At 57.3% G+C, this 115343-nt stretch carries 91 protein-coding genes and 1 pseudogene; 45 read left to right on the top strand and 47 right to left on the bottom strand.

What is annotated here, in order from left to right; translation table 11 throughout:
• Positions 1-141: 141 nt before the first annotated feature.
• Complete coding sequence (locus LAQ73_RS16230) at positions 142-741, bottom strand: ester cyclase (protein ID WP_224271038.1); 600 nt, start codon at positions 739-741, stop codon at positions 142-144.
• 225 nt (positions 742-966) lie between these two features.
• Between LAQ73_RS16230 and LAQ73_RS16225 the strand changes: the two genes are divergently transcribed.
• The 3 genes from LAQ73_RS16225 (at position 967) to LAQ73_RS16215 (ending at position 3411) form a co-directional block, all read left to right on the top strand.
• Complete coding sequence (locus LAQ73_RS16225) at positions 967-1935, top strand: winged helix-turn-helix domain-containing protein (protein ID WP_224271037.1); 969 nt, start codon at positions 967-969, stop codon at positions 1933-1935.
• A 320-nt stretch (positions 1936-2255) separates the two neighbouring features.
• Entirely contained in the window at positions 2256-2879 is a 624-nt protein-coding gene (locus tag LAQ73_RS16220; protein WP_224271036.1) for an RNA 2'-phosphotransferase, read from the top strand.
• 103 nt (positions 2880-2982) lie between these two features.
• Entirely contained in the window at positions 2983-3411 is a 429-nt protein-coding gene (locus LAQ73_RS16215; RefSeq protein WP_224271035.1) for a DUF7342 family protein, read from the top strand.
• Between the two features lie 517 nt (positions 3412-3928).
• Here the strand turns inward: LAQ73_RS16215 and LAQ73_RS16210 are convergent.
• Together LAQ73_RS16210 and LAQ73_RS16205 are read right to left on the bottom strand one after the other, a co-directional pair.
• On the bottom strand, positions 3929-4984 hold the full coding sequence (locus LAQ73_RS16210) for a dipeptide epimerase (protein WP_224271034.1): 1056 nt from the start codon (positions 4982-4984) through the stop codon (positions 3929-3931).
• Complete coding sequence (locus tag LAQ73_RS16205) at positions 4984-6048, bottom strand: N-acetyltransferase DgcN family protein (RefSeq protein ID WP_224271033.1); 1065 nt, start codon at positions 6046-6048, stop codon at positions 4984-4986. The genes LAQ73_RS16210 and LAQ73_RS16205 overlap by 1 nt, the downstream gene beginning before the upstream one ends.
• A 439-nt stretch (positions 6049-6487) precedes the next feature.
• On the opposite strand from LAQ73_RS16205, the gene LAQ73_RS16200 reads away from it, so the two are divergent.
• The 5 genes from LAQ73_RS16200 to LAQ73_RS16180 are packed head-to-tail and all read left to right on the top strand — an operon-like array spanning position 6488 to position 11951.
• Positions 6488-7999, top strand: coding sequence for an ABC transporter substrate-binding protein (locus tag LAQ73_RS16200; protein WP_224271032.1), 1512 nt, complete (start codon positions 6488-6490; stop codon positions 7997-7999).
• A 28-nt stretch (positions 8000-8027) separates the two neighbouring features.
• Positions 8028-9011 carry an ABC transporter permease gene (locus LAQ73_RS16195; protein ID WP_317988524.1) on the top strand — a complete coding sequence of 328 codons (984 nt, stop codon included), beginning with the start codon at positions 8028-8030 and terminating at the stop codon, positions 9009-9011.
• Positions 9008-9925, top strand: a complete 918-nt coding sequence (locus tag LAQ73_RS16190) for an ABC transporter permease (protein WP_224271031.1) — start codon at positions 9008-9010, stop codon at positions 9923-9925. Before LAQ73_RS16195 ends, LAQ73_RS16190 begins: the two co-directional genes overlap by 4 nt.
• Complete coding sequence (locus LAQ73_RS16185) at positions 9925-10944, top strand: ABC transporter ATP-binding protein (RefSeq protein ID WP_224271030.1); 1020 nt, start codon at positions 9925-9927, stop codon at positions 10942-10944. Before LAQ73_RS16190 ends, LAQ73_RS16185 begins: the two co-directional genes overlap by 1 nt.
• Complete coding sequence (locus LAQ73_RS16180) at positions 10941-11951, top strand: ABC transporter ATP-binding protein (protein ID WP_224271029.1); 1011 nt, start codon at positions 10941-10943, stop codon at positions 11949-11951. The genes LAQ73_RS16185 and LAQ73_RS16180 overlap by 4 nt, the downstream gene beginning before the upstream one ends.
• Before the next feature lie 305 nt (positions 11952-12256).
• On the opposite strand, the gene LAQ73_RS16175 is transcribed toward LAQ73_RS16180, so the two are convergent.
• Positions 12257-13852, bottom strand: a complete 1596-nt coding sequence (locus LAQ73_RS16175) for an N-acyl-D-amino-acid deacylase family protein (protein WP_224271028.1) — start codon at positions 13850-13852, stop codon at positions 12257-12259.
• 156 nt (positions 13853-14008) lie between these two features.
• Between LAQ73_RS16175 and LAQ73_RS16170 the strand changes: the two genes are divergently transcribed.
• A complete protein-coding gene (locus LAQ73_RS16170) occupies positions 14009-14740 on the top strand; it encodes a helix-turn-helix domain-containing protein (RefSeq protein WP_224271027.1) in 732 nt (243 codons plus the stop codon).
• Positions 14741-14759: 19 nt separating this feature from the next.
• On the opposite strand, the gene LAQ73_RS16165 is transcribed toward LAQ73_RS16170, so the two are convergent.
• Complete coding sequence (locus LAQ73_RS16165; RefSeq protein ID WP_224271026.1) at positions 14760-15869, bottom strand: dipeptidase; 1110 nt, start codon at positions 15867-15869, stop codon at positions 14760-14762.
• Positions 15870-15958: 89 nt separating this feature from the next.
• On the opposite strand from LAQ73_RS16165, the gene LAQ73_RS16160 reads away from it, so the two are divergent.
• A complete protein-coding gene (locus LAQ73_RS16160; protein WP_224271025.1) occupies positions 15959-17344 on the top strand; it encodes a serine hydrolase domain-containing protein in 1386 nt (461 codons plus the stop codon).
• A 195-nt stretch (positions 17345-17539) separates the two neighbouring features.
• On the opposite strand, the gene LAQ73_RS16155 is transcribed toward LAQ73_RS16160, so the two are convergent.
• The 4 genes from LAQ73_RS16155 to LAQ73_RS16140 all read right to left on the bottom strand — a co-directional run bounded on the left by LAQ73_RS16155 (position 17540) and on the right by LAQ73_RS16140 (position 21666).
• Positions 17540-19651, bottom strand: a complete 2112-nt coding sequence (locus LAQ73_RS16155) for a type B DNA-directed DNA polymerase (RefSeq protein WP_224271024.1) — start codon at positions 19649-19651, stop codon at positions 17540-17542.
• A 3-nt stretch (positions 19652-19654) separates the two neighbouring features.
• Positions 19655-19915: a DUF8156 family protein gene (locus LAQ73_RS16150; protein WP_224271023.1), complete on the bottom strand. Its 261-nt coding sequence runs from the start codon at positions 19913-19915 to the stop codon at positions 19655-19657.
• Positions 19902-20384 carry a hypothetical protein gene (locus LAQ73_RS16145; protein ID WP_224271022.1) on the bottom strand — a complete coding sequence of 161 codons (483 nt, stop codon included), beginning with the start codon at positions 20382-20384 and terminating at the stop codon, positions 19902-19904. Before LAQ73_RS16145 ends, LAQ73_RS16150 begins: the two co-directional genes overlap by 14 nt.
• A 268-nt stretch (positions 20385-20652) precedes the next feature.
• A complete protein-coding gene (locus LAQ73_RS16140; protein WP_224271021.1) occupies positions 20653-21666 on the bottom strand; it encodes a Cdc6/Cdc18 family protein in 1014 nt (337 codons plus the stop codon).
• 324 nt (positions 21667-21990) lie between these two features.
• On the opposite strand from LAQ73_RS16140, the gene LAQ73_RS16135 reads away from it, so the two are divergent.
• The 4 genes from LAQ73_RS16135 (at position 21991) to LAQ73_RS16120 (ending at position 24658) form a co-directional block, all read left to right on the top strand.
• Positions 21991-22395 (top strand): carboxymuconolactone decarboxylase family protein, encoded by a 405-nt coding sequence (locus tag LAQ73_RS16135; protein ID WP_224271020.1) that lies wholly within the window; start codon positions 21991-21993, stop codon positions 22393-22395.
• Positions 22396-22461: 66 nt separating this feature from the next.
• Positions 22462-23022, top strand: coding sequence for an OsmC family protein (locus LAQ73_RS16130; RefSeq protein WP_224271019.1), 561 nt, complete (start codon positions 22462-22464; stop codon positions 23020-23022).
• 2 nt (positions 23023-23024) lie between these two features.
• Positions 23025-23801 carry a methyltransferase domain-containing protein gene (locus LAQ73_RS16125; protein ID WP_224271018.1) on the top strand — a complete coding sequence of 259 codons (777 nt, stop codon included), beginning with the start codon at positions 23025-23027 and terminating at the stop codon, positions 23799-23801.
• Entirely contained in the window at positions 23798-24658 is an 861-nt protein-coding gene (locus tag LAQ73_RS16120; protein ID WP_224271017.1) for a class I SAM-dependent methyltransferase, read from the top strand. Before LAQ73_RS16125 ends, LAQ73_RS16120 begins: the two co-directional genes overlap by 4 nt.
• A 242-nt stretch (positions 24659-24900) precedes the next feature.
• On the opposite strand, the pseudogene LAQ73_RS16115 reads toward LAQ73_RS16120, so the two are convergent.
• Positions 24901-25173 (bottom strand): annotated as a pseudogene (locus LAQ73_RS16115) (SAM-dependent methyltransferase); the annotation flags it as partial.
• Between the two features lie 590 nt (positions 25174-25763).
• On the opposite strand from LAQ73_RS16115, the gene LAQ73_RS16110 reads away from it, so the two are divergent.
• On the top strand, positions 25764-27335 hold the full coding sequence (locus tag LAQ73_RS16110; RefSeq protein ID WP_224271016.1) for a sulfatase family protein: 1572 nt from the start codon (positions 25764-25766) through the stop codon (positions 27333-27335).
• Between the two features lie 542 nt (positions 27336-27877).
• Positions 27878-28765, top strand: coding sequence for a Gfo/Idh/MocA family protein (locus LAQ73_RS16105; RefSeq protein WP_224271015.1), 888 nt, complete (start codon positions 27878-27880; stop codon positions 28763-28765).
• Positions 28766-28927: 162 nt separating this feature from the next.
• Here LAQ73_RS16105 and LAQ73_RS16100 read toward each other — a convergent pair whose 3' ends face one another.
• Together LAQ73_RS16100 and LAQ73_RS16095 are read right to left on the bottom strand one after the other, a co-directional pair.
• Positions 28928-30841 (bottom strand): ABC transporter ATP-binding protein, encoded by a 1914-nt coding sequence (locus LAQ73_RS16100; RefSeq protein WP_224271014.1) that lies wholly within the window; start codon positions 30839-30841, stop codon positions 28928-28930.
• Between the two features lie 170 nt (positions 30842-31011).
• Positions 31012-32292 carry a neutral/alkaline non-lysosomal ceramidase N-terminal domain-containing protein gene (locus tag LAQ73_RS16095; protein ID WP_224271013.1) on the bottom strand — a complete coding sequence of 427 codons (1281 nt, stop codon included), beginning with the start codon at positions 32290-32292 and terminating at the stop codon, positions 31012-31014.
• 101 nt (positions 32293-32393) lie between these two features.
• On the opposite strand from LAQ73_RS16095, the gene LAQ73_RS16090 reads away from it, so the two are divergent.
• The 3 genes from LAQ73_RS16090 (at position 32394) to LAQ73_RS16080 (ending at position 34699) form a co-directional block, all read left to right on the top strand.
• A complete protein-coding gene (locus LAQ73_RS16090) occupies positions 32394-33161 on the top strand; it encodes a sugar phosphate isomerase/epimerase family protein (protein WP_224271012.1) in 768 nt (255 codons plus the stop codon).
• Positions 33162-33306: 145 nt separating this feature from the next.
• Complete coding sequence (locus tag LAQ73_RS16085) at positions 33307-34152, top strand: GNAT family N-acetyltransferase (RefSeq protein ID WP_224271011.1); 846 nt, start codon at positions 33307-33309, stop codon at positions 34150-34152.
• A 91-nt stretch (positions 34153-34243) separates the two neighbouring features.
• Positions 34244-34699, top strand: coding sequence for a universal stress protein (locus LAQ73_RS16080; RefSeq protein WP_224271010.1), 456 nt, complete (start codon positions 34244-34246; stop codon positions 34697-34699).
• Positions 34700-34754: 55 nt separating this feature from the next.
• On the opposite strand, the gene LAQ73_RS17875 is transcribed toward LAQ73_RS16080, so the two are convergent.
• Positions 34755-34964, bottom strand: a complete 210-nt coding sequence (locus tag LAQ73_RS17875) for a DUF8074 family membrane protein (protein ID WP_486606358.1) — start codon at positions 34962-34964, stop codon at positions 34755-34757.
• Positions 34965-35051: 87 nt separating this feature from the next.
• On the opposite strand from LAQ73_RS17875, the gene LAQ73_RS16075 reads away from it, so the two are divergent.
• Positions 35052-36542, top strand: a complete 1491-nt coding sequence (locus LAQ73_RS16075; RefSeq protein ID WP_224271009.1) for an arylsulfatase — start codon at positions 35052-35054, stop codon at positions 36540-36542.
• Between the two features lie 34 nt (positions 36543-36576).
• On the opposite strand, the gene LAQ73_RS16070 is transcribed toward LAQ73_RS16075, so the two are convergent.
• On the bottom strand, positions 36577-37383 hold the full coding sequence (locus tag LAQ73_RS16070) for a creatininase family protein (RefSeq protein ID WP_224271008.1): 807 nt from the start codon (positions 37381-37383) through the stop codon (positions 36577-36579).
• A 114-nt stretch (positions 37384-37497) separates the two neighbouring features.
• On the opposite strand from LAQ73_RS16070, the gene LAQ73_RS16065 reads away from it, so the two are divergent.
• From LAQ73_RS16065 to LAQ73_RS16055, 3 genes are all read left to right on the top strand, one after another.
• Positions 37498-38673, top strand: a complete 1176-nt coding sequence (locus LAQ73_RS16065; protein ID WP_224271007.1) for a hypothetical protein — start codon at positions 37498-37500, stop codon at positions 38671-38673.
• Positions 38674-38770: 97 nt separating this feature from the next.
• Positions 38771-39937 (top strand): mandelate racemase/muconate lactonizing enzyme family protein, encoded by a 1167-nt coding sequence (locus LAQ73_RS16060; protein ID WP_224271006.1) that lies wholly within the window; start codon positions 38771-38773, stop codon positions 39935-39937.
• 144 nt (positions 39938-40081) lie between these two features.
• A complete protein-coding gene (locus LAQ73_RS16055) occupies positions 40082-40948 on the top strand; it encodes an SDR family NAD(P)-dependent oxidoreductase (protein ID WP_224271005.1) in 867 nt (288 codons plus the stop codon).
• Between the two features lie 68 nt (positions 40949-41016).
• Here LAQ73_RS16055 and LAQ73_RS16050 read toward each other — a convergent pair whose 3' ends face one another.
• The gene (locus LAQ73_RS16050) at positions 41017-42000 is read right to left on the bottom strand and encodes a carbon-nitrogen hydrolase family protein (RefSeq protein WP_224271004.1); all 984 of its coding nucleotides are present in this window, start codon (positions 41998-42000) and stop codon (positions 41017-41019) included.
• 110 nt (positions 42001-42110) lie between these two features.
• Here LAQ73_RS16050 and LAQ73_RS16045 point away from each other — a divergent pair, with 110 nt between their 5' ends.
• Both LAQ73_RS16045 and LAQ73_RS16040 read left to right on the top strand, forming a co-directional pair.
• A complete protein-coding gene (locus LAQ73_RS16045; protein ID WP_224271003.1) occupies positions 42111-42887 on the top strand; it encodes a sugar phosphate isomerase/epimerase family protein in 777 nt (258 codons plus the stop codon).
• Positions 42884-44431, top strand: coding sequence for a sulfatase family protein (locus LAQ73_RS16040; RefSeq protein WP_224271002.1), 1548 nt, complete (start codon positions 42884-42886; stop codon positions 44429-44431). The genes LAQ73_RS16045 and LAQ73_RS16040 overlap by 4 nt, the downstream gene beginning before the upstream one ends.
• A 41-nt stretch (positions 44432-44472) precedes the next feature.
• Here LAQ73_RS16040 and LAQ73_RS16035 read toward each other — a convergent pair whose 3' ends face one another.
• From LAQ73_RS16035 to LAQ73_RS16025, 3 genes are all read right to left on the bottom strand, one after another.
• Positions 44473-45474: a zinc-dependent alcohol dehydrogenase gene (locus tag LAQ73_RS16035; RefSeq protein WP_224271001.1), complete on the bottom strand. Its 1002-nt coding sequence runs from the start codon at positions 45472-45474 to the stop codon at positions 44473-44475.
• Between the two features lie 93 nt (positions 45475-45567).
• Positions 45568-45942: a RidA family protein gene (locus LAQ73_RS16030; RefSeq protein WP_224271000.1), complete on the bottom strand. Its 375-nt coding sequence runs from the start codon at positions 45940-45942 to the stop codon at positions 45568-45570.
• 87 nt (positions 45943-46029) lie between these two features.
• On the bottom strand, positions 46030-47712 hold the full coding sequence (locus LAQ73_RS16025) for an amidohydrolase family protein (RefSeq protein WP_224270999.1): 1683 nt from the start codon (positions 47710-47712) through the stop codon (positions 46030-46032).
• A gap of 740 nt (positions 47713-48452) precedes the next feature.
• Here LAQ73_RS16025 and LAQ73_RS16020 point away from each other — a divergent pair.
• Together LAQ73_RS16020 and LAQ73_RS16015 are read left to right on the top strand one after the other, a co-directional pair.
• A complete protein-coding gene (locus LAQ73_RS16020) occupies positions 48453-49430 on the top strand; it encodes a Gfo/Idh/MocA family protein (RefSeq protein WP_224270998.1) in 978 nt (325 codons plus the stop codon).
• Positions 49427-50422 carry a Gfo/Idh/MocA family protein gene (locus LAQ73_RS16015; protein WP_224270997.1) on the top strand — a complete coding sequence of 332 codons (996 nt, stop codon included), beginning with the start codon at positions 49427-49429 and terminating at the stop codon, positions 50420-50422. Before LAQ73_RS16020 ends, LAQ73_RS16015 begins: the two co-directional genes overlap by 4 nt.
• A gap of 51 nt (positions 50423-50473) precedes the next feature.
• On the opposite strand, the gene LAQ73_RS16010 is transcribed toward LAQ73_RS16015, so the two are convergent.
• The 8 genes from LAQ73_RS16010 to LAQ73_RS15980 all read right to left on the bottom strand — a co-directional run bounded on the left by LAQ73_RS16010 (position 50474) and on the right by LAQ73_RS15980 (position 61232).
• Positions 50474-51823 (bottom strand): neutral/alkaline non-lysosomal ceramidase N-terminal domain-containing protein, encoded by a 1350-nt coding sequence (locus LAQ73_RS16010; RefSeq protein WP_224270996.1) that lies wholly within the window; start codon positions 51821-51823, stop codon positions 50474-50476.
• A gap of 23 nt (positions 51824-51846) precedes the next feature.
• A complete protein-coding gene (locus LAQ73_RS17710; protein ID WP_317988523.1) occupies positions 51847-52941 on the bottom strand; it encodes an ABC transporter ATP-binding protein in 1095 nt (364 codons plus the stop codon).
• Positions 52938-53990: an ABC transporter ATP-binding protein gene (locus LAQ73_RS17705; protein ID WP_317988522.1), complete on the bottom strand. Its 1053-nt coding sequence runs from the start codon at positions 53988-53990 to the stop codon at positions 52938-52940. The genes LAQ73_RS17710 and LAQ73_RS17705 overlap by 4 nt, the downstream gene beginning before the upstream one ends.
• Positions 53991-54274: 284 nt before the next feature.
• On the bottom strand, positions 54275-55618 hold the full coding sequence (locus LAQ73_RS16000; RefSeq protein WP_224270995.1) for an aspartate aminotransferase family protein: 1344 nt from the start codon (positions 55616-55618) through the stop codon (positions 54275-54277).
• A 94-nt stretch (positions 55619-55712) separates the two neighbouring features.
• Complete coding sequence (locus LAQ73_RS15995; protein WP_224270994.1) at positions 55713-56948, bottom strand: DegT/DnrJ/EryC1/StrS family aminotransferase; 1236 nt, start codon at positions 56946-56948, stop codon at positions 55713-55715.
• Positions 56949-57060: 112 nt separating this feature from the next.
• Positions 57061-58485, bottom strand: a complete 1425-nt coding sequence (locus tag LAQ73_RS15990; protein ID WP_224270993.1) for a right-handed parallel beta-helix repeat-containing protein — start codon at positions 58483-58485, stop codon at positions 57061-57063.
• A gap of 347 nt (positions 58486-58832) precedes the next feature.
• Complete coding sequence (locus LAQ73_RS15985; protein ID WP_224270992.1) at positions 58833-60731, bottom strand: ABC transporter substrate-binding protein; 1899 nt, start codon at positions 60729-60731, stop codon at positions 58833-58835.
• A 192-nt stretch (positions 60732-60923) separates the two neighbouring features.
• Positions 60924-61232 carry a hypothetical protein gene (locus LAQ73_RS15980; protein WP_224270991.1) on the bottom strand — a complete coding sequence of 103 codons (309 nt, stop codon included), beginning with the start codon at positions 61230-61232 and terminating at the stop codon, positions 60924-60926.
• Positions 61233-61381: 149 nt separating this feature from the next.
• On the opposite strand from LAQ73_RS15980, the gene LAQ73_RS15975 reads away from it, so the two are divergent.
• Positions 61382-61852, top strand: a complete 471-nt coding sequence (locus LAQ73_RS15975) for a cupredoxin domain-containing protein (protein WP_224270990.1) — start codon at positions 61382-61384, stop codon at positions 61850-61852.
• Positions 61853-62312: 460 nt separating this feature from the next.
• Here LAQ73_RS15975 and LAQ73_RS15970 read toward each other — a convergent pair whose 3' ends face one another.
• Positions 62313-63335, bottom strand: a complete 1023-nt coding sequence (locus tag LAQ73_RS15970; protein WP_224270989.1) for an ABC transporter permease — start codon at positions 63333-63335, stop codon at positions 62313-62315.
• A gap of 10 nt (positions 63336-63345) precedes the next feature.
• The gene (locus tag LAQ73_RS15965) at positions 63346-64488 is read right to left on the bottom strand and encodes an ABC transporter permease (RefSeq protein WP_317988521.1); all 1143 of its coding nucleotides are present in this window, start codon (positions 64486-64488) and stop codon (positions 63346-63348) included.
• Positions 64489-65037: 549 nt separating this feature from the next.
• Between LAQ73_RS15965 and LAQ73_RS15960 the strand changes: the two genes are divergently transcribed.
• Together LAQ73_RS15960 and LAQ73_RS15955 are read left to right on the top strand one after the other, a co-directional pair.
• Positions 65038-65772: a fumarylacetoacetate hydrolase family protein gene (locus tag LAQ73_RS15960; RefSeq protein ID WP_224270988.1), complete on the top strand. Its 735-nt coding sequence runs from the start codon at positions 65038-65040 to the stop codon at positions 65770-65772.
• 329 nt (positions 65773-66101) lie between these two features.
• Positions 66102-66932: a PIG-L deacetylase family protein gene (locus LAQ73_RS15955; protein WP_224270987.1), complete on the top strand. Its 831-nt coding sequence runs from the start codon at positions 66102-66104 to the stop codon at positions 66930-66932.
• Positions 66933-66951: 19 nt separating this feature from the next.
• Here the strand turns inward: LAQ73_RS15955 and LAQ73_RS15950 are convergent, their stop codons facing one another.
• Positions 66952-67713, bottom strand: a complete 762-nt coding sequence (locus LAQ73_RS15950; protein ID WP_224270986.1) for an IclR family transcriptional regulator — start codon at positions 67711-67713, stop codon at positions 66952-66954.
• A gap of 262 nt (positions 67714-67975) precedes the next feature.
• Between LAQ73_RS15950 and LAQ73_RS15945 the strand changes: the two genes are divergently transcribed.
• From LAQ73_RS15945 to LAQ73_RS15935, 3 genes are all read left to right on the top strand, one after another.
• Positions 67976-68953 (top strand): LLM class flavin-dependent oxidoreductase, encoded by a 978-nt coding sequence (locus LAQ73_RS15945; protein WP_224270985.1) that lies wholly within the window; start codon positions 67976-67978, stop codon positions 68951-68953.
• Between the two features lies 1 nt (position 68954).
• Positions 68955-70013 (top strand): Gfo/Idh/MocA family protein, encoded by a 1059-nt coding sequence (locus LAQ73_RS15940; RefSeq protein ID WP_224270984.1) that lies wholly within the window; start codon positions 68955-68957, stop codon positions 70011-70013.
• 65 nt (positions 70014-70078) lie between these two features.
• Complete coding sequence (locus LAQ73_RS15935; protein WP_224270983.1) at positions 70079-71200, top strand: C45 family autoproteolytic acyltransferase/hydrolase; 1122 nt, start codon at positions 70079-70081, stop codon at positions 71198-71200.
• A gap of 739 nt (positions 71201-71939) precedes the next feature.
• Here LAQ73_RS15935 and LAQ73_RS15925 read toward each other — a convergent pair.
• A complete protein-coding gene (locus tag LAQ73_RS15925; RefSeq protein ID WP_224270982.1) occupies positions 71940-72977 on the bottom strand; it encodes an LLM class flavin-dependent oxidoreductase in 1038 nt (345 codons plus the stop codon).
• 193 nt (positions 72978-73170) lie between these two features.
• Positions 73171-74142, bottom strand: a complete 972-nt coding sequence (locus LAQ73_RS15920; RefSeq protein WP_224270981.1) for an aldo/keto reductase — start codon at positions 74140-74142, stop codon at positions 73171-73173.
• 608 nt (positions 74143-74750) lie between these two features.
• Here LAQ73_RS15920 and LAQ73_RS15915 point away from each other — a divergent pair.
• Positions 74751-75905, top strand: a complete 1155-nt coding sequence (locus LAQ73_RS15915) for a cobalamin-independent methionine synthase II family protein (RefSeq protein ID WP_224270980.1) — start codon at positions 74751-74753, stop codon at positions 75903-75905.
• Between the two features lie 177 nt (positions 75906-76082).
• Here the strand turns inward: LAQ73_RS15915 and LAQ73_RS15910 are convergent, their stop codons facing one another.
• Together LAQ73_RS15910 and LAQ73_RS15905 are read right to left on the bottom strand one after the other, a co-directional pair.
• A complete protein-coding gene (locus LAQ73_RS15910; protein ID WP_224270979.1) occupies positions 76083-76628 on the bottom strand; it encodes a DUF2238 domain-containing protein in 546 nt (181 codons plus the stop codon).
• A gap of 336 nt (positions 76629-76964) precedes the next feature.
• The gene (locus LAQ73_RS15905) at positions 76965-77237 is read right to left on the bottom strand and encodes a HalOD1 output domain-containing protein (RefSeq protein WP_224270978.1); all 273 of its coding nucleotides are present in this window, start codon (positions 77235-77237) and stop codon (positions 76965-76967) included.
• A gap of 1246 nt (positions 77238-78483) precedes the next feature.
• Here LAQ73_RS15905 and LAQ73_RS15900 point away from each other — a divergent pair.
• Positions 78484-79278: an IclR family transcriptional regulator gene (locus LAQ73_RS15900; RefSeq protein ID WP_224270977.1), complete on the top strand. Its 795-nt coding sequence runs from the start codon at positions 78484-78486 to the stop codon at positions 79276-79278.
• Positions 79279-79321: 43 nt separating this feature from the next.
• Here the strand turns inward: LAQ73_RS15900 and LAQ73_RS15895 are convergent, their stop codons facing one another.
• Positions 79322-80983, bottom strand: a complete 1662-nt coding sequence (locus LAQ73_RS15895; protein WP_224270976.1) for an aldehyde ferredoxin oxidoreductase family protein — start codon at positions 80981-80983, stop codon at positions 79322-79324.
• A 107-nt stretch (positions 80984-81090) separates the two neighbouring features.
• On the opposite strand from LAQ73_RS15895, the gene LAQ73_RS15890 reads away from it, so the two are divergent.
• Both LAQ73_RS15890 and LAQ73_RS15885 read left to right on the top strand, forming a co-directional pair.
• Complete coding sequence (locus LAQ73_RS15890) at positions 81091-82470, top strand: aspartate aminotransferase family protein (protein WP_224270975.1); 1380 nt, start codon at positions 81091-81093, stop codon at positions 82468-82470.
• Positions 82471-82542: 72 nt separating this feature from the next.
• Complete coding sequence (locus tag LAQ73_RS15885) at positions 82543-82929, top strand: Rid family detoxifying hydrolase (protein WP_224270974.1); 387 nt, start codon at positions 82543-82545, stop codon at positions 82927-82929.
• A gap of 71 nt (positions 82930-83000) precedes the next feature.
• Here LAQ73_RS15885 and LAQ73_RS15880 read toward each other — a convergent pair whose 3' ends face one another.
• On the bottom strand, positions 83001-83672 hold the full coding sequence (locus tag LAQ73_RS15880) for a DUF8102 family protein (RefSeq protein WP_224270973.1): 672 nt from the start codon (positions 83670-83672) through the stop codon (positions 83001-83003).
• Between the two features lie 497 nt (positions 83673-84169).
• On the opposite strand from LAQ73_RS15880, the gene LAQ73_RS15875 reads away from it, so the two are divergent.
• Both LAQ73_RS15875 and LAQ73_RS15870 read left to right on the top strand, forming a co-directional pair.
• Positions 84170-85813: a BCCT family transporter gene (locus tag LAQ73_RS15875; RefSeq protein WP_224270972.1), complete on the top strand. Its 1644-nt coding sequence runs from the start codon at positions 84170-84172 to the stop codon at positions 85811-85813.
• A 99-nt stretch (positions 85814-85912) separates the two neighbouring features.
• Positions 85913-87265, top strand: a complete 1353-nt coding sequence (locus LAQ73_RS15870; RefSeq protein WP_224270971.1) for an aminotransferase class III-fold pyridoxal phosphate-dependent enzyme — start codon at positions 85913-85915, stop codon at positions 87263-87265.
• Positions 87266-87358: 93 nt separating this feature from the next.
• Here the strand turns inward: LAQ73_RS15870 and ilvA are convergent, their stop codons facing one another.
• Both ilvA and LAQ73_RS15860 read right to left on the bottom strand, forming a co-directional pair.
• Complete coding sequence (gene ilvA, locus LAQ73_RS15865; protein ID WP_224270970.1) at positions 87359-88654, bottom strand: threonine ammonia-lyase; 1296 nt, start codon at positions 88652-88654, stop codon at positions 87359-87361.
• Positions 88651-89931, bottom strand: coding sequence for an amidohydrolase (locus LAQ73_RS15860; RefSeq protein WP_224270969.1), 1281 nt, complete (start codon positions 89929-89931; stop codon positions 88651-88653). The genes ilvA and LAQ73_RS15860 overlap by 4 nt, the downstream gene beginning before the upstream one ends.
• Before the next feature lie 173 nt (positions 89932-90104).
• Here LAQ73_RS15860 and LAQ73_RS15855 point away from each other — a divergent pair, with 173 nt between their 5' ends.
• Together LAQ73_RS15855 and LAQ73_RS15850 are read left to right on the top strand one after the other, a co-directional pair.
• Entirely contained in the window at positions 90105-91076 is a 972-nt protein-coding gene (locus LAQ73_RS15855; protein WP_224270968.1) for an NAD(P)-dependent oxidoreductase, read from the top strand.
• 9 nt (positions 91077-91085) lie between these two features.
• Positions 91086-94247 (top strand): FAD-binding and (Fe-S)-binding domain-containing protein, encoded by a 3162-nt coding sequence (locus LAQ73_RS15850; protein ID WP_224270967.1) that lies wholly within the window; start codon positions 91086-91088, stop codon positions 94245-94247.
• A 53-nt stretch (positions 94248-94300) separates the two neighbouring features.
• Here LAQ73_RS15850 and gdhB (LAQ73_RS15845) read toward each other — a convergent pair whose 3' ends face one another.
• The 3 genes from gdhB (LAQ73_RS15845) to LAQ73_RS15835 form a co-directional block, all read right to left on the bottom strand.
• Positions 94301-95551, bottom strand: coding sequence for a glutamate dehydrogenase GdhB (gdhB, locus tag LAQ73_RS15845; RefSeq protein ID WP_224270966.1), 1251 nt, complete (start codon positions 95549-95551; stop codon positions 94301-94303).
• A gap of 55 nt (positions 95552-95606) precedes the next feature.
• Positions 95607-96785, bottom strand: a complete 1179-nt coding sequence (locus tag LAQ73_RS15840; protein ID WP_224270965.1) for a M24 family metallopeptidase — start codon at positions 96783-96785, stop codon at positions 95607-95609.
• A 390-nt stretch (positions 96786-97175) separates the two neighbouring features.
• The gene (locus LAQ73_RS15835; RefSeq protein ID WP_224270964.1) at positions 97176-98027 is read right to left on the bottom strand and encodes a VOC family protein; all 852 of its coding nucleotides are present in this window, start codon (positions 98025-98027) and stop codon (positions 97176-97178) included.
• Between the two features lie 535 nt (positions 98028-98562).
• On the opposite strand from LAQ73_RS15835, the gene LAQ73_RS15830 reads away from it, so the two are divergent.
• The 4 genes from LAQ73_RS15830 (at position 98563) to LAQ73_RS15815 (ending at position 105314) form a co-directional block, all read left to right on the top strand.
• Positions 98563-101445 (top strand): bacterio-opsin activator domain-containing protein, encoded by a 2883-nt coding sequence (locus tag LAQ73_RS15830; RefSeq protein ID WP_224270963.1) that lies wholly within the window; start codon positions 98563-98565, stop codon positions 101443-101445.
• Positions 101446-101553: 108 nt separating this feature from the next.
• Positions 101554-101697, top strand: a complete 144-nt coding sequence (locus tag LAQ73_RS15825) for a rubrerythrin-like domain-containing protein (RefSeq protein WP_224270962.1) — start codon at positions 101554-101556, stop codon at positions 101695-101697.
• A gap of 2 nt (positions 101698-101699) precedes the next feature.
• Positions 101700-103001 (top strand): glutamate dehydrogenase GdhB, encoded by a 1302-nt coding sequence (gene gdhB / locus LAQ73_RS15820; protein ID WP_224270961.1) that lies wholly within the window; start codon positions 101700-101702, stop codon positions 102999-103001.
• Between the two features lie 231 nt (positions 103002-103232).
• A complete protein-coding gene (locus LAQ73_RS15815; protein WP_224270960.1) occupies positions 103233-105314 on the top strand; it encodes a hypothetical protein in 2082 nt (693 codons plus the stop codon).
• Between the two features lie 590 nt (positions 105315-105904).
• On the opposite strand, the gene LAQ73_RS15810 is transcribed toward LAQ73_RS15815, so the two are convergent.
• From LAQ73_RS15810 to LAQ73_RS15780, 7 genes are all read right to left on the bottom strand, one after another.
• Positions 105905-106399, bottom strand: coding sequence for a DUF7344 domain-containing protein (locus LAQ73_RS15810; protein ID WP_224270959.1), 495 nt, complete (start codon positions 106397-106399; stop codon positions 105905-105907).
• Between the two features lie 86 nt (positions 106400-106485).
• A complete protein-coding gene (locus LAQ73_RS15805) occupies positions 106486-107154 on the bottom strand; it encodes a helix-turn-helix domain-containing protein (protein ID WP_224270958.1) in 669 nt (222 codons plus the stop codon).
• Positions 107155-107473: 319 nt separating this feature from the next.
• The gene (locus LAQ73_RS15800) at positions 107474-107965 is read right to left on the bottom strand and encodes a YciE/YciF ferroxidase family protein (RefSeq protein ID WP_224270957.1); all 492 of its coding nucleotides are present in this window, start codon (positions 107963-107965) and stop codon (positions 107474-107476) included.
• 308 nt (positions 107966-108273) lie between these two features.
• On the bottom strand, positions 108274-110457 hold the full coding sequence (gene katG, locus LAQ73_RS15795) for a catalase/peroxidase HPI (RefSeq protein ID WP_224270956.1): 2184 nt from the start codon (positions 110455-110457) through the stop codon (positions 108274-108276).
• A gap of 1182 nt (positions 110458-111639) precedes the next feature.
• Positions 111640-112896: an orc1/cdc6 family replication initiation protein gene (locus LAQ73_RS15790; protein ID WP_224270955.1), complete on the bottom strand. Its 1257-nt coding sequence runs from the start codon at positions 112894-112896 to the stop codon at positions 111640-111642.
• A gap of 874 nt (positions 112897-113770) precedes the next feature.
• Complete coding sequence (locus LAQ73_RS15785; protein ID WP_224270954.1) at positions 113771-114172, bottom strand: DUF7970 domain-containing protein; 402 nt, start codon at positions 114170-114172, stop codon at positions 113771-113773.
• The gene (locus LAQ73_RS15780) at positions 114169-115044 is read right to left on the bottom strand and encodes a ParA family protein (protein WP_224270953.1); all 876 of its coding nucleotides are present in this window, start codon (positions 115042-115044) and stop codon (positions 114169-114171) included. The genes LAQ73_RS15785 and LAQ73_RS15780 overlap by 4 nt, the downstream gene beginning before the upstream one ends.
• Between the last annotated feature and the right edge of the window lie 299 nt (positions 115045-115343).

Genomic DNA, 115343 nt, shown 5'->3' with positions numbered 1-115343 from the left:
CAACCGAATTCTCAATTATATTGATGTATTGAGAGAAGGACACCCCCTCGCAGTTGAAGCACTTCTGTGGGCCGGTAGTCGAGGACGTTGCCACAACATTACCACAGTGTCGGCACACGTGAAGGTTGTTTTTATCGCCCATTATCTACTCCCACTGACTAACCCGGTGGAAAGTGCTGACGTTTCTTCTTTTGGCGCTCCTTCGAGGAGCGGTGGATTCTGGTCAGTCGATACGCGGTCATCGGTATCCATTTCGGCGTCTTCGATCGATACCCCAAGTTGACGGCGAAGTTCCGTCATATCCCATACCATCCGACTTTCGTGGATTTTCCCGTTACTACTTGTACCCGAGGTAACACCGGAGATGACGATATGGTTCCCGTGAGGTTCCTCTCCGACCTGCCCGATGTTACACACCGGGTCGACGCCCTGGAACCGTCGTTCGTGGGTACCCCGCGCTGTCCAAGACACCTCGAAGGAATCACCCTGCACGTGAAGGTCGTCGATTTCGATGGTGAACTCGTTGAAGGACGTCCGTAAGCGGATGACGTGCGATTTGATCCCCTCGGGCCCCCGATATGCACGGGACGAGTCAGTGCTATTCTCGATGAAGTCCGACGTCACCATCCTGTCAATGACGTTCAGCTCGCCCTTCGAGTAGACTCGCTCGAAGAGACAGCGGATGACTGCTTGGTTCTCGTCGGCGACCTGACTGCGTTTCGTGGTTAATTCGCTCGGCATGTGTGTTCTCCACCGATTCTAATGACGGCGAGGGGAATGAATGTAATTAGAATATCATTTCTATAGAAACTCCAATAGAACGACAATCCTATAAAGGAGCTGATACGACCCGTGAACTCAGACTGCTGGCATAAGTCTAATCTCCATATCAAGGTCGTTAACGCTCTTCGACCTCGGTACGTGAACGCCCCACAGAGTCTTGGGCTCTGCTCGCTACTACTCTGTATGAACGATTCGTTCCCGGCAGAGTGGGGACGGGGAACCGCCACAGTCAGGAACGAAGCGTTCCAACTCCTCTCGGACAAGACTCGACTCAAGATCCTGCAAACCCTCTGGGAGGTGCACGATCCCACGGATCCAGCGCCGATACGGTTTTCTGACCTCCGCGAGCGCGTCGACGTTGACGATCCCGGCAGGCTCAACTATCACCTCAAGAAGCTCTCGACCCACTTCGTCCATCACTCAGACGGGGGGTACGAACTTCGTGAGGCGGGCAAACGGATTATCCGGGTCGTGATCGCGGGGACAGCGATCGATGAGGTGACGATCGAGCCAATCGAGATCGCCGTTTCGTGCATCTTCTGTGGTGGGCCGACAACACTCGAATACGAAAACGGGCTGCTCTCGCACTGGTGTACCAGCTGTACTGCTCGCTGTGTCGCAAGCTATCCGGCGGGACTCCTTAGCAGCGAGGAACACCCACCTGCTGGAATGCTAAACAGGACTCCAAGCGAGGTGTACCGATCACATCGGGTGTGGATCAAACACCGAGAAGCCTCCGTAATGGAGGGCGTCTGTCCCGAGTGCTCCGGTCCGATGCCGGTCGAGTCGATTCGCATCTGCGACGACCACGCTCCGGATCCGGAGGATGAGGACGTATGTGACGAATGCGGCTCGATTTTTTGGGGAATAGTCTATCACATGTGTGATGTCTGTAAATTTGTCTGGAAACTGCCAACCCTACTCTATCCACCGACCCACCCGGCCGTAATCGCGTTCTACTACGACCACGGGGTTGAGTTTGACCTTGCCTCACACGAGCAACGTGCCCGTCTTCTCGAGTATCAGGAAAAAGTCGTCTCAAAGGACCCGCTCAGGCTCAGAACGACGATTTCAATCGACGGGGACGAACTCCGAATCACGTTCGACGAACAGATGACTGTCGTCGATGTGAACCAGGGATTCTCTACCTAACCTGAGCCGAAACTGATGGCTGTACGAATCAGGGACCTGCGGTGGCACTTCTGAACTTTAGGGTCACCTACCCCGAGACCGGGAAGTTCGTCGATTCCGTTGAGTTGGTAGGTCCCGGGAATGGAGACACTCATTCCTCGATAGTAGAGAAATCCATGTTTTCCTTGACCGAGTGGGCGTCGTAGATGAGTTGTCTGACCTATTCCTGCGTTGTCATCAACCCACCACAAGGCCGTGGACTCCTAATTTGATTATGAAATGTCGCAGACGGTGTGATAGAGACGTGAGCCACAAGTCGATCGCCATCCAATTGGTCAATAGTGATTCGAGTCTGTAACGACCATGGCTACTTCGCTGATGATTGCTGCCCTGTCTGCGGTAATGAAGGAGAGCCTGTACTCGAGGAAAGGCGGCGACGGCAACTCTCGAAGTTTGTGAGTGGTGCGTTGCGTCACTTTCCCGATGATGTCGAATTATCAATCGACGCACACGGGTGGACCAACTACGATTCCCTCGTCGATACTGTCACAGACAAGTACGCGTGGGCTGAACCCAGACACGTTGAGGCGGTCGTTGCTACCGACGAGAAGGGGCGGTTTGAACGTCAAGATGAACAGATTCGTGCCGCCTACGGCCACTCGATCGACGTTGACCTCGAAGCGACGGAATCGACAGTACCAGACCGGCTGTACCACGGGACCGACCCACAGATTCTTAACATAATTTTCGAAGAAGGATTGCGGTCAATGTCACGGCAGTACGTGCACCTCTCAGCAACACCCGAGGAAGCTCGCACCGTCGGACGACGACACGCTGACAATCCAGCCGTGCTCGCGGTTGACGCTGGTGCGATGAAACGAGACGGATACCAAATCAGCAAGCGGGGAGCAGAAACGTTCACCGTTGAGCGTGTTCCGCCCAAATATATCGATGGCCATACTTGAGCCGCATGACTTTCCAACACGCTGAACAGTAGCCATCCTACCCGATACGGTCGAATATGTTGTCGAAGTCGAAGCTCTCCAGATTCGTCGAGACATCATCGTATTGTTAACCCACGAACACCGACGCGGCACTGTCACTCTCGAACAACGTGTCTACGGGACGATCCTCCAGACTCGCGAGCCGGCCGCAGCGAGCGCCATCGCCAAACGAGCAGACTGTGACCCAAAGACCGCTCGGAAGTACTTGGATTGGTTTAGCAAACTAGGCGTCGTTACGTGCCACGATGGCCATCCGGTCACCTACGATCGTAACGATGCTTACTTCGAGTGGCGGCGAATCGACCAGCTTGCAGCCGACCACTCTATCGAGGAACTCCAAGAGCGTGTCCGAGAGCTGACCTCGCGTATCAACGAGTACGAAGACGTGTACGATGTCACGACACCAGCGGCCGTTGACGCCGTTGCCGCTGCAGAGGCAAGCGACGGTCAGGCCATCGGCGACGTCTACAGTGATCTGGGCGACCGCTCGTGAGGAGCGCACACGGTGTCTCAGCGCGTGCTGTGTCGTTTTGTACCTCCCGTACAGTGGGAGGTCGAATCGGTGCTTTCCGATTCGATGTCTCGTCACTCGAGACGATTCGATTGTAACTAGAGTTGGTGAGGCGTGATGCACCAAAAGATTTGATCTCTCATTTTCGACGCAAGTCATCGCTGTAACGACGGTATTAGCAGGAACATCATCGGCTTGACTGGTACTATGTATCAGTGGCCGTGCTGAGTGTCGTATTTCATCTTCGCAAGATGCTCTCTGAAGAGTGAGACCACTTCGGCTAAAAATTTGGTACCGCGATGTGATGTGATTCAGCTAGCATCTGGTGCATGCCCAACAGTGATAGCGAGTCTTGGTACCAGTCCTACATTCGCCGCGTCATTGTATCAAGCGATACCCAAGGATAGATGGGTAGTCCCGAAGAGGCATTCTCAGTTTGCTCAACTATCGAGTTCTATAACTGATATCTAACCATCCACAACGACGTGCACATCACGGACTATACCTGTGGTACGACCCCGTGCCCCGCTCCTTTGATATCTATACGAGGTCCGTATTTCCGCTCAATCACGTCTTCTGCGAGCAGGAGATTCCCGTCCAAGTCAACGTAGTTGAATGCCCCAGTACCTGCAACGAGGTGTGCGCTCGTATGGATTCCGATCGCACTCTCCAGCATACAGCCTATCATCAGTTCGAGATCAGCCGCCTTCGCAATGGCGACGATATCAGCGACGGCGAGGATGCCAGACTTTCCAAGCTTGACGTTGATTACGTCAACCGCATTTTCTCGAACGACACGGAGTGCATCCGCGGGTGTAAAGATCGATTCATCTGCAGCGATAGGTGTACTCACCGACTCACGAGCCAACGAGAGACCCGAGATGTCTGTCTTCGGAACAGGCTGTTCGATGAGTGCAATGTCGATTTCGCGAGAGCGCATTTGAGATGCAAAGTAGACGGTCTCTTTCACCGACCACCCTTGATTTGCATCAACTTTCAACTCGGCATCCTCCGCGACCTGGTGAATCGCAGCGATACGCTCAATATCTCCGTTTACGTCATTTCCAGTTTTAATTTTCAGATGCTCGAACCCGTTTTCGATTGCGCGTGACGCGGTCGAAGCCGCCTCTTCAGGAGACAGAATGGGAATCGTGAGATCTGTCGTCACCGGCTGTACGGTGCCCCCGAAGAGTGCAGCGAGTGGGATCTCACGTTCTCGACAGTATGCGTCAAGAAGAGCAGTCTCGACTGCAAACAGAGCCGAAACCATGCCGGGGAAAGTCGCGCGCACTCTCTCGATAAGCCGACGATAGTCGCCGATTTCCTCGCCTTCCAAGAGTGACGCGGTCTCTCCCGCGACTGCCAATGCCGTCGTTTGTGTTTCACCTGTAACCGGTGCGATTGGGGAACCCTCCCCGTATCCGATGGTACCAGACTCTGTTTCGATCGTTACGAGAACGTTTGCCGCTTCGTATTGCGTTCCGAGCGAGATCTCGAATGGCTCGTTCATTGAGAGATTGAGCGCTTCTACCGAGACACGTGTGATTATGCTCATTAGGGAACGACTCTCCTCGTGTCGCGCGAGTCCTGTACTGCTTCAAGTAGCGCTTCCGGACCACCGTCATCGAAGATGTTCGCTGCTGGAAGGCCAGTCGTTGACGTCACATCTTCAGGTGACCCCCACGTCGACACGGCTGCGACAGTCGCATCGGAGAGTGATTCGATAGTAGCACGCTCGTGTTCGATTCCGCTCACAGCGAACTGTTCGAAGTGTGTTCGCTCGGACCGGTTCGGATCGTCTGCGAGAACGACGATATCGGGCCACGCGCCGTGAAGAATCGCGAGCGTGACTCCGGAGTATGCACGGTGGGTGAGAGACGCTTGCCCTTCGACGAAGACGATGTCGTGTTCTTGCGCTGTATCGTAGACGAGACCCTCTACCGCCCCAGCCGCGAAGTCGGCAGGGATACGGTCGATGACGATGCCTCGGTTCGCACCGACCATCGTTCCGGTTTGGCCTGTCGCGACCCATCCGGCATCAAGGCCGGCGGCACGAGCGGCTCGATACAACTCGAACGTCGTAGTCCGCTTCCCGACAGCGCAGTCTGTGCCCATCGTCAGGACGATATCGGCGTCAAGTTCGCTCACTCGGCCATCTGCGACCCGCAGTTCTGTTTCGGGGGGTGCTTTTCGCACGTCGAACAGGCGAACGCCACAGTCGCCCGCTAACAGGTTCCAGTCGTCGTCGTCGCTGAGGAACACGTGCAATCCGGAGACGATGTCACATCCCGAGCGCATCGCTTCTTGAATGGTGCCGATCCAAGAATTAGGGAGCTTGCCTCCGGCAGGCGCAACGCCGACGATGAGCGCCTCTGCCTCCGGGGCGTGTCGAATAGCGGTCTCGAAGGTGTCGACAATAGGGATGTCGGGGGCATCCGCTTTCTCGAGCACCGTGGGCACAGACATCCCAGCTGTCGTTGAATCGATGACGGCACGTGCGTCGAACAGTTCGCTGTGCATCACGACCCCGTTTGCGGTCTTCCCGCCTGTACGACCGAATTCACCCTCGGCAAGAACGATAGCAGGCGTAGAGGCCTCGAACTGACTGTGCAAATCCATGGTCTACCCAGCAATTTAGGTTGGAAAAACCCAGTCCCTATCATGCAAGGAAGCCGAGAGTTGCCGAGTGAACCTCTTCGAGATTCATCCTGTCCTCAGAATTGAAACAGTTTCAACGTAAATACTTAATTTTCTATCAATATAGTCGTATAGGGAGGATTCCCCTTGCATGCGTGGGTATCGTCTTATCGTGGTTGGATAATACGCGTTCAGCAGAACGAAGATGGATGATATGACCGACCATGCCAAAGCCGTTCGGACCCCAGAAGACCTCCGTGGTACCGCGCTTGACAGGCGCGAATACCTCCGTTTGCTCGGTGGGGGGAGCGCTCTCGTCCTCTCGTCTTCACTGGCAGGATGTACTGGAAGCGGCGGCAGTGGCGGCGATACTGGAGGGAATTCCAGCGATGGGGCAAGTGGTAGTAGCGGCAGTGGGTCGGTGCCCGAAGAACTCGTTCTCGCTCGGGCAGGTGACTCAGAAGCACTCGACCCGCACGTCACGACCGCCTCCTACTCAGAGCAGGTGATGAGCCTCATCTACGATCCGCTCGTCACGATGGACTTCGAGGGGAATTTCTCACCAGGATTGGGTAAAGAGTGGCAGGTCAATGATGCAGGAACGGAGTGGACAATCGAACTCAACGACGGTATCAGTTTCCACAACGGCGATGCGTTCACTGCCGACGACGTCGTATTCACGTACAACCGTCTGCTGAACAAGCCCGCACTTCTCAAGTGGGCCGTCGGCCCGATGTCGGGCGTCGAAGCGACTGGCGAGAACTCAGTGACGTTCACTTTCGACGAGAAATACGCCCCGTGGAACACCTACAGCAGTTACGGTGGCTACTTCGGCATCATCCCACGTGGCCCAGTAGAAGCCGACGAGGACGCGTTCGCGGCGAACCCTGTCGGTACGGGCCCGTACAAACTTGATGAGTGGGTTCGTGGAGATCACATCACACTCACGAGAAACGACGAGTGGAGCACACCGCACTCGCCGGAAATCGAGTCCGAAGACGCTCCACTTCCGAAGAAGATCACGTTCCGAGTAATCCCGGAGGAACTTCCGCGTGTTCAGGCGCTTCTCTCGGGTGACGTGGATATCCTCCTGGCCCGCGACTTCCCACAACGAGAACTCTCGACGATCCAGGACGACTCGGGGACGACTGCCGAAGTGTTCACCTCGAACAACGCAGGCTACGTCGCGTTCAACGTGCAACAGGCGCCGACCGACGATGTCACCGTTCGGAAGGCACTCGCGCACGCAATCGACAAAGAACGGATCATCGAGGACATCTACCAAGGCCTCGGGGCGGAGAACTGGGTCCCCTTCTCGGAGAACCTCCTCGGATGGGCGGGCGAGGACGTTCGAGATCAGCTCGGATACGAGTTCGACCCGGAGAAAGCAGGACAACTCCTCGATGATGCCGGCTGGACGATGGACGGGGAATTCCGCTCGAAGGATGGAGAGCGCCTGACGATAGACATAGTCTCGACGAACACCCCACCACCGCGTGTGCAGACCGCAGAGGAGATGGTCTCGATGTTCGCTGACGTCGGTATCGAGGCGGAACTCACCACGTACGAGTACAACACCGCCTACGACGAGTTCGGCAAAGGAGAGTCGAACGTCATGTACGGGACCGTCTCGTGGTTCGACACCGACATCGTCAACTTCCTGTGGGGATCGGCGAACGCGGGCGCGTCGAACCTCTCGTTCCTTGAGGATCCGGAGGTCGACGAGATGATCGCTAAAGGCGCGACCTCTATCGACGCGGAAGAACGCGAGGCGGCCTACCGAGAACTCCAGTTGAAGGTGATGGAGATGTGTCCGTGCCAGCCCGTCATGACGTACGAACAGGCGACAGGACTGCAGACTGCTGTCCAGAACTACAAGCAACATCCCTCACTGCTCACACCCGTCTACCACGACGTGACCCTCGACGAGTAGCGTCGACTGCCGCGTCTATTCATTTCCTATGAACGACATCTTACAATACGTCGTCAAACGGCTTCTCTGGGCGGTGCCGGTACTGCTCGGTGCGTCGTTCGTCGCATTCATCATGGTGCATCTGGCTCCGGGCGATCCTGCACGACTCATGCTCGGTGAACGAGCCAGCGCTGCCCAAGTCGAACAGCTCAGGATAGAACTCGGGCTGAACCAGCCGCTGTACGTTCAGTACATGGGCTTTCTCGGAGACGCCATCCAAGGTGATCTCGGACGCTCGATTCGGAGTCAACAGCCCGTCACCGACCTCATCGTCGGCCGCCTCCCGTATACGATACAGCTCGCCGTATCGAGCCTCGTCGTTTCGCTCGCGATTGCGCTTCCGACGGGCATCCTCGGTGCGCTCAGGAAAGGCCGCTTGACGGACCACGTGAGCCGTATCGTCGCACTCCTCGGTATCAGCATGCCGAACTTCTGGCTCGGCCTCATCCTTATCGTCGTCGTCGCGGTCGAACTGAGTTCTCGGTTCGGTATCGATGCGTTCCCCTTGTTCGGGATGACGCTCGTTACTGAAGACCCCGTAGAAGGGATGTTCTCGGTCGTCCTTCCGGCGCTCGCACTCGGAACGGCGCTCGCCGCGCTCGTAATGCGGATGATCCGCGGCGGCGTTCTCGACGAGATTAATCAGTCGTACGTCCGCACAGCCCGCGCCTACGGAATCAGCGAAGGCGAAATCACGTACGTCTACGTCCTGAAGAACGCAATTCTCCCGACGATCACGGTCGTCGGGCTGCAACTAGGTTATCTCATCGGAGGGAGTGTCATCGTCGAGACCGTCTTCGGCATTCCCGGTATCGGTCAGTTGGCGATCAATTCGATCTTCGCACAGGACTTCCCGGTCATCCAAGGGATCGTCCTCCTCGTCGCCGTTGCATTCGTCGCGTCGAACCTCCTCGTCGACGTGCTGTACGGGTTCCTCGACCCACGAATCCGGTACGGGGGTGAGAACGCGTGAGCAACGCTCGTTCGCACGAGTACGTCGGAACCAGAGCGCGCATCGTCGACCGAATTCGGGGAGATACGCTCGCGATGGTCGGTGGCGTCATCGTCGCAGGAGTGTTCGCCGTTGCGCTGTTCAGCGCCATCGACGAGTTCCTTCTCAATCGCCAGCTGGTGACGATGGTGGTCGCTGATCCCTACGAGACCAACCGGTTTGCACGCTTGCTCGCACCCAGTCTCGAACATCCGTTCGGCACCGACGAGCAAGGGCGCGACATTTTCGCGCGGACGCTCTACGGCACTCGAACGAGTGTCGTCGTCGGCCTCGCCGCGGTCGGCTTCGCGAGTGTCGTCGGCATCGTCGTCGGCAGCATCACCGCCTACTACGGTGGCCTCACTGATATGGTCGGGATGCGCGCGATGGACGTTCTTCTCTCCTTTCCGTCCATTCTGCTCGCAATCGCGTTGATGGCAATCCTGGGTCGCGGACTGGAGAACGTCATCTTCGCGATTGCAATCGTCTACGTCCCGACGTTCGCCCGGATCACGCGGAGCGAAGTCCTCTCGGAGAAGTCCGAGCAGTACGTCGGTGCGGCGCGGGCGATGGGGTATCCGGATACGAACATCGTCTCACGGGAGATCCTCCCGAACTCGTTGACGCCGATCATCGTCCAGTTCACGTTCAGTATGGCGACGGCCATCATCGCCGAAGCTGCCCTCTCGTTTCTGGGACTCGGTGTCTCTCCGATTCATCCCACGTGGGGGATTATGCTCTCGGGTGCACGCCAGTACATCACGTCTGCGTGGTGGTACTCGGTGTTCCCCGGTCTCGCCATCATGGTCACGGTTCTCGGATTCAACTTGCTGGGCGACAGTCTCCGCGATGCACTCGACCCACAGCAACAGCGTGACGCCGAGGGGAGGATGTGATGTCGGTACTGAACGTGGAGAACCTCCACACCTACTTCGACACGGAGCGGGGTCAGGTCCGCGCCGTCGACGGTATCGACCTCGAAATCGGCGAAGGCGAAATTGTCGGCCTCGTCGGTGAGAGCGGATCCGGTAAGAGCGTCACTGCGCTGTCGGTACTCGGACTCATCGACCCACCTGGTCGTGTCGTCGAGGGGAGTATTGAGTACGACGGTGTTGACCTGCAATCGCTTTCGAGCGCGGAGCTCGGTGCGCTGCGAGGTAGTGACATCTCGATGGTGTTCCAAGATCCGATGACGGCATTCAATCCGACCCAGACGGTCGGTCGACAGCTCCATGACGTCCTCCGGACACACGAAACCGGTCCAGTACATCCGCTCGTGCGTCTGTTCGGGTTCGATCACTCCAGCGAGTACAAATCGAGAGTTATTGACGCGTTAGAGCGTGTCGGAATTCCGAGTCCGGAATCCCGTTACGACGACTATCCACACGAGTTCTCTGGCGGAATGCTCCAGCGGGCGATGATCGCGATGTCCGTTCTCTGCGACCCGTCTTTGGTGCTCGCAGACGAACCGACGACCGCACTTGACGTCACAATTGAACGGCAGATTCTCGCGCTGTTTCGCGAACTCGTCGACGACCTCGGCACCTCGGTACTCTGGATTACGCACGATATCTCGGTCGTCGCCGCGCTCTGTGACCGTGTCGTCGTCATGTACGCCGGGAGAGTCATGGAGGAAGGACCGGTCGGTTCCGTCCTCTCTGACCCACAACACCCCTACACGCAAGGGCTGCTACAGTCGGTTCCGCGCTACGACGAACCGGACCGTGAACTGTACGTGATGGAAGGCAGTGTCCCAAACCCGGTCGACTTACCCTCACAATGTCGATTTGCCGACCGCTGTCCAGAGGCACACGAACGGTGTTTCGACGCACATCCGGAACTCTATCGGACTGAGGACGGCCGTGCCGCGTGTTATCTCGTCGAAGAGTCGATGGCGATGGAGGAACATCTATGAGTCTCGTCGAGACCCAAAACCTCACGAAGCACTTCGACACCGGTTCTGGGCTCCTCTCACGATTCCTCGACCGTGAGGTCGTCCACGCCGTTGACGGTGTCGATCTGTCAATCGAGCGCGGACAGACACTCGGGTTAGTTGGAGAGAGTGGCTGTGGAAAGAGTACGCTCGGGCGAACGCTTCTGCGACTTCACGACCCGACGAGCGGCCGAATCATCTTCGATGGAGAGGACATCACGGCGTACAATCAACGTCAGTTGCGCGAGATACGTCGACGGATGCAGATCGTCTTTCAGGACCCTCGGTCGAGCCTGAATCCCCGTCAGACCGTCGAAGAACTGCTCCGAAAGCCTATCGAGTTTCACGATATCGCTCACGGAGAAGATGCACGCGAGATTGTCTACCGGACACTTGAAGACGTCGGCTTGCAACCGGAGCACGCGAGTCGTTATCCACACGAGTTCTCTGGCGGACAACAGCAACGCATCGGACTCGCCCGAGCGTTGGTTGTGAACCCCGAGTTCGTGGTTCTCGACGAACCGACGAGTGCGCTCGACGTGAGTGTTCAAGCGAAGATTCTCCGCCTCATCAGGCGACTGAGATCGACGTACGACCTCACGCTCATCTTCATCAGTCACGACCTCAACGTGATCCGCCACGTCTGCGACGAAGTCGCAGTGATGTACCTCGGTCGAATCGTTGAGACCGCTCCCGCCGCGGCGTTGTACGACGACCCCAAACATCCCTACACAGAGGCACTCTTGGATTCGATTTCGCTTCCTGAGGCTGGGATGCAACGTGAACTTGCCCCGACTATCGAGGGCGACATTCCGAGTCCGATTCACCCACCAGAGGGCTGTCGGTTCCACACGCGGTGTCCAAAAGCGTTCAACGAGTGCTCGGTGACGAACCCGGCGCTCGAACCGAGGAGAGAAGACGGTGACAGAGAGAATCGAACGGTGGCGTGTCATCTCTACGAAACAGCAGATGCGACTGTGCGACCGTAGTCTCGCAGTCCCTACTATCTTCGCTCCGGAGTTCATCATTGGGGAACGGTAGGGTAACGTCGATGATGTCGAACCAAGGAGATTCCAACTAAGCCGATGGAGAGACAACCAACGGCCACAGCCTACAGTCGGCTATTTCTCATCCATTGCAACCATAGTCGAGCTACAGTGGTCGCGTAATCTTGCTTCGACCGTATAACGGGCTTTTGAATTCCCAATCGAGCGGCGTGGTTTCTCGAAATCACAAACTCGAAGATCTCAGAACCTCGCTCACGGACGCGCGATATTCGAGAGTGGTATACTGCTTACTCCGCTCGGAGCGCTCTGCCGGGGGTCGCACCCGTCGTTTCACCGTCGCGAACAACGAACTCTCCGTCGACAAGAACGTGCTGAATCCCGGTCGGATAGCGGGATGGGTTCTCGAACGTTGCTGGCGAGGACACCGTTTGTGGGTCGAACACAACGAGGTCGGCGTCCATTCCGGGCCTGAGTAATCCTTTCGAGTGAAGACCGAAGATACGGGCTGGCAGCGAGGTGGCCTTCCGAACTGCTTCCGGAAGCGAGAGTAGGTTTCGTCGGCGGGTGTACTCACCGAGAACCCGTGGGAATGTGCCGTATACACGTGGATGTGGCCGCCCACCGAACAATCCATCACTCCCGATACAAACCCATGGCGTTTCGAGAATCGTCTCCACGTCCGACTCTACGAGCGTGTGTACGCGGATACTCACACCGAGTTCTTCTTCGACCAGCAAGTCACACACCGCCTTGATCGCATCACAACCACGACCGTCAGCAATCTCTCTGATACTCGCTCCCTCTGCATCGATGTTGTCTTCGCTCGTGACGCTCGTCACGTACACGTTCTCCCACCCAGCGAGTCCGCCAAAGTTCTCCCAGCCGTCGATACGCCACTCCTTGACGTCACGGCGAATCTGCTCTCGTATCGTCTCGTCTGTGAGCTGTTCGAGCATCTCGTCCGGCCCGTTAGCGTGAAGCCATGGTGGGAGTAACGCCGACAACATCGTACTCCCTGCAGTGTACGGATACATCTCCGCAGTGAAGTCGACGCCGCGGTCCCGCGCAGCTTCGATCAGATGAATCGCACGGTCGGCGGTACCATGTTGGGTTTCGCCTGCGGTTTTGAAGTGTGAGAGATGGAGCGGTGCACCCGTCTCGACTCCGATATCGACGAACTCGTCCAGCGCCTCCCATATCCACCGCCCCTCGCTCCGAATGTGAGCAACGAACGGTCGCCCAGTCGGTGCGACTGCGTTCGCGAGCGCACGGACTTCCTCGGTCGATGCATACGTGCACGGCGTATAGATCAGTCCGGTCGACAGGCCGACAGCGCCGTCTTCGAGTGCAGTCTCGACCCGTGCACACATCTCGTCGAGTTCGTCGCTCGTCGGGTTGCGGTCTGACATTCCCAGCACGTCGAACCGAACGGTTCCATGGCCGACGAGTGTCGCGACGTGCGGCGAAATTCCACGATCGACGACGGCGTCGAGGTAGCTATCGACGCCACTCCAGTTCCACGGATCGTCGAATCCACCGGCGAGAGCCGAGAGCTGTCGCTGCCAAACGTCAGGGTCACCGTCGTACAGTGGGGCCATCGAAAAACCGTCTTGACCGAGAATTTCGGTGGTGATACCCTGTCGAATCTTCGGTGCGAGTGTCGGGTCTGAAAACAACTGTAAATCCGAGTGCGAGTGTGTGTCGATGAACCCCGGACAGACGATTGCACCCTCACCATCGAGTACCTCGTCGACCGGGAAATCGGTCGAGGTCTGGCGAAAAATCCGGTCTATCTGACCGTTTGAAACTGCAATCGCCCCACGAAACCACGGGGCACCGCTCCCATCCAGTATCCGGACGTTATCGAGGAATAAATCAGTCATACGTCGGCCACGCTTGTACGTCGCATATATCGCTCCCCTAGGAATGAAGGGTTCACTTCCAGAATTGCCTCAATCTCGGGGTGACAGCCGAGCAACACCGTCGACCCTTGCTATCTAGGGGATAGTGTTATACCCTCGAATTGGCATGAGCCACCAATGAGCACGGTCGGGCCAAACGAACTCAGTGGTAGTAACTCGCAGTACAAACAGGTACGACTGAAAATTCGCCACCCCGGATGCTGGACCCTCGATACGACGAATGAGTGCCCCGATACACGGATCATCGAAAAGTCACTCTATCCCTCCGAAGACGATATCACCGCAGATCTCATCCTCATCGCGGATGGTGAGACGTCGCTCTCGGCGTTCATCGAAACCATCGACAATCACGATGTCGTCGACTCCGTGACGATTTTGAAGCAGACAGATACCCGCGCACGAGTGCTCGTCGTCTACGAACGGACGAGCAGTATCGTCCCCAGTATGGCCAACACAGGGTTCGTTCCGATCGTTCCCGTCCACGTCTACCGTGGATACGAGTACTGGACGATGATGGCCCGAACGGACCGACTTGGGAACATCATCGAGACCCTCCAGCAAAACTTCGACGTCACTATCGAAGCGATACACGGCTTCACCGAGGGTTCGGCTGTTGAGTTCGACAATATCTGCGACCAGATCAATAGCGAACTCTCGCCGCGACAGCGCGAATGTCTGCTCGCCGCCGCAGGTAAAGGGTACTACGAGTGGCCGCGCCAGACGAGCGCAAAAGAAATCGCGACCGAATTAGATATCAGTGGTCCCACGTTCCTCGAACACCTTCGTATCGGCGAGCACAAAGTCATGCAGCACGTGCTCCACCAGTTGGAACGGACACCCGAACTGTGACTCCACGATCGAGATCCGGCTAACGGGCTCGTTCCCAGAAGTTCAAGAAGTTCTCACCGAGCAGTTTCCGTTGTTCCTTCGGCGTGAAGCCCCGCTCGTCTAAGCCTTCTGGGATGACCTGCCAGTCTTCGTACGAAGACATCGGTCCGAAGCCGACACCGACTTCGACTCCGTGTTCAGCGCGGAAACCCATCCCAGTGAACGATTCTTCGAGACCACCCCGCAGTGGTTCGGGAATCTCTGGTGTCCACGACCCCCAGTCAGTTCCGATTCCGACCCGGTCGATACCGATTTTGTCGACGGCGTACTCGATGTTGTCGAAGAACAGGTCGAGCTCGGCATTCGGATTCCCCGGATCGAGGAAGAACGGGACAGCTACGACACCGTAGTATCCGTCGACAGCGGCGAGCGCATCGAGTTCCTCGTCGCTCTTCCCTCGGTCGTGGTCCGCCAGCGACCGGCTGAACGCGTGTGTGACCGCCACTGGCTTCTCGGCTGTCTCTATCGCGTCGAGTGTCGTCTGCGTTCCACAGTGAGAGAGGTCGACGATCATCCCCCGCTCCTGAAGCCGTTCGACGATATCGACGCCGTGATACGACAGACCAGAGTCCGTCCGCTCGGTACACCCGGTACCGACGAGATTCCGGCTGTTGTAGGTCAGTTGGACGATCTGTACGCCTGCGTTGTGGAGTACGTCGACTTCCGTCACGTCGCCAGCAGTCGCCGCGCCTCCATTCTGGACGTTGAGGACGATACCGACGTGACCGTCGTCGACGACGGTGCGTGCTTCCTCGGGACTCGTGACTTTCTGCATCCAGTCAAGCGCATCGATACGTGCTTGCCATCGCGCGAGGTCGCGCCGAACCCCTTCCGCGTAGGTCAACGCCGAGTCGAGGCTTCCCATCGTCGCGCTCACGAGATTCACTCCTGCGGCGTCGTACGCGTCACGCATCTCCTGGGCGAACTCCTCGTCGTCGCGAAGTTGGTCTACCTGTGCGTTCTCCATCGCATCTAAAGCAGCCCCCGCAGATGCGCCACGCGAGAGGGCGGCGTTCATCGCGTCGTCGATGCGGGTCGACCGGATCAGAGGGGTCCCACGTGGGTAGTAGTCGAATACTGGGTTTCGCATGGGGGGTATCTGAGAGAGGCGATACCAAAAGACAAACCCCTCTGATGATAGGACGCAGGCTTAACCCCTGAACCGGCGCTTACGAGAACATGCCAACAATCGACCGTACGACCTGCGCGGCAGTCGAATCGTTCGTCATCGACTGGATGGACGACAATGGAATTCCTGGTGCGAGCTTGGCTCTGGTAAAGGGAGACGAACTCGTTTATGCTGATGGCTTCGGTGCCCGTGATGTCTCCGAGAATCTTCCGTCGACGAGCGACACACTCTATGGGATCGGGTCAATCACGAAGTCGTTCACCGCCTTGGCTATTCAGCAACTCGCCGAGGATGGAGAACTTGAGCTCACAGACCCCATTAGTGAGTACGTTGACCGCTACACCGATGCACCGGGAGACCCAATTTCGATCCATCAATTGCTGACTCACACCTCCGGACTGCCAAGCGATGGAAGCGCTGCTGTACTCATCGCACGTCTCATGGGGGCTGGTGAAGTCGCCTCGCCCATTACAAGCGACAGCGATTTTTCGAGACACCTGTGGGGAGCACTCGAAGAACGTCTCACCGACGAAGATGAGCACTTCTTCTACTACAATTCCGGCTACACCGTCCTCGGCGAAGTCGTAGAGAGCATTACCGGGAAGTCCTACGAGAAGTACGTTCAGGAGCAGATTCTCGAGCCGCTCGGAATGACTCGGTCGACTTTCGACTCCGACTCGTTCGAGAAGCAAGAAGACCGAATGACACCCTATTTCCACGGAGAGGGAGGTTTGGAGACAGGGTCGTTCCCATTTGACGAAACAATCTATGCTCCTGGGGGACTTCTCAGCTCGGTCACTGAAATGTCGAACTATCTTCGGATGAATATGAACGGTGGGGAGTTCGAGGGAAACCACCTACTCTCGTCGGAGAATCTCGCCGAACTGCACGAGCCAGCCTCAACGAGATTGCAGTATCTGAATGGGGAGACACAGCGTTACGGATGCGGTTGGATGATTTCAGACCTCGTTGGCGACCGGCTAATCGGACATGGTGGGTCCATTGGAGTATGTACTGCGTATCTCGGATTCCTCGAAGAGGCAGCTGTCGGTGTCGTGTTACAGTGCTCGACCTCTCCGAAAGTACACCCAATGAACGTCGGCCCGGCGATACTGGCAATCGTGCAGGGTGAGGACCCCACAAACGCTGTCCCTCAGTTCGGCCTCGACACCAAGTTGGATGCGGTGACGGGCGATTACGAGTCGTACCGAGGTATTACAACCGCAACCGTCGACCGTGTCTCCGGTGGGTTGACTGTGGAGTACGGGAGTGGTCGCGCGACACAGAAACTGCTCGTGCTACCCGAAAGTACCGATCCGACAGATTTTGAATTCTACACTGTCACTCCTGATGGGAGTCGTACACCAGTCAGGTTCGAACAGACGACCGATAGCATGGAAATGTTCGTCGACCGTTGGCGACTCCACCGGGCATAGGTAAGCAGCACGACCGGCGTGCTTAGTCAGAGCGTGCAATACCGCGGACTTCGAGGAGTCGCTCATGCAGTTGACGTGACCCCAGCGAATGCCGAGCGCCGAGGAGAGCTGAGCAATCTGCCCCTCTCGATGGTAGAGTTCTTGCGGGACGTACCCCGATCGAAACGCCCGGGCGTCAGTGATCAGTCGATCCATCTATCCCCAGCTCTCGAACGCCGAGAGCTTCGAATCCTGCGAGCCTGCGAGCGCGTTCTCGATAGCGGACTGACGCCAGCCGAGCGGCGAGAGGACGCTCTCCGCCGCACGGAGGAGTAGCGTCTCGTAGAAGTCGGCATCGTACTCCAAGGGTTCCTCATGTGCCAACGCCACCCGGTCTCTCGACCGTTTCTCGTCGTCGACGACGACGTAGGAAACGCTCTCACCTGGACTTCGACTGAGGCCGTGTCCTTCGGCCCGTTCGAGTGCTGCCGCGTTCCGTGTGTACTGCGAATACTCGCCGGCGTTCTTTGAGACTCGATTGTCAATCAGAAGATTTTCCAGCTCAACACTGCCACGCCGAAGGCGCTCAACCCACAGTTTCAGTCGGTCGCAGACGCGTTCTGGTTCTCGATGCTCGTCAAGGACTCGAACCAAATCCTTCTGCGCTTCTTCGATGAACGCCGGCGTACTACGCTGTCGGCACTCAATACCCCGATACTTGTACTCGTCCTCGTCGGCGATCTTTCCGAAATATTTCGTCAACGCGCCAGCGTCGCTATCGCGCATCGGGACGAATGCAATCCAATCGTATGCTGCCTCGTATTCCAATCGTATCCCTACCTCGCGAGTGATTTGCTCGGCGAGTTCGTCGAGCGGGGTCTGCGCCTCGTTCTCAACCCGCCGGACCCAGATACTGTCGACGATCCCGTGGACGATTTCCCATCCGTTCTGCTCGAATATCTGCTTCGAGTCGAGGAGAATCTCTCGAGCGAACGCGTTGATCGCCTCGTGGCCCTCGATACGCCCGAACTTCGCGTTCGAAAATCCCTGATACCCGAAGCAAGAGACGAGAATCCACTTGATCGCGTTCGATCGACCCTCTAACGCTTTCTCTCGCTCTGGGTCGTCTATCTCTTGAAGCTCGGCTTTGATAGCGTCGCGGTCTTCGATGAGCGGTTCAAGGACGTCCGGGAGGTACCCTCGCTCGTCGCAGATACAGTAACCCAGTCCCGGTACGTCCTCTCGACCAGCGTGACACTCACAGCGAATCTTCTCGGGACTCACGTTGCGAGTGACGATGATGTTCGGGTACAACGACGAGAAGTCGAGTTCGTAGACGTCCTCGTGGAAACCCACCTTCGGTGCGAATGTAAATCCGCCGCGATCTGCCTCGTGCAGCTGGCGCATCGTCTTGAACTGCTCGTGCCGCCAGGAGTTCCACGGAACCAACACACCTCGTTTCCGCGCCTCTCGAATCTGAATCGCTGTAAGGATGTTCCCAATAGAAGACCAGGCTAACTCCTGAAGCGGTTTCCCCGACCGTTCGACGAGGTCGAGACAGCCGTCGAGGTTCGTCTGGTTCCACATGAACGTATTCGACCGGTCGATGATTATCCGACCCGGGAGGTTGTACCGCGCTGGCGAGTGGCCAACTTTCCCGTAACTCGCGTACGTCGACTTTCCCGCGAGTTGTTGCCAACCGGAGAGACGCCCTAACTCAAACTCATGATTCCCCACCCGCTCGGCTTGTTGGTACAATTTCGGGATTACCTCACTCGTGTTGAGCAGGAGGACATCCGGGTCGTCAGCGCTGAGATGGTTGCTCACCGCCTCGATGATATCCACCTGCGTTCCGCTCACCGTCTCGTCTCCTAGCTCGACCGTCGTGATCTGTCCACTCGAGAGTTGAGGCTCTGGGATAGAAACATCGAGAACTGAGAGATCGCCATCGGGTATCGGCGACACGCCCTCCTCGAGACAGTATCTGAACTCTCGGCTCAAATCGACGTTGTAGCACCGGTACTCACCGGGTTTTCCCCATCCCCTGACTTGGTGTGCAACATCAGTAACTGCATCCAAGTCGACAACATCGACACGAAGTACCGGTTCTGGGTCGTGTCTGAACCCGACTCTCTCCTCCACCAGGTGCGCGAGTGTGACCTTCGGGTGTCGACGGAGTACCTCCGAGACCTCCTTGAGATCGCCATCGCCGTGTGCCGAGATGTATATCGTTGGCTCGTATGACGCGTTTCGAGTGAACTCCGCACCGCCGGGCGTCAGTGACCACTCGAGTACGTCACCATCGAGATAGTCGATTTTGAACGGCATGGGTCACTCGCCAAATTCGTCGACGTCCATTCGATTCTCAAGCGACGTAATCCGCTTCTCCTGCTCGAGCGCGATGGAGATGAGAATCGGAATCTCGACGAACTGGTGGTTGAGATACCCACCGGCGTCCGCGTGAGCACGAGCGTGGTCGAACAACCGGTCGTAATGCGGCTGATCGTCGTGTCTGAGCGCACGCCGATAGTCCGACCATCGGCTCTCGGTCGCACGAATCAAATCACGGTGCGTCGGGTTAGTTCGCCCCAACGGTGGTCACCTCCGAAGACGTAGTCGTCGGAACGACAGCTGGGTGACGTGCCGCGAGGATAGTGTTCCAGTACGCAATCGTCGTCTGGACTAGCCCGTTGTCGAGCGGATAAACGAGCGTATCGAACGAGTCGCCCGAGAACCGTGGTCCATACTTGGTCAGCTCACACTCCACCGTTTCGGAAATCACGTCGTGGAGTGGTTCGGTGAAGTCGTCTCTTTCCGACAGCGTGAGGAGAACCGGTACGTCGACATCGTTAAGCAACTCCATGACTCGCGAAACTGCCTCCGAGAACATTCGCTCGCCTTCGCCGCGCCGGAGGTCATCAGTCCGGTAGAACCAGTCGAACTCCGGAAGCACGACGAGCGACGTGTCCTCTGTGATGTGATCGGGAAGGTCCGTCAGCAGGCTGTAGTGCTGCCACGGAGTGAAGCCTCGAGCGATGTGAACTCGGTCGAGTACTCTCATATTCGGTGCGATTCGACACAGTTGCTGCGTCGTTCCGTTTCCACGAGCGTCGACCCAGACTGCGTCTCCGTCCTCTAAGAGGAGATGGTCAAGGACGAGTGACTGCAACGCACCTGTCGCTCTTCGATTCGCCTGTAAGAGTGTCATCCCCTCCTGTAGCGTCGGGAGTATTGGTTGGTCGCCGGTCTGTTGGTACATTACAGGAGAACCTATGCGGCTTTGTGTCATAATGAAGACAGGGGTGTTTCCGAAATTCCGATACCGCGTTTCAGGACGCTTCTTTCCGAGGTCTGTAGGTCCGCGCACGCTTCTCGCCTTGGGCGACGACGAGTCGGTACTGCTCCATCTTCTGGAGGTAGTTGCGGACGGTTCGCTTCGTCTTCGGTTCGTCGACGTGCTCGCAGTATTCGTCGTAGAGATCGCCCGGACTCATCTCGCCAGAATCGAGCAAAATCTCGTAGAGGACGCGCTGATGCTCACGTAATTTGTCTGCGGTCGAGCGCCGAATCTCCTCGCGTCCGTCGGGGACGGCCTCATGGACGATTTCGTTCGAGATTGTGTCGAGAGATTGCTGATCTGCGAGGCGCGCAGCGTTGCGGAGAATGCTAATCCCAATTCTCGCATCACCGGCTGCCGCGTCGGCGATGAGAGCGAGTTGCTGATTTCCGATAGCGCTTTCCGATAGTCCCCAGCGTGCTCGCGCAGCCAGAATCACGACAAGTTCGTCAAGGTGGTACCTCTCAAATTCAACCCGGACACTCCCGTGCAGGCGGCTCGTCAAGCGTTCGTCGAACATCGAGAACAGGTCCTCTTCGCGGTTGGCGATGAGTATCATCGTAATCTTACGCGTGCGATAGAGGTCGTAGAGGACGCTTTTGTCTTCGAGTTGGTCGACTTCGTCGAGAATGACGACGTAGTGCGGACCGTCGTACTCCTGAAGTCGAGTTAGCAATTCGTCCCGTGGTGTGGAACGCCGGTGGATATCTACCGTCTGGTCTATCCCTTCGAGGATACGGTAGAGGACTCGAAATCGGGTGTAGTCCTGCCAACAGTTGATGTATTGGGTGTTGATGTCGAGGACGTTCTCTCGGAGCCGTTCGACGGTGAACTGCGCGATGCACGTTTTTCCGGCACCAGATGGACCAAGCAGGAGTGAAGTTTCCCCCGGTTGGCCGTCCATGATTGGTTTGAGCGCGTTCGAGAGGACGTTCGTCTCTTGATTGCGATGCTCGATCTCCTGAGGGATGAACTCGGGTTGCAGCACGCGAGCATCGTTGATCATACTTATCCGGACTCTTCCTCGGGAGCCGTAATAAACGGAACAGGGTGAGTTCCGATAGTTCCGATACTTGAGCTCGACTACAGCCCTCGCATTTCGGATAATAAGACCGTTCTTCGTCTCAGTTCCTCACCTTGGTAGAATGGGCCTCTAATTAACGGCCATAATGAACGTCTACACGGCTGCGAAGGTCAGATAGTCATCTGGTGATTTTTCAAGCGCTCGATGACCTCAGTTCATCGGCTGCGCGCCGGTCAACGACTGGTCGAGAATCACTAGTCGCCTACATATCCTGACTACTCGTAGCGTGACTCGGGGAAAGCCACTATGGTATCAACCCAAACACGACACGAAATCGAAATGTCGCTCGGACAGGTTCCAAGTTGGATGGAGAGCCTTGCAGAGCCGGCCAGTGATCACAGCTGGGGCATCTTTCGAGATCTCTCGTTCGGAGAAACCGAGCTGTCCCCGCGGGAGAAAGCTCTCGTTGGTGTCGGTGTCGCAGCTACCACCAAGTGTCCCTACTGTGTGCATTTCCACAAAGAAGAGGCGCGACTGGCAGAGGTCACAGAAGATGAACTCGAAGAGGTGGTCACTCTAGCCGGATCTACTCAGTACTTCTCGACGGTCCTGCATGGGAACGAAGTAAATCTCGACGACTTCGTCACCGAAACGACGGAGATCGTCGAATTCCTCAAAGAGCAAGATGCTACGGCAGCAGGTGCCGATTGAACCGTTGAACCGGTTTATCGGCCGAGTTCACGTGCTAATAGCGTTCACGGGAAAAGATAACACATCATGTCAGTCAACAATGGCGTAGACGTAGAACAGCTCGGCCAGGCGGTCGAAACAATCACGGAAGAACCGGAGAGCGGCCAATTCCGGTTCCGCGCGAAAACCGAATGGACCGACGGTCTGCAGTGTGTGACATCGATCGACGATTTCGATCAGGCCGGCGAACGGATTCACACCCGGGAGTTTCACGTCGAAGGCGACGAACCGAAGCAGATCCTCGGCAAGCGCGCGGCACCGAACGCGGTCGAGCTTCTGCTCGCCGCTCTCGGCTCGTGTCTGAGCGTCGGGTACGCGGCCAACGCCGCTGCCATGGGTATCGAACTCGACGACCTCCGGTTCGAACTGGAAGGAGACGTTGACCTTCGGGGATTCCTCGGTATCTCCGAGGACGTCCGCGCCGGGTACAACACGGTGACATGCACCGCATACATCGACGCGGACGCGTCGGACGAAGAACTCGCCGAGCTCAGGGAGCGAGTCGAGGCCACGTCGCCGTTGATGGACAACATCACGAATGCCGTCCCGCTCGAAACCGACGTGGTCTCCGTACGGAGGGGTGAGTAGCAATGTCGAAATCACTCGACGTCAATAAGCTAGAGCGAGAAGTCAAGACCGTCTACCGGAACGTCGCAGAGGCTCCGACCGACGAGCATCACTTCGAGATGGGACGCGCGCTGGCGGAGCGGCTCGGCTATCGAACTTCAGATCTCGACCGAGTGCCTGCAGAGGCCATCGACTCGTTCGCTGGCGTCGGATACCACTTCGACCTCGCCGATCTCCGAGAGGGAGATGACGTGCTTGACCTCGGTAGCGGCTCGGGCATGGATGCCTTCGTCGCGGCGCTTCACGTCGGCGACGCTGGGAGCGTGATCGGCCTCGACATGACCGACGAGCAACTGGAGAAAGCACGGCGGCTGCGCGACGAGGCCGGGATGGAGAACGTCTCGTTCGAACAGGGGTACATCGAAGACCTCCCGTTCGCAGACGAGTCGTTCGACGTCATCGTGTCCAACGGCGTCATCAATCTCTCTGCGGAGAAGGAGCACGTCTTCACGGAGGCGAGTCGCGTGCTTCGACCAGCGGGCCGGTTGGCACTCTCCGATATCATCAGCGAGACCCGGATGCCCGAGAGCATCAAGTCGAACGCGGACCTCTGGGCGGCGTGCATCGGTGGAGCCGAACAGGTCACCGACTATACCGACATGATCGAAACGCCTGGATTCGATGACGTTGAAGTCAGAGAGAATCCCCAGTACGAGTTCATCTCGGAGCAAGCGACGAACGCGTGCCAGAAGTACGGCGTGAGGAGCATCTCGCTGAGTGCTCGGAAGAACGACCAGTGAAAACCGGCGACAGAACCCACAAGAAGGCAACCGAGATGAAGGATGATACCCAGTCAGCTGATTACGGCAGCATTACGGAAGGCCAACGAGAGACGTGGTCTAGCGGCGATTTCAACGAAATCGCCCGCCAAAACGTCGTCATGGCCGAGGCACTCTGCGAAGCCGTCGATCCACACCCCGGACAACGGGTCCTGGACGTGGCGTGTGGAAGCGGCACAGCGGCACTGGTCGCGGAGCGACGGTATTGTGACGTCACAGGCCTCGACTACGTGCCTGGATTGATTGAACGAGCGAAAACCCGGGCGCAGGCCAACGGACAAGAAATCGACTTCCAGATCGGTGATGCTCAGGCCATGCCCTTCCCCGACAACAGCTTCGACGCAGTGCTCTCGGTGTACGGGATACAGTTCGCGCCCAATCAGGAACAGGCGGCACGCGAACTACTTCGGGTGTGCAAACCGGGCGGCAAAATCGGTCTGGCAGGTCCGATTCCCGGCGGGTGGAGCGGCGACTGGTTCGCTGCACATGCGCGATACGTTCCTCCACCACCCAATGTCCCGTCGCCCCTTCGCTGGGGCACCAACGACGGGCTCGACGAGTTACTTAGCGCTCGCACTCGGTCGATCGAAAGCAATCGGCGGACTGTACTCCAGTACTATCGGTCGATCGACCACGCAGTAGATGTGTTCAGCACGTACTTCGGCCCGACGGTCCAGGCGCTCAAGATGCTTGATTCCGACGCGCAAGAGCGCCTCCGGACTGACCTCGGGGAGGTATTCGATCGATATAATCGTGCGACGGACGGGACGGCAATCGTCGAGAATCAGTACTTACAGACTGTTGTGATTCCCGTATAGCGTAGCGTATTTTCAACTCGGTCCATATGTTTTCGAGCCCTTGAATTTGGTCGTCTCACAAATCAAAGGACGATTTGTTCGACTGTCGAACTGGAGCCTGCAGCGCCCATGCATTTAAACGAAGATGATCACCCGACAGTACTGCGATTATCGATCGAACGGGCCGATTTGTTGCCTTCGTGGATGATCGGACGGACGAGCAGGCGTCACCGGAATTCGGTATAGTGAGAATGGAATTGTTATCACGGTCTGGCTTCGAGTACGAGGTTGAATGGCGTCTCGGTCGCCCGGCGGACGCTCGTGAACCTGCCCGCAGTAATCACCTCACGGAGACGCGCTTCGCCAGCCTCTGCTTCTAGAACGGGGTCCCCGACCTGGTTGAGGGAGTTCGGGACGCAGGCCATCGTCAAGGCGCAGTAGAATGCCCTGCCGACTGGGTTCAGGTTGTCCTCGGCTCGATCGTTGGCGAAGGGCTCAACCAACATCCACGCCCCGTCGTCGGCTTCGTTGTCGCGTTCATCCTTTCGGTGCTCGGCGTTGGTCTCTATAGCCAGTGCTTGGTCGAATCATCCGACCAGTACTACGGTGCGACCAAACTCTTCGGCGCGGCCGTTATCATCCGTACGATGTGAGCGATATCCTGCTCATGTCGATTCGCTCTATATCAGTAATATTCCACTCTACAACGAAATAACTCGACCGTAGTTCAGACACGGTGTCGTTAATAAACTAAGAAAAGTTCAAATATAGATCCGAAGGGCCAGCAGTTATGCTCCCCGTACAAGCTAGAATTAGAATATTTGCGGATAAGATTCTATAATATCTAACGTATAGCCTTCATTTCGCAGTATATCTGGGTATATCTAGGTATTCATGGACTATTCTCACGCTGTCCTGTTTCTAATGACAAACGAAGGTAATAAACTTTGGATTGTTTATAATAGGGATAGGGTATTTACAGCTAGTATGATTAAGGCGGTTCACATGCTGCTCTGAAAACAGGCATCTTCTCAACTGAGATTCATCCGATCTCCTTTCGTGACTTCTTTGTCTGTCAATATGGGTAGACCTCTAGATACAAATACCAGAAGTGGATTATACAATTATGCGAATCCTCGTTATCGATATTGACTCGCTTAGACCCGACCACCTGGGGTGTTATGGTTACGACCGTGCTACCTCACCGATAATAGATAGCATCGCAGAAGACGGTGTCCGCTTCGAGCGCTGTTATGCTTCGGACACCCCTTGTCTCCCGAGCCGAACCGCGCTAGCGACCTGCAGATTCGGGCTGAAAACAGGCGTCGTAACACATTACGGCGAGGGACAGCGCTACGACGAACCTGGGAACGGTCACGATCCTGACGCCGCTAGACTTCCATCATTTCGACATCTCGCCGAGAACGGAGTCTACACTGCATCCGTGAGCAGTTTCTCACAGCGACACATGGCACATCACTTTAGCGCCTCGTTTCAGGAGGCAATCCAACCCACCGCAAACGCGGGGACTATGGCCATTGAGGACTGCTCGGATGTGACACCAGTCGCCGAACAGTGGCTCGATCAACATGCCGAAGACGAAAATTGGCTCCTCCACGTGAATTATTGGGACGTCCATCATCCCTACCTCGGTATTGATCCGTTCCTCGAGTTAGTGCGTGACTCCGGATCAGCAGCCCAGTGGCCAGATGCGGAGGCGATTGCCGAACAGCGTGGAATGACTGGCGTCAGATGTGCAGACCTCTGGCCCGCGCCGGCACAGTACGGACCCGATTGGGCAGACGACTATGATTGGCGAATGCCCGAGCAGGTTACGAGTCGGGCCGACGTCGAACAGTTCGTCGACGGATACGACGCAAGCATTCGGCGAGTCGATGCAGAGGTGGCGAAGCTATTAGCTGCGCTCGAACGCCATGGTATCAGAGAAGAAACTGCAGTTGTCATTACTGCTGACCACGGAGAAGCGTTCGGTGAACACGGCATCTACGCCGAACACGCGTTTCCACATCCGCCATGTCAGCAGGTTCCGCTTGTCGTCTCGTGGCCGGGTGTAAGAGACGAATCGGAAACGGAGAGTGTCGACTCATTGGTTTACCAATTCGATTTGATGCCGACGATTTGTGAACTCACGAATACTCCAGTCCCGGTAGAGTGGGACGCACGAGCGTTCACACCGGCATTGTACGGCAAGCAGTTCGCAGAGCGAGAATACATTGTCTCGGGCCACGGTATCTACACGTTCGGTCGAGCAGTATACACTGATCGATGGATGTACGTTCGACTGCTTCACCCTGGTGTGTTCACTTATCCTGGGCTCTACAACGACCCCACGATGGCGAATCAGGGACTTGAATTACTCCATGATTTGGAAACTGACCCTTACATGGAACATAATCTAGTAGAGTCACATCCAAAGCGAACGGAACACCTCCGCCAGATACTTGATCGGTGGATTGCTGAACATCTTTCCGATGGGTGGCGAGAACAGCGGCCTGATCGGAGCCGTGGACAAGATACGCTTGCACGAATGTGTGCTACCGGTCCGTACCTGTATGTTGATCCGGATGCACTCTCAGACCTCTATGCTGACTTAGATCGAACGGAGAGGCAACGTGAGGCTCTTCAGCGCACAATCGATACTTTTGGCGTGAAACTCCAGGGGCTACCACAGCTATAGTCGTACACTCGTATTTCCGTTTTGCTGTTCTAAACATCTGTCTGTAGAATCCGTTAATCTGAAATCCTACTCCAGGGACCGTCTAGCAATTCCATTACAAACTTAGATGTGTAATGCTCAGTTGGATATGGATGGACGTTTTGACGTCTGTGACGAGGAATTGCCTTCGGCAACGTGTTTCGAATGACAAAACGAACTAAGTGATGTGTTATTGATTGGTAGAGTATTTTTGATGACAAAACTGATCTTAGTGGGGTTCAGCACGAAACGTTGTGCAGTACACCCCAAACAGATTTTGAAACAACTCCAACTAGGAACCGTTTTGAGTGGTCCTGTCTCTTTTTGCTGGATCGTTCTAGAATTTCGAGCAAAATTCCTTACTGGAAAGAGTTGATATTGGGCATCTATGGTTTTTGATATCTCGAAACACAGTCTCGATGTAGACCAATCCCAAAATAGCCAATCTTTGAGGATTGCAGCCCTGCAGACACGATTTGTGACCCCGCAAATGTTTAAGTCACTTCGGTTTGCACGAACAGAGGATGGTCAATATTGGTCTCCTCGGACTAGACACAAGTCACTCTGAGGGCTTCGCAGAGATCATCTCGAATCACGAAGACGCGAATGTCTCTGCGGTTTGGGACGGTGGCGATGTTCGGAGCAACGAATATTGCAGAGAATTCGGTGAAAAGTATAATGCGCCTGTTTACGACGACCCCGACGAGTTGCTGGACGTTGTAGACGCTGCGATGGTACTCACGGTCAATTGGGATACTCATAGAGAACTTGCGACACCTTTCCTCGAGACTGGTGTGGCGACAATGGTTGACAAGCCAGTGGCTGGTTGTACCCGCGATATCAGGGGACTCAAAGACGCCGTGAGTGATACTGCATTTTTCGGCGGTTCCGCCGTTCCCTATCATCCGACGTTGACGGAGAAAGTCGCACAATCAAGCGGAAAATCGCTATACTGTGTCGGCTACGGCGACCCATTCTATTACGGCGTTCACCTCGTTGATACTGTTTGCCAACTTGCGGGTACTGACTGGGTATCGGTCACGCCGGCAGAAGACCCCGGCCAAACCGTTGACATTCTCTTCGAGGACGACACGTATGCGACGCTCCGTCTCGACGGACCGAAACACGAGGAGACGTTCATCGTATTGGATACAGAGGGTGCACAGACTACGCTTGTGGGCAGCACCAAAGCCGATCTCGAATCAATGTACCAACGATACGTAGATACGTTCCTTGAATCGGTGAAAGGAACACATGATGCAAGCCACCGCGTGCTAAATTCGGCGTCGCTTCTGCTCGCCGTCCACGCGGCTCTCGAACACTCACGGCCGATTACGCCCCAAAGTACTGTTCTTGACGACCATCACGTCAATGGAGATGCATTCCTCTCGGAGTATCAGCCGTATTACTGAGACCACGTTCTCTCCTGGTTGCGACAGGCGGAGCAGGTCGAGTGCCTCGGGGTCGTACGGAAATCGAAGAGTTCCGTGATGACGAGACGCCCCGCGTCTTGAACCACTTGACCCCGAGGCAGTTCAGAGGTTAGTTGAGCCTACCGGGTTCTTTTTCATTCTTTAGTCATCAGTCCGGGATTCGGCTCTGTCGTTGAATTGCTTTTCAATAAACTCCTCTGGAAGCATCTCCAATTCGCCAACTTGTACTCGCCAGAGATTAGCGTACCGCCCGTCTTCGGCAAGTAGTTCCTCATGGGTTCCCTGTTCGACGAGTTCTCCATTGTCAAGGACGAGAATCTGGTCTGCGTCACGGACGGTCGAGAGGTGATGTGCGATGGCGAACGTCGTCCGATTTTCGGTGAGTTTCTCCAGTCCTGCTTGGATGACGATTTCGGTTTCGTTGTCAACGTGGCTCGTTGCTTCGTCAAGGACGAGTATCTCTGGGTCGGTGAGGATTGCTCGTGCAATACTCACACGCTGTCGCTGTCCCCCTGAGAGCTTGACGCCACGCTCGCCGACCATTGTATCGTAGCCATCAGGCAGCGCCTTGATGAACTCGTGTGCGCCTGCGAGCTTGGCTGCGTCTCTAATGCTCGCATCCGAAATGGTCGGGTTCCCATAGGCAATGTTCTCCCTAACTGTCCCGTAGAAGAGAAACGACTCTTGGCCCACGTAGCTGATTTTTTGCCGGAGGCTTGTAAGCGTCACGTCCCGCACATCTGTTCCGTCGACACGAATTGCACCGTCGGTCACGTCGTAAAAGCGCATCAGTAGTTTGAGCAGCGTCGTCTTACCGGATCCAGTCGTCCCGACGAGACCAACCATTTCGCCGGGCTCGACGGTGAAGTTCACGTCGTCTAAGACGAGACCGCCACCGGATTCGTATCGGAAGTCGACGCTGTCGTATTTGACTCGTCCATCCACAGTCTCGAGTTCGACAGCATCCTTACGCTCGGCAACCACATTCGGTTCGTCGATGAGTCCAAAGATACGTTCGCCTGCCGCCACTGCGTACTGATAGCTATTGATGATCTGTCCCATTTGACGCATCGGCCACATGAACCGCTGGCTGTACATGAGAAACATCACGACTACGCCAGGTGTGAGCGCGGTTTGGAATGGCACTTGTTCAGGGAACAGTACCCAGAGACCACCAGCGGTGAAGGTGAGCACGAATCCGAGTCCGGTGACGAACTCCATTGCGGGGAAGAATTTGATGCGCGTCGCAATCGCATCCCAGTTCGCTTCGAGGTAGTCACGTGACGCCGTTTCGACGCGGCCAGTCTCGAAGCGTTCGGTGTTGTACGCTTTGATGACTTCGATGCCGCCGAGGTTGTTCTCTAGTCGCGAGTTGAGGGAGCCAACAGCCGACCGCACGCTTCGATATTTCGGGTGAATTGTAGAGACGAACCAGTAACTTAGCCCTCCAAGTATGGGAATGACTACAAACGAAACGAGAGCGAGCTGCCAATTTATGAAAAACATGATAACTCCAGTCCCGCCGACCATCACCAAAATTCGAATTGCTGCATTGAAATTCGAGGTGAGAAAGTTCTCTAGCTGGTTGACATCGTTGTTGAGGATGCTCATTATCTCGCCTGTCTGCTTGCTATCGAAGAATTCCAGTTCAAGTGTCTGCATCGTGTCGTATGTTGCGATACGAAGCTCGTGTTGGATGTGTTGAGCGAAGTGGTTCCACGACCAGTTGTTGACCCAGTTGAGAAGCGCACCAACGAGAAACGCCCCTGCAAGCAGTGTTGCGGTGAGCCAGAACTGTCCCCACGTACCGGGTGGAACCCACGCCTGTGGAACCAGTGGAAGTTGGAACTCCCGGACATCAAAAAATAGCGCGTCAATAGCGAGGCCGAGAACGAGCGGTGGTATCAATCCGGCTGCCCGGGCAAACACACTTGCAACGCCTCCGAGCAGAAATTGAAAGCGTTCGCCACGACCGTACTCAACGAACACGCGCCACATCGGATTTCCGCTACCGCTCCTCTCTCGCACCTCCTCGAACGGGTCGTCAGTATCCATGAGTATTGGTCACGTTGTTCGCATACGCAATGAGAGTATAAATCCACCGTTGGGACCATTGAACATCGATAATACGGCGTCGAGTGATCCAGGACAACTGACCGCGAACCAACAAGGCTGACTTGGTTCACGAGTTGGGTTGGGCCTGTCGTCGGCCTCTTGTGGTTGCGTTATCGCCGCCGTGCACCAACACGTTCTGCCAGTGCAATTGCCTTATCGACGATTCGGTTTTCAGTGGACGGTGCATACTGACCACCACGGCCTTTTTTAGCTTCATAGCCACCTTCTGCGAGGACACGCTCAGTTGGAATATATCCGCAGCTGTTTGCGTAGGCGGCGACCCATACCGGCGCGGCGAGTTCGGATTTTATTTTCGTGCCGTACTCTGCGACAACTTCACCCGAAAGCGACAGTAGCGTAAGATCGCCTCCGAAGCCGACAGCCTGAATCGGATAGTCGCGATATTCGACGAGACGTTCGATCCCTTCGTCTCCTTCCTCGTAGTTTTCGACATCAAGGACTGCGTTTTGTTCGAGAAGTTTGAACGTTCCCGTTCCGCGTATCACGCGTGGTTCAGTAACAAGTGCACGTTCTACCGCCGTCGCCATTGTCCGTCCGTGCTGTTTTACCCGCTCGCGTGTGCCGTGAGGGTACGCCTTTTGGTCGCCTGCACAGCCGATGAGGAACATCGCGGTTGCTTCAGGATACGATTCTTCGAGATACTGCATCGCATAGCCCGCCCAGTCGCCGCTTACGCCGTTGTATGACTGACCGACGGTTGGATGACACGCATAGCCGAACGCCAGCAGTTTCCGTGTACCATCCATTGACTCTGCAGTCAACACCGGCACATCGTGGTCGACTGGCGCGTCACTGAACGGATCAAACCGGACACGTTCCTCGTCAGGGTAGCGACGACTCACCGCAATTGCACAACTCGTCTGGTAGTACGTGAGGTGTGCAGGTTCAAGATCCTCGATTGCTTCGTCGATAGTGGCGATGAGTGTCTCGTCAAGGCGTTCTCGGTACGCTGCGCGTGCCCGGTCACGGTCGCTCGGGTTGTCATCGAGTTCTTCAGGTCGAAGGCTGTACTCTGGACCGTAGTGGGTGTGCGATGGATTGAGTATTAGCGCATCTGGCTCGACGTTCCATCGTTCCTCAGCCATCGATTCGAGCATCTCACGCTGTTCGGAGAGCGCGAAAATGAGCTCGAAAGAGAGGACGACAACTCGTCTTCCAGTGCGGTCTTCGAGTGCGAGTGCTCGTGCGAAGATATCGTGTTCGATTTCGTCCATCTCACCGTCGCGTGCTGCGAACCCAGCGAGATGGTTGCCACCGTCTTCATCCGGCGTGATTGGTTGTCTCGCAACACCGACTTTCCAATCTGGGTCTTCATTAGGTCTGTCGATACCACCGTCTGTCGCTACTTGCCGTCGAGGCCGTTCGCTCATATGTGTTCGTCGCAGGTACCGACAAACCACTCCATAATAAATCTGCCCGCTAGCTAACACTCGACGAGAGATTTATGTCATGAGCGACGCAGCCTTCGAGAATGAAACTCGGACTCTGTACGATCTCGAATCGGGAGTTGCAAATCGGTGACGTACTCGCGGTTGCTGACCGTGCAGGCTATGATGGCGTCGAACTGTGGGGTGGCGACCATCTCGGTAGTCGGTCGGATGCTGCGTGCGAGGATGCGCGTGTCACCGCAAAGCGCCGTGGCCTCGACATCCCGGTCTATGGATCATACCTTCGTCCTGGAACAGCCACATATGCAGATGAAGTTGAGCGCGAACTTGCCATCGCACAAACTCTGGAGGCGGCGAAAATACGTGTCTGGGCCGGACGCGAGGAGTACGAAACCCGGACTGAACATCATTGGGAGCGGGTCGTCGAGGATCTTTGTGACCTCTCGGATCGGGCCGCTGACCGCGGGCTAGCGGTGACAGTCGAAAAGCACGGCGGGACACTCACCAACAGCGCTGTCGGAGCGAAGCAACTCCTCGCAGCCGTCGACGAAGAGAACTGCCGACTCAACTGGCAACCCCTGTTTGTACTACCGGCAGACGAGATTTTGACCGAAGCGCAAGAGCTCGGACCTCTGGCGAACAACGTCCACCTCCAAGCTGTTCCGAAACGTGGGCTGAGTGGCGAACACCGATGTCTGCTCGCCGACGCCCATTACGATGTTCCGGCAGTGATTGATGCGCTCTCTGCAGCAGGTTTCGACGAGTATCTCGAAGTTGAGTTTGTCACTGACCGTTTCGATTACGAGACGGCAGTCACCCGAGATCGAGAGTATCTCACATCGTTGGTGTGAACTAACCCAACCTACTGCGCTATTCGGTCGCTTCGCTCCCTGCGTTGCTCCTTGAGGAGGGGACTTAGCGCCGATCTCCAGTTAACCAGAATCGAGTATTCCGGTTGTCCACAACGTTCATTTGCTTTTCGGGCCCATTCGCTGCATGAACATCCGGACGCTCGAACACGACGACGTCACTGATGCACTAGCGTTGTCGACGCAGGCAGGTTGGAATCAGCTCCCGGTCGACTGGCATCGGTTGCTGAACCTCGCTCCGGAAAGTTGTTTCGGGGGATGGGTCGGTGACGACCTCGTTGCGACTGCCACGCTGGCGACGTATGATGAAACAGTCGGCTGGATTGGGATGGTGCTTGTCGAAGAGAGTCACCGACGCCAGGGTTACGGGATGGAGATGTTCGAACGGGTTCTCGATATCGGTCGCAAGCGGGGTCTCGATGTCGGTCTTGATGCGACCGATGCCGGACGCGCAGTATACAAACAAGTTGACTTCGTCGACGTCGCACCTATCGAACGGTGGGTCGGAACGCCGACTGTTTGTGAACCACCGTCCGCACTCGAAGTCACTACTTCGGAGGGAATTTCGACCACCGTCGAACGAATCGACCGCCATGCTGTCGGGGTCGACCGGACTGCGCTCCTTGACGCAATCGCATGTGAAGAAGATGTCTCGACGCTCGTCATCAGCGGCGACAACCTGGATGGAGAGGGATACGCGGTGATTCGACCTGGCAGGCAACACTGTCATATCGGACCATTTGTCTCAACTTCACCTGAAGTGACGGAACTGCTCCTTCAGGGAGCATCGAATGTTCTCCAGGGCGAGAGTGCTATCGTCGATTTGCTCCCGGATGCTGGTGCGGAGAAAACACTATTCTCCGAGTTCGGTTTCGAACAGCAACGCCAACTCACTCGAATGGTCTATCAGGAACCACTGCCACTGCTGACGAGCGAGACAGTCGTCGCCGGCGCCGGTTTTGAACTTGGGTAGTAAGTGGTGGTTGGCCACTAGAAGGTCAATATCGAGATCTATGATACCTTTCGACACGTAGATTTATCATGGTTTGTCCTAAATTTCGGTCATGGACCGCGCATTGGTAGTCGTCGATTCTACGGATACGAGTGAAAATCTCCTCAGCGAAGCGGGAACGCTGGCTGCTGGAGTAGATGCAGAACTCGTTGTGCTATCGCTTCTCACAGATGAAGAACTCGAACGAGACCTTGAGCAGTTGGCAGCTATTGACTCAGTCGAAAAAACGGGATATGGGACTGCAACCGTCCTTGAGGCCGCGAAGAATGGAGTCAAGACAACCGTCGAAGAGTGTCTGAGCGATATAGGTGTCCGCTGTGAAGTTATCGCTTCCCTTGACAAGGATCGACGGGCAGCGACCATTGTCTCAGTTGCCGACGAGTACGACTGCGACCATGTATTCATCGCCGGGAAGAAGCGCTCGCCGACTGGGAAGGCTGTCTTCGGCGACGCTACTCAGGGGGTCATTCTCAATTTCGACGGCCACGTTACTGTCGCACTCGAATAGCTCGAAAGCAATACCACATCCAAAGCTGATTGACTGCAGGTTGCCTGGACGTCAATTATCGACTCGCACGCGCTTCATCTCTAAACCGTTGGACGCGAGTTCGAAGTTGGAGGTTGAAGTAGGCGACCCAAATGAGGCCGGCCACTAACGAAACTGCAAGCATGAAAACCGGATCACCTCCAATCGAGCGTTCGAGGAGAACCCCGCTGACGACGGCTCCAGCCGTGTAGACATACATGACCATATCCGCTTTGTTGAGTGGCATACTTCCAGACGAACCTCCGTCCCCCTAACTGTACGCATTCGACGACGGAAACAACTTTGTCGACTCCGCGTAGAGCCAACGTTATCCATGTCGAGCCAACCGAATATACTGTTCATCGTCACCGACCAACATCGAGGTGACTGTATTGGAGCCGATCCCGACTCGCCAACCGATGCAGATGGATACCCGCTCGTTCATACGCCGAACCTCGACTCGCTTGTGAGCGAAGGTGCGATGTTCACCCGTGCGTACACGCCCTCTCCGTCGTGTTTGCCCGCCCGACGCAGTCTACTGACCGGCCAGACGCCGGCGACAAACGGTGCGCCTGGATGGGTTGAGACGCCGTGGGAGTTCGAGCACACCCTCCCAGGTGAACTCCGCAAAGCCGGCTACCAAACGAAACTCGTAGGCAAAATCCACTCTGTCCCCATCCGAAACCACGTCGGCTTCGAGAGTATGGAACAGCACGAGGCGCTGTTTTCTCATCCCGACGATGACTACACCCGTTGGCTCAAACGCGAAAGTGACGGTCGGTTTGACGAACTCTCACATGGCCTCGGACGAAATTCGTGGGACCCTCGGCCAAGTCACCTTCCTGAGCATCTTCACCCAACCAACTGGACGACCGATCGTGCGCTTGAATTTCTTGACCAACGCGACGAGACACGGCCATTCTTCCTCAATCTCTCGTATGTTCGTCCGCATACCCCATTTGACCCGCCGCAGGCCTACTGGGATATGTACGTTGACCGCGACACTCCAACGCCGTATGTCGGTGAGTGGGCAGAGGAAGTCTACGGCGAGAAAATCCCTGAGTATCCAGCCGTCGACGCATGGGTCGCTGACCTATCTCCGACAATCATTCACCGCGTCCGAGCGGCATACTATGGGCTTATCACCCACATAGACCACCAGCTAAAACGTGTGTTCGACAAACTCCGGGTACTCAATGAACTCGATAACACTGCAGTGGTGATGCTTTCTGACCACGGGGAGATGCTTGGCGATCACTATCTGTGGCGCAAGACCTACGCATATGAGGGCTCTACACGCGTACCGCTACTGATGCGTTTTCCTGCTTCATCTGACCTTCCTAGAAAGCGCATCGTCGACCGGCCTGTCGGCCTCGAAGACGTCATGCCGACACTTCTCTCGCTAGCGGGCGCTCCCATTCCCGATACCGTCGAGGGAGGGAACCTCATTGATTTGCTCGAAGACCCGTCTCGTGACGACTGGCGTGAGTGGTATCATGGTGAGCACGCCGCTGGTAGCTATGATCCAGAGAACGCGATGCAATACGTAGTCGATGGCCGCCATAAATTCGTCTGGAATCCCGTAACTGGCCGAGAGCTGTTATTTGACCTCGGCAGCGATCCTGGGGAGGAGCAAGACCGCTCAAACGACCCGGCGTACGAAAAGGTTCTCGGGGAGGCACGCAGTGTGCTTGTTAACCGGCTTGATGGCCGATCCGAAGAGTTCGTCACAGACGGCGAGCTCACGACAACGACGGCAGTCCATGAGGCTATCGCTGATCCGGACGCCGTTGGCGATGCAGACGACTGCCAGTCAGGCGATTGACCCGAGTAGTCTCAAAACTGGACTTCGGTTTCTGTCAGGCTAGAGCGTGGTCGTAGACTTCGCGGAGTACAGCCTCAACTTCATCACCTAACCGTTCGTATATTCGCTCTCCTTTCTCCGCAGTGGCGAGCTCGGGGGCTCCGATGGCCCCTGTTTCCGAATACTCGTCGAAGCCACGGTACACTGAGAACGGACCACCCGCGAACATGTCGTGGAGTCCGTGTTCGTACTCTGATTCAAGCATCGTTCCCTCGATACGATCGTCTCTGACGAGGTCGGGACGGAGATGAAGCATCAGTGAGGTCTCGAACTCGCCTGCGTGCACCATGCCACCGACGTCGCTTTCGCGTATTTCGTCGATAAACGACCCAGCCAACTCGAAATAGGTAATCCCAGTAACTTCGGTGTCGGGATGGTCGATGCCGATAGTGCTGACGGCGCTGGCAACGAGCGATGCATTCCCACCGTGACCGTTGACAAGAACAACTGCGTCGAACCCATTTTGCAGCGCCGACTCACAGATCTCTTCAAGCAAATCCAACAGCGTGTCGTACGTCGTCGTTATCGTCCCCCCGAATGGGAGGTGGTGAGGTGAGTAACCAGACCACACCGGTGGTGTAACGAGAATCGGTATATCGTCCTCAACGCGACTCGCACCGAGATGCGCGACGGCGTCAACTAGAATCGTATCCGTAGCGACTGGCAGGTGGTGGCCGTGTTGTTCGATGCTCCCGACCGGAACGATTAACACTGAGCCATCAGAGTCGGCGGTTTCGGCAATTTCGGCGTACGTCTTACCCGCCCAATCGTTGGCAGCGGACCCAAGCGTATCGTAAACCATGCGACCACCCACGGCCGAGGGATGCTTGAAGGTACGCGTTAGATTGGGAAGGAATACGCATTGGACTCTTCGAGGACGAGGTATGTTTTTCACCCCGCTCGCTAATGAGCGAGTATGCCTGCGCTCTGGACCTATCCATGGACGCTGTTCGAAGGGGGGATAGACAAGTCGCTTGCGCGAATCGACGACTCCGGGTTCGACGCGATCAACGTCGCAAGCCACTACCACTCGGTTCGCTCACTTGAGCCACGAAACGACTCGAAGCTGTTTCGGAAGCGCGCTGGCGGGTGTTACTTTGAACCGAAAGCAGACCGTTTTGCTGAGACCACCATTGAACCGATACAGAATGATATCGAAGAAACCGAAGACCCGCTTCGAGACATCGTTGATGCGGCATCTGACCGTGGACTTTCAGTCAACGCGTGGACGGTCTGTCTTCACAATACTCGATTAGGTGCTGCGAATCCACAGTACCGGATTGAAAGTGCGTTCGACGATGCGCACGACCATGCGTTCTGTCCGTCGCATCCAGAAGTCCGCGAGTATTTCGCTGCCGTCGTTGCCTCAGTAGTCGACTGCGGCGTTGCCGATATCCAACTTGAATCCGTTGGCTACCCAAGTGTCTTCCACAGCCACGGCGTAGAGTATGGCCACGATAAGCGGCAGGTGCTCACCTCTCCGACTGAAGAATTACTCTTCTCGCAGTGTTTCTGCGATGGATGTGCGGCCGCTGCGGAGTCACATACGGTCGATTTCGACATCGCACAGACGACGGTTCGTGAACTCGTCTCCGAATCCCTCGAGACACCACACTCAGATCCGATATCGCTTGACGCGCTCGTCCAAGAACACGACGACCTTGCAGACCTCTTTGATTTCCGTGCTGATGTTGTCACTGAGTTTGTCGAACGTCTCGCCGACGCTGCGGGAAAGTCAACACTCACATACTACGATATGCCGACACCACTCGGCACAGCTCCCGGTTCGGGGTGGGCCAGCGGTATCCAATACTCGGCGCTCGAACCACATCTCGACCGCGTGACGGCCCTCTGTTACGTCTCTGACCCGGCCGTTGCAAGTGATCTAATCCGAACATTCCAGCGTACGACTCACCTCCCCGTGGACGTCGGACTCACTCTTGATCCGTCTCTACTCAGCAGCGAGGCCGAACTCCGAACGATGGTTGATTCAGTTCGGAGCGAAACAGATGGCCGTATTTTCGTCTACCATCATAGTCTGCTTACAGACGCTCAGTTTGGGTGGCTCGAAGACGTCTTCGTCGACCGATGAGGACAGCTGCACAAGAATTGCTCAGTGGATCTCGCTGCAAAGACGAGAGAACTCATCTGACCATTGGTTTTATCGTGCGGTTGTGCGACGACCGAGTATGGAAATCACGGGTGTAGCGGCGTATCCGGTGAACGTACCACTTGTACCGCTCGAAGACGGCGGCATCGCGCCATATGTGACGAATCACAACGAACTGCATGAAATGGACCGCGTGCTTGTTCGCGTCGATACTGATGAGGGCATATCGGGGTGGGGTGAGGTTCGTGTGTTTCTCTCGCCGGCAGCAACCGTCTCCGTTATCGAAGATGGCATTGGGCCGCTCGTGACGGGCCAATCACCGTTCGAACTTGAGAAACTTCGGCGACAGCTGTTTATCGAGTACACAAACGTCGAACTGTTTTTCGCCCCTATCGAGATTGCCTGCTGGGATATCGTCGGGAAGGCACTCGAAAAGCCCATCTACGAACTGCTCGGCGGCTGGACTGCCCCAGAACAGACGCAACGACGCCACCGAGCACACATGGCCGACTACGAGGACTCTCACAGCATAGAGGTGGCGTACTGTCTCGGCATCCTCTCTCCGGAGGAGTCCGCCGAAAAAGCCCGGCGGGTGCGCGATGACGGGTATGGTGTGCTCAAGACGAAAGCGGGACGCGACTGGCGCACTGACGTCGCACGTATCGAGGCGATGGACGAGGCCGTCGACGGCGAACTCGCATTTCGGCTTGACCCGAATCAAGGTTGGACACTTGACCAGGCAGTCCGTGTCTGTGCGATGTTAGAGGACGCTGGTATCTACCTCGAATATGTTGAACAACCGATTGCGACTAACGCCCATGGGTCGCTTGCTACCCTCCGCTCTCGAACTCGCCAACCTATTGCGCCGAACGAGGATACATACATCCCGAATAACCTTCGTCGGCTCATCCAAGCTGACGCCGCCGATGTCGCCGTCCTCGATATGACGCCCGCGGGTGGAATTGCTGGACTTCGGCAACAGGCCGCTATCGCAGAGGACGCTGGTCTCCCGGCGACGCACCACTGTGCATTCGATCTCGGAGTCCGTACCGCAGCCGTGCTGCACGCCGTCTACGGCATCCCTGGCTTTACGCTTCCACCGGATTCGGTCTACGAAGGCTGGGCAGATGACGTCGTTACCGAACCGTTTAGCGTTGAACACGGTATGATGACGGTCCCAGACGCTCCTGGTCTCGGCGTTGATATCGACTACGACAAACTCGAAGAGTACGCGATTACGGTTTGAAGCATCGACCCACGACTTCAGTCGTGAATTTCTGCCTTGTGTCGATGTGATCTCAAGTTTCGTGTTGTACGTCGGCTTTCGATAGCCGTTGCGGTCGACTGGCAGGTAGAGTCATTAGGGGTGCGCTGAAAGAACCGAGCGACAATGACAGCGGGAGTACTTTCGAACCAGACGGCTATCGTCACTGGAGCGTCCTCGGGCATCGGACGGGCAGTTGCGCGGCGCTTCGCCGAGGCGGATGCAGATCTCGTCATCTGCTCACGTTCGACCGAGCGTATAGCACCAGTTGCAGACGACCTCAACGGCGTGGGGGACGGTCAGTGCGTCAGCGTTGAATGCGACATCACCGACCAGGACGCCGTCGATGCGATGGTCACCGCCGCCGTCGACGAGTTCGGAAGCGTTGACGTACTCGTAAACAACGCCGGTGGTGCCATTGACGACGACAATCTCCATCGCGTTGACCCTGATACGTGGGCACGCAATATCGAAGTGAATCTCACTGGCCACTATCGCTGTACCTACGCGGCGCTGCCGGCGATGGTCGAAAGTGGCGGTGGATCAATCCTGCATATGGGCACGGTGAATGCATTGACTGGCATCGGCCTTACTGCCTATTCGGCAGCAAAGGGCGGACTTCTGTCACTGTCACGGCTCATCGCCACACAGTATGGGCGATTCGGCATCCGGTCGAATGTCCTCTCACCAGGGACTATCGAGACTGACCAGCGAAAAGTTGAGATGAAACGAGACCAGACGGCGGAGGCGAGCGACGACACTCGCTCGATTCACGATGAGTGGCTCGACCAGTATCCGCTTGGACGCTTCGGCGCGCCCGAGGAAGTCGCAGACGCAGCGCTGTTTTTAACATCAGATATGTCGTCGTTCGTCACTGGAACAAACCTCGTTGTCGACGGCGGCCTCACTGCTGGACTCGATTCAACGCTTGAACGTCGTGTGTATGGTATCGATGAACGACCCATCTACGACCCGAGGGCATCAGAAAAATAGCTGGAACAGAAAACGGTGAATTCGACCTCTGTGGGGTCCTACAGACAGTGGATGTAGCGTACGTCGCTTCACTCCCGAGGCGGCAGTAGCGGCGACTGCTCGCTTTCTTCGAACACTCGCTTCCGAGTCCGTTCCTCGTAGTCGAGCATTGTCTCCATTTCAAATTCAGCTTCGAGATCTTCGATGGAACAATCATCAGTGAGTGACTCGACGACAATGTTTCCAACCTCGGGAAGTTCGTGAAACGCTATGTCACCGCCATATCTCTCACGTATGGCATTGACCGTCTCTCGGTTCTGATAGCGGCCGTAACTTCCACAATCGGTATTGACGATAGCGAACGAGACGCCTGCAGACGCGTCGTCTCCGAGATTAACTGAGGGTGTGCCCATATGACCGGTGATTTCACCAAGGCGTGTGCCAGTCGGAGTAAGCGTCCGGGCTTCCGTCTTGTCGCAGGCTACGACGTGGTAGCCGTAGTATTTCGCCCACGTCTCGAAGTGCTGGTAGGACTTGGCAGTAGTTGGGTGAAAGACGAGGTTTGCGCCCTTTTCGGCGAAGCGGACGCCGAGTTCTGGATATCGACCATCCCAGCAGATACACGCACCGACACGTCCGAATTCAGTCTTCCACACTTTCACATCCTCGCCAGGCTTTGTTCCGTCGTTCATCTCGCCAATAGTCGGTGCGAACTTGTGGGCGATACCCACGATTTCTCCAGTTGGTCCGATAAACGTGGCTGCGTTTCGGAGATCATCACCGTCGCGCTGAATCATCGGAAGGAACACATAGCTGCCAAGTTCTGCGGCTTTCTCGGCGACGGCATCGGTCGCTGCACCTGGAATCGGTTGTGCAACCTCGTCTCGACTGAGCCCGTCACGTCGATACCGGAGCTGAAGAATGAACTCAGGGAAGCAGACAAAGTTCGGATCGTATTTTTCCGCGTCGTCAAGCAGTCGAAGTACCAGATCAAGGTTTGTAGCTACACGGTCGCCGTCTTCTGCCTCTAACGGTGGGTTCAGTGCGTAAGAGAGCACTCTTGTTCGCCGCATTGTTCGGCAATTGGCCGACGGAAACTTAAGTATACACGACAGTCGTTCTCAGTCGCGGTGGGTGGCAACAGACCCCAAAACATTTTGATAGCGGACGACAGCCATACTCCATGGTACAGACAGCAATACAGCTGTTCACTTTGAAGAACCTTGACGAACCGCCGTGGAACCTCGCTGAACTCGTTGGTGAGACTGCTTTCGATGGTGTCGAGTTCTATGACCGACAGTTCGACGCATTCACGCTTGCAGGAATTGTGCAGACGACGGACGCACTTGATGAGGGTAATCTCGGTATTGCGGGTGCACACATCCGTATCGAACGTCTCGAATCGTCTTTCGATGAAGTCGTCGGGATTTGTGAGCATCTCGGCTGCAATCGACTCGTTGTTCCGACGTATGAACGAGAGGCGTTCGAAAGCTGCGAAGGCATTGAGGCAGCTGCTGACCGAATCGCTGGTGTCGCTACTGAACTCGACGCCTATGACATCGAACTCAGCTATCACAACCACACCTTCGAATTCGACGAGGTTGATGGCGAAATTGCCTTTGAGACGTTTGTTGACCACGCTGATGGCCGGTTCAAATTCCAACCAGATGTTGGCCTCGCAACAAACGCCGGCTACGACCCGCTTCAACTTCTCGAACTCGTCGAAGGTAACGCGCCGGTCGTCCATCTCACCGACACAGACCCAAGCGAGGAGAACCGGATTCATGCTGATCTCGGAACTGGTGTGGTCGATATTGACGCGTGTGCGGCCGCTGCAGCCGACGGCGGTGCTGAATGGCTAGTGTGCGAAGTTGGCCGTCCCGACGATGCTACTGCGTCACTCGAACACGGCGCATCAGCGTTTGCTAACCTTCGCGACGAACTCGCATCACAGTCGTGAAGATTCTATACGTCGACGTCGACTCACTTCGACCTGATCACCTCGGGTGTTATGGGTATGACCGAGACACTTCGCCGACGATTGATGCACTCGCTGCAGAAGGACGGCGCTTCACGAACTACTATGCATCGGATGCTCCGTGTCTTCCCTCTCGGTCAGCGTTGTTTGCCTCTCGATTTGGCATCCACTCTGGTCTCGTTAACCACGGTGGAATAAACGCTGATGCCCGTCCACTCGGTGGCCATCGAATATTCCGCAATCACGATGGCTGGAAATCTTGGATGTGGGCGCTTCGTGAACAGGGCTACTATACAAGCACGATTAGTCCTTTCATTGAGCGACATGCGGCGTGGCCTGTTACTGATGGGTTCTGCGAAGTCCACAATGCGACCGGCGATGACGAGCGTATTGGTCTGTGGCAGCCGACGGCCGATGAGGTATTACCACAGGTCGAATCGTGGCTCGATCGAAACGTTCACCGAGAAAACTGGTTTCTGCACGTCAACTTCTGGGACCCCCATACCCCCTACGCTACGCCTGCTGAGTTCGGCAATCCGTTTGAGGATGATCCGATACCTGAATGGCTTACCGAGGAGCAAATCGATGAACATCTGAGTCATGCAGGCCCCCACAGTGCATACGACCCGTTTCATTTCTCCGATGAGAGCACTCGATTCGAGCCAGATAACGATGTACTGCGGGTTCCCACGACATTCCAAATCGACTCTCGGGAAGCATTCAGACAGTGGGTCGATGGGTACGACGTCGGCGTCCGTTACATGGACACACATCTGAAAGTGATTCTCGCCCGTCTGAAGGAGGCAGGTGTCTTCAAGGAAACACTCGTCATCGTCTCAGCGGACCACGGTGAGAATCTCGGTGAACTCAACGTCTACGGCGACCACCAGACTGCTGATGAACATACCTGTAACGTTCCACTCGTGATGTGTGGTCCTAGCGTCGAACCTGGCGTTGACGATGATTTCCATTACAATGTTGATCTCGCACCAACCGTAGCGGAACTCGTCGGCGGTGAACCCGGTACGCGATGGGACGGCCAGTCATTCGCAAGTTCGGTAACTGACGGTGAATCCATAGGGCGTGAGTATCTCGTTTTTGGGCAAAGCGCCCACGTCGTTCAACGGAGCGTTCGCTGGGACCACTGGCTGTTTGTTCGCACCTACCACGACGGTTATAAGACGATTCTCGACGACGTAATGCTGTTCGATTTGGAAAGTGACCCCCACGAGACGGAGAACCTCGCCGGGTCACACCCGGAGGTCGTAGAGACGGGTTTTGCGAAACTGGGCCAGTGGACAGACGCACGACTGCTCGAAGCTGCTTGCGACGAAAACGGTGGCAATCCGCTGACGCCAAGCGGCGTCGCCGACCCTATCTGGCAGGTTATCGCTGAAGGTGGCCCATATCACGTTCGAGTACGTAACCCACTCCCGAGATATCTCGAACGATTACGTAAGACTGGACGGAGTGATCGTGCTGATGAGTTGGTGTCCCGCCACGCTCAACAGCTTTCGTCGCATTGACGCGGTCGTTCCCACCGCTGCTATTGACGGCGACAGCCGACTCACCATTCCAACAGGACGCCCATTGCGTCGGTTCTATCGTTGAGTAAGCGGTTATACAGCGCCGGTGCGTCCTCATACGAGTGTTCGTGGCTGACTAACCCCTCAACGGATAAGGACCCATCAAGCAGCAGGTCGAAGAACAGTTCGCAATGTCGCTGTTGTGTCCACGGATTGTTCGGTGTTGCCACTGACGGGTGCGAGGAATTGTGTGCACCGATAATCTCGTAGCTTGGTCCGTTACAGTGATCGTGGAGATCAAGGGTTGTTTCGCCGCGTGGACTACTGAGAACGACGAACCGTCCTTGGTCCCGTAACACCTCAAATTCATCCGTAATGATGTTCTGGTTGCCAGTAACCTCAAAGACGACGTCCGCAAGTCGTCCGTTCGCTGCACGTTTGAGAGCACTTGCCGTGTCCTCATCTGTCGGATTGATACCGTCAATCGACGACACTTCTGGGAGATACGAGAGCCGCGAGGCAGCGATGTCGATACCAACTACCGGCCGTGCGCCCGCGACATGACCGCACCGAACTGCGAGTTGGCCAAGCAGTCCAAGACCGTAAACCACAGTGGTTTCGCCCCACGTTAGGCGGCCGCGACGCACACCGTTCATGACGATTTCTGCGATAGTGAAAAATGACGCCTCAACGTCTCCGACGCCGTCGGGCACAGGCCGACAGTCCTCTGCATCTGCGACGACGTAGGCAGCATGAGAGCTGTAAGTTGCGACGCGCTGTCCAACGTCGATTGTCTCGACGTCTTCGCCGACCGCAATGACTTCGCCGATGTTGTTGTACCCGGGCACGAACGGGTACTCGACGTGGCCAGCCCACTTCGACCCCGGCGGAAACTCACCGCCGAGAATCGTGAGTTCGGTACCCGTACTGACGAGTGTCCGTCGTGTTTCGATGAGAACTTCGTCGGGATTCGGTTCTGGGACATCTTGGGTTTCGATGGTTACCACTCCTGGTTCGGAGAATACGACTATCGGGTTCGACATGTGCTGCCCTGGAGGACGAACTACGAAGACATAGCTCTGGGGGGAGAGAACTCTGACTGTAGGGAAGACAAAAGTGAGTGGAATACGCGTCGGTCAGGCTGACGCGATAACTTCGATTTCGACACCGATATCGATGGGAAGGTCTGCAACTTCGACGGCACTGCGGGCCGGGAATGGGTCGCTCATGTACTCGGCGTACACTTCGTTGACTGCATCGTAGTCTGCCATATCCGTCACAAAGACGGTTGCTTTCACGATGTTTTCGAGTCCACTTCCAGCCGCATTCAGTACCGCCTCGACGTTTTCGAGTGTCCGCTCAGTCTGTTCTTGTATGTCGTCGCTGACGACTTCACTTGTTTCGGGATCAACCGGGCCTTGTCCGGAGACATAGATTTTCCCCCCGTCTTTGATTCCCTGTGAGTACGGGCCAATAGCAGCTGGTGCGTCGTCGGTATGTATTTCTTCCATGATTTGTCTCTGTTGCAGTCTCGTGTTCTTTCGACACTCTTTAGCATTTATCGTCTGCGAAGGTGTGTCACCGTAGGCGAGAGGAGGTTACTTTTCCCCGAGGAGTGAGAGAATGTTTCTGCTGCTCACGCGCTCGCGCTGCTCATCTGACACTGGGAGTTGCTCAGTGTAGATATAGTGTGAATCGAAGGTGAGAAACGGCAATTTCGACCCGCTCACCAAACGGTCGACGCCGATGTCACGTACGATCTCCTCACCTTGGTAGAGGAAGAACATGAGCAGGTCGTCCAAGACAAACATCGTTTCACCGTCTCTGACCAAATTGTCATAACGGACGCCGGTCGGGTACGAGGTTGTCGTCTCTTTGACGATACGACCCGCTTGATTCCATGCATTGGCGACAATGACATCTGTCTCTGGCGTCCGCTTTAGGACACGAATCAACTGGTCGATGTGCGTTGGATCCCAGTGTTTGCTCCGAATTGCCTCGACATCGCGGATTTCGAATCTCGGATGGCGCTGGCGCTGATCTTCGAGCGTTGCGACGAACATGACGGGGACATCTAGCTCTGCACAGAGTTCCATCAGTTCGTCTACCTCGGAGGAATCTATATCGTAGTCGTGGTACGCGGGGAAGACTCGAACGCCCTGCATACCGAGCTCTTCGACGCATTCGCGGAGATCGCGGCGCCACGCCGGATACGTCGGGTTTATCGTAGCGAATGGAACAAAGCGGTCCTCATGGCCTTCGATCCGAGCGGCCAGTTCTTTGTTCCCTTTGTGGCAGTTCCGATAAAACACCGCCTCGATAGAGGAGACGACAGCGCGATCAACGCCCTCATGGTCCATACGCTTGCGGAGGTCCTCAACATCGGCATCGAGTGACCGCCACGGGAAATCACCGAGGTAAGCGTTCGCATCAACGATATGCTCCTTGCGAGGCTCTTCATACTGTTCGAACAACTCGCGAGCACGTTCTCTTCCAGCAGCGATTTTGTCTTCGTCGAGTTTGTTCGGCACTGTCTCTGGGATGAGACTCTCCATGTTGTACGCGATTTGTGCCTTCTGCTCCGGTGTGAGGTCTGAGCCACGGAGCTTGCCAACGCCAGGAAGCACCCACGTATCAGTTCCAAATACGAGCCTATCGACGCCGAGATATTCGACAGCCATCTCGAGTTGTCCCGCATCGCAGACGCTCCCGCTCGTGTCGAGGTAGATGTTTTCGACGTCCTGTATGTTTTTGATACGATACTCCCAGAATCCACCACCGCCGATATGCCCGGAGATGAGTTTGAGTTTCGGGAACGACTCGGCGAGTCCGCGGACGTTTTCGGAGAACGATTCTTTCGGGAGTCGCTCACCGCGTTCGGTCTTCTGTGAGACATGCGATATAATGGGCACGTCCATCTCAACAGCTGCCTCCGCAAGTGGTTCGACTTCTGGGTCGTCTAAGAACGCTTGCGCGTAGAGTTTCAGGCCCATGAGGCCGTCTTCCTCGACTGCACGGCGGAACTCGTGGACGCTGTCTTCACCCCACAGCGGGCTTGCTCGTGCCCATCCATAGAAGAGGTCCGGATACTCCTCAACGTATTTTGCGACGACGCGGTTGTACTCGCGACATTTCTCTATCGAATCGCCGCGTTCGCCGATGAGACAAATACGATCGACGCCGAGTGTTTGGGCTTGTTCACCGACTTGATTGGCACGTTCAGCGCGCTTTGCAGACGTAGAGTTATCCTCTGTCCAGAGGTGGAAGTGGCTGTCTATCATTCGATACAGTGGTCATTCTGGCAGAGCATGTTAAGTGTTTACGCTCCTCAGTTTCTCACCACACTTCCCACAGAATTTGTAGTCGCTCTCGTCGACGGCACCGCAGTTCGAACAGCGAGTCTCGTTCTCGGAGACGGTGAACTCAGCAGTAGACGTCGGTTTTCCGTCGGTCTGTTGAGATCTGTAGGATCGAAACTGCGGTGGAAGTTGAGACGTCTCTTCAGGCTCATGCATCTCACTGCGAATACGGTAGTTGAGATAGGCCCCAAATACCATCAGGAGAACACTTACTCCGAGTATGAGTGGATTCCACGTCGATGGGTTGCTTAGTGGACTGCCCTGCTGGGGCGCTCCAAGGGTGACGCTAAGAAACAAAAAGACGCCTATGAGCGGTAGTAAGACTGCGACACCCTGAAGCAACAAGAGGCGTCGGGACCAGTCAGAACAACCACCAGGAGGGCGATTACTCATCGCGTCACCTTCCGATCTCGGAATGGCCATATCTCGCAGTCAGACCGAACCAAGAAATCGCTGTACTGCTCATTACAGCGGCTCGGTTGAGATAATCGCAATGAACTACGGTAATTGTGTGTCATTTCATCTCACGCCGATGTGAGCACACACCTTGAGTGTTCCGTCGCTATTTTGCTATTCTTGTCCCATTACTGTCATTTATATGCTATTAGAATTTGATCGGTTCCCACCTGAACCTTTTTGATACCCCCCCGAACATACGGTGTATGGTACGTATCGGCATAGTCGGTAGTGGGTTTATGGCTGAAACCCATGTCGACGCCCTCAACCGTATCGACCAAGCAGAGATCGTCGGTATCGCCTCCCCAAACACCGCCACGACGTTCATCGACGAGCAAGACCTTGACGCAAAACCTTACACGTCGACCGAAAAAATGCTCGATGACGCAGCTCTCGATATCGTCGATGTCTGCTCTCCAACTCCAACACACCGGTCGGTTGTCGAGGCTGCCGCAGCACGCGGCCTTGACGTCTTCTGCGAGAAGCCACTCGCCGACACGCTTGTCGACGCACAGGCGATTGCAGACGTTGTTGACGAGACGGGCATCTCGTGTATGGTTGGCCACGTAGTGTGTTTCTTCCAACAATACGAGCAAATTAAGCAGGTAGTCGACAATGGTGGTATCGGAACTCCAGGTGTCGCTCGTGCCCGACGTCTCTCGGAGTTCCCCGCCTGGGGTCACGGAAACTGGTATGCTGACCGTGATCAAAGTGGTGGCGCACTTGTCGATTTCGCGATTCACGACTTTTATTATCTCCGGTGGATATTCGGTGATATCGACCGCGTATTCGCTCGCAGCAATGTTTGGGACCACGGTGAACACGCACACGCGACACTTCGATTTGAGAATGGTGCAGTCGGCTACGTAGAGGCGTCATGGGGACTGCCCGAAGGACAGGGCCTCACGAGTGAGCACGAGTTTGCAGGCGATAACGGCGTCGTCGAAATCGATCGTAGTGCGGCGGCAGTGACGATTCGCGATACCGATGGGACAAAAATCTCGAACCCAGTACGGGCCAATGGATACCAGCGGCAGTTCGAGACATTCCTGGAAAACCGCGAAACGGGAATCGAACCGCCCGCAACGATCGAAGATTCCATCGAGGCGCTTCGTATCTCACTGGCCGCGAAACAATCTGTCGAGACAGGAAAACCGGTCGCTATCGAGGAGGTAGACAGATGACTACGTCTGTTCGTCTCGGTATCCTCTCGACAGCGCATCTCCACGCGGACGTCTATGCGCCACTGCTTTCAGAGTTAGACGGCGTCGAGTTTGTCGGTATTGCTGGCAATGATACCGAGCGAGGACAGCAATTTGCGGTCGAACACGAAACGAGCTACGAAAGTATCGACACATTGCTCGATCTGGCTGACGGGGTTATTATCTGTTCGTCGAACGCTGACCACCACTGGTGGGCTGAGCGTGCCGCCAAAGCAGGTGTCGATGTGCTTTCGGAGAAACCACTCGGTCGATCCGTCGATGAGGCCCGTGCTGTGGTCGACACCTGTACAGATGCAGGCGTCACACTCGGCGTGGCGATGCCCCTTCGGTTTAGCCGTCCTGTCCAGGAAGCAAAGTCCGAGCTAGATGCTGGAAGAGTCGGGGACATCCAAGCGGTTTCGGGAACGAACCGTGGGAAGATGCCGGGAGACTGGTTCGTCGACCCCGAGCAATCTGGCGGCGGTGCTGTGATGGACCACACCGTTCACATTGTCGACCTCGTCCACTGGTTGACCGACGAACGCGTTGCAGAAGTATACGCTGAGACAGCGACACGCTTCTATGACCTGCCGGTTGAAGATATCAATCTACTTTCGATGACGCTCACCGACGGAACGCAGTTTTCACTCGATGGTTCATGGAGTCGCCCAGAGAATGCTGACAGATGGGGTGACGCAACTGTCGAATTCTTCGGTACCGACGCGAACGTTGCCGTTGACTGCTTTGCACAGTCATTTAGACATATCGACGATAGAGACGAAAGCGCTGGAATTCATTCTGTGTTCTGGGGTGATAACGCCAATAAGGGCATGCTCGCGGACTTTGCGGACGCTGTTCGGGAGGGTCATACCCCCCAGACGACAGGTCAAGAGGGAGTCGACGCTGTTGCCGTTACGGAAGCTGCCTACGAATCCGCCGAGCGAGGTGAAGCTGTCAAAGTCAACTACAAGTAGGAGTACTGCAACGGACAGTTTCGCCGACTTTTGACGGACTGACTGCTTGTGCTATTGAATCAGGTCGAGAGAAGCTTCGCGGAACTCGCCGATGGCTTCTGGGGCGATTTTCATTGTCCGAACTTCGTAACCAACGTTTTCGAGGTCGGCGAGTGTTGGGATGTAGCCAACGTAGTCGTTGACGTATCCTGCAGGCAGTAGGGTGTCGACGCGCGCTCGTGATTTGAAATCAAGGCCATGTTGGGTAAGGACTTCACCTGGCATACCAAGCAGTCCGCTATCTCCAACTTCGATGTAGGGAAGTCGGTTCGGAAGACAGCGCGCATCCCAGTCGGCGATAGCGAGCAAGTCGGTGACGTAGCGCCGATCCCAACCGAGTTTCGTCCGCCCAGTTTCGTCTCCGTCACGTTCTAATTGCCGAAGCTGACTGTCGAGTGCCTCAAGTCGGGCTTCGAGACGTTCCCGAGGTGGTGTTGTTTTCACTGGGAAGCGAACATTGAGATCGTCAGTATAGATGGGTGCGGTCGAAATCGCCTCCGAGGCTTCGGCGTCTGCGATCGCTTCGAGAACAGTCTCGCCGACACGTGTGCCAACCTGTTCCATATATTCATACACTTCTTTTCCAGTGCGTCTCTCCATACTTCCTGCAGGGTTGATGTCGCCCGCCGCACCGTTTAGAAACAGCACTCGCATCCCATCACGCTCAGATTCAATTCGTTGTCGTGTATATCCCGGCCAGTCTGCAGAGAGCGCGTACTCATCGGGTGTCGTACAGACTGGATGGCACGCAAAGTTATAGATCACCGTTTCTTCGCCAGTCGCTGTCTCAACGAGGACCACTGTCACATCCGAATCAACCGGTCCGTACGGGACGCGGACGTTGCCACTGACACCGCCGGACGCGCGGCGGTTGTTTGGAACCTCTCTCTCACTCGCTTGCCCGACGCGAATCTGCGCTGGTTCGAGGCGGCTGTGAGCGCGAACAATCACATTGACGAACTGCTGAGTGATCGTTGTCAGTGACTCAGAGACGTCCGTTTCGACACGGAGCGAGCGAGTCGCATCAAGTGCTCGCGCCGGGATGTACGGTCCTGCATGGGTGTGGCTCGCCGCCAGTAGGAGTTCATCGAGTTCGACGCCCTCGTTGGTGAGCTGAGAGCGGACCGCGGTGGTGAGTTCACGTGACACGTTGAGAAGGTCTGCTGAGACAATAGCGACAGTCGTCGCACCGTCGGATAGTACAACCGAAGTAGCCATCAATGGGTCGTGGACACTCTCAAAAAGCCCCTCACGCGCGCCATATCCACTCATTGGTACTGCTTCGGTCGGTGTGATATCCTCTGTAGCACTCCCCGCAGAGAGTTGTGCCTCGTGCGGAAGCGTTGATGGTGTAAACGTCATATCAAAAGTATCGTCTTGCAGTCTCAGTTACGGCCGGGCGTCTGCAGTTCTGCTTCGTCTTCGAGTTCGGGGCTGCTCCAGTAGGGATGAGTGTTGTTCTCGCGGTAGCACGCTGCCAGATGCTCATTGCTGATGCGTTGTGGCTCGGGAATTGACTCAACACAGACTTCTCGAGCATATGGGCAGCGGGTGTGGAATCGACAGCCGGTCGGCGGATTTTTCGGGTCGGGAATGTCGATTTTTCGCATTGGCAGTTCGTCGTCCATTTCATCGGGATAAAGGTCTGGGGTCGCCCATCGAAGTGCCTGCGTGTACGGGTGACGTGGGTCTTCGATAATTTGTTCTGCTGGACCGATTTCGACGAGTTTGCCGAGGTACATCACGCCGATGAGTCCGTCGGCCTTTTCGGCAAGATACCGTGCATTCGAAAGGTCGTGCGACACTGAAACGAACGAGGTGTTGAACTCATCGCGCAACTGCAAGAAGAGGTCCATCATGTCGATACGCAGTGAAACGTCAAGTGCCGAGATGGCCTCGTCGGCAAGGATGAGGTCTGGATTCATCAACAGCGCACGAATCAACGCGACACGCTGTTTCTCGCCGCCAGAGAGTTGGTGGGGATATCGGCCAGCGTAGTCGTGTGGTGGAGACATTCCAACAGTCTCAAGCATACCAAGGACCCTTGCTTGCCGGTCGTCCTTTGAAAGGCCGGGTTGCCACTTTCTAAGCGGTGCGGTGAGTGACTTCATCACCTTCACGTTCGGATTGAGCGAACTCCCTGGGTCCTGATGGATAATCTGGAGCGAACGTCGGATATCTGTGTAGGGAATCTCGACGTCGCCTTTCTTATCTTTCGCGTCCCAGATATCTTGTCCACGGTACGTTACTCGGCCGCCAGTTGGACGTTGCAGGCCGATCGCTGTTTTTCCAAGCGTTGTCTTTCCACACCCAGACTCGCCGACGAGTGCGATGACTTGCTTTTCAGGAATCTCCAGTGAGACACCATCGACTGCATAGACTGTCTCAGAGTCGCTAAACATGTTGAGCAACCCGCCGCCGTTCTCGAAGTGGACCTCAACATCTTCGAGTTTCAACAACGGCTCGCCTTTTGCGCTCATTGTTGTCTCCCCTCCGCACCGCTTATCGGGATTGCATCTTCGGACTGTTCCCAGTGGTAGCAGGCAGCCTGGTGGTCATCGTCAACGGTTCGGAACGGCGGTTCTGTCTCAACACACTCGTCGGTAGCGAGCGGACAACGTGGGTGATACGAACAACCGGTCGGCTGGTCGACAGGGTCAGGACTTGAACCTTCGATAGGACGCATTTCGTCGACTGCTGCTGCAAGGTTTGGTGTTGCGTTGAGCAGCGAACGAGTGTACGGATGGGCACCTCGATGAAGTATCTCCTCGGTCGGACCGACTTCGATGAATTCGAAGGCGTACATCACGGCAAGTCTATCGGCGAGTTCCGCAACAAGTGGGAGGTCGTGCGTGATGAAGATGAGTGTTATTTCGTACTTCTCTTGGACTTCCTTGAGGAGCTTGATGATCGAACGCTGCATCAACAAGTCGAGAGCAGCGGTTGGTTCGTCCATTACGAGTACACGCGGCTCAAGTACCATCGCAAGGGCGATGAGTGCCCGTTGCTTCATCCCACCTGAGAGTTCGTGTGGATGTGATTCGAGGACGCGCTCGGGGTCAAGATAGAGATCAGAGAGGAGCTCGTATGCGCGGTCCATGCCTTCATCGACCGGCATGTGGTGGGCCTTGAGTGTCTCCACGAAGTGAGCCCCGATACTCATCGTCGGATTCCAGGAACTCATTGCACCCTGGAACACCATCGAAATCTCTTCCCAGCGAATCGAGCGGAGTTCGTCGCTATCTAAATTGAGTAAGTCGACTGGCTGGCCTTTCTTCGGGTAGTACGTTATCTCGCCGGTTGTCACGCCAGGACTGACGACAGCATCAAGCAATGCTGAGGCGAACATTGATTTTCCGGATCCGCTCTCGCCGACGATTCCGAGTATCTCCTCTCGTTCGATGTCGAAACTCACGTCGTCGAGTACTACCGATTCTCCCCGGTCCATTCCAAATGAAACGCTCAGGTTCCGGATTTCGAGGATCGGGTCGCTCACGTTGATGTCTGTTTGATTTTCTTGTAGGCTCATTCGACACTCCCGCCGAATTCCTTCGGCAGTTTTTGGCCGGATAGTTGCGTTGGCCTCCCAATAGCTTGTGAGGGGTCCGGTAACCGAGACGCAGCATCGAGGTCACGGTCCATGTGCACTGTAGTAACAGGGTGTGTCAATTGCTAATATACCTTTTGGTGTGTTTGATTGATCTGACAGTATCGAGCGGTCAAACATCGAAACCACGCGACTGTTTGGATTCACTGTTCGCGGTTGTTGGTTGCGCTTCTCTGTATGGGAGTTTGTTAACGGCTGGGAGGTCCTCAGGAGCGATCTTCGCCAGTTCGCTCTCGTAGCGTTGCCCCCACCGGTTCTCCTTCAAGGTAATCTTCGACGGCGTCTTCTTTGACTGCGTCAGCCAAAATCTCCATACAATCTCGGTAGACCGAGAGCATGATTTCGACGTCCTCATCGCTGTGACTGTAAGACGGAAGGTGTCCGTCAGTGAAGAGGACGCCTCGTTTGTGAGCTTCCTGCATGAACAGACTCTTCGCCAGACGATCTGCGTTGCCGTCTTCGTCGCGGAACCACATCTTGAATCGTGGCGAGAAGCCGTTGACACCAGTCACGCCCTCAAGTCCGTACTCAGAGGCAAGCTCATCATACCCTTCGACGAGTTTGCTCCCCTGCTCGAAGATGTGTTCGTGAACGTTTTCGCGCTGTTGAACCTCGATTGCTGCCTTCGTCGCTGCAAGCGAGAGCGCTTCTCCTGCGTACGTCATCGAGTACACGAAGTCACTGTCCGAAATCGTACTCATGACATCGCTTCGACCGACGAGTGCCGAGATTGGGTAGCCGTTGGCCATGCCCTTTGCAAAGCACGCTAGATCCGGTTCGACGCCGAAGTACTGCTGTGCACCGCCGAGAGAGAACCGAAAGCCGGTGAGTATCTCGTCGAAGACGAGCACTGCACCTTCACGGTCAGCAATCTCACGTAACTGTTCGAGGAAGTCATCTTCGGGTGCATCGAGATTCACGGGCGTCGTCACGATAGCCGCGACATCGCCGGGGTTCTCATCGAAGATCCGTTCGAGGCTCTCAATGTCGTTGTACTCAAAGCGCTCGGTGTGTTTCCCAACGGCTTCGGGGACACCCCTGTTGAGGTTCGGGTGATCACCCATCCAGACATCTGTCCATCCGTGGTACCCTTGCGTTGCGATGACGTTGCGATCGGTGTGTGCTCGCGCTACTTTTGCGGCGAGTGTCGTAACGTCGTTGCCGTTCTTAGCGAAGCGCACCATCTCGGCACACGGAATAACTTCGGTCAATAATTCTGCGACTTCGACGTGGAGTGGATGCTCCATCGTGTACATCGTGCCATCGGTGAGTTGCTCGGTGACGGCTTCAGTTACAGCCGGGTAATTGTGACCGAGAAGGACGGGACCGAGCGCCATCACGCAGTCGATGTACTCGCTGCCATCAGCATCCCATACATGGCTGCCTTGTGCACGTTGGATGTGAGTAGGAGAAACGCCTTGAACGAACTGCGTCGGGCCTTTACTTGCAGTCTGTGTTGCACCAGGGATTACCTTCGATGCTCGCTCGGTGAGTTCACGTGACTGCTTAAGCGGCCTATCGTCTGTGTGAGACTGCAAACTCCGTACCATTATCAAACGGAGACAGAGTGTGACAAAATAAGTGCTTCGCTCACACGCCACATAGCAGTCCAAAAATCGAGGACGAACGCTTTGATCGTCGTTGTCAGTCGCGAAGCTCGTCTGCGTGTTCGTGAATTTTGTCCACTGCACGAGCGATGGTTCGGACGCCGTCCTCGCCTGCGAGCAGCACGTTGTGTGAAAGCGTCACGTTCGTCCGTCGAACCTCTTCGACACCAGGGAGATGCATGTGGCGGTATACTGGCAGGTCAGTACCTGGCGGCACCAGCGCACTCAGTTGCTCACGCGAAAATGCGGGTTGCTTGTACAACGGAAGCTCATAGCCAGTTCGTGCCGGAACACCTTCTGCATTGAGCGCCTCAATGAATCGGTCCCGGGAGACACCGCCGAATGCCTCTTCATCATACCGGAAGTTGAAGATACAGTACCCCCGCGCCGTGATACGGTCGTCCTCGGGCTTCGTCGAGATACCGTCGATATCCGAAAGCGCACTGATCAAGACCTTCTCGTTTCGTCGACGTCGCTCGTTTTCTTCAGGGAGTTTCTCTAATTGTGCGCTGAGCAACGCTCCCTGAAACTCTGAGAGCCGGTAGTTCGAAGACAGCATGTAATGTTTGTATCCTGGCTCACCAACCGCTCGGCCGATGTTGTGGACCTGTCTGGCTTCTTCGGCAAGTAGCTCATCGTCTGTGACAACGATACCACCCTCACCCGCTGGCAGTGACTTCGACTGCTGGAATGAGAACGTCCCGAACTCGCCGAACGTACCTACCTTCTGTCCTCGCCACTCTGAACCCTGTGCGTGTGCTGAGTCTTCAATGAGGAACAGCCCGTGCTCATCAGCGATGGCAGTGAGTTCATCCATATCCATTGGATAGCCTGCGAAATGGACACCGACGAGACCGACGGTCCGATCGGTGATGTTCTCTCGCACCGACTCGGGGTCCATGTTGTAGGTCTCTGGGTCGACGTCGACGAATCGAGGGACACCACCCATACAGGCGACGGCGCTTGCTGTTGCGATGAAGGTGTAGGCGGGGACCAACACTTCGTCGCCGGGCTTGAGTCCACATGCGCGCAGCGATAGTTCAATGGCGGTGGTACCATTTGAGACCGCAATTGCGTGTTCGGCGTCGTGGTATTCAGCGAACTCCGCCTCGAAGCGGTCAACCCAGTTCGCGCCGTCAGTAACCCGGCACCATCGCTCTGATTCAAGCGCATCGAGAACGTTCTCGCGGCTCTGTTCTGTACACTGTGGCCAGCGCGGGATCTCCAAGTCGGCTGCCGCCATGGACCCGCCGTTGAGTGCTAGTTTTGCCATAGGCTATCGAGTCACCCGTCTCCGGGTTTCGGTAAGTGATAACATCGTTCAATAGATGGGTATATTAGTAATTCGATAACCGACACGCATTAATCGAAACCCGGTTGAAGAGTCAGGTAGACGATTCCTCCGATTGGTCAAGTTCTGGAAGCGCACATCCCCCATTCTCGCTGAGCCGCTTTGTCTCATAGCTGCTGTCAGCGTCAGTATCGAAGTTCTCACCCGTCACGCTGAGGTTCGTATTGTAGACGCGAACAGCCGATCCGTTTAAATCGAACCCGTCGCGGCTTTCACCCGTTTGCTCGATACAGCAGTTCTCGAACGTCGCGTTGCGGTCGGTCAGGTTAACGACGGAGTCGTTCGACGCCGTTCCACTGACGTGGATGTTTTCGAAGCGCAGGTCCTCACCATCCGAGCGCGCCCAGATAGCGTGGCGTCCATCGGCGTTGATCTCGATACGGGTGTTAGAGACGTCGCCGGCGACGGACGTCTCGGGTCGGTAGAGGATACCGTTGCCCGACGGATGATTGAGAAGGATGTCACAGTTTGCGACATGGCCGTCGAAATCATGCCAGAGCCACACTGCACGACTGTTACCATATTCACCAGACCAAGGCAAAAGTGTCGCCCCGTCACCGTCGACGATGATGGTGCAGTTTTCGGCGTAGCTTCCAGGTGTTCCTAGTCGGATGTTCGAGACGTTGTTATTACGGAAGAAGCAGTTTTCAACACGAACTGGCCCGTTTCCTCGGCCGCCCGGACCTGAGGCGTAGATGCCATTGTCAGAGAAGCCTTCAAACGAACAGCGATTGATGGTCAATGCTCCTGAGTGGCTCCGATAGAGCCACATGCCACCTTTTCGGACTCGGTCTTTCGCGCCATCGGGGCACTGAACAGATTCAATTACACCTTCACCTTCGGGGCTGGTTACTGCGGCGAGCAAACAGAAGTTCGACCCGCCGTCAGCGTCGCGGACACCTTTGAAATGAACGTCCTTGACGAGGAAGTCATCATCGCTCTGGAAAGCGACTGAAGCGTCTGTCTCTGGCGCTGTGTAGTCGATGGTTACGTTCTCGAAGTGGACACCAGTCCCCCGCAGCGACAAGATGTAGTAATCATACCCATCCGGGACCGTGAACGTGACATCGCCTTCTCCAACCACTGCTGTGTTCTCGGCCTCGTAGAATCGCGAGAGTCTATCAAAGAGATAGACGCCTTCAGGGAAGACGACTTTCGTATTTTTCCCAACTGCCTCCTCGAACGCATCGTTAACTGATTCGTTCCCGGTTGGATCTGCATCGTAGTCCTCAACGATGTTTACGACCTTGTCGTACTGGTCGTCGTCACTACTGGAGATGCCGCTGGTTTCACCTACCGCAGATCCACTCGCCACAAACGCACTTGCGGACGCCGCTCCAAGTGCTCGGCAGAACGATCGTCGCCCGAGTTTTTGTTTCGTAGCCGTGAGAGCAGACTCGGCCTTCAGAGAGACTTTGTCACTATTCTCTGTCTCAGATAATTCTCTTTCTACAGTCATTCTTGTGTGACCGACTATCACACTGTGGCTAGAGTATTTAAATCTTTATCGGATTTTTATGTTTACTATAGTCATAGTTATTTCTTATCTTGAGTCAATGTCTTAGATAATATATTATAAGTATCTGGAGAATGCTTCTGTATCCTTCAGAAAAGTCCGCGAGCCGCCTTGGGGTCAAGCCCCAGGGCACTCGCTTGTTCATCTCTAGACTGAGGACTGGATTAGATGGAAGAGCAGTCGCTAATTGTGATTCGAAGTACGGTGGAGTGTTAAACTGCGTACAGCGAAACCCGACCGTGAAAATGGTGACTGACGAGTGAGGTGATTCGATAACCGTGAAGTCCTAATCAGACCTCTTTGGCTTTCACGAGACCACGGCGGACGTGTTCCCAGTACCCGCCGTAGGCTTGGTACCAAGCGTTGTGATCTCTCGAGGGCCACTCCCAGTTCTGGGTGTCTCCCCACATTGCCGACTCTGCACCGAACGTATCGATGAGCGGCAGGTCGTAGTTGAAGTACCATGCAAGGTCACGAACAACGGACTTCGTCTCATCCATCGTCTGTGCCGTTTTGAGGTCTTCAACTAACTGGTAGAGGTTGAGTTCTCTCCCCGAACCCTCAACTTCGAGTGCACCGACTTCTTCGGGAACCGTCGGAGTGAGCGGCCGCCCGTTCACCTGCGAGTGCGTTTCGCCATCTGCGAGCCACTGCTCGACTTCTCCACCGGTGCCGAGTCGCATCTTGTAGTGGTTGCTGTAGTCGTAGAAGTTGAGCGGTTCGTTAGACGCCCACCCATGGACGAACGGGAACACGTCACCATTCTCGGCGGCGAGGAAGTCTTGGTACCACGTCCCAGATTCTTTGGTAGTGAACTCAACATCAAAACCGAATCCGTTGAGTTGCTCTTGCATCGACTTGCCGTAGGCGGCCATCGTCTCAGTCGAATCCGTCGAGATGTGGAAATCAATGGCCTTACCGTCTTCATCGACCCACTTGCTGCCTTCCTTAGAGTATCCTTCCATCTCAAGGAACTGCGTCGCCTGTTCCTCGTTGGAGCCCATGTCGTACTGGATTAGATTGTCGATGAAATCGTTACCGAGGTACTGCGCTTCGAGGTGTCCTGGAAGCCCCGTCTGATTTTTCGCAACGAACTTGCGGTCGAAGATGTCCGCCATCTTGTCGAAATCCAATAGCGCAGTAAACGCACGTCTGACGCCTCTGCGAGCCAAGTGCTCGTTGTCGCCGTAGTTAAATACAAGCGACCGGCCGTTGATTCCCCTGACGTTCGAGAGCGTCTGGAGGTTATCGGGTGATGCACCCTGGAGATTTGAATCGAATTTCCCTCCGTCGAAGTCCACCTGATCATTAATGACTAACTGGTCACAAGAACCACCCCGACAGACTTTGAACGTCAGCGTGTCGAAGTTGACATCGTCAGCGAATGGATGCTGGTCGAACTTCTCTAAGACGACCTCCGTCTCGCTCCACTCCTTCAGTTTGAACGTTGAGTTTGCCAGACCTTCGTCTCTGAACTCTTGAGTGGAGACTTTGTGATCGGTCAGTTCGGCGATGACCTCGTCGCGCCCAGCCTGCGAAGAGACGTCTTGGAACTTTTCGAGCCACTCGCGGTTCTTATCACGTCGCGTCCATAGCCGGTTTTCTTCGACGCCGATAAGAATCGGGTTGAGCTCCTTTTTCCGCTTTGCGACCATGGTGTAGTCGTCAACGAGCTCGTGAGACTCAATGTCGCTCCCTTCGGGATCCATCAGGCGGTCGATTTCCTGCTGGTTGTAGTAGTCCTCAGCGGTAACCGGCGTCCCGTCGTGCCAGTAGAAGTCTTCTTTGAACTTGTACGTCATTTCAAGAGCTTCTTTGTCGTAGCTCAAATCTTCGAGGAGCCAATTGTAGGTATCACCTGTGATGTAGTTGCTCTGGAGGTACGCGAAGAACCATCGCGAGAAGGCGATATTTCGTGAGTAGCGGTTCCAGTTGATGTCTTCAAGTAGCTCTTCGGTGCTACTTTTTAACGTCGACTCGGCTAACTCAATGGTTTGATTCGTCTCACCGTTGTCGGTACTACTTCCACCGGTACCGTTGGTATCGGTTGAATTTCCGTCTGGGTCTGCAGCTTGGTCATTTTGCCCACCACACCCGGCAAGTCCGGCGGCAAGGCCCGTTGACAATGCAAGCATTTTTCGCCGAGACACGTAGCTACGGCGTCCCTGATCTAACGACTTGTCTGACATACTCTACCAAAGAAGACAAGCAACCCTACATATAGTTATCTGATATTACGTCTATATATACATCAGAAATAAATTATTGTTTGATATTCATCTTTTCCTAAACAGGTTGTACCTTCGAGATAGATTCACTACTTAGATTGTGTGACGAGGCCCCTTCTCAACGAACAGGCGAAGCAAGGAGGATTTGGTGATTCACTCTTCAACTCTGTATGCGGCCCGTTCTTCGAGGTGAGCGTTCGCCCACAAGAGCGCATAGGCCAAAATACTAGCAAAGAGGGCTGTCAACCCGAAAATTCCCAACATCCCCGCGACAACACCGTAGTCCGAACCCAATATTGCTTCTACAAAAGCAGTGTCGAGAATTGCTGCGACCAGCAGGAGTCCGACGCCCAAGAGTCCGACATTAAGCAACACTGAGGACTTGAGCGCTAATACAATCCGCTCTGAAAGGCTTCTTTCGGTCGATCCGTATCGCTTAGGTCTGTGAGCCTCTTCTGCCATACTGTCTGCAGACAAGTGGCTTCCCTAATAAAAGTTTGTGTGAGGTACCCACACAATCGACTGTGGCCATCATCGACTGTGTGAGTTGAAAAGACGATTCTCCTTTCTATCACCCGAAGCTTTATTGTGCATCTGCGTGCGGATTGGGTATGAATCGGAGAAGCTTCCTCTGCGCTGGTAGTGCACTCACCGTGGCGGCGGTGTCAGGCTGCGTTGGACGAAGTCTCGATGAAGTACAAACAGCCGAAGCGTCCAGTGGATCTTCAACTCAAGATAGTACCGACGTTGACAACAACCCTGACGGGGTAGACGAGGAGACAATCAGTGTTGGAGAAGACTCGTTCGGACCAAGTCGAGTGATACTCAACGTCGGTGGCTCAGTTACGTGGACAAATGAGAGCGATGTCGAACACAGTGTTACCAGCTACGCGTACTCATCCGATGCTGCAGACTGGAGCATTGATCAACAACTCGAAGCTGGGGGGTCGGCTACCCACACGTTTGACCAAGCGGGAATCTACCAATACTACAGCACTGCTTTGGGGACGTTCCAGATGTGCGGGGTAGTATTCGTCGGGAACGTCGATACTGGCTGGAATAACCCCTGCTTAAACGAGTAACTACGAGAAACGCCGGCGGAGTCGTTTTTGAACGCACCTAGAATTCGTTGAGTACCGTCTCTCTACTCGGAATCCTCATCGGCGCCATTCTTCTTCGAGTTGTCCACACCGACGAGCCAATAACCCGAAGACAGTCGTAAACACGATAAGTCCTGCAAGATTGAGCTGTGCGACGACATACGACGCTGTTCCGGGGCTGAGAACAAAGAGTGAGGCAATCGTTACAAGCAAAAAGAGCAAACAAAGCGCGAAGAGCGCTCGAATCATTCCAGCGAACTCGCAGACGATGTCCAGAAACCGCTTTCCAGATTCGTTACTCATTCGCCGAATGCCTCCCACGAGATAGCTGTAGTCAACTGGGACGTACATTTGATATAGACGGTCATCGTTCGAGCGTACTCATCCACGCAGTGAATAAGTAGTTTCTGCCGCCTGCTAATGTTCGAAAAGAGGCGTTTGGCTACTCGACTACCGCTGGGTTCGTGGAGTCGCCATCGTCACCTGAGCGCTGGTGCCGCGCTCGAAGTCGCGGATTGAAGATTCGATCCATTCCCTGTGAGAATAGGATAAGCCCCAGAGAGAGCAACAGTAGCACGAGCATCGGGAACCAGAGCCAGTGCCCAGAAAGCATCGGATTAGACACTGCCCCGTTTGAGTACGCCATATTCATCATCACACCCCAGTTGAGGGTTGTAAACGGAAGGATCCCCAGGAAGTAGAGACCCACAGACTCGTAAATAATCGACCGAGCAGCCCCTGCGGAATTGATTGTGATGTACGGCATCAGTTGGGGGATAATATCTCGGCGGAGTATCTCTGGAGAGCCGAATCCCATGGCACGCGAGGCCTCAACGTAGGATTCCTCTCTGATGGTCAGCACTTGCGACCGAAGACGTCGGGCGAGACCTGGCCAGTTGTCTATCGCAAGGATAAACCCAACGACGTAGGGATTTTCAGGTTGGTAAATCGCCGCGAGAACGACGATTAGTGGGAGTCCCGGCATCGTGAGGACGATGTCGGTCAGCGTCATGAGAACGTCGTCGACTCGACCACCTTTGTAACCGGCAGTGGTTCCAATGACGATCCCGATACTCATTGCGACGACTGCTCCTGCAAACGCCATTTTGAGCATTGCGGGGGTAGCGTGAACGATTTGTGCGCCGATAGGCATCCCGAGACCGTCGGTTCCGAGGATGAATTTGGTACTCTGGAATGGCCCAATGAACTTGGGGTAATCACCTATCTGTGGCCGTTCAACAATGAACGGACCGACGACACCCATCAAAATGATGAACAGGAGGATACTGATGCCGATCCGTGCGCGGATGTCCTCCCAGATGATTTTTGCGGTGACTACAACTGTATCATAGTACCACCGCTCAAGCCGCTCCTGCCGACTAAGCGGCTCGGAATGGGCCTCACTTACTCGTTCGAACACCGACGCCTCTGCCGGTCTATTTTCTTCGGAATTGAATTCACTCATGATAGGTCACTCAGTAGCTTTCTTTCCCCTTTTCGGACGCACGTGGATCGACCAATCCGTATGTGAGATCGGCTAAGAGAATACCGATAACAGTGATGACGGTGAAGAAGATGAACGCGCCCATCAGTAACGGGTAATCGCGGTTCATCAGCGCGTCGTACGTATACCACCCCACACCTGGGTACGTGAATATCGTCTCCATGATGATGCTGCTGCCGAACAACGATGCGATGCTCATCATGATACCCGTGTAGAGTGGAAGAATGGCGTTTCGGCCGACGTAGTACGTGGCAATTCGATTGCTGCTAATCCCACGGAGGCGTGCGACCCGGACGAAGTCCTCTCCGATAATACGAATGGCATTTCCGCGGAGGCCGAGTGCACTTCCACCAAATCCAAGGATGAATCCCGTCAAGATAGGTAGTGTCGCATGGTGAGCTACACTCGTCATGAAGGGTATATTCAATCCGGGAGTGAGACTCGAGTCGTAGTGGCCACCAGTCGGGAACCACCCGAATTGAAACGCCAGAAACGACAGCATCAAAATTGCACCAACGTAGTACGGAACCGACTGAATGACGATGATGATGCCGGTCATTACTTTGTCGAACCGGCTTCCCTCGTAGTATGCCATCAGAGAGCCGAAGATGATGGTCATGCTGATGCCGGTGATGAGGCCATAGACGCTCACGAACACAGACCAGGGCATCGCACGGAACAAGAGATAAAAGACGGGCTGGTCGTGCCAGATCGACTCACCAAAGTCCTGGTAGAGGATAATGTCTCGGAGGTACTCGAAGTATGCGATGTGTATTGGTTGGTTTGGTTCAATACCCGTGTATATCCGTACTAAGCGGTCGACCTGTTCGGGACTTCGCTCGGAGCCACCGAATCCGAGATTGCCGCCGCTCATTAATTGAGCCTGCATCTGCTGGATTGGGTTTCCAGGCATCATCCGGTAGAGCACGAATGTAATCGTGATTACCGCGAATAATGTCAGGGCGGCTTGCCCGAAGCGCTTCACGTAGTAATTCATTCCAACCAGCCATTTTCCGAACTCCGTCTTATATCTTGTGGCGGTATAGCATCCCATCCCAGAATTCGAGTCGTAAGTCGAGAGAGCAAACTGAGGTCGAGCTTCAGTCTCAATCATAGACACGATGGCAAAACCGTGTTTAGTAACTCCAAAAATCGTCGTTGAACGAAACCAACGAGGAGAAGAAAGCTTACAAGAAGGGAATTTGTTCCAAGCACCGCTAGGTGACCGTATCTAAATGAGTGACAGATTCACGAGAATAAATGAATGAAGCGTCGTATCCGTTGTGCACACTCGTTTCGAGATTCCTGAACGGTTCTACCGGAGAAATCGAGTGTGTTTTGTCTTTCCAAACAAATCTGGGTATGCTCATGCATGGCATGGCATGGTTATTGGCCATTACACCACTAGATCTGTAATACTTCGACGAGTAAAATCGGATTCTCAGTGCACAGGTAGCCGTCTGAGGTGCCGTTCTACTGCACAGTACTCCTGAAGCCGACCTCCCCTCAGTGCCCCTCCCCCACGCAGTCTGTCGATTACCTTCATTAGGGTTGTTTCGAATGAGAAAACACCTGGGCAAAAGATTGTGAAGAATCTGGGCGGACCCCCGCAAGCCAGAGGACCGAAAAAGCATTATACGGAATCAGCAACAAGTGATGTGGTATGCGAACAGTCCGCTTTCGTGATGAGATGGGTATCGCCCGAACCGGCGAATTGATTGAGAACACGATTATTGCTGGTTCAAAGTCATACGACCCGGAATCCATTGATTACCTCCCACCGTGTGAGCCGACGAAAATTATCTGTCAAGCCGGCGGCTACATGGACCACCGCGAGGAATCCGGATTCGAGGACCGACCAGAACGCCCGGAGTTGTTCCTCAAAGGCCCGAACTGTGTATCTGGACACGGTGACGCCATTGAGCTTCCCCCCGGGCGAGAAACCGTTGACTTCGAGGGGGAATTTGCGGTGGTCATCGGCGAACAATGCCGCGCGGTCACCGAAGAAGATGCAATACAGTACGTTGCGGGATACACTTGCGTCAACGACGTCTCGAACCGCGATGACCAGAATCAAGAGCGAAATTGGGTTCGTGGGAAGGCTTTCGATGGATCGCTTCCAATAGGTCCCGTCCTCGCTTCACCAGACGAAATCCCCGGGGATGCAACGCTCACACTCCGTCATAACGGCAAGGTAAAACAAGAAACCTCGCTCAAATCGATGATCTTCTCGGTTGAAGAGCTCGTCGCAAACATCTCTGAGCTCATTACGCTTGAACCGGGAGACGTTATCGCCACTGGTACACCATACGGCCCCGATTCGTTAGCTGAAGGTGACGTTGTGGAAGTCGAATTTGAGGGGGTTGGGACATTGCGAAATCACGTGACGACAAGATAGCTCAGTCAGCCTGCTTCACTGGGCCCCCGCTTCTTCAGATATGCTCGAAAGCGGTTTCTCTCCTCAATTATCCCACATCTGACCAGAATGGCTGACGGTCACCCATAGAACCATATACTTTCGGCAGAATCGACATCGCGAGAGACTACCATGGCAGCGGTGAAATTACAAGATATCAAAAATGCAGCAGCCTGTTTCGACGAAGGGATAGTTAACTGGACTCCCGTCAGCGTGAGTCGTTCGCTCGGTGAGCGTGCGAATACGAACTCGTCCAGCTCAACTGACGACAACACTTATTATCGAAATAGATGACGAAGAGACATACTATCATGGCAGATTCACCCCTTCGCGTACTTGTTATCGGCGCTCATCCTGACGACTGTGATCTTCGCGCTGGCGGTGTTGCCTGCAAATACGCCGCTCGTGGAGATGAGGTACTGTTTGTATCTATGACGGACGGTACTGGCGGTCACCACAAACAAGGCGGTGCAACGTTGGCTCGTCGTCGGAAGGCAGAAGCAGAGGCTGCTGCAGCTGTCGCCGGGATTGAGTACCGTATTTTCGATAATCCGGATGGAAAACTGCAACCGACATTGGCCAATCGAGAGGAAATCATCCGTCTCATCCGGACGTATGACCCTGATATCGTCTTTACTCACCGTCCCAACGATTACCATCCTGACCACCGCTACACTTCACGTCTCGTTCAGGATGCAGCGTACATGGTCACTGTTCCAAACATCTGTCCAAACACCTCCGAGCTTGACTCTGATCCGGTTATCGTCTATTTGCACGATGAGTTCGAGAAGCCAGTGCCGTTTTCGCCCGATATAGTACTCTCCATAGACGACGTTGCCGACCAGCAATTCGAGATGCTCGATTGTCATGAGTCACAGATGTACGAGTGGCTTCCCTATACCGCAGATATGCTTGAGGAAGTGCCGAACGATACGGAGTCACGTCGTGAGTGGCTTCGAGGTGGCGAACTCCCGACTGTTGCACGGCTCAAGCGTGTCGCCGACCAATATCGGGATGCACTCATTGAGAAATACGGTGAGAGTCAAGGTGAGAGTGTCGTCTATGCTGAGGCGTTTGAAGGATGTGAGTATGGGCGACCACTAACTGACGAGAATATTGACGAACTGTTTCCCTTCGAGTAGACCGCAACTCAGAAACGGTCTACAGCGACGTAGCGTTGATTTCGATAACGTTGACCGCGTGTCGAAGTTCAGATGCGACAGTTTCGATGTGTTCGTCGTCCATTCGACTCGTTGGCCCGATAACGCTGATTGCGCCGTAGACGTCGCCACTTTGGCTTCGGATCGGAGCACCGACCCCGACCAATCCAGGAATGGTCTCACCATGGTTGTACGCTAACCCATTTTGACGAACCTCCTGTAGCTCATCAAGCAAACGTTCCTTGTCCGTGATAGTGCGGTCTGTGATCTGTTCGAAGTCGACTGTGTCAAGGAATTCGTCAACCTCGTCAACTGGTTTGTGAGCCAGTATTGCTTTGCCTACGGCTGTGTGGTAGAGGTCATTGCGGTGACCAACGCGGAGTTCAGTTCGAACTGCTTGTTCACCACGGGCTGTGTGTAGACAGATTCCTTTGTATTCTTCTTCGACGGTAAACAGCGCAACCTCTCCGGTCGAGTCTGCCAGATTATTGACCTCGTCTTTTGCGAGGTGGTAGATTGGATTTTGGTCGCGGACACGTTGGCCCACGTCGACGAACCGAAGTCCGAGTTTGTACTTCTCTTTCTCTTTTACGACGTAGCCTTGCTGTCGAAGGGTTGCGAGGTGACAGTGGACAGTGCCTTTCGTCACGCCAACTGCGTTGGAAATCTCTGTGACACCCACAGGTGACTCTTCCTGTAGAAAGTCGACAATCTGCAAGGCTGTTTGAACCGCCTTGACCGGGTTGCGGGCACTTTGTGGCATTTACCGGAGTGATTGAGTCTCTCTATCATAAGTGTTTGGGAATGCCAAACAACAACAGGCCGGGATATCTACTTTCAGATGACCCCTGAGACGAGTTCGGAGAACGCAAGCGGTGTCTTCGTCGACATACTACCGCTAAACACGAGCACAGAACAGCGATGGCGGAAACTATATGACGTGTGTTCACGACACACAAGTCTGTGTCGAGTAGTATTACCATGCAGACGGAAGTTCCGCGGGCAAAATCAACAAAGGAACAGACATGAAATTCGGTGTTTTCCTCAATCAGTACTACGAGGAAGAGGGGTCGTTCGCTGCAACCGACCTGCTCGAACAGGTCAAGCTGATGGAATCAGTCGGCTTCGATTCGGCGACGGTCGGCGAACGCCACGTGCACGAAGAAGGGTTCGTCGAGCCGCTGACGATGCTTGCTGCGATTGCCGCCGAAACCGAGACTCTCGAACTTGGGACGGCTGCGATGCTTCCTGCGCTATACAACCCTCTCCATCTGTCCGAACAAGTAGCGATGATAGACCAGATCTCCGGCGGGAGGATGTCCTTCGGGGCAGCACTGGGCTATCGGGAACGTGAACTCACGCCGTTTGGGGTCGACATGGATGATCGTGTGAAGATGTTCATCGAGTCGCTCACCCTCCTTAAGCGGCTCTGGACCGAAGACGAGATCACTCATGACGGTGATTTCTGGACATTCGAGGATATCTTCATCAGTCCTCGTCCGGACAATCTCCCAATCTGGATCGGTGGTCACGCTGATATTGCGATCAAACGCGCCGCCTATCGTGGAGACGCCTGGATTGCAAGCGCCTCGTCAACCACGGAAGATCTTGAGGCACAAATCGACGTCTACGAGGACGCACTTGATGAGTTCGACATGAGCCGCGAGGAAAACGACGTCATCTTGATGCGTGACTGCTTCGTCGCCGATTCCGTTGAGGAAGCACGCGAAAGCATCGAGCCATACCTCCTGAACCTCTATCAACTCTACGCGCGATGGGGACAGACCTACCTTGACGAACACGAGATCGAAATCGACTACGAGGAACTTGACGAGAAGTTCGTTATCGGAACCCCAGAGCAGTGTGTCGAGCAACTCCGTGAATACGAGGAACTGGGGGTAGACCACGTCCTCATCCGATGTCAGTTCCCAGGGCAGCCACAGGAGTCGGCACTCCACTGTCTGGAACGCTTTGGTGAGGAGGTCATCCCGGAGTTCGACTGAGATGACAGCCCCAACTGTTGGATACGTCGGACTAAACCACCACCACGCCGAACCATACCTTCAGAGCCTCGCTGAACTCCCGGTCGACGTCACTTGTGTCTGTGAACCTGATGAGACATTTGACGTCACGTCGGTTGAGGCAGTAGCTCACGTGCCGAGTTACGATACTGTCACACAACTACTCGAAAATGAGCGACCCGATGTGCTCTGGGTATCACTCTCGAATCGAGACACACCTCGTGTCGTCGAAACCGCGGTTCAACACGGGGTCGACGTTTATACCGAGAAACCGGTTGCACGGACGACATCAGAGTTAGAGCCACTCATCAAAACCGTCGACGCATCCGAGTCGACGGTGGCCGTCTCCTACCCGTGGCGAAGCCATCCAGTCTCACAGGAATTACAGAAACGAAACGATGACGGCTTCTTTGGTACGCTGCGGTCCGTCGATGCTCGTTTCGTTGCCTCCAGTCTCCAGTATCGTGACGTCGATCACTATCTGTTCGACCGTCACGCAAGCGGCGGTGGCATCGTTCAGTGGCTCGGCATTCACTGGATAGACCTCCTTCCATGGCTCCTTGATGACCCAATAGTCGCTGTCAGCGCCAAGACTACGACGACGCATCCGGAGACGGAGGTCGAAGACGGTGCCATCGTACAATTCGAGTTAGCCTCTGGTGCACTCGGTACGCTCCAGTGTGGATACTACCTTCGCTCGGACCGGTACGATACGTCGATTAAAATCGATGGGATGGACGGCACCGCAGCATGGGATCCCATTGGGGATTTCTTCGGCTTCGACGACAAGACGACGCTCGAGCTCGAATCGAGTAAATCGTCATATCGAACCGCACCTCGACGGTTCATCACGTATGACTACAATCCAATACCAGGATATGGTGGTGGATTCGGGCTCGAATTCATGCAGCAGTTCCTCACTGCTCGTACCTCCAGAGATGTTGAAGTCCCTGCCTCACTGCAGGATGCGATGGTCGTACTTCGGGTGCTGGATGCGGTGTATGAGTCAGCCGAATCCGGCGAGTGGGTCACGGTGAGGTGACCGGAGCTCAATCTCTGTTTGAGATAGCCCGAACAGCCAAATACTCGCGCGCGAGAGAACGTATCATGCTACGACGACTCGAACTCTCCGGGGGCCCGCATGACCGAGGTATCACGCACGGAGAGGAACTACGCAACGAGATTCAAGCTAACGTCGAGACATATGTCGACCGATTCTCGAAGTTGGGGCTCGACGAGACCGCTCTGCGCGAGCGAACTGACCGCTATCTATCGCTTATCGAATCTTGTGATGAAGCCTATGCCACCGAAATGCGAGCCATTGCGGACGGAAGCGGACTCCCGCTCGAAGACATTGTGCTTCTGAACGCTCGCTATGAGATACGATACGCTGCTGCAGCTCGACAAGCGAAGAATACCTCGAAAAACACGGGTTCGGAGAGCAACGATCCGGATGTGACAGGCACTGACGGCTGTACGAGTTTCGGCATTCAGTCAGAGCGGACTGACAACGACCACTCGTACTTAGGGCAGAACTGGGACTTCATCCCAGGGCTTGAGCTGTTCATGATGGACGTTCGCCGTGATGGCGGACCAAACCATATCGCACTCTCAGAAGCAGGAATCGTCGGCGGGAAAATCGGCGTCAACGAAGCGGGCATAGGGATGGTTATAAACGGCCTTGCGAGTTCACGCGACGGTGACGATCCATACCGGACACCGTTTCACGTTCGCTGTCGGAAAGTCCTTTCGGCAGACCGCCTCGATGTGGCACTTCGGCCGCTCATCACCGAAGACTGGACCTGCTCGGCGAACTTTATGATTGGCCACAGCGTTGGCGAAATGCTCGATGTGGAAGTTGCTCCTAGAAGCGTCAACTATCACTATCCGACTGACCACCTACTCGTCCACGCCAACCACTTCGAGGCCCAAGACGACGTAGAGAGTATGCTCGAACGGTTGAATCCTCATACGCTATGTCGCGCACCTCGACTGAAGCGACTCCTCTCGGGACACGACGTCTTAGATGAGGCGAAGATGGTCGGTGCGCTGCGAGATCACTTCGGTCATCCGGCGAGTATCTGCAAACATCCCGACGAGAGCCTGCCAAAGCACCGATGGTTCCGCACAAACGCGAGCGTCGTTATCGATCTTACCGAACGACGCATGCGGGTTGCCGATGGTCCGCCCTGTGAATCCGAGTACCACGAGTACCGCGTGGCTGAGTAGCCACTCGCTGGCCGAATCTTGTTTCCGGTTCGAACTAAGATTTCAACTCCTATTGAGTTCAACATATTTTTGTTTTCGATCTTTTCGAAATAGTGTAGTTTTGGCTTATTGGCACAGTATATGAACTCACGTCCGACGAAGAATTCGGATCGGACAACTCTACCTCAACAAACTGACACCGATTCGTTTCCTCCACATAGATTACAATCTCGAGCGAATTGGCGCAAGACATGTTAACATTGGTTTCGGTTCTTTGATTGTAATCTGGATAGAGAGGATCGACCGAAGAAATCGAGCTTGAAAATCAAAGTATTTGATGTGTTTCTAAACTCTGGTGTTATGTTTTAATGTAGAAATCCTATACGAGTTGTTTCTCCACAGCAGATAACGAATTGGTTTCGGTGTCTCGACCCGTCTAAATTGCAGCAGTCTACTCAGCTTCGAAAAGACAGTGTCAGGCTGTGCCAGTAGATGACGTTGTCTTCTGACGAGAGTGATGTTTGCAGCGAATGATGGTAGGTGTAATCGATAAGGCGGCGAACCGTTTCCGGAATGGAAGTGGTAAAGGTTTTGGTCAACCTCAGTGGGTTCAGGTGCCAACAGTTGACCGGTGACCACACCCAACAGTACTACGAACACCTGACCAACGAAGAGGACCGTCGAGAGGTGACAGTATCACTGCGTAATAAAATCCGTACTGAACGCTCCGAAGCATCGCCGAGAGTGCCACTCGTAGGGACTAAGCTTGAATGCGGGGTTTCAGTCCGATGCCCTCAGCTAAGAGCTCGTGTGATCGAAGCCCGGTTTCGTGTTCGTCGACGACATGCTGAATCATCACTTCGTCGACACCGACACGGTCCGATAGCTGCTCTAGAAGCCCCGCGAGGGTTTCCGGGCTCCCAGAAATCGCTCGCGGCCACTCCCCAGCATCCAGCGTAGCGGGCGTCGGCTCAGGAACACCACCCAATTCGTCGATGGCCTCTTCGACCGACGGTCTCGTGCCAACGACCCCACGTTGGAGTCGCTGGAACGACGCCTCGGCCACCGCTCGCAGCCGTGCGGCCTCCTCATCGGTCGGCGCACACACTGCGTTCACCGCAATCATCCCCTGTGGTTCATCGCTACTACCGGCCAGTCGTGACGGCGTGAACTGACTGCGATACTCCTCGAACGCTTGGGTGGCGAACTGTGGTCGAATAAACGCCGCAAAGCAGTACCGAAGCCCAAGCTTCCCTGCAAGCGCCGCACTCGACGGACTCGACCCGAGTACCCACGGAACCGGCCGGTCTTCACCCGAGGACGGAATCTGTAGCTTGCTGTAAGGGTGTCCGTCGGGATACTCCTCATAGAGATGATTGACGACGGCCTCGATCTTCTCTGTGTGATCCTCGTCGGGATTTTCGACGTAGCGGTCGGTTCCGAGCGCCTGGTCGGCAGCCGGTGACCCGTTTGCCCGTCCGAGCCCGGCATCGATACGCCCCGGCGCGAGCGCGTCCAACGCACCGAACTGTTCGGCGACCTTGAACGGGCTATAGTGATTCAACAGTACCGCTCCAGAGCCAAGCCGAATCGACTCGGTCTCGCCAGCAAGACGCCCAAGCAGTACCTCAGGTGTCGTCCCCGCGAGGGTATCTGCCATTCCGTGATGTTCGGCCACCCAGAATCGAGAATATCCGAGTCGCTCAGCCTGCTGAGCGGTCTCAATAGTATTCGCATACGCATCAGTCGCAGTACCATCACGGGGAACGGGCGATAAATCGACGACAGAAAGCTCCATATCTGGCATCAGCGACTGCGAAGAATAACACTTGGGACTCATCAAGCCTTTGCCGCCAGATGAGTCACGAATCCCATCGACAGCGATTGTCCGCTAATTCGTCGCTACTGGATAGACAGCTCCATAACCTCTGGTACTCGGTGTCTGCAATCGTAATTGTTAGCTGAGAAATGCTACGCGACCGAATTGGAGTTTACTCGTGCCCCGACACCGGAATCGGCTCGTACGGTTCTTCGAGGTACTCGATATCGGAACCTGACAGGGAGATGTCGAGCGCTTCCACCGCGTCTTCGAGGTGTTCGATGCTCGATGTTCCGACGATGGGCGTCGTCACCCACTCTTTGTGGAACTGCCATGCGAGCGCTATTTGCGCCATCTTCACGCCCTTTTCCTCGGCGAGTTCCTGTACGCGTTGGTTTACCTCGGGCCCGCCACCCTTCGTGTAGCCGCGACCGAGCGACGACTCGTGTTCGCCGCGCGTCGTTGCGTCGAACGCTTCGTGTGGTCGTGCGAGGAATCCGGCCGCCAGCGGACTCCACGGCATCACCGCGAGATCCTCGTTCTCACAGAGCGGGAGCATCTCTCGCTCCTCCTCGCGGTATGCGAGGTTGTAGAGGTTCTGCATCGAGACGAACCGCTCCAGACCGAGGTCGTCGGACGTGTGGAGGGCCTCCGCGAACTGGTGTGCCCACATCGAAGATGCGCCGATGTGACGCACTTTTCCGCGGCGGACCACGTCGTCCAACGCGCGGAGCGTTGTCTCAATGGGCGTGTCATAGTCCCAGCGGTGAATTTGGTAGAGGTCCACCGTGTCCATACCCAACCGGTCAAGCGAGCTCTCCAACTCCTGTTCGATGGTCTTCCGCGAGAGACCGCCGGAGTTCGGGTCGTCCTCGTCCATCTGCCCGTACACTTTGGTCGCGACGACGAACTCGTCGCGGTCGTACTCCGACAGCACCTCGCCTAGAATCTCCTCGCTCTCGCCGTAAGAGTAGACGTTCGCGGTGTCGAAGAAGTTGATTCCGAGGTCGATGGCTCGCTCGATGAGTTCGCGGCTCTCTTCTCTATCGAGTGTCCACTCGTTCCCGTTCGTCCCGAAGCTCATGCAGCCGAGACAGATCTCGCTTACCGTGGTTCCGGTCTGACCGAAAGTGGTGTACTCCATAGCGATTCGATACACAGAAGCCGCAAAAAGATATGGCAGTGCCGTCTGTCCTGCCGGAACACCATCCCACTTCTGATTCTGGTCGACGATACCGGTGGCAAAGAGGTTGCTCCTGTGGGCTGAGAGTCGGACGTGTTTCGTCGTGGGGTTCCTCCGTACAACATACATCCAGGACCGAACGCACCGACACCCGGAGAAGACACATCACACCCAAGAGACTGGCGAGACGTCCTCTCGATGATCCTCTCCGAAATCGAAGAACGACAGCGAGCGTTCCGGACGGCCTGATTCACAAACCAAGACACTCCACAGCGAGGTAAGGGCCTGGGAATCGCCTCGAGGCTTCCTGTGATTTAGTCGGACACTCGCAGATGATTCTTCGAGCGCGCAGTCACGACACCCGATCACGACGTTTCCGTCATCCAGACTACTGATGTAGACCAGAGCAACGAAACACTCCGGTCGGCGCACGCCTCCTGGGAACGGTGTATAGTGAGATTTGGATGAGTCAACCGTCTCAGGTCAAGCCCGAAGTGCGCAATCTGCATCGAAGTTTGAATACCAGGAGTTATATTATATGAGGCGTCTATTACTCTCACAAGTACTCAATGACAGCGAACAACGGCCAAATCCAAACGACGCACATTGGAAGCCTCCCCCGACCGCCAGAACTGCTCGACCTCCTCAAGAAACGCCAGGATGGCGAAAATGTCGACCTCGAGGAGTGGAGCACAGTCGTCGCAGACGCTACGCGCGACGTCGTCGAGCGTCAAGTGGAGGTCGGGCTCGACAGCATCAACAACGGCGAACAGTCCCGTGTCTCGTTCAACTGGTACGTCGCAGATCGACTCAGCGGCATCGATGGCAAGCGCGAGCAGGAGCTCTGGGCAGACCTCCAGGAGTTCCCCGACTACGCCGAGGAGACGTTCAAGACGGACGTCATCGACCTCTCGATGCACCCTGTCGTCACCGGTCCCGTGGAGTACACCGGCCACGAGGAGGCCGAATCCGAACTCACGGGGTTCAAAGATGCGTTGTCGGCTGTCGATGTCGGTCTCGAAGAGACGTTCATCACATCGGCATCCCCCAGTGTCGTCACCGCCACGCACGCCAACGATTACTACGATTCCTACGAGGAGTACCTCTTCGCCGTCGCGGAGGCGATGGCCGAGGAGTACGAACTGGTCGCCGAGACCGGGGTCACTCTCCAAATCGACGCACCTGAACTCCTCACTGTGGGCCACACGGCGGCCTTCGCTGACGAGCCCCTCGAGGAGGTCAAGGGAGCCACGCGTCTTCACGTCGAGGCGCTCAACGAAGCGCTGTCGAACGTTCCGGAGGAACAAGTCCGACTCCACACCTGCTGGGGAAGTTACGAGGGACCACACCACCTCGACACAGATCTGGTCGAAATGCTTCCGGAGATCTACGAAGCCGACATCTCCGGACTCAGTATCGAGCAGGCAAACCCGCGTCACCAGCACGAGTATCGCGCGTTCACCGAACAGCCACTGCCGGATGGGTGGACGCTCATTCCGGGCGTCGTCGACGTGAAGACGAACGTCATCGATCACCCCGAGACGATCGCGGACCGCTTAGAGCGGGTCGCCGAAGCGGTCGACGATTCGACGCCACTGGTCGCCGCACCAGACTGCGGCTTCGGCACGCAAGCCGGTCTCGGAATGGTCGACCCCGAGATCGCGTGGGCGAAATTGGAGGCGCTCGTCGAGGGCGCTGAAATCGCAAACGAGCGCATCTACTAGCGCGGGCTCGTTCGACACGAGTTGGATTCCGGGCCAGTGCGCCGATGCTACTGCGTTCAGTAGCCAAATCGCTACGACAGCAACGAGTACTGGCCGGCTGCTAACTCGGGGTCCCGCATCACAGCCACGTCAGTAGAGGTCTGTAGCCACAGAGGAGAACACCCACTTCGGGGAGAGTTAATCGGCGTTCTGGGTGAAGTTCTCTAGGAGGCGGTCACCGAACACGAAGACGAGAAGTGCCCCGAAGAGGTTGAACACGAGATCTCCGAGCGTATCACGCGGACCGTAGTAGACGAGCATCGGTTCGATGCCGAAAGCTTCCGAGACTCGATGAATGGCGAGCTCCATCGCCTCCCAGAGCAGGCCTCCACTGACGATGGAGGCGAGGACGTCTCGGGCGGGATTACGACCGCGGTGACGGGATGCAGTGTGGACGAATCCGCCGAGAAGGGTGGCGGAGAGGACGTGGGTGAGATGGTCCCACCACCAAATCTCATCGTAGAGGTCGAGCATTCCGACAGCGTGAGCGAGCATCGCACACTCCGTGTATACCCGTTGCCACGGTCGGAATTCGACGTCGTATATTCGTTCGACGACACTCGGGAGATACGTTCCCAGAAACATGAAGACAGTGTTCACGACGGCGTTCGGATTTCGCTGCCGGAGTCCCTCAACGAACACGACGACAGTCGCGGCTCTGATGATATGCTCACTCGTTTGCATCGCTGAAGTTGGCGCCTCTCGTTTCATGAACAAGCTCTACAGTCGCTAAGGAGCTCCATGGAGATAGAAGTCTAGTAACACATTGTGTACTTCATCATGACAGTGACCTTCTCTGCACCTGAAGGCCGGAGGTCAGGATGGGCGTCTCGACACTACGAAAGTACCTCATCTGCAGTAGTACTCACGCGATGGACGTTGACGAAATGCTCAGTCGGGCCGGCAGACTGTTCTTTTCTGTGGGCCTCGATCGCCGTGGACACCTCGGTGAATTCACTGACAACCGCCGTTCGAAACGAGCAGTCGGTACAGACAAGTTTGTAGTGCGACTTCACTACGTCACTCCTTTAGATCCACAGCCTCGTCGACGTAGACTATGCCATCGCTATCGACGGAGACGTAATACCCGGAATAGATGAATTCGACTCTGAGCGGAGCCTCGCTCTGTCCATTTGTCTCGACGAGCGCGTTCAAGGCTTCAGGATTAAAGACCTCAGAAAGTGGGTCGAGTTCCGTAGAGTCGATGTCTTCGAGAGCGGCGATTTTCTCCATGACTGCCTGACTCGGCGCAACAGTCGTCGAATTCAGATTTGTGTCTTGAATCGTGCTCATCGGTTCAATGGCTAGATGAAGAGTTTATTCGGATAAATATCCGGCGGAATTATGACTCAGGAATCTATCGCAATAAACTCGGAAACGACAGATTCTGTCGATATACTCGAATCTTGCGCAGAACGCCCGAATCACGAACGATTCTGAACCGGCATCGTTGGTGTCGCTGGAACTCGGCAGTACGTCAACTTGGAATCGGAGAATTGTTGTATATATACAATACTGACGCGTCCGACACGCTATCGGTGATGCCGCAAGTCAATTCGAGCGTTTGTTTGCCCCGTCACAGTCTGAGGACGCATAATACCGGTGCAAATCCCCAATAAGGAACGAAATCCAGAGTCAGAGGCGAGAAAATTGAACCGCAGTTGTTGTGTCTCAGGAATAGAATTCCAAGTCAGATGAGGTCGCGCTGAAGGGCATACAGGCGGTTAGAAGTATGGAAGCAGTCTTGGTCACTACGCCGTGATATCGAAGCGTAAAACAGAGCAGAAGAGATCAGTGGATGTGTGTTATACGTCCGTTTTTATGAAATACTGTGTGGTCTCTTTCTCGTACAGTCGTTCCAGCACTAGTTTTCGATCGAGGCGGTAACGGATGGAGAGCTCTGTCCAGTGAATCGGTTCAGCGAATTCCCCACGGAGACGAATGGCGACTGAGCTCTTCAGAGGGGAACCGAGTCCAACGCCGTTCGGGTCGTGTGAACGTTTATCAATGCATAAAGATTCAGAAGTTCTGTCCACGGTACGGTCTAGTTTTCTCTCTCGAGACTACTGCTACAAAATGAACCAATCGTCAGAATGGATACCCGTTCTCGCAGCATGTTACAGATTGTCGTTTCCTATTACAGTATTAGCTTTGTAATGTCAACGGAGTATTGCCGAGTCCGCGTAGCATAAAAATATCCACTTCTCGTGAACAGCGAAATTCGACGATCAAGATGCGTTGTTCCGGCGCAACCCGATTCGTTAACCGATTTTTCAGGACCGGCAAGCAGGTTTCCGTACCCCTTAACTCTCGGTAGGACAGTCTAACAGGACACTTCCGTCCGGATTCTAACCCACTCTATCTAATAACTATTCGCGTCTCGAAAACAGTGGTTCGTACCTCCGTTTCTCCCACCGTTGACTTTCACCCACTGAGCGTTTGACTCGGGGCAGGACGGGGAAAACAGCGGATGCGGCCGTGAGATAGCGACGCAAGCCCGGTCACAAACAGTTTTGGTGATTCCGTCTGACCGATGGCTATGACGAACCGGAACACTGGACGGGTGCTCCAGACGACCGCGCTCTCCCTTCAGTTAGTCGAGCACATCCTCGAGCTGAAGGGCGCAAGTCTGGCCGAACTCGCAGAGGTATCGGGTCTCGCAAAGAGTACCGTCCACAGTCACCTCAACACGCTCGCAGAGCACGGATACGTTATCAGTGAGGACAATCGGTACCACCTCGGCGCGAAGTTCTGTCACCTCGGCGATTACGTCAGAACCCGAAAGGAGTACCGGCGCATCGCGGAAGAAGCGATCGCTCACCTTTCGCAGGAGTCGGCGCTAGAGGCGGACTTCGCCGTCGAGGAGAACGGCCGCATCGTCTCGCTGTACGGGGACCTCGATTTTACGAACTTTCCGCAGTTTCTCGTCGACGGGAGCCCTTTTCACATCCACACGACGGCTTCGGGAAAGGCCATCGTCGCCGAGTACCCGCGAGAGCGGGTCCAGGAGATAGTCGACCGATGGGGACTTCCTGCGGCGACGGAACGCTCGATTTCGACGGAGGAGGGACTGTTCGACGAACTCCAGCAGGTCCGCGAGCAGGGGTATGCCGAGAGCGACGGGGAGGGTATCGAAGGTCTTTGGGCCGTCGGTAAGGCGGTGAAATCTCCCCGCGGGGAAGTGTACGGCTCGCTGAACCTCTCCGGTCCATCCTACGCTATCGACGGTGATACGAAGGCGGCACAGGTCGAGCTGCTGAACAAGGCGGTAGCGACGTTCGAACGAGAGGTGGCGGAGATGTATGGCGCGCCGTCGGGCGAGGAGGGTGTCTGAGCGCGAACTGAGAGAACAGAACGATCGGCGAATCGTCGTCGTACTACACAGTCGTCGCGTCGTCCGGCACCACACCTTCGTTCGTCCATCCGCGGCGTTCGTAGTACTCGTCGAGCGCTGTCTCGAAGCCCGGGATCTCGTAGGGGAGCGCGTCGTCAGAGCGGTCGAATCCACGCTGGTTGTTGAAGTGGCGTTCGAGCGTGACGACTCGGTTGCCCACGTCGAGCAGCTCCTCGAACTCAGCGCCGAACAGCATCTCGTACCGTTCCGGCGTCATGTAGTCACGGGAGAACTTACAGACGACGCCGCTGTCGTTGAGCGCCATCTGGTTTTCCTTCTCGATGAGGCGCTGGGGCTTACCGTCGAGTCCGGTCGGATCCATCGCGTCGTCTTCCGGGACGAGGGGGTACTCCTGCGAGTAGAAGACGGCATACATGTGGTCCGCGCCGCGGTTCGCCACCGCGTACGAGAGTCCCTGTCCGTGAAGGACGCGTCCCTCATGGGCGGCGAAATCGAGGCCCTTGACCGTCCAGTTCTCCACGCCGAGTTCGTCGTGGACGCGGTCGATTCCTTCTGCCAGATCGTCGCCCACGCCCTCACGGTGGGCAATCTTCTCGACGAGGTTCCAGATGAGTTCGCGGTTGCCGAACTCGTCTTCGGCCGCGAGGTAGGCGGCGATAGTGTTACCCGCCGAAATGGCGTCTAATCCGAGTTCGTCGCACAGTTTGTTGGATTTCATCACGTCGACGATGTCGTCGACCCCCGAGTTCGAGCCGAACGCCATCGCCACCTCGAACTCCGGACCCTCGGTCTCGACGCCACGTTCCTCGTCTCTCGTCGGAAGTTTGCAGGCGAACGCACAGGCCGAACAGGTCCCTTTCTTGTACTTCTTCGACTCGACGGCGTCGCCGTTGATACCCTCGACACCCTCGAACTGCTGCTCGGAGAAGTAGTACGAGGGAAGGCCGTCGATTTCGTTGGCGAGGTCCATCACCGCGACTGTTCCCTGCCGTTTCATGATGTGGTCGTCGGTCGCTGCCTCGCGGTGAATCTCCATCTGCCCCGACGGGATCTCGATGTCGGGTGCAGAGTCGCCCTCGAAACTTATCGCCTTCACGTTCTTCGAACCCATCACCGCACCGAGTCCGCCGCGGCCGAACGCGCGTTCGTCGCTCGTCATGATAGAGGCAAATCGAACACGATTTTCGCCCGCGGGGCCAGCGACGGCGAGGTTCTCGACGCCGAGCCCATATTTCTCGTCCATGTACGCACCTACCTCTGAGACGGTCGCGCCTTCGAGTTCCGGCACCGCCTCGAACTCGACGCCCTCGTCGGTGACGTGGAGGGCGAGCAGTTCATCGCTCGCGCCGACGAGTTCGACCGCGGCGTACCCCGTATCGGCGAAGTTTCTGGACATGAACCCGCCGGCGTTCGACGAGACCAATCCGTCGGTGAGCGGCGAGACGCCGGTGCAGTTCATCCGCCCGGTGAAGCTCATGTTCGACGCCTGCATCGGTCCCGTGGCGAAGAACAGGCGGTTCTCCGGACCGAACGGGTCGGCGTCGAACGGAATCCGGTCGTGTGCGAGCTTCGTCGCAACGCCCCGGCCGCCGATGTATGATTCGAGGACGTCGGCGATAGATTCGGTTCGACTCTCTCTGGCGCTGACATCGACCGTCAGAAGCGGTCCAGCTGTGTGTAGCATTACCGTGAGGGTCGGTCGCGCGCCATCAAAGTGGTTACGGATATTGTGTACGTCTTCCATGGGAATCGTGGACAACATTTTTATGACTGTTCCTCATGGTCTCGAACATGACCGCAGGGCCACCCATAGATGAATTGCATTACGACGACGCACCGAACGTCGACTCCGTTCCGGGACCGAACTCCCGGGCACTGCTGGAGAAACAGCGTGAAATCGACAGCAGCGCGGTGGCGTACCCCGAGGATATCCCCATTGCCTTCGAGGAGGGGAAGGGCGCGACCGTCCGCGACGTCGATGGCAACACCTTCATCGACATGTTCGCGGGCATCGGCGTGTTGAACGTCGGCCACGCGAATCCCTACGTTCTCGAAGCGGTCCACGAGCAGGCAGACAAACTCGTTCACACCGTCGACTTCCCCACCGAGGCTCGCCTCGAACTCATCGAGAAACTCGACGAGATCGCCCCCGGTAGCCTCAGCGGCAACAACCGAGTCGTCTTCGGCGGGCCGACCGGCAGCGACGCCATCGAGGCGTCGATAAAACTCGCCAAGTACAACACGGAGGGAACTGGTCTGGTCGCCTTCCGCGGCGCGTACCACGGCGCGACCAGCGGCGCGATGAGCCTCACCGGCAACAAAGGGTTCAAAGGACACTACACGCCGCTTCTCGCCGACGTCACCCACGCGCCGTACCCGAACCCATTCGAGCAGGGCAAGGACCCACAGGAGGCCGTCGACCACGCGCTCGAAGAGGTGCAAGCCATCTTCGACGACCCCTACGGCGGCTTTGCGAACCCGGCGGGCATCTTCGTCGAGCCCATTCAAGGCGAGGGCGGTGTCGTCGCTCCCCCGAAGGGGTTCCTGAAGGGCCTTCGGGACATCGCCGACGACAACGACGTGCCGCTGGTGTTCGACGAGATACAGAGCGGCCTCGGTCGCTCCGGGCAGTGGTGGGCCAGCGAGTGGTACGACGTGACCCCCGACGTCATGACATCGGCGAAAGCGCTCGGCGGCACGGGCTTTCCGTTGTCGGCGACGATGTACCACGAGGACCTCGACACGTGGGGGTCGGGCGACCACGCCGGAACGTACCGCGGCCACGTCGTCGCAATGCGCGCAGGGACCCGCGCCATCGAGTACATCCAGGAACACGACCTGCTGGCGCACGCCCGCGACCTCGGCGACTACATCCGCACACGCCTCGAAGAAGTCGGGGAGAGCAACCCCCGCGTCGGCGAGGTTCGCGGCAAGGGGCTGTTCATCGGCGCGGCGCTCGTCGACGAGCAGGGACGCCCGGACGACGACGCGGCCGACGCCATCCAGGACTACTGCTTTGAGCACGGCGTCCTCATCTGGAAAGCCGGACGCCACGGCAACGTGCTTCGACTCCTGCCGCCGCTCGTGCTCACGGAGGAGTTGGCCGAGACGGCGCTCGACGTCATCGTCGACGCCATCGAAGCCGTCACGACCGAAAAACAGCGAGTCTGAATCCACTCCGACCACGACCGATTCCGGCCGTGCCGGGTTTCTACCACACCCAACCAAGAACTCACCAGAACGATGCCGACCCAACGAATCGTCACGGACGACGCACCGCGCAACGACAACCCCTACTCGCAGGGCGTCACCGCCGGCGACACGCTCTACGTCTCCGGCTACGGACCCGTCGACCCCGAGACGGGCAAAGAAGTCGACGGCGACGTACAGTCACAGACCGAACGAGTGCTGGAGAATATCGCTGCCGTCGTCGACGAGGCGGGTGGTGACGGTCTCAGCGACGTGGTCAAGGTGACCGTCTACCTCACCGACCTCGACGACTACGACCGCGTCAACGAGGCCTACGGCGCGATGTTCCCCGGCGACCCGCCGGCGCGTGTCTGCGTCGAAGTCTCGCGTCTCCCGGGAGACGTCCGCGTCGAGATGGACGCCGTCGCGTACCTCGGCTAAGACCTCTCTGCGACGCTCGACGCTCCAGCGTCGACTACCGAATCGCCTGACAGCGAGCGCCGCTCCGTCTTTTAGTCGTTCAGTTCTTCGAGTCGCCGGTCGCGGCGTTCGGTCGCGCTGTCAAGCCGCTCGATGAACTCCGACATCTGCGCTTTCATCTCCGAGCGAACGTCGGCCGCGGAGAACTCGTCGGAGTCGGCGAGCAGTCGGGTGAACGCGCGCAGTTCTTCGTCGGTGAGTTCGTCGAACTCGCCGTACTCGAGTTTGTCGACGACCGCGTCGACGTCGATTCGGCCGACCGGTTCGACGTTGAAGTCGACAGTGACCATCCGGTAGTCGGAGTCGGCGAGTTCCTGCTCGGCTTTGTTGACGCCCTGTGCGAGCATGTCCTTGAACGGCGTGTAGTAACCCATCGTCCCGAGATGGAGGAACGCAAGCATGTCGGTGATGCCCTGCGTGTACGCGTCGCGGGCGTCGTCGTCGGGGTTGAACACGGTCTCTCGGTCTCTATCTTCGAGATGTTCGAAGAGAATAGTGAAGTCGAGGATGGCATTTCGCAGGCGACGACGGATGCGGTTGCGTTTCTGTTTCTTCGAGTGCTCGGTGTAGTCCGTCTTCCGTCCGAGGAGGTACTCCCTGTCGCTGGGAGTGAGGATGCCGCGTCCGCGGTCCGCCGAGTAAGCGAGACTGTCGTGCGTCTCCGCGTCACCGGGGGCGTCTAGTTCGTCGGGGGCGTTCTCCATACACAGTTTGCGTGGACCGACGAAAGTAAGGATTTCGACCCACAGCCGGCTAATGCGCCCTCGAACTCCGTTATTCATGACAGAAACCGGAGCACAGAATCTGTATACCAAACCGCGAAGATATCCTTCTTCGTCACCGTGTCTTGCCAACTCAGGTGATGAGTACGGAGACACGTCGTTTCCGCAATCGGTGCCGACGCCCGGGCTCGGTGTCTGTAACGGCTGCGACCGTCGGTAGAATCAGAAGATGATAAACGGATACCGTATCCAGTGGTTTCAGTAGCCGTAATGTTTAACTGTTTGATTGTTGATTGGCATGACGTGCGACACCGCATAACACGGTGAGCGTTGATAGGGGACAGGCTCATGCATTCACGATTCAATCCACGCGGCGAACGAGACAGCGCACAGTGGGCAAACGACAAGACACCGCCCTATTCGAGCGGACCGCGATGTTGGAGCGAGCGGACTCCCATCCGGGGGAGAGGTGCTGACAGATGAGCGCTTCCGACGGCACGGGACCGGTCGGTCGCTTCCGCGAGGAGCTCGATCCGGTGGTGTTCCTCTTTGGCGCGACCCTGACGGTCGGCCTGATTGCGCTGTACTTCGTCAGACCGGGCCTCGTTCAGTTGGGCATCAACACCGCTAACGGCGTAATGAATCAGTACCTCAACTGGGCACTGCTGGTAATCGTCTTCCTCGTCGTCGTCTTCCTTCTGTTCCTGATCGTCGGCCCGTGGGGCAACGCCACGCTCGGCGACGAACCGCCGGAGTACAGCTTCCTGTCGTTCTTTGCGATGCTGTACTCGGCCGGATTCGCCGCGGGTGTCGTCTTCTGGGGACCGACCGAGGCGCTGTTCTACTACGATAACCCGTCGCCGCTTTTCGACGTGTCGGCCGGGTCACCGGAAGCGATGGTCATCGCGGTCCAACAGACGCTGTTCCACTGGGCGCTCCCGCAGCTCGCAGTGTTCACGATTATGGGAATCGCCATCGGCTACTTCGCCTACAACTACGAGCACATTCCGTTGCGAGTCTCGTCGGCGCTCGCCCCGCTCCTCGGTAAGGACAACCTCGACGGCGTCGCGGCGAAAGTCGTCGACATAATCGCCGTCTTCGCGACCATCGGCGGTGTAGCGACGTCGCTGGGATTCATCGGGAGCCAGTTCATCACCGGACTCGACTACCAGTGGGGTATCGACCTCGGGAGCACCGGCGTCATCCTCGTCGTGACGATGATGACGTTGCTGTTCACGCTGTCGATGGTGCTCGGGGTCGACAGGGGTATCCGTCGACTCTCGAACTTCAACATGATTCTGTTCGGGATCTTGACGGTGGCGACGTTCATCATCGGTCCGTCGGTGTTCCTGGTGCTGCTCGGGACGCAGGCGGTCGGCGGGATGATCACCGATTTCGTCTCGATGAGCCTCTTCACGGGTGCCGGCGCGATGGGTGCCGGAAACCCCGAGGCTACGGAGTGGATGAACAGCTGGACCGTCTTCTACTGGGCGTGGGCGCTCTCGTGGTCGCCGTTCGCGGGTCTGTTCATCGCGCGCATCTCGAAGGGTCGGACCGTCCGCGAGGTCGCGTTCACCGGCATCGTCGCCACGTCGGCGGCGACCATCCCGTGGTTTACCGTCGTTGGTGGCTCGGCCGTCTGGGCCCAGCACAACAACGTCACTGACCTGCTCGGTCCGATCGGAACGCACGGCGAGGCCGTCGCAGGCTACGCGCTGTTCGAGGCGTTCCCGTTCGGTTCAGTGTTCATGATCGCGTTCATGATACTCGTGACCACGTTCTTCATCACGTCGGCGGACTCCTCGACGCTTGCGGTGTCGATGATGACGACCGGCGGGAAGGCCAGCCCCTCGAGCATCAACCGGATCTTCTGGGGCGTCGTCCTCGGAATGTTCGCCGCGATTCTGATGACCCTCGGCGGCGTCAACGCGCTGCAGTCAGCGGTCATCATCACGGGCGCGCCGTTCGCGTTCGTCTGTCTCCTCGCGCTGCTCGGACTCGTCAAGGAGTTCAGCTCGAACTACGGCCGTGTGTTGCTTCAAGACCGGACGACGCTCATCGGGTCGCCGAAGAAGACCGACCAGACCCCGACGGCCAAGAAGCCCACGACCGACGACGACTGACTCCTTCTGACGTTTTTGGAACGATTGCGAGCGCACCAGCGTCAGTGATGATATCAGTCCATAACAAGTTTTAATGTACGCCGTACACGTTCTTTGTGTATGAACAGGGATACCGCGGAGCCCGATACAGCTGCGCTTCCCGGACCCAACGCGCGCGAGTGGATCGAGTTTCACACCGAACACGCCGCCCCAAGTGAGTACTCCCACGAGTTCGTCTGGGATGTGACTGCCGAGGCCGACGGCCCGTTCGTCACCGACGTTGACGGCAACGTCCTCCTCGACTTCACCTGCCATATCGGCGCGGCTCCGCTCGGCTACAACAACGAGAAAATCCTCTCGAAACTCCGCGAGTTCGACCTCGTTGAGCCGATGAAGATCGCCGGCCAGGACATGTACTTCGGCGCGGGAGCGGACCCCGACACCGCAGAGTTCCCCGGCGCGAGCCACCTGATGGAGAAACTTGTCGACGTGTCGAGCCAGTACGGAATGGACACGGTTTTCCTCTCGAACTCCGGCGCGGAAGCCGTCGAGAACGCCGTGAAGATCACGCACGACCGCAACCCGACTGCGAAGTACGCCTACGCGTTCGACGGGAGTTTCCATGGTCGAACCCTCGGGACGCTGTCGCTCACGTTCTCGAAGTCGGTTTACACCCGCCACTACCCCGAAATCGCCGGCGTCAGGACGATACCGTTTTGCGACTGCGCCGACGCGAACAACTGCAACTGCGGGTTCGTTCGTAAGAACGGCTCGCAGTTACGGAACGCGCTCGAACCCGAGGGCGGTCACGTCGACCCCGACGAGGTCGCCTTCGCCATCCTCGAACCGATTCAGGGCGTCGGCGGCTACCGCTTCCCGAACGAGGAGTTCATGGCCGAGGTGGGCGACGTCTGCGAGACGTACGACATCCCGCTCGTCGTCGACGAGATCCAGTCGGGCATCGGGCGAACCGGCGAGATGTGGGCGTCGGACCACTACCCCATCGAGCCCGACGTCATCGCGAGTGCGAAGGCACTGCGCGTCGGCGCGACCATCTCGAAGACGGATATCTTCCCCAAGGAGAAGAACCGCCTCGGGTCGACGTTCGGCGGCGGCGACCTCCTCGCCTCCATGCAAGGGGCGTTCACGCTCGAAGCCATCGAGGAACACGACCTCCTGGAAAACGCGACCGAGCGCGGCCGTCAAGCCAAGGAGCTGTTACGCGACGACGCGCCCGACCACGTCGACGATATCCGCGGCAAGGGACTGATGCTCGCCGTCGAGTTCGACACCAAGGAGCGTCGTGACGCCGTGGTTCAGGCGGCGCTGAAACGCGGCCTGCTCACCCTCGGCTGCGGAAAGAAGACGGTTCGTCTACTGCCGCCGCTGGATTCGACCGAACGCGAGATAGCACTGGGAATCGACATCTTCACCGAGGCGATGGACGACGTCGCCTCCAAGGCACTGGCTTAACACAGACGGGACGTACTCGAAGAGCGACCGGAGAGGGAACACGGCAGAAAAACGCGTGACGGCGGAGAACCGTCAGCTATACTCGCTCGTTCTCTATATCTCCGTGTCGAGGCTGTGCCTTACGACGCTGACTCCGTCCAACGCGTCGAGTGCGGCCACCACGTTGCGGAGGTGATCGAGGCCGCTCCCCTCGACGCCGAGGCGAACTGGTGTCCGGTTGAGGTCGGCGACCGCCGTGCGTCGGGTGCGTTCTAACACGCCGAGTTCCGCCCCTTCTTTCTCGACGACATCGGTCACGCCGCCGAGAACCGTCGGCCATCCGTCGAGTTCCAGGCGGACCTCGGCGTAGCGACCGAGTCGTTCGAGGCCGACCCGACACAGTTCGGCGTGGTCGGTGAGATTCGCGTTCCCGCCGGAGACGACCGCAGCGACTCGCTCGCCGTCAACCTCGACCGCTCCCGAGAGCAGCGCCGCGACCGGGGCCGCACCCGCTGCCTCGGCGACCGTCTTCGCCCGCTCGGCGAGTAATGTCGTGGCGACGGCGATGTCGGCGTCACTCACCGAGACGACGTCGTCGACGCGCTCGCGGACGACGGCGAACGTTTTCTCCAGCAGTCGGGCGTCGGCGATACCTTCGGCGACGGTGTCGACCTCCGAGAGCATATGTATCTCGTCGCGTTCGAGCGAGGGTTTGGCGTGGGCGGCCCCCTCGGGTTGGACGCCGACGACGCGGATGGTCTGGTCGTGGGCTTTCATCACCGTTGCGATACCCGAAATCAGTCCGCCCCCGCCGATGGAGACGAGGACGGTGTCCACGTCGGGCATCTGTTCGACGAGTTCGAGACCGACGGTCCCCTGGCCGGCGATGACGCACTCGTCGTCGAAGGGGTGGACGAACGCCAGTTCCTTCTCGTCGGCGAGTTCCAGCGCGTGCTCGTACGAACGTTCGTAGTCGCCACCCTCGACGACGACGTCGGCCCCGTAACCGCGGGTCGCCTCGATTTTCGCTGCCGGGGTCACCTCTGGAACGACGATAGTTGCGTCGACGTCGAGCAACCGTCCGGCGAGTGCGACCCCCTGTGCGTGGTTGCCGGCGCTGGCGGCGACCACACCGGCCTCCTTCTCTCCCTCCGAGAGTTGGGCCATCGCGTTGTACGCGCCGCGAATCTTGAACGACCCCGTCCGCTGGACGTTCTCCAATTTGAGTCCGACCGCATCAGCATCGCTGCGCTCTGCGAGCGTCGTCGACCCGTCGAGCGGCGTCCGGTGGACAGCGTCCGCAAGGCGTTCGCGGGCGGCCTCGACGTCGTCGACGGTGACGATGTCGGCGGCGGACGGTACGTCGCCGGATGAGCCGGACGCGTCGGAGTCTCCGGACGGTGAACTCACGGTCCGTCCTCCGCGACGGCGAGAATCGACTCCGTGAGCAGTTCGACGCCGGTTTCGAGGCTGCGCTCGTCGACGTCGAACGTCGGCGTGTGGTGACTCGTCGGGTGGTCGGTACCGACGATGAGATACGACGCGAGTCCGTCCTCCCGTTGTACGCGCTGCATCAGGAACGTCGCATCCTCGCTCGCGCCGAAATCAGCAGTCGGGACGACGGTGTCGACACCGCCAACGTCCCGGGCGACGTCGGCGACGACGTCGACGAGTTCGGGGTCGCTATCGGCGCGCGGGCTCTCGCTCGCGATGGTCACGTCGGCCGCACAGCCGTGCATCTCCGCGGCCGTCTCGAACGTCCGTGTGAGCTCTTCCTTGGCGTACTCCATCAACGCCGTCGTTTCGCCGCGGGCCTCGGCGACCGCCCCTACGTCTTCGGCGATGATGTTGCTCGCCGTTCCGCCTTCGATTCGCCCGACGTTGATGCGGGTCATCCCGTCGGCGTGCCGCGGGATACCATAGACGTTCTGGATGGCGGTTCCGAGCGCTTGAATCGCGTTGTCTCCGTCTTGCGGCGCTTTCCCGGCGTGCGCTGACGTGCCTGCGATGTCGACCTCGACGTGACACATCGCCAGCGGTCGCTCGATGCCGGCAACGACCTCGCCGGTCGGGTGATCGAGTCCGACGTGGACGGCGAACAGGTAGTCGAGTCCCTCGGCGTACTCGCTTTTCGCCATCGGACAGCCGCCTCCGGAGACTTCCTCGGCGGGCTGGAAGAACGCGACGAGTCGGCCCTCGAACTCGCTGTTCGCTATCGCTTCCACGGTGGCGAGCCCCCAGGTCATGTGGGTGTCGTGGCCGCAGGCGTGCATCGTCTCGCCGGTCTCCGAACGGAACCCCTCCGCGGCCGGGACGTGGTCGCCGTCGTCAGACTCCTCGATGAACAGCCCGTCGATGTCGACGCGGAGACCGACCGTCGGCCCCTCGCCGCGGTCGAGGACGGCGATGGCGCCCGTGTTGCCGCCCGCCATCTTCTCGAGGAGGTCGTCGTCCACACCGCGTTCGCGGGCCCGGTCGTACCACGCTTCGACGCGGTCGTCGGACGGAACGGCCATCCGGTCGTCGGGGTCGTACGCCTCCGGTCCGACCGCGAGTTCGTCGACCCCGATAGTCCGGAGTTCCTCGACGAGCCGCGCGGTCGTCTGGAATTCGCACCAGCCGGGTTCCGGATACCGGTGGAGCTCTCGTCGCAACTCGCTCAGTCGCGCTCGTACAGACTCGGCCATGCGCTAGTGTGACAGTGACCACGCACTTAACTGTGAACGATTTTCGTTGATGGCGGTTACACAAAAACACTAAGTCGCACTCTCACGATGGTACGAGCATACGCACCGGACCGATGGCGCGGGTCGCGAGTGTCGACCAGCCCGACCGCCACTATCCGGCAGAGAGCACTCAGATGACCACAAATCCCGACGTCGTCGTCCTCCGCGAGGGGACGGAAGGACTCTCGATGGAACCGTACGCCGAGGTGCTGCGTGAACGCCTCCCGGACCAGACGGTCGCGCTCGCTCGAACGCCGAAACAGGAACGCGAACTCGTGGCGGAAGCGCGAATCGTCACCGGAATCAGCGTCGACGAGGAACTGCTCGCGCGCGCCGAGCGCCTCGAACTGTTCGCCTGCACGTTCGCCGGTACCGACCACCTGCCGATGGACGCGCTCGCCGACCGCGGCGTCGCCGTCACCAACGCGGGCGGCATCCACGCGCCCGGTATCGCCGAGCAGGCCATCGGAAACATACTCACCTTCACCCGTCGACTCCACGAAGGGTGGCGACGAAAGCAGCGTTCGGAGTGGCGTCACTTCCAGTCGCACGAGTTCACGGGGAGCACGGTCACCGTCATCGGTCTCGGCTCGATCGGTGAGGCGCTCGTCCAGCGCCTGCAGGGATTCGAGGTCGACACCATCGGCGTCCGTTACACCCCCGAGAAGGGCGGGCCGACCGACGAGGTCGTCGGCTTCGATGAGGATGCGATTCACGACGCGCTCTCGCGCAGCGAGTACGTCGTTCTCGCCTGTCCACTCAACGACCTGACCCGCGGCCTCATCGGTGAGGAAGAGTTTGCGACAATGGGGCCCGACGCGGTGCTCGTCAACACCGCCCGCGGCGGCATCGTCGATACCGACGCGCTCGTCTCGGCGCTGCGCTGGAACAAGATTCGCGGCGCTGCACTGGACGTAACCGACCCCGAACCACTGCCGGCCGACCATCCGCTGTGGGACCTCGAAAACTGCCTCATCACGCCACACACGGGCGGTCACACGCCGAATCACTGGGACCGTCTCGCCGACATCGTCGCCGAGAACGTCGACCGCCTCGACGCGGGCGGCGAACTGGTGAACCAACTACTCGCACCGGAGTCGGCCTGACCGTCATCGATGACTACGAACGACCCCTCAGCCGACCCGCGCGCGACGTACGACTACGTCGGCGGCGACGTCGCCCGCTCCGGTCTCGTCCGGGACCTCGAATCGCGCGTCGACGGCGACGTGCGCTTCGACGAGTACACGCGCCAGCTGTACGCGACCGACGCCTCCGCCTACGAGGTCGTTCCTCTCGGCGTCGTCTTCCCGACTTCGACCGCGGACGTCGCCGCCGTCGTCGACTACTGTGCGCGGCGGGAGATCCCTGTCCTCCCGCGCGGCGGCGGCACGAGTCTCGCTGGACAGGCCGTCAACGAGGCGGTCGTTCTCGACTTCTCCCGATACATGGACGCCGTCGTCTCCGTCGATCCCGACGAGGAGAGAGCGACCGCGCAGGCCGGAACGGTTCTCGCGGACCTGAACGAGCGCGCCGCCCCACACGGACTGAAGTTCGCGCCCGACCCGGCGGCGGGCAACCGGAGCGTCCTCGGCGGTGCCATCGGAAACAACTCGACCGGTGCGCACTCGTTGAAGTACGGCAAAACCGACTACTACGTCGAGAAAGCAGAGGTCGTCCTCGCCGACGGGACGGTGACCACGTTCGGCGAGATCAAGTTGTCGGAGCTCCGCGAGAAGGCCGACCCCGATTCGTCGGCGTGGGGCGACGACGGCCCCGAAAGCGGCCTCCTGCCGCGCATCTACGCCGAAGTCGTCCGCATCTTCGACGAGGAGGCCGACGAGATAGACGCCCGGTACCCGGAGCTGAAGCGCAACGTCTCGGGGTACAATCTCGACATGTTGGTCGACGAGGCCCGCGGCGAGCGCCGGACGCCCGACGACTCGGGCATCGACCCCGAAAGCGAAGCCGGGTCCGTGAACCTCGCGCGCCTGCTCGCCGGGAGCGAGGGGACGCTCGCAATCGTCACCGAGGCGACCGTCTCGCTCGAACCGATTCCCGAAACGAAGGCGGTCGCGCTTCTGACCTACGAGGACGTCTACGACGCCGCCGCCGACGTCGCGGCTATCCTCGGACACGACCCCGCCGCCGTCGAGCTCATCGACGATGTGCTCATCGACCTCGCACTGGAGACCGCCGAGTTCCACGACGTGGCCGCGTCGCTCCCGGAGGGGACGCGCGGCGCCCTACTGGTCGAATTCTACGCTGACTCCGAGGCGGACGGTCGCCAGCAAGTCGCCGACCTCCTCGCCGCGCGGGTCCCGTCGGCGACCCCCGAAACGACGCCTTCTGAGGGGGTCGAGCTCGACGACGATGCCCGCGCGTTCGCGGCGCTGGAAGCGCACGACGCCGAGGAGCGCGCCGGCCTCTGGAAGATGCGGAAGGCGGCCGCGCCCATTCTGCTGTCGCGGACGACCGACGAGAAGCACATCTCGTTCATCGAGGACTGCGCGGTGCCCGCCGAGCGACTCCCGGAGTACGTCGACCGGTTCCGCGAAGTTATCGACGACTACGACGCGAACACGAGTTTCTACGCTCACGCCGGTCCGGGCGTCCTCCACGTCCGTCCGCTCGTCAGCACCAAGACCGTCGAAGGACTGGAGGCGTTCGAGCGTATCGCCGACTCGGTGACCGACTTCGTCGTCGAGTTCGGCGGTAGCGTCTCGGGCGAACACGGCGACGGTCGCGCCCGTTCTCAGTGGAACCGGAAACTGTACGGCGACCGCCTCTGGCGAGCGTTCCGCGACCTGAAAACCGCGTTCGACCCCGACTGGCTGTTGAATCCGGGCCAGGTCTGTGGCTACGACGAGTCCGAGGCGCTGCCGGCGGATGCACCCTCGCGGGCGAACGTCGTCTCGATGACGGAGAACCTGCGATTCGACCCCGACTACGAGTTCGACCCCGACTTCGATCCGACGCTCGAGTGGGAGAACGCGAACGGCTTTCGGGGAATGGCCGAGCTCTGTCACGGCTGCGGTGGCTGTCGCGGGAAGCAAGACACCACGGGCGGAGTGATGTGTCCGACCTACCGCGCCGCCGACGAGGAGAGCCTCTCGACCCGCGGCCGAGCGAACATGCTCCGGCAGGCGATGAGCGGCGACCTCTCCGAGGAGAGCCACGACGTCGAGTTCATGCGCGAAGTCGTCGACCTCTGCGTCGGGTGTAAGGGCTGTGCGCGCGACTGTCCCAGCGAGGTCGACATGGCGAAGCTCAAAGCCGAGGTCGAACACGCCCACCACGAGCGCCACGGCGCGAGTCTCCGCGACCGTCTGTTCTCGGAGGTCGACCGCCTCAACGCCCTCGGATCGGCGTTCGCACCCCTTGCGAACCTCGCACCGAAGCTTCCGGGCGTGCGGACGATACTGGAGAAGACCGTCGGCATCGCGCGAGAGCGGTCGTTGCCGACGTTCCACCGCGAGACGTTCGTCGACTGGTTCGAAGAGCGCGGCGGCTCCCGCGTTCCGGTGTCGGCGGCCGACAGACGGGCGCTGCTGTTTCCGGATACGTACACGAACTACAACCATCCCGAGGCAGGGAAGGCGGCCGTTCGCGTGCTCGAAGCGGCGGGTGTCCACGTCGCGCTCCCCGACGGCGTCACGTCGACCGGCCGTCCCGCCCACTCGAAGGGGTTTCTCGACCGCTCGCGGGAGCGAGCCGAGACGAACGTGGCGGCGCTGTCTCCTCGCATCGCCGACGGCTGGGACGTCGTGCTCGTAGAGCCGTCGGACGCGGTGATGCTCCAGTCGGACTATCTCGACCTGTTAGGCGGGTCGCTGGCAACAAACGGAATCTCCGTCGCGGACGTCGAAGCGGTAGCGGTCAACACCTACGGCGTGATGGAGTACCTCAACACGTTCCGCCTCGACGAGGCGCTACCGCCGTCGGCACCCGCCGAGTCGCTGACCTACCACGGCCACTGTCATCAGAAGGCGACGCGGAAGGACCACCACGCCGTCGGCGTCCTGCGGCGCGTCGGCTACGAGGTCGACCCGCTGGATTCGGGCTGCTGTGGGATGGCCGGTTCGTTCGGCTACGAGGCCGAACACTACTCGATGAGCGAGGCAATCGGTCGGATTCTGTACGACCAGGTGGACGCGAGCGGCGGCGAGGTCGTCGTCGCACCTGGCGCGTCGTGTCGGACACAGCTCGGCGACCGCGGCGAGTCGGTGCCCGAGCCGCCACATCCCGTCGAGAAGGTCGCCGAGGCGCTGGAGCGCTGAAGCGACGACTCTGGCGTCTTCAAAAATAGAAGGCGGTCAGCGCAAGCGCCGCGTCAGGGCCACAGTCCGCGCGACTCTTTCGCTTCGCCGATTCGAGAAAGCGCGACCGCGTAGGCGCCGTCGCGCCACGTCAGGTCGCGCTCGTCGACCTCGGCGCGGACGGCGTTCCACGCCTTCAGCATCTCCGTCTCCAGTTCCTCGTGGACGCGATCGAGCGGCCACGTCCGGCGGTTGATGTCCTGGAGCCACTCGAAGTACGAGACCGTTACACCACCGGCGTTCGCCAGAATGTCCGGTATCACGGGAACTCCACGCTCTGCGAGAATCGTGTCCGCGGCGAACGTCGTTGGTCCGTTCGCGCCCTCAACGACGAGCTTCGCTTGCACGTCGTCGACGTTGTCGGCGGTGATGACGTTGCTGACGGCGGCCGGGACGAGCACGTCGACGTCGAGTTCCAGCAGCTCCGCGTTCGTGAGCGACTCCGGCGCGTCGTAGCCCGAAACCATTCCCGGGCGTTCGTCGTGTCCCTCGACATCGTTCGTGTCGAGGCCGTCTGGGTCGTAGATGGCACCGTCGACGTCGCTGACGGCGACGATCTTCGCGCCCCACTCGTCAAGGAGGCGGGCCGCGTTCGCGCCGACGCTGCCGAACCCCTGGACGGCGACGTTCGTCTCCTCGATGTCCCAGTCGTAGTAGTCGATGGCCTCGCGCGTGACGATGGCGACGCTCCGGCCGGGTGCCTCCTCGCGGCCGTGGCTGCCGCCGATAGACGGCGGCTTGCCGGTGACGATGCCGGGCGTCGTCTCGCCTTCCTGCATCGAGTAAGCGTCCATGAACCACGCCATCGTCTGCGGATCCGTCCCCATGTCCGGCGCTGGCACGTCCTGTTTCGGTCCGATAACGTCGCGGATCTCCTCGGCGAAGCGTCGGGTGAGCCGTTCGCGCTCCTGTTCGGAGAGTGTCTTCGGGTCGACGGCGACGCCGCCTTTCCCGCCGCCGAAGGGGAGATCCATCACCGCGCACTTCCAGGTCATCCACATCGACAGCCCGATGCACTCCTCGGCGGTGACCTCCGGGTGGTAGCGCAGGCCGCCCTTGTACGGTCCGCGCACGTCGTCGTGTTGGGCGCGGTAGCCGGTGAACACCTCCAGGGTGCCGTCGTCGCGGCGCAGCGGGATGGAGACCTGCTGGACTCGGGTCGGATGTTTCAGCCGTTCGACGACACCCGAGTCGATGTCGACGTTGGCGACCGCGTGTTCCAACTGTCGGCGGGCGTTCGACAGCGTCGATTCGGTGTCTGTCATCTCTGTGGACTCCGTCGCCCGTTCGGTTTGGTCTGTCGGTTCTGTCGTCGTCATCTCAGGCGGTGAACAGCCGTCGAGGGAAGTCCGCGAGCGGTTCGGCGCCGGTCGACGTGACGCGGAACGTCTCGCTGAGTTCGACGCCGAAGTCGTCGAACCACAGTCCCGGAATAGTGTGGAACGTCATATTCTCCTCGAGCACCGTCTCGTCGCCGGGACGGAGACTCGCCGTGTGTTCCCCCCAGTCCGGCGGGTAGCCGAGCCCCATCGAGTAGCCGATACGGTCGGCTTTCTCGACGCCGTACTTCGCGATGGTGTCTCGCCACGCTTTCTCGACTTCCTCGGCGGTGACGCCGGGTTCGGCGGCGTCGAGGGCGGCTTCCATCCCCTCGACGACGATCTCGGCGGTCTCTTCGACCTCCTCTGGCGGGTCGCCGACGAACGTCGTCCGCGCCAGCGGCGAGTGATAGCGGTGCCGACAGCCCGACAGTTCGATGAGCACCGGGTCGCCGTTTCGGAAGGGGCGGTCGGTCCACGTCAAGTGCGGTGTTCCCGTGTAGTCGCCCGATGGCATCAGCGGCACGATAGCGGGGTAGTCGCCGCCGTATTCGTCGGTGCCGTCGATGAGCGCCGAGTAGATGGCTTCGGCCGCCTCGTACTCGGGGACGCCCTCACCGATAGCATCGAGGCCGGCCTGCATCGCGTTCTCAGAGATGCGAGCGGCCTGTTTCATGTACTCCAGTTCGGCCTCTGACTTCTTCACGCGTACCCAGTTAACGAGCAGTGTGATGTCCTCGAAGTCGGCCTCGGGGAGGTTGTTCTGCAGGCGCGTGTAGGACTTCGCGGTGAAGTAGTACGCGTCCATCTCCAGCCCGATTCGACCGTCATCGACGCCGAGGTCCGAGAGCACTTCGGCGAAGAAGTCCATCGGGTGGAGATCACGCGGTGACTGGACGTGGTCGTCGCTGTAGGGTCGGATGCTCTCCTCTGAGAGCCGCGTCGTCGCGCGTGCGCCGGTCGCGTCCATCTGGCGGCCGACCCAGATTGGTTCGTCGCGGTCGGGAGTGAGGATGACGGCCTGGTGGACGTAGAACGACCACCCGTCGTAGCCGGTGAGGTAGTTCATGTTCGCCGGGTCGCTGACGACGGCGGCGTCTAATCCTTCCTCCTCCATCCGCGCTTTCGTTCGGGCGATTCGTCGGTCGTACTCCGCTGTATCGAACACCGCTTGAGCCATGACAACGTCTCGCGTTGTTGGTTCGGGGAGTGGATGTATAACTTTTTTGTGTACATGAGAAACGGATTTTGTGTACCTTCGTTCCCAGGCGCGGCCAGATAGCGGAGCTGGATTCGCGCCACTGATCCGAAACACGTCGTACTCGGTCGAGTGGGGGCGAAGAATCCCGCCTCGAAATTCTCGTCGGTCGAGATCTGAAAGACGAGTACGGGCTTGGGTACCACGAACGCCTCCGGCGGAACGACCACGAATAGTCAGAGCCACCACGCTCTTGTTCCAACGAGGAGCGCACGAACCCTCAAGTTGCCTCCATGGGTCGGCAAGCGATACTTCGAGCGCGAGGAAACCCCGGCGTGGACGCCGGGGTGAATGTCATGCCGGGATAGTGAGCTAGGTCTCGACTCGGAACCGGACTTCAATCTCATCGGGGTCTTCGACTGTGATACCCTGGTCTGTCTCAATCACGGTGAACTCGCTGCCCGCAAGTCGGTCTCGAAGCGTGTCGAGCGCTTGCGCCTCCGGGAGAACCACCTCGAACCAAGACAATCCTCGGCCGCTGACAGGGCTCGTCCGATTATGCCACGCGTTGGCTCCGATGTGGTGGTGGTACCCACCGGCGGACACGAAGAACGCGGCCGGAACGGTCGTTTGAACCTCGAATCCGAGGGTGTCCACGTAGAAATCTTCGAACGCGAATAGTGAGGTGACTTCGAGATGAATGTGTCCGACATCCGTTCCCGACGGTACTCGGGTGCCACCTGCGGCGACGGCTTCGATGCTGGCGAGATTAAGCGGCTCAGTGTCAATTCTGACCCGTCCATCGTCAGTGATGGGCCACTTCTCACGTGGAAAGTCGCGGTAAATCTCGACGCCGTTGCCCTCCGGGTCGGTGAGGTAGAGCGCTTCGCTGACCAGATGGTCGGAGGCACCTCCGAGCTGCCAGTGGTCTCGGACCCGAACTAACGCGTCGCCGAGCGCCTCACGCGAGGGTACTCTGAACGCGTTATGGTAGAGTCCCGCGCCCGTTCGCTGTCGCGTCGGCGCATCTGTATCCTCCTCTAAGATGAGAAGTGGCGTTTCGTCAACTCCGAGAATCGAGCTGGTGTCGGATCGGTGTTGTACGCTGAGACCGACGACGTCCTGATAGAACTCGGTGAGTTCTTCGAGGTCCGAGACCCGAAGCGCTGTCCGTCCGATACGTGTTCCCTGCGGGAGTACGTCTGAGTTGGTTTGGGTGGTCATTCTGGTCACCTTAGAGACCGATATCGAGCGTGTGGCCACGCAGACCACAAAACACGCTGGAGACGACGATAGCGATACCTAAAAGTAGAACGGCAGTGGCCCTGCTGTGGTTTCATTACAGTAACTAGTTTGTAACCAAACCCACATATACCCCAAGTAATAGGTCTGTGACCAAGTAATGGCGGCCCAACCACCGCCGACCGATACGGAGGGAGACGCTGCGGTCGAAAGCGAAATGACGAGGTCTGCAACGTTGTGGGACGCTCGAAGAGATGGGGACGAATTGGCGACCCGCCTGTCGACTCTCTATCGGTTAGTAGAGTGATTGGGGAGAACCGGATTCGACCGCAATGATTTCGGGAGAAGCGCTCTCACTTCGTATCACTCGTTAGTTCTCACTGGGTTAAATAGCAAACGTCTTTGCCTCTTGGTAGTTTGGTTGTTAACTAACAATGAGCCTGAATCTCGATGTAGTAGAGCAGCAAACTCGGGACGGCATCAGACGCCGTTCACGCCGGCGCTCAATCGTCTAACAATGTCTCTCTCACCGACTATCGTCGATTCATCGACGATCCTGCTCGCCGGGACGAGCGAGTGGATCGCGCGATTCGCCGAGGTACTCGAAACACGGACCAAGGCGACTGTGCGGCGGGCACAGACTAAAGGAGAGGCGTTCGACGTCTTCCGAAGTCAGGTTATCGACTGCCTCGTCAGCGAGTACACTCTCGAGGAGGCGACTGGGCTCGAATTACTGAGCGAAATCCGCGCCGAAACCGCCACACTCCCCGTAATACTCGGAACGGCTTGCGGAAGTGAAGCCCTCGCCAGTGAGGCTATCGGAGCCGGGGTGACCGATTACGTCGCCCAGACGGAATCGACCGAACGGATGGTGGAAGAGCTTCTGGACCGCGCCGATCAAGCGATTCGATCCGCACGACATGCGGCGACCCATCGAGAGCGCGCCAGGCAGTTCGATGCAATCTTCGACGATTCGCGGACCGCGACGTGGGTGCTCGATCCAGACGGGTCGCTCACCCGAGCGAACCAGACGGCACGCGAGATGGTCGACGAAGACGTCGAAACCATCGTTGGCGAACCGTTCTGGACGCTCCCGTGGTGGTCACAGTCGGCCGAAACGGAGACAGAAGTGCGACAGATCGTCGAGAAGGCGCTCGATGGGGCGTTCGGTAACGTTGTCGTTCCACAGCCGTCACACATCGAGAACCCGCGCGTCATCGACCTCTCGGTACGTCCGGTCGAGGACGAATGTGGTAATCTCGCCTCGATCGTCGTCGAGGGCGTCGATATCACAGATCGGGTCGATCTCGAACAGAATCTCCGTCAATCCGAGGAACTCCACCGCGTCACACTCAACAACATGACCGATACCGTGCTCATGACGGACGAAAGCGGCGAGTACACCTACGTCTGCCCTAACGTCCACTTCATCTTCGGTTACACGGCCGCGGAGATCCGCGAACTGGGGGCTATCGACGAACTTCTCGGCGAGAATCTCTTCGACCGCGACGAGCTCGCAGAGCATGGCGTCCTAAAGAACATCGAGTGCACGGCGACTGACAAAGCGGGACGCGAACACACGCTTCTGGTCAACGTCCGCGAAGTCTCGATTCAGGACGGAACGCTCCTCTTTAGCTGTCGAGATATCACGAAACGCAAGCAACGTGAGGAAGCGTTGGCGACACTCCACCAGACCGCTCGAGAGTTCCTGTACGTCGAAACCCATCAAGAGATCGCTCAGCACGTCGTCAAGAACACGCCCGGCGTCCTCGATCTCGACGCAAGTGCGGTCTATCTATTCGACGCCGATACCAACGATCTTCGGCCCGTGGCGCATTCGACGGCGATGCGGACGGTGAACGGCCCACTTCCGCCCGTTCACGCCGACGGCGAGACGCTGCCCAGTTTCAGTTTCGTCGAGGACGAGGTGCTGTTTTTCGACGACGTCCACGAGGCGGACCGACTCGAAAACAGGGCGACCGATCTCCGAAGTGCGGCCTACATCCCGCTCGGCAATCACGGGGTGTTCGTCGCCGGTTCGAACCAGGTCGGCGTCTTCGACGACGTGACGCGGGAACTGGCCGATCTCCTCGCGGTAACGGCCGAGGCCGCGCTCGACCGCGTCACCCGAGAGTCACGACTGCGCGAGCAGGACCGGACGCTTCAGGAGCAAAACGAAGAACTGACAGCCCTCAATCGCATCAACGAAACGATTCGGGAGATCGATCAGGCGCTCGTCCAGGCAGAAACGCGAGCGGAGATCGATCATACCGTCTGTGAACGGTTGACCGCTGACAACCGGCTTCGGTTCGCCTGGATCGGGTCGGTCGACCCGACGACTGAGACTATCGAACCACGAGCCTGGGCAGGCACGGAACGCGGGTATCTGGACAGCCAGTCGTTCACCGTCGCCGCGGAAGATACCGAACCGGCCGGACGGACCGCGGCCACCGGCGACGTGACGCTGGTGACTAACGTCGCGGCCAGTCTCCGAGACGAACCGTGGCGGAAGGACGCTCTCTCCCGTGACTATCTCTCCGTACTGAGCATCCCACTCGTGTACAACGACCTCATGCACGGTGTGCTAACGGTTTACGCGCCAACTCAGGACGCGTTCGACGACACCTCGAAAGCCGTTCTGGGCGAGCTCGGTGAAACCATCGCCTCCGCGCTCAGCGCCATCGAACGGAAGAACGCGTTGCTCACGACGTCGATGACGCGTGTGGAGTTCGCCGTCGATGACCCCTCGTTCGTCCTCTCACGGCTCGCCCGGGAGGCGGAGTGTACGCTCTCGTATCAAGGTGGTGTCCAGCAGTCCTCGGAGGGAAGTTACGTGTTCGTCACCGTCGGAGACCCATCCATGGAGGCTGTTGCCGACGCGGCATCGAAGCTGGTCGCAATCGACGATGTGCAACAGATTAGCGCCGACGCTGAGGGCGGCGTCCTCCGGCTGCGGCTCACACAGCCGTTCCTCGCCTTAGAGTTAGCTGACCACGGTGCAATCTTCAGGAAGGCGACTACCGACCCGAGTCAGACCACGCTCGTCGTCGATATTCCGGACAGCATCGACGTTCGAACCATCACGCAACTCGTCCGTGAGACGTTCTCGGCCGTCGAACTCCGGTCTAAGCAGACGCTCGACCAGTCGATAGAGCGCGATTTCTACTCGAAGTTCCTCGAGAAGCTGACGGAACGGCAGCTCGAAGTGATACAGACGGCGTACTACAGCGGCTTCTTCGAGTCACCGCGCGAGAGTACGGGCGAAGAGGTCGCAGAGACGCTCGGAATCAGTCCACCCGCGTTCTCTAAACACGCCCGGACTGTCCAACGCAAACTGTTTGCCACACTGTTCGAGGGGAGCGACCTCTCGGCCGCGACGTCAGTTGAAAAGGTTAAATAACAAACCTCGAAGACCAGTTGCGGTTTGGTACTCAACTGCTGCGTATTCCCTTATACAATTATTACACCCTTGTAGGTGCCCTGGACAGCACGGCACTCACAACCAATCATGAGAGATGTCGAAACCCAACCCGGTCAGGAAAGTTCGTACGAATGCTTCGAGTGTGGTAACATCACAGTCGCGGAAGTCAACCCCGTCACGTGTCCCGATTGCAGCGGTTCGATGCGGAATCGGCAGATGCCAGTCGAGTAATCATGGCATCGACATCCGACAGTAGCCACGACAGGTCCAGTGACGTTCCGATAGAACCGACCGAATCGGAATCAGCGCTCGAAACGGCTCGGCGACAGCTGTATCACGCCGCCAGTCACCTGGATATCGACCCGAACATCGTCGAACGGCTCAAGTATCCGAAGAAAGTCCACGAGGTGACGATTCCCATCGAACGAGACGACGGAACGGTCGAAGTGTTCACTGGCTATCGAGCCCAACACGACAGCGTCAGAGGGCCGTTCAAAGGCGGCCTGCGCTACCACCCCGACGTGACCAAAGACGAGTGTGTGGGCCTCGGAATGTGGATGACGTGGAAATGTGCGGTGATGGATCTCCCGTTCGGGGGTGCCAAGGGGGGAATCACCGTCAACCCGAAGGAACTGAGTACCGGGGAAAAAGAGCGCTTGACCCGTCGATTTGCACAGGAGCTCCGTGATATTATCGGCCCGAACCAGGACATTCCCGCGCCAGACATGGGGACTGATCCGCAGACGATGACGTGGTTGATGGACGCCTATTCGATGCAGGAGGGCGAGACGACGCCCGGTGTCGTCACCGGGAAACCACCGGTCATCGGCGGCAGCCACGGCCGTGAAGAAGCACCCGGGCGAAGTGTTGCGATCATCGCGCAACTGGTTTGTGAGTACTACGACCGACCGCTCGAAGAGACGACGGTTGCAGTCCAAGGCTACGGCAGTGTCGGTGCAAACGCGGCCCGACTACTCGACGACTGGGGGGCGACGGTCGTCGCTATCAGCGACGTGAACGGGGCCATGTACGACCCATCGGGAATCGATACAGCCACCGTACCGTCGCACGACGAGGAACCAGAGGCCGTCACCGAATACGCAGACACCGTCATCTCAAACGACGAACTGCTCACGCTCGACGTCGACATGCTCATTCCGGCAGCGCTGGGGAACGTGCTCACGAAAGAGAATGCGGAGGCGATCGCTGCAGAGTTCGTCGTCGAAGGGGCGAACGGCCCGACGACGTCCACGGCCGATTCGATTCTCGCCGAACGCGACATCGTGGTGATTCCCGACATTCTCGCCAACGCTGGCGGCGTCACGGTGAGCTACTTCGAGTGGCTCCAGGACATCAACAGACGGGCGTGGCCGCTCGAACGGGTGAACGACGAACTCGAAGCGGAGATGCGGTCGGCCTGGTGCGCCGTCCAAACCGAATACGAACGCCGAGACGTCACTTGGCGCGACGCGGCCTACATCGTTGCGCTCTCTCGCATCGCCGAAGCGCACGAAGCGCGCGGGCTCTGGCCGTAGTCCGGGTCTCGTCTTTTCGGTCATCAGATGGACACCATCGGCAATTTCGCGTGGTTTCACCGGAGAGACCGGGATCAGAAAAGAGAACAACCGCCACGAGCAGCTTCGAACCTCTCTCTTCGTCGTAGTTTGACACCCATAGATAGAGAAGGCTTATGGAGCGAATCGATAGATGCAGAGCCATGTCCAGCGTAGGCGTGGCTGCTCGCAGTAACGAGATGGTGGGCAGCCGTGGGTGACGACTCGGGTCCCACTGTCGACCGACGGACTGTGCTCAGCGCGCTCGCCAGTGTTAGCGCGGTTGGGGCGGCTGGCTGTTCGGCGCTCGAACGGGGAGAAGACGGCCAAACAACCGAGGTAGACGCCGGGCCCGCCCGAGAGTTGGCGACGAGGTTCGCCCCGACGGTGTATTTCGACGTGAACGAACCGTGGTTCCCCACGGACCCGCGTCCGTATACGACCGAGCGTGACGGTGAGACCATCGTCGATGGGTTCGACGCCTTCGACGGATACCACGAGCGGTACACCGGAGAGGATCCACCGAATCCATCGGTGTTCTACAACACCGTCGAGTACGAGAATTCGTCACTCACGGTCGTCCAGTACTGGTTTTACTCGGTGTTCGACCAGTTCACGACGAACTTTCACTGGCACGACTGGGAAGTGCTGCATGTCTTCGTCGATACCGAAACCGACGAGCCGCAACTGTACGTCGCCAGTTCTCACTCTCGGAAGGTTCCGAACAACGAGTTCCTCGACCCAGATCCGCAGGTGGTTCCGCGAATCCTTTCGGAGCTCGGCTCGCATTCGAGCACGCTCTCGGTCAACGACGTCCCGGACCGGTTCCAGCGGGTCACCGTCGACGACTTGACCGCGGATATCACGAACACCTCAATCGAGAGTATCGAGGACCTCACAGACATCACCCTCCCACTCGCGTACGGATTGCCGCGGGACGAAGGGTCGCGGTTACCGTACGTGGTCCCGGAGTACGAGGACGCGCCGATATACGACCACGAGAGATTACCGTCCGTCACAGCCGATTCATTGATCGATTCGGAATTGACGATTCGGTCGTACGACGCGCTGACGTCGCCACCGACGGACCTGCCGACGCGCGAGACGGGGCTCGTCTTCGGACACCGCGACCGAGACGCCGACGCAGACCTCGAGTACGAACTCGTGCCGACTGCCGAGATTGAACACATCACGGACTTCACTGGGCCGCAGTTGAGCTTCGAGTTCGCCGTTCCCGCGGTGGTCGAGGACGCTCTCGCCACTCACATCACGACGACGGGGGCGCCGTGGAATCAGCCCCGATACGAGAACCCGGCCGCCGACATCACCGACCCCAGACATCGGGCAGCGTTGGCTGACCGCTACGACGCCATTAGCGACCCGGCACCCGTTCACATGGTAGCGACACGTGTCACCGAAACGGTCACGAGCGACGACGCGCCCGAGAACGAGGGGCTGACGACGACGGAGACATCAGTCGAATCACTCGCTCTCTTAGAGAGCGACCCCGAAGCCGTTCCGACGTTCGGTGGTCTCGCGGTGATACGAGACGTGCCGGCCGGCGAGCACCGATTGACAGTCAACGGCGCCGGCCGAGCGCCGTACAGCGAACGGGTGACCGTATCCGATGACGAGACGGTAACCGCGGCCGGCGTCGACGGTGAAATACCATTGATCGCGCGTGAGCACGCGACGAAACTGGAAATTTTCGGAGAGAAGGCTGCGGTCGACCTTGCGACAGTGGCTGTCGAAGACGACTTCGCCGGTCGGCTCTACGAGTCGCCGGTAGATAGAAACGACGCGCTCTACGTCCACGTCGGCGGGGCATACACGACAGAGGTTCGAGACCGAGACGACGCCGTCGGTGCGTACCGGGTCAATCCGTCTCCCGAAGAGGCGTCGGGTGTACGCATCGAACTCCCCGAGACGGGCAAAGCACCCCTCTCGGAGTTCGTCGCAGATATCGCTGAGGAGACGCGAGCCGCAGTTGCGGCGCGTAGTAGTGGAGACGGCAAAGAGACGGAGCGTGGGTCGTCGAACGCGGTTCGGGGGCTCGAACGCTCACTCGCAGCCGTCGTCGAATCCGCAGAACGAGCCGCCGAGCGAGCGCGCGCTAAGGAACGTGGAAATACCGACAGACAACTCGAAGTGGTCGTCGAACGGCTTCAGCGAGCGGAAACTCGGCTCGTCGAAGCGAAAGACGACCTCTCGGAACCGCTCACGAACGCCACCGAAAACAGACTCGAACAGGCGAATCGACGCACCGAGCAGGCGCAGAACTCCAAGAAGTTGTAGCCGGAGCCCATACTTACAGAGCCAACTAGTTCCAGAGTCGCTACTCTGAGAGTGTAGACCATATATGGATTTCCGTTTATCTCATCAACAAATAATGGTTTGGCAAAATTGTGCTATACGGAGTTTGTAGTCAACACAATAGGCGACGTTATTCGTGCCGAACCTGCTGAATTTTCGGGTGTTTTCTGTACGTCGTCAAACTGGAATAGATCTGAAGCCAAATAGAGATGGTGAGCGACCATGAGCACCGGCAGAGTTCTGAGACTGATCTCTCGTACTATCAATGGAGTAGAAGCGCTAGTCAACACCGAGTCAGGTGAGATCTTCATTGACGTGCGGATTTGGCTTTCTTTTCACAACATCAGTACTGGATACGCACCCTAGGCTCAACACCGACTGACCAAACTCCCTGTTCACCGTAACGGCAACATTGACCAACTGAGAGAGTACATTCAGCGGAGTAGTAGCACTAGATGAGATAGCTCACGGAACGGGGGATTTATTCGAACTGCGAGAACGGTCGTGGTGAGAACTAGCACTTGTTTCCTCGCTGTGACGGCCAGCTGAACCATCGGGGTCACCGCCTAGACTCAGTCTGTCTGTATGACTTTCCCACTACTAGTGTCCTTGAACTTCTTCTCGTCACAGTTTGGGCATTCGTCCTTGAGGGGTGCAAGCGAGTCCTCTTCTTTTCTTGCTATCACGAACTCACCACAGGAGAGACAGGTCACTAGTTCCATAGCCCGTTGGCTCCATTCAATTTGATGGTTGAAGAGAAATTCTTCGAGGCGGGGTTGTCCCAGATAGCTGACCGCATTGGACCGAGGGTCGTAATCGACCGCCCCATATCGAGCGAGTTTCGGCAAGTCCAGATGGTGAAGGGTAATTTTTGCTTTCTCCAGATCATCGACCCCACTATCCTGGGTGACGAGGAAATCCGCGAGTTCGGTGAGTGTAGCGTTGGTGTCTTCGCTCACCTGAAAGTAGCGAAGGACTTGCCGCCGAGTTTCACTTGCGAGTATAGTATACAGCGCATCAGTGGGCGGGTTCTCTCCACTACTGCCTGCAGATTCTTCGTCTACCATTCGTAAATAGACCTAGGCGGTTCAGGCGGTGTCAATTCTTGTCTTGACTCGTCTGCCCTTTTTTAGGTCCGAGTGACGGAGGGGTGTTAGCGGGCTGCCGAGGAGAGCAGCAGCGGTCGTAACATCTTCTCGTTACCGCGACGGATGCGGTCCGAGATTGCCTGTTTCGTAATTCCGAGTTCCTCCGCCAGCTCGTCGAGGGTCACCTCGCTGGGAGTGTCGAAGTAGCCCCGTTGAAGGGCGAGCACTAACGCCTCGCGCTGTTCATTCGTTAGACCGAAATCCCGGCGGCGAGCCCCCTCTTCCGTGAAGGTGTACGTCCGAATGATATGGACCGAGATATCGTGATCGGTCAGGTAATTGTGGAAGTTAGTCAGTCTCTCGTGGTCCATGAACCGAACGCGGAACGTCCAATTTCGGTCGCCGAAGGCCTCAAGGACCGTCGCCTCCGCCTCCGCCAGGCCCTTGATGAGTCCCTCCGGTTGACCCTCCCACTCGATTCGATAGAGCCCCCCGTCGTCTACCCGGTCGAGAGCGAGCAGTTCCTGAACCGAATCACTCTCTCTCATGTTCGCTTCGAATCGTGGGAGGTCTTCGTTCGGGTCCCTCTCTGTAGAGACCCAGACGAACGGCATGGTGTGACCTCCCGTCGGGACGATGCGTTCGAGTTCGAAGCGCATGTCACCCGATCCCGAGAGCACATGGCCGAGTTTGAATTGGTCAGAACGGATGGTGAACTCCAAGAGAACGCTCATAGTTCACTGTCAGGGGCTACTCGTGTAGAACTTCTCCTTGATGTCGATTACGACCTTGGTTCAGGGTCTGAAATCTATGCACACGCGGATTTGCCAAGAACCCGTCTCCCACAGTTGCGGCGTCGAAGCAAGACACAATCAGCCATGCAGATTATCATCGTTCGTGATAAATCGGTGTTGCCCGCCTAATTACGGAATCAGACACCGGATACGACAGTCCGTCCGCGTCGCTATCGGCGAGTGAAAACGACCCTCGTTAGTCACCGCGTCGCCCCCGACTACGGTTCGACGAGACGACTGCCGAGAGTCGGTCGCAGAGTCAGTCGCCTGCTATCTCCTGTTGGTCGAACTGCTCGGTCGCCTGCGTGACCTCTTCGAGCGCCTGCTCTTCTTCTCGGAGCGTCTCGGCTAAGATATCGGCTGCTTCGTCGTGACCGGTCTTCTCTGCCAGCGAGGTGATACTCCCGTACGAGGCGATCTCGTAGTGCTCTGTCTTCTGTCCGACTTCCATGTTGTATCGGTCGAGCACCTCTCCCTCGTTCTCCTGTGCAAACTGTTCGTGTTCGTCTATCAGCGCCTTCACAACCTGCTCTTCTTTCTCCTGCGGTTCTTCGCCTATCTGCTCGAACACCTGTTCCAGCCGTTCTACGTGCTCCATCGTCTCGTCGCGATGTTCCGTGAACGCTTGGCTGGCGGCCTCGTCGTTCGTCTGGTCGGCGAGGGTCTCGAGCGCATCGACGAGTTGTTGTTCCGTGTAGTACAGTTCCTGGAGTCCTTCGACGAAGAGTTCGTCTATCGAGTCGGTAGTCATGATTTCCTCTAGGTCTGTGTTGGGTCGCCAATTGAATGAGCGGTGGGCCTGTATACGCAGGCGGTCGACGATCAGGAGTGACGTCTGACAACCCAGTCCACTAGTCCGGGGACGATCCCGTCTTCAAACGATAAATTCGTCGCTCTGGACTCTACGCATCCGTCGACACGAGGGCGAATCAACAAAAAGTCACGCGCCCACTACGTTTGGCACTCCTTCGGAATACGATTGCGAGACCGGAGTTGGGACCGCGGCTACCGCACCGAGATGTCGCACACGGCCGCCGACCCGGATACCCGCAGTTCAGATCACTCCAGGTCGAAGCGGTCGAGGCTCATCACTTTGTCCCACGTGTCTACGAAGTCACGGACGAATTTCTCCTCTGCGTCGTCGGAGGCGTAGACATCCGCGATGGCTCGAAGCCGGGCGTTCGACCCGAAGATGAGATCCACGCGGGTACCCGCCCACTCGACGTCACCCGTCTCGCGGTCGCGCAACTCGTAGATGTCGTGGGCGTCCGAGGGCGCCTCCCACCCCATGATGTCTTTGTCTTCGGAATCCGAGGCCGCTTCCCACTCGTAACTCATGTCGAGCAGGTTCACGAAGAAGTCGTTGTTCAACGTCTCCGGTTCGTCGGTGAAGACGCCGAGTTCGGAGCCCTTGAAGTTCGCGTTCAGCGCGCGCATGCCGCCGACCAGAACCGTCATCTCGGCGGCCGATAGGTCCAGCAGGTCGGCCCTGTCCACCAGCAACTCCTCGGCCGACAGGTCGTGTCCGTCCCCGAGGTAGTTACGGAACCCGTCGGCTTTCGGTTCGAGCGCCTCGAACGACTCAACGTCGGTCTGTTCCTGCGAGGCGTCTGTGCGTCCCGGCTCGAACGGAACCTCTACGTCGTAGCCGGCGTCCTTTGCGGCCTTCTCGACGGCCGCAGAGCCGCCCAGAACGATCAGGTCGGCCAGCGAGACTCTCGTCTCGTCGGACCGCGAACTGTTGAACTCCTCCCGAATCTCTTCGAGGGTCCCGAGCACCGTCTTCAACTGCTCGGGTTCGTTTACTTCCCAGCTCTTCTGCGGTTCGAGGCGGATGCGGGCTCCGTTCGCGCCACCGCGCTTGTCGCTGTCGCGGTACGTCGACGCCGACGCCCAGGCGGTCTTGACGAGCTGGGAGACGGACAGCTCCGAAGCGAGAATCTCCTCTTTGAGTTCGGCTATCTCCTCGTCCCCGATCAGTTCGTAGTCGGCTTCGGGGACGGGGTCCTGCCAGAGCATCTCCTCGTCCGGGACCTCCGGACCGAGGAGTCGAGTCGGCGGGCCCATGTCACGGTGGATCAGCTTGTACCACGCCTTCGCGAAGGCCTCCTGGAACTCGCGGGGGTTCTCCTGGAAGCGCTCGATGATCTCCCGGTAGTCCGGATCCCGCTTCAGCGCGATGTCCGTCGTCAACATCATCACGTCTTCCTTCTCCGACGGATCCTCGGCGCCCGGTGCGACGCCATCGAGCGTGTCGTCCTTCGTGGTCCACTGCCACGCACCGCCGGGACCTTTCTGCGGCTCCCACTCGTGGTCGAGCAGGTTGCCGATGTAGCTCATGTCCCACTGCGTCGGCGTGGCGTTCCACGGACCCTCTATCCCGCTGGTGATCGCGTCGCTCCCCTTGCCGGAGCCGTGGCTGCTCTCCCAGCCGAGGCCCTGCTGGTCGATGGGGGCCGCCTCGGGTTCGGGGCCGACGTGGTCGTCGGGGCTGTCGGCACCGTGGACCTTCCCGAACGTGTGTCCGCCGGCGATGAGCGCGGCCGTCTCCTCGTCGTTCATCGCCATCTTGCCGAACGACTCTCGGATGTTCTCGGCCGATCCCATCGGATCCGGCTGACCGTCCGGCCCTTCCGGATTCACGTAGATGAGGCCCATCACGGTGGCGGCGAGCGTCCCCTCGAGTCCCCCCTCGTCGTCGAAGCGCTCGGACGCTTCCCACTCGTCTTCGGGCCCCCAGTCGACGGCCTCGTCGGGCTCGAAGGCGTCTTCACGCCCGCCGGCGAAGCCGAACGTCTCGAATCCCATCGACTCTAGGGCGACGTTTCCGGCCAGAACTATCAGGTCGGCCCACGAGAGTTTGCGGCCGTACTTCTGCTTGACCGGTCCGAGCAGTCGACGCGCTTTGTCGAGGTTCGCGTTATCGGGCCAACTGTTGAGGGGGGCAAAGCGTTGGGTACCGCCGGACGCGCCACCGCGGCCGTCGGTAGTGCGGTACGTACCGGCGCTGTGCCACGCCATCCGGATGAAGAGCGGTCCGTAGTGGCCGTAGTCAGCCGGCCACCAATCCTGCGACGTCGTCATCACTTCTTCAATGTCCGCCTTCACCTCGTCGAGGTCAAGTTTCTGGAACTCCTCAGCGTAGTCGAACTCCTCGCCCATCGGACCGGCTTGACGAGCGTTCTGGTCGAGGATGTTCAGGTTCAGCTGATTCGGCCACCAGTCTTGGTTGGACCTAGTCATCATCGAACGATTACTGCTTTTGCCTGTTAAGATTGTCTATTCGACAAGGAAACCTTCGCTGTAGACGAAGAAGACTGCCGAGTTAATGAACTTTTGTCGGTGACGGATCGCGCGCTGTAGTCAGTAGACGACTCGTATTGGGCTCAAAAGACTCGTAAATCGGTATCGTGTGGACTGGTTTCGTCAAAAATCCGCTCGACCGCCGGGCTACGGGTACAGATACCCCATGGAAGCGGAGCGGCGGCGGAGAGTGGGGGTGCTAGCCACGAACCGCCACCTGTTCTGCGGACTATGCTGGGGATGGTTCAGTCTCTCGTATGTCAACCGGGGCGCCTGGGACTGAGACCATATTGATAGTGGGTAGCAAGGTACATAGTCCGACAACCATATTACTGAGGTTGGAACGTGTCAGCGGTCGTTTTGGGGGTACCCAAAAGAGGGTGGAGGCAGTCCGGATCCGGAACCGACGCCGCCGAACTCGATACTCGAAGAGGCGGTCAGAGCCCGTGTTTTGAGCTACGAATCTACGTCAAACGAATCGAATTTTCGACGCTGTAGAGATAGCCTTTGAGGATGAGTCGTTCTAAAATCTCTTCTGGATGGGAGCTGCCCGTCGCGCAGATGGCTGCAAGGGCGTCAACGGGTGAGAGGACACCGTCGGTATATTCCGCGAGCTGCCGGATGCGAGTGTAGGCCTCCTGTTCGATATGCGTAAGTGGAGTTTCGGTGTTCCGCATCATTTATACATCCCCAGAGCTCTGGCTTGACTTTTTGGTTAAAGGTTGTTTAATTGATGTTAACACCACAACCACGGTCTCGGTTCTCGAAAGATAGGAGAACGCTGGTTTCGCCAGTCGAGAGCTCGATGGAGCTCCGTCCCTCGTCGTTCGACATCGGTCCCACGACCTCGGTCCCTCCATCGAGAATCTCGATAGACCGAACCGACGGGCCGCTTACGGAGTCAGACACCCCACCATTTCCGAAGCTTTTGAGTCGAGTTGCTCTTTCGGAAGTTCGCGACCCGCAAGTGTGGCCACTCCACCGTTTCCGAAGCTTCCTCGCCCGCCACTCGCCGACGACTGATCCGACCGGAAGAGCCCTCATCAGAGTCGAGTGTACTCCACTGTTTCCGAAGCTCTGGCCGGACGAGAAGTGATGGGAGGATGCTCGGGAAAATGTCGCTCAGTAATCGGAGATATCGGACTGGAGTACGTCGTTTTTACTGGCATCCGATTCGATCGACTCGGCGATCTCTTCGAATCGAGAGATAGAGAGGAGTACGTTGAGCACCGCATCCAGCGGGACGTTGAGTTCGTACTCGTGATACCGCCCGGCCGAGAGCCCCTCGTTTCGCTCGTAGACGTTGATCAGTCCGAGCATGTTCAGATCGGACAGGTGGTCACGGACCCGCCGGCCGCTCACGCTGTCCGCGTCAAGTTGGTTACAGATGGTGACGTACTGCTCGTAGAGGTCGCGGGAACGAACCGGGACTTCGTCGTGTGCCTCGTGGTACGCGAGCGCGCAGAGAACGACGTGTCCCTGCGTCGTGAGTTCCTGCATTCCTTCGTAAAGTTGGTTCTTTTCGAGTTCGTCCTGTGCACCACGGACGTGGTCGTCGGTCACAGTGGCGACATCTCCCGCCTGAGCGAGTTCTCCAGCCTCTCGAAGCAGCCGAATCGCCTGTCGAGCAGACCCGGTGTCTTGAGCCGAAAGTGCAGCGCACAACGGTACGACGTCGCTTTCGAGCACACCGTCGTGGAACGCTTTTTCCGCCCGGGGTTCGAGGATCGATCGAAGTTGGTTTGCGTCGTACGGTGGAAAGAGGATCTCTTTTTCGGCCAGCGTGTCCTTGACTTTCGGAGAGAGGCTATCTCTGAACTGAAAGTCGTTGCTGATGCCGACGATGACGGGTTGGACGGTCTCGACGTAACCGTTCGAACGCGCGCGTGGAAGCCCGTAGAGGATGTCGTCGGAGTCGCCGATGTTGTCGATCTCGTCGAGGACGATGACGACGGTATCGCCGAACGAGTCGAGTTCTTCGTAGAGGATGTCGAAGATGCGCTGTTGGGAGTACCCGGTCGTACTGATACGGTCTTTCCCTTTTTCGAGTCGGAGTTCGTTGACTAGCGAGACTGCAACTTGATACGACGAGGAGAGGTTCTCACAGCCGACCCAGACCGTCGAGAGGTCGATGTCATCGTACTTCTCGGCGTCGCGCTCAAGATGCGAGAGCATGAACTTCGTCGCAACCGTCTTTCCAGTTCCCGTCTTCCCGTACAGAAAGATGTTCGAGGTCGGACGGTTGTCGATGATCGGTTGTAACGCTCGTTGGTACTTTGCGAGTTCTTTATCTCGTTCGCGGATATCTTCCGGCTCGTACGAGTCGTCCAACGGTTCGGCGTCGGCGAACACGAGTCGGTCCCGCTCGAACATCCCCATGGCACGAACACACATAGAGTATTGGCATAAAACCACCGCTTCCGAAGCGTCCGAAGCTTGGTGGTACTAATACTCGTGAGACACCACCGCTTCCGGAGCACTGTTTCTTTATATCACCCTCTCACTCCACCATTTCCGAAGCTATCGTCTCAACGGATACCCCTCGTTGAGACGGAGTAGTGTAATAGCGGAGGTTTTAATAGTGTAGAATATGAACCAAACCCGTACTACTACATACTACAAATGTAATGGATATGGTATTATTGTTCTAGGAGAAAGTCTTCGGAGACACTCCGTGGAAATGCGGCAACATCGTCTGGATCTTCGAGGAGGGCCTCCCTTTGTACGAGGATAGCTTCGGAAATGGTGGAGTGAGGGTCTCCGAGAATCCAGCTTCCTCAAAAGCTTCGGAAATGGTGGTGTGTCTCCACGATTCGAAGAGAAACGAAACTGTTACTAATTAGCTGAGAACTCTCACATTCGACGAGATATTTCTTCTCGAACAGACCACTCTTTCCGTAGAAACCTAGTTCGGGTACTAACCGCGATACAAGCCGCATAGCGGCAGATAACTCCGGAACGAGTGGAGGGGGTCTTTCGAGCTTGGCTCTCCGATTCCGGCTTCGATGCAGTCACGGGAGGACAGTGTCTTTCTCCGGAGTACTCTATTTGTCTCGACTAACCGAGCGCAATCCGGAGATTCGAGAGTACAGTCGGCTACGGGTCTACTTCTGCTCGAGTGTTTTCCGAGGCCGTCCATCCGGCGCACGACTGTCGAACACGACTCAATGCCGCGTCGATCTGTCGAGGAAACTCACGTGACAACCGGCCTCCTCGTAGACAGGTAGTTCATACCACGACACAGCTATCCAAATCAATCGTCGAAGGTCATCCCATAGCCCCACTCCTCGAGATGAACTTCGGCCTCGTCGAGGTGCTCGAGCCCAACTCGCATCAGAGCTTCTCGGAGGTCAGTTAGTGAGATATCGTCGTTGAACCGTTCTTCCATCTCACGGAGCGCGTCACGTTCGGCGTTTTTCGTCTCGGGCTGGAGAAACAGCGGAACGCGAGTTCGCCCGTCTTGGACTCCATCGCGGCGGAATTTGTACGGAATCTGCATCGTTCGCTGCTGCGTCGACTGATTCCGAGAGGTTGTCTCCGTCTCTTCTTGCGCCTCCTCTGTCGATATATCACCCGACGGTTTATCGTCTTGCGTTTCAGGTTCGACGTCTTCGGCGAAGGGGTCTTCGCCAGCACCCTCTTTCATCCCCGTCATGGCAGCGGCACCTCGTGCGTAAGGTCACCCGGTTCTGGAGGGTTTGGGGCTTCGATACCGACTGTTTCCTCCAGGTGACGTGCGAGCCGGTCGAACTGCGCGAGCGTCTCCAGTTCATACTCTCGGTCGCGATCGCGGTGTTCGCGGACGTAGGTGAACGCCGAACACTGCTGCATCCAGCAACCTTCCATCAACGATGCCCGCTCGCCGATAACCTCCGGGATCGCGTAGTCGATCTCATTGAGAACGGTACGCTGGTCTCGGGTATCCTTGAACGCGACAGGAACGGCAGCGAGTACGCCGACGTCGATGTCGAGTTGTTCTTCGAAACCGGCGACGAGCGCTTCCAACCCTTCAACCGCCGCCCGCCCTTTGGCACTCGGTTCGACGGGAATGACGAGCGACCGAGTGGCGTGAATCGCGTTATAGAGATGTGGCCCCTCCGTCGCAGGAGGGTCGCAGATGAGTACGTCGTACTCGTCGGGAACGTTTGCCTCACGGAGAACGCGAAGTAGTTGCGCGTGGACGCCGAACGCTTCGCCCATTGCCTCCGATTGGTCTTTCTCTCGCTGGAGGTACTCCGAGAGGTCCGAGAGCATATTGTGTTCGGGAACGATGTCGACGCCTTCGACTGTCCGAATCAGATCCTCGAACTCGCCCTTCGGACGGCGGATCATGTGTCGAACGAGATTGTCCACCGACTCGGTTCGCTGGTCGTCGACGCCGAAGAGTCGAGAGAGGTCACCGTCCTGGGGGTCAAGTGGGACGACGAGTGGTTTGAGTCCCGCACGCGCGTGCGCGACTGCCAAGTTTGCCGCGGTCGTGGTTTTTCCCACCCCGCCAGCTTCACTGTACGTCGAGTACGCTAACATGTACTCGTCATGAGTGGCACCCCTCTTGAATGTACGTCAGACACACCAATGAGTGGACGACATGGATGAATGTACTGAACACACCTAATGGATATACTCAATGAACAAACCCAATGAACAACATGGGTGAATACACTTCTGAGCGAAGTATCCGAGGTCGATCTGCGACGGTTACGACGAAGCTGTGTCTGACGTTTCTTAGTTCTAGTCAGCACCCATGACTGCTCTAATTGCCGTTAGCACCACCCAGAGCGATGAACAAAACTGATGAACACAGTTATTGAATACAACTACTGAAC

This window comes from Haloprofundus salinisoli, from assembly GCF_020097815.1.
Classification (GTDB): Archaea; Halobacteriota; Halobacteria; order Halobacteriales; family Haloferacaceae; genus Haloprofundus; species Haloprofundus salinisoli.
This window is presented reverse-complemented; position numbering and strand designations above follow the sequence as displayed.

Coding starts and splice junctions, on each gene's coding strand:
- LAQ73_RS16015 (WP_224270997.1), top strand. CDS start 49,427: ATGACTACGTCTGTTCGTCTCGGTATCCTCTCGACAGCGCATCTCCAC.
- LAQ73_RS16130 (WP_224271019.1), top strand. CDS start 22,462: ATGTCAGTCAACAATGGCGTAGACGTAGAACAGCTCGGCCAGGCGGTC.
- LAQ73_RS15835 (WP_224270964.1), bottom strand. CDS start 98,027: ATGACCACCCAAACCAACTCAGACGTACTCCCGCAGGGAACACGTATC.
- LAQ73_RS15890 (WP_224270975.1), top strand. CDS start 81,091: ATGACCGCAGGGCCACCCATAGATGAATTGCATTACGACGACGCACCG.
- LAQ73_RS15950 (WP_224270986.1), bottom strand. CDS start 67,713: ATGCCACAAAGTGCCCGCAACCCGGTCAAGGCGGTTCAAACAGCCTTG.
- LAQ73_RS15905 (WP_224270978.1), bottom strand. CDS start 77,237: ATGAGCACGATTCAAGACACAAATCTGAATTCGACGACTGTTGCGCCG.
- LAQ73_RS15940 (WP_224270984.1), top strand. CDS start 68,955: ATGACAGCCCCAACTGTTGGATACGTCGGACTAAACCACCACCACGCC.
- LAQ73_RS16050 (WP_224271004.1), bottom strand. CDS start 42,000: ATGCGGCGAACAAGAGTGCTCTCTTACGCACTGAACCCACCGTTAGAG.
- LAQ73_RS16035 (WP_224271001.1), bottom strand. CDS start 45,474: ATGTCGAACCCGATAGTCGTATTCTCCGAACCAGGAGTGGTAACCATC.
- LAQ73_RS16055 (WP_224271005.1), top strand. CDS start 40,082: ATGACAGCGGGAGTACTTTCGAACCAGACGGCTATCGTCACTGGAGCG.
- LAQ73_RS15995 (WP_224270994.1), bottom strand. CDS start 56,948: ATGGCAAAACTAGCACTCAACGGCGGGTCCATGGCGGCAGCCGACTTG.
- LAQ73_RS16095 (WP_224271013.1), bottom strand. CDS start 32,292: ATGAGCGAACGGCCTCGACGGCAAGTAGCGACAGACGGTGGTATCGAC.
- LAQ73_RS15780 (WP_224270953.1), bottom strand. CDS start 115,044: ATGTTAGCGTACTCGACGTACAGTGAAGCTGGCGGGGTGGGAAAAACC.
- LAQ73_RS16010 (WP_224270996.1), bottom strand. CDS start 51,823: ATGACGTTTACACCATCAACGCTTCCGCACGAGGCACAACTCTCTGCG.
- LAQ73_RS16205 (WP_224271033.1), bottom strand. CDS start 6,048: ATGGATTTGCACAGTCAGTTCGAGGCCTCTACGCCTGCTATCGTTCTT.
- LAQ73_RS15975 (WP_224270990.1), top strand. CDS start 61,382: ATGAATCGGAGAAGCTTCCTCTGCGCTGGTAGTGCACTCACCGTGGCG.
- LAQ73_RS15945 (WP_224270985.1), top strand. CDS start 67,976: ATGAAATTCGGTGTTTTCCTCAATCAGTACTACGAGGAAGAGGGGTCG.
- LAQ73_RS15990 (WP_224270993.1), bottom strand. CDS start 58,485: ATGACTGTAGAAAGAGAATTATCTGAGACAGAGAATAGTGACAAAGTC.
- LAQ73_RS15965 (WP_317988521.1), bottom strand. CDS start 64,488: ATGATTGAGACTGAAGCTCGACCTCAGTTTGCTCTCTCGACTTACGAC.
- LAQ73_RS16175 (WP_224271028.1), bottom strand. CDS start 13,852: ATGACTGATTTATTCCTCGATAACGTCCGGATACTGGATGGGAGCGGT.
- LAQ73_RS16020 (WP_224270998.1), top strand. CDS start 48,453: ATGGTACGTATCGGCATAGTCGGTAGTGGGTTTATGGCTGAAACCCAT.
- LAQ73_RS16155 (WP_224271024.1), bottom strand. CDS start 19,651: ATGCCGTTCAAAATCGACTATCTCGATGGTGACGTACTCGAGTGGTCA.
- LAQ73_RS15790 (WP_224270955.1), bottom strand. CDS start 112,896: ATGGGGATGTTCGAGCGGGACCGACTCGTGTTCGCCGACGCCGAACCG.
- LAQ73_RS16030 (WP_224271000.1), bottom strand. CDS start 45,942: ATGGAAGAAATACATACCGACGACGCACCAGCTGCTATTGGCCCGTAC.
- LAQ73_RS16230 (WP_224271038.1), bottom strand. CDS start 741: ATGCCGAGCGAATTAACCACGAAACGCAGTCAGGTCGCCGACGAGAAC.
- LAQ73_RS16145 (WP_224271022.1), bottom strand. CDS start 20,384: ATGAGAGTACTCGACCGAGTTCACATCGCTCGAGGCTTCACTCCGTGG.
- LAQ73_RS17710 (WP_317988523.1), bottom strand. CDS start 52,941: ATGAGCGCAAAAGGCGAGCCGTTGTTGAAACTCGAAGATGTTGAGGTC.
- LAQ73_RS16140 (WP_224271021.1), bottom strand. CDS start 21,666: ATGATCAACGATGCTCGCGTGCTGCAACCCGAGTTCATCCCTCAGGAG.
- LAQ73_RS15830 (WP_224270963.1), top strand. CDS start 98,563: ATGTCTCTCTCACCGACTATCGTCGATTCATCGACGATCCTGCTCGCC.
- LAQ73_RS15860 (WP_224270969.1), bottom strand. CDS start 89,931: ATGGCCGAGTCTGTACGAGCGCGACTGAGCGAGTTGCGACGAGAGCTC.
- LAQ73_RS15810 (WP_224270959.1), bottom strand. CDS start 106,399: ATGGTAGACGAAGAATCTGCAGGCAGTAGTGGAGAGAACCCGCCCACT.
- LAQ73_RS15900 (WP_224270977.1), top strand. CDS start 78,484: ATGACGAACCGGAACACTGGACGGGTGCTCCAGACGACCGCGCTCTCC.
- LAQ73_RS15915 (WP_224270980.1), top strand. CDS start 74,751: ATGACAGCGAACAACGGCCAAATCCAAACGACGCACATTGGAAGCCTC.
- LAQ73_RS15870 (WP_224270971.1), top strand. CDS start 85,913: ATGAACAGGGATACCGCGGAGCCCGATACAGCTGCGCTTCCCGGACCC.
- LAQ73_RS15800 (WP_224270957.1), bottom strand. CDS start 107,965: ATGACTACCGACTCGATAGACGAACTCTTCGTCGAAGGACTCCAGGAA.
- LAQ73_RS16065 (WP_224271007.1), top strand. CDS start 37,498: ATGCCTGCGCTCTGGACCTATCCATGGACGCTGTTCGAAGGGGGGATA.
- LAQ73_RS16100 (WP_224271014.1), bottom strand. CDS start 30,841: ATGGATACTGACGACCCGTTCGAGGAGGTGCGAGAGAGGAGCGGTAGC.
- LAQ73_RS16070 (WP_224271008.1), bottom strand. CDS start 37,383: ATGGTTTACGATACGCTTGGGTCCGCTGCCAACGATTGGGCGGGTAAG.
- LAQ73_RS15960 (WP_224270988.1), top strand. CDS start 65,038: ATGCGAACAGTCCGCTTTCGTGATGAGATGGGTATCGCCCGAACCGGC.
- LAQ73_RS16090 (WP_224271012.1), top strand. CDS start 32,394: ATGAAACTCGGACTCTGTACGATCTCGAATCGGGAGTTGCAAATCGGT.
- LAQ73_RS17875 (WP_486606358.1), bottom strand. CDS start 34,964: ATGCCACTCAACAAAGCGGATATGGTCATGTATGTCTACACGGCTGGA.
- LAQ73_RS15985 (WP_224270992.1), bottom strand. CDS start 60,731: ATGTCAGACAAGTCGTTAGATCAGGGACGCCGTAGCTACGTGTCTCGG.
- LAQ73_RS16160 (WP_224271025.1), top strand. CDS start 15,959: ATGCCAACAATCGACCGTACGACCTGCGCGGCAGTCGAATCGTTCGTC.
- LAQ73_RS16210 (WP_224271034.1), bottom strand. CDS start 4,984: ATGAGCATAATCACACGTGTCTCGGTAGAAGCGCTCAATCTCTCAATG.
- LAQ73_RS16110 (WP_224271016.1), top strand. CDS start 25,764: ATGCGAATCCTCGTTATCGATATTGACTCGCTTAGACCCGACCACCTG.
- LAQ73_RS15970 (WP_224270989.1), bottom strand. CDS start 63,335: ATGAGTGAATTCAATTCCGAAGAAAATAGACCGGCAGAGGCGTCGGTG.
- LAQ73_RS15825 (WP_224270962.1), top strand. CDS start 101,554: ATGAGAGATGTCGAAACCCAACCCGGTCAGGAAAGTTCGTACGAATGC.
- katG (WP_224270956.1), bottom strand. CDS start 110,457: ATGACTAGGTCCAACCAAGACTGGTGGCCGAATCAGCTGAACCTGAAC.
- LAQ73_RS16180 (WP_224271029.1), top strand. CDS start 10,941: ATGAGTCTCGTCGAGACCCAAAACCTCACGAAGCACTTCGACACCGGT.
- LAQ73_RS16075 (WP_224271009.1), top strand. CDS start 35,052: ATGTCGAGCCAACCGAATATACTGTTCATCGTCACCGACCAACATCGA.
- LAQ73_RS15910 (WP_224270979.1), bottom strand. CDS start 76,628: ATGCAAACGAGTGAGCATATCATCAGAGCCGCGACTGTCGTCGTGTTC.
- LAQ73_RS15880 (WP_224270973.1), bottom strand. CDS start 83,672: ATGGAGAACGCCCCCGACGAACTAGACGCCCCCGGTGACGCGGAGACG.
- LAQ73_RS15855 (WP_224270968.1), top strand. CDS start 90,105: ATGACCACAAATCCCGACGTCGTCGTCCTCCGCGAGGGGACGGAAGGA.
- LAQ73_RS16225 (WP_224271037.1), top strand. CDS start 967: ATGAACGATTCGTTCCCGGCAGAGTGGGGACGGGGAACCGCCACAGTC.
- LAQ73_RS15840 (WP_224270965.1), bottom strand. CDS start 96,785: ATGGCTCAAGCGGTGTTCGATACAGCGGAGTACGACCGACGAATCGCC.
- LAQ73_RS17705 (WP_317988522.1), bottom strand. CDS start 53,990: ATGAGCCTACAAGAAAATCAAACAGACATCAACGTGAGCGACCCGATC.
- LAQ73_RS16080 (WP_224271010.1), top strand. CDS start 34,244: ATGGACCGCGCATTGGTAGTCGTCGATTCTACGGATACGAGTGAAAAT.
- LAQ73_RS16045 (WP_224271003.1), top strand. CDS start 42,111: ATGGTACAGACAGCAATACAGCTGTTCACTTTGAAGAACCTTGACGAA.
- LAQ73_RS16170 (WP_224271027.1), top strand. CDS start 14,009: ATGAGCACGGTCGGGCCAAACGAACTCAGTGGTAGTAACTCGCAGTAC.
- LAQ73_RS15980 (WP_224270991.1), bottom strand. CDS start 61,232: ATGGCAGAAGAGGCTCACAGACCTAAGCGATACGGATCGACCGAAAGA.
- LAQ73_RS16025 (WP_224270999.1), bottom strand. CDS start 47,712: ATGATAGACAGCCACTTCCACCTCTGGACAGAGGATAACTCTACGTCT.
- LAQ73_RS15850 (WP_224270967.1), top strand. CDS start 91,086: ATGACTACGAACGACCCCTCAGCCGACCCGCGCGCGACGTACGACTAC.
- LAQ73_RS16135 (WP_224271020.1), top strand. CDS start 21,991: ATGGTATCAACCCAAACACGACACGAAATCGAAATGTCGCTCGGACAG.
- LAQ73_RS16165 (WP_224271026.1), bottom strand. CDS start 15,869: ATGCGAAACCCAGTATTCGACTACTACCCACGTGGGACCCCTCTGATC.
- LAQ73_RS15935 (WP_224270983.1), top strand. CDS start 70,079: ATGCTACGACGACTCGAACTCTCCGGGGGCCCGCATGACCGAGGTATC.
- LAQ73_RS16085 (WP_224271011.1), top strand. CDS start 33,307: ATGAACATCCGGACGCTCGAACACGACGACGTCACTGATGCACTAGCG.
- LAQ73_RS15875 (WP_224270972.1), top strand. CDS start 84,170: ATGAGCGCTTCCGACGGCACGGGACCGGTCGGTCGCTTCCGCGAGGAG.
- LAQ73_RS16060 (WP_224271006.1), top strand. CDS start 38,771: ATGGAAATCACGGGTGTAGCGGCGTATCCGGTGAACGTACCACTTGTA.
- LAQ73_RS16000 (WP_224270995.1), bottom strand. CDS start 55,618: ATGGTACGGAGTTTGCAGTCTCACACAGACGATAGGCCGCTTAAGCAG.
- LAQ73_RS16185 (WP_224271030.1), top strand. CDS start 9,925: ATGTCGGTACTGAACGTGGAGAACCTCCACACCTACTTCGACACGGAG.
- LAQ73_RS15920 (WP_224270981.1), bottom strand. CDS start 74,142: ATGGAGTACACCACTTTCGGTCAGACCGGAACCACGGTAAGCGAGATC.
- LAQ73_RS16195 (WP_317988524.1), top strand. CDS start 8,028: ATGAACGACATCTTACAATACGTCGTCAAACGGCTTCTCTGGGCGGTG.
- LAQ73_RS15805 (WP_224270958.1), bottom strand. CDS start 107,154: ATGAGCGTTCTCTTGGAGTTCACCATCCGTTCTGACCAATTCAAACTC.
- LAQ73_RS15895 (WP_224270976.1), bottom strand. CDS start 80,983: ATGCTACACACAGCTGGACCGCTTCTGACGGTCGATGTCAGCGCCAGA.
- LAQ73_RS16125 (WP_224271018.1), top strand. CDS start 23,025: ATGTCGAAATCACTCGACGTCAATAAGCTAGAGCGAGAAGTCAAGACC.
- LAQ73_RS15785 (WP_224270954.1), bottom strand. CDS start 114,172: ATGACGGGGATGAAAGAGGGTGCTGGCGAAGACCCCTTCGCCGAAGAC.
- gdhB (WP_224270961.1), top strand. CDS start 101,700: ATGGCATCGACATCCGACAGTAGCCACGACAGGTCCAGTGACGTTCCG.
- LAQ73_RS15885 (WP_224270974.1), top strand. CDS start 82,543: ATGCCGACCCAACGAATCGTCACGGACGACGCACCGCGCAACGACAAC.
- LAQ73_RS16105 (WP_224271015.1), top strand. CDS start 27,878: ATGGTCAATATTGGTCTCCTCGGACTAGACACAAGTCACTCTGAGGGC.
- LAQ73_RS15955 (WP_224270987.1), top strand. CDS start 66,102: ATGGCAGATTCACCCCTTCGCGTACTTGTTATCGGCGCTCATCCTGAC.
- LAQ73_RS15925 (WP_224270982.1), bottom strand. CDS start 72,977: ATGGAGCTTTCTGTCGTCGATTTATCGCCCGTTCCCCGTGATGGTACT.
- gdhB (WP_224270966.1), bottom strand. CDS start 95,551: ATGACAGACACCGAATCGACGCTGTCGAACGCCCGCCGACAGTTGGAA.